Annotated in this window: 113 protein-coding genes and 1 other RNA gene (2 of these 114 cut by a window edge); 49 read left to right on the forward strand and 65 right to left on the reverse strand. The window is 67.6% G+C overall.

The window, feature by feature from the left end:
- Positions 1-51, forward strand: partial view of a hypothetical protein gene (locus AVT10_RS13555; protein ID WP_066692428.1) — the final stretch only. Its footprint begins 492 nt before the window's first position; the window shows 51 of its 543 coding nt (coding positions 493-543); its start codon lies off the left edge, out of view; its stop codon occupies positions 49-51.
- 132 nt (positions 52-183) lie between these two features.
- Here AVT10_RS13555 and ubiG read toward each other — a convergent pair whose 3' ends face one another.
- Positions 184-951, reverse strand: a complete 768-nt coding sequence (gene ubiG, locus AVT10_RS13560) for a bifunctional 2-polyprenyl-6-hydroxyphenol methylase/3-demethylubiquinol 3-O-methyltransferase UbiG (protein ID WP_084401703.1) — start codon at positions 949-951, stop codon at positions 184-186.
- A 53-nt stretch (positions 952-1,004) separates the two neighbouring features.
- Here ubiG and AVT10_RS13565 point away from each other — a divergent pair, with 53 nt between their 5' ends.
- On the forward strand, positions 1,005-2,252 hold the full coding sequence (locus AVT10_RS13565) for an aspartate kinase (protein WP_066692430.1): 1,248 nt from the start codon (positions 1,005-1,007) through the stop codon (positions 2,250-2,252).
- A gap of 158 nt (positions 2,253-2,410) precedes the next feature.
- On the opposite strand, the gene AVT10_RS13570 is transcribed toward AVT10_RS13565, so the two are convergent.
- Complete coding sequence (locus AVT10_RS13570; RefSeq protein WP_066692817.1) at positions 2,411-2,827, reverse strand: secondary thiamine-phosphate synthase enzyme YjbQ; 417 nt, start codon at positions 2,825-2,827, stop codon at positions 2,411-2,413.
- Between the two features lie 89 nt (positions 2,828-2,916).
- On the opposite strand from AVT10_RS13570, the gene AVT10_RS13575 reads away from it, so the two are divergent.
- On the forward strand, positions 2,917-3,903 hold the full coding sequence (locus tag AVT10_RS13575; protein ID WP_084401733.1) for an NAD(P)H-dependent flavin oxidoreductase: 987 nt from the start codon (positions 2,917-2,919) through the stop codon (positions 3,901-3,903).
- A 445-nt stretch (positions 3,904-4,348) separates the two neighbouring features.
- Here AVT10_RS13575 and AVT10_RS13580 read toward each other — a convergent pair whose 3' ends face one another.
- On the reverse strand, positions 4,349-4,741 hold the full coding sequence (locus tag AVT10_RS13580; protein ID WP_066692436.1) for a hypothetical protein: 393 nt from the start codon (positions 4,739-4,741) through the stop codon (positions 4,349-4,351).
- A 95-nt stretch (positions 4,742-4,836) separates the two neighbouring features.
- Positions 4,837-5,850: a polyprenyl synthetase family protein gene (locus AVT10_RS13585; protein WP_066692439.1), complete on the reverse strand. Its 1,014-nt coding sequence runs from the start codon at positions 5,848-5,850 to the stop codon at positions 4,837-4,839.
- A gap of 105 nt (positions 5,851-5,955) precedes the next feature.
- Between AVT10_RS13585 and AVT10_RS13590 the strand changes: the two genes are divergently transcribed.
- Together AVT10_RS13590 and AVT10_RS13595 are read left to right on the forward strand one after the other, a co-directional pair.
- Entirely contained in the window at positions 5,956-6,246 is a 291-nt protein-coding gene (locus AVT10_RS13590) for a chorismate mutase (RefSeq protein ID WP_066692442.1), read from the forward strand.
- Entirely contained in the window at positions 6,243-7,352 is a 1,110-nt protein-coding gene (locus AVT10_RS13595; RefSeq protein ID WP_066692444.1) for a glycosidase, read from the forward strand. Before AVT10_RS13590 ends, AVT10_RS13595 begins: the two co-directional genes overlap by 4 nt.
- A 184-nt stretch (positions 7,353-7,536) precedes the next feature.
- Here the strand turns inward: AVT10_RS13595 and AVT10_RS13600 are convergent, their stop codons facing one another.
- Together AVT10_RS13600 and ssrA are read right to left on the reverse strand one after the other, a co-directional pair.
- Positions 7,537-8,310, reverse strand: a complete 774-nt coding sequence (locus tag AVT10_RS13600) for a TSUP family transporter (RefSeq protein ID WP_066692445.1) — start codon at positions 8,308-8,310, stop codon at positions 7,537-7,539.
- 251 nt (positions 8,311-8,561) lie between these two features.
- Positions 8,562-8,932, reverse strand: a transfer-messenger RNA (tmRNA) gene (gene ssrA, locus AVT10_RS13605).
- Between the two features lie 44 nt (positions 8,933-8,976).
- Between ssrA and AVT10_RS13610 the strand changes: the two genes are divergently transcribed.
- Positions 8,977-9,408, forward strand: coding sequence for an RrF2 family transcriptional regulator (locus AVT10_RS13610; RefSeq protein WP_055759141.1), 432 nt, complete (start codon positions 8,977-8,979; stop codon positions 9,406-9,408).
- A gap of 90 nt (positions 9,409-9,498) precedes the next feature.
- On the opposite strand, the gene mscL is transcribed toward AVT10_RS13610, so the two are convergent.
- Complete coding sequence (gene mscL, locus AVT10_RS13615; RefSeq protein WP_066692448.1) at positions 9,499-9,960, reverse strand: large conductance mechanosensitive channel protein MscL; 462 nt, start codon at positions 9,958-9,960, stop codon at positions 9,499-9,501.
- 85 nt (positions 9,961-10,045) lie between these two features.
- Between mscL and AVT10_RS13620 the strand changes: the two genes are divergently transcribed.
- The 4 genes from AVT10_RS13620 to AVT10_RS13635 are packed head-to-tail and all read left to right on the forward strand — an operon-like array spanning position 10,046 to position 12,712.
- Positions 10,046-10,630 (forward strand): LemA family protein, encoded by a 585-nt coding sequence (locus AVT10_RS13620; protein WP_420038510.1) that lies wholly within the window; start codon positions 10,046-10,048, stop codon positions 10,628-10,630.
- Between the two features lie 11 nt (positions 10,631-10,641).
- Positions 10,642-11,523, forward strand: coding sequence for a TPM domain-containing protein (locus tag AVT10_RS13625; RefSeq protein ID WP_066692452.1), 882 nt, complete (start codon positions 10,642-10,644; stop codon positions 11,521-11,523).
- The gene (locus tag AVT10_RS13630; protein WP_084401704.1) at positions 11,523-12,191 is read left to right on the forward strand and encodes a TPM domain-containing protein; all 669 of its coding nucleotides are present in this window, start codon (positions 11,523-11,525) and stop codon (positions 12,189-12,191) included. The genes AVT10_RS13625 and AVT10_RS13630 overlap by 1 nt, the downstream gene beginning before the upstream one ends.
- Positions 12,188-12,712: an NUDIX hydrolase gene (locus tag AVT10_RS13635; RefSeq protein ID WP_066692456.1), complete on the forward strand. Its 525-nt coding sequence runs from the start codon at positions 12,188-12,190 to the stop codon at positions 12,710-12,712. The genes AVT10_RS13630 and AVT10_RS13635 overlap by 4 nt, the downstream gene beginning before the upstream one ends.
- A 330-nt stretch (positions 12,713-13,042) precedes the next feature.
- Here AVT10_RS13635 and AVT10_RS13640 read toward each other — a convergent pair whose 3' ends face one another.
- The 9 genes from AVT10_RS13640 to AVT10_RS13680 all read right to left on the reverse strand — a co-directional run bounded on the left by AVT10_RS13640 (position 13,043) and on the right by AVT10_RS13680 (position 21,571).
- On the reverse strand, positions 13,043-13,801 hold the full coding sequence (locus AVT10_RS13640) for a class I SAM-dependent methyltransferase (RefSeq protein WP_084401706.1): 759 nt from the start codon (positions 13,799-13,801) through the stop codon (positions 13,043-13,045).
- 1 nt (position 13,802) lies between these two features.
- On the reverse strand, positions 13,803-14,930 hold the full coding sequence (prfB, locus tag AVT10_RS13645; protein WP_066692462.1) for a peptide chain release factor 2: 1,128 nt from the start codon (positions 14,928-14,930) through the stop codon (positions 13,803-13,805).
- Between the two features lie 56 nt (positions 14,931-14,986).
- The gene (locus tag AVT10_RS13650) at positions 14,987-17,506 is read right to left on the reverse strand and encodes a penicillin-binding protein 1A (RefSeq protein ID WP_066692465.1); all 2,520 of its coding nucleotides are present in this window, start codon (positions 17,504-17,506) and stop codon (positions 14,987-14,989) included.
- Positions 17,507-17,672: 166 nt separating this feature from the next.
- Positions 17,673-18,038 carry a MerR family transcriptional regulator gene (locus AVT10_RS13655; RefSeq protein ID WP_066692467.1) on the reverse strand — a complete coding sequence of 122 codons (366 nt, stop codon included), beginning with the start codon at positions 18,036-18,038 and terminating at the stop codon, positions 17,673-17,675.
- A gap of 10 nt (positions 18,039-18,048) precedes the next feature.
- Entirely contained in the window at positions 18,049-18,348 is a 300-nt protein-coding gene (locus tag AVT10_RS13660; RefSeq protein WP_066692468.1) for an integration host factor subunit alpha, read from the reverse strand.
- A 72-nt stretch (positions 18,349-18,420) separates the two neighbouring features.
- Positions 18,421-19,383, reverse strand: coding sequence for a beta-ketoacyl-ACP synthase III (locus tag AVT10_RS13665; protein ID WP_066692470.1), 963 nt, complete (start codon positions 19,381-19,383; stop codon positions 18,421-18,423).
- Positions 19,380-20,411 carry a phosphate acyltransferase PlsX gene (gene plsX, locus AVT10_RS13670; RefSeq protein ID WP_066692471.1) on the reverse strand — a complete coding sequence of 344 codons (1,032 nt, stop codon included), beginning with the start codon at positions 20,409-20,411 and terminating at the stop codon, positions 19,380-19,382. The genes AVT10_RS13665 and plsX overlap by 4 nt, the downstream gene beginning before the upstream one ends.
- A gap of 27 nt (positions 20,412-20,438) precedes the next feature.
- The gene (rpmF, locus tag AVT10_RS13675) at positions 20,439-20,618 is read right to left on the reverse strand and encodes a 50S ribosomal protein L32 (RefSeq protein WP_066692472.1); all 180 of its coding nucleotides are present in this window, start codon (positions 20,616-20,618) and stop codon (positions 20,439-20,441) included.
- Positions 20,619-20,911: 293 nt separating this feature from the next.
- Positions 20,912-21,571: an MBL fold metallo-hydrolase gene (locus AVT10_RS13680; protein ID WP_066692474.1), complete on the reverse strand. Its 660-nt coding sequence runs from the start codon at positions 21,569-21,571 to the stop codon at positions 20,912-20,914.
- A gap of 219 nt (positions 21,572-21,790) precedes the next feature.
- Here AVT10_RS13680 and pabB point away from each other — a divergent pair, with 219 nt between their 5' ends.
- From pabB to msrA, 5 genes are all read left to right on the forward strand, one after another.
- The gene (pabB, locus tag AVT10_RS13685; RefSeq protein WP_198158591.1) at positions 21,791-23,545 is read left to right on the forward strand and encodes an aminodeoxychorismate synthase component I; all 1,755 of its coding nucleotides are present in this window, start codon (positions 21,791-21,793) and stop codon (positions 23,543-23,545) included.
- A gap of 39 nt (positions 23,546-23,584) precedes the next feature.
- Positions 23,585-24,784: a pyridoxal phosphate-dependent aminotransferase gene (locus AVT10_RS13690; protein ID WP_066692477.1), complete on the forward strand. Its 1,200-nt coding sequence runs from the start codon at positions 23,585-23,587 to the stop codon at positions 24,782-24,784.
- Between the two features lie 66 nt (positions 24,785-24,850).
- Positions 24,851-26,032 carry a GGDEF domain-containing protein gene (locus AVT10_RS13695; RefSeq protein ID WP_066692479.1) on the forward strand — a complete coding sequence of 394 codons (1,182 nt, stop codon included), beginning with the start codon at positions 24,851-24,853 and terminating at the stop codon, positions 26,030-26,032.
- Positions 26,033-26,180: 148 nt separating this feature from the next.
- On the forward strand, positions 26,181-26,327 hold the full coding sequence (locus tag AVT10_RS18310) for a hypothetical protein (RefSeq protein WP_157092776.1): 147 nt from the start codon (positions 26,181-26,183) through the stop codon (positions 26,325-26,327).
- A gap of 61 nt (positions 26,328-26,388) precedes the next feature.
- Positions 26,389-27,042, forward strand: a complete 654-nt coding sequence (gene msrA / locus AVT10_RS13700) for a peptide-methionine (S)-S-oxide reductase MsrA (protein WP_066692489.1) — start codon at positions 26,389-26,391, stop codon at positions 27,040-27,042.
- Between the two features lie 180 nt (positions 27,043-27,222).
- Here the strand turns inward: msrA and AVT10_RS13705 are convergent, their stop codons facing one another.
- On the reverse strand, positions 27,223-27,621 hold the full coding sequence (locus tag AVT10_RS13705; RefSeq protein ID WP_066692492.1) for a DUF1489 family protein: 399 nt from the start codon (positions 27,619-27,621) through the stop codon (positions 27,223-27,225).
- Between the two features lie 31 nt (positions 27,622-27,652).
- Entirely contained in the window at positions 27,653-29,044 is a 1,392-nt protein-coding gene (gene mgtE, locus AVT10_RS13710; protein ID WP_066692495.1) for a magnesium transporter, read from the reverse strand.
- A 128-nt stretch (positions 29,045-29,172) separates the two neighbouring features.
- Here mgtE and AVT10_RS13715 point away from each other — a divergent pair, with 128 nt between their 5' ends.
- A complete protein-coding gene (locus AVT10_RS13715; RefSeq protein ID WP_066692505.1) occupies positions 29,173-29,634 on the forward strand; it encodes a peptidylprolyl isomerase in 462 nt (153 codons plus the stop codon).
- Positions 29,635-29,770: 136 nt separating this feature from the next.
- Here the strand turns inward: AVT10_RS13715 and AVT10_RS13720 are convergent, their stop codons facing one another.
- A complete protein-coding gene (locus AVT10_RS13720; protein WP_066692508.1) occupies positions 29,771-30,658 on the reverse strand; it encodes a LysR substrate-binding domain-containing protein in 888 nt (295 codons plus the stop codon).
- A gap of 281 nt (positions 30,659-30,939) precedes the next feature.
- Here AVT10_RS13720 and AVT10_RS13725 point away from each other — a divergent pair, with 281 nt between their 5' ends.
- The 6 genes from AVT10_RS13725 (at position 30,940) to AVT10_RS13750 (ending at position 39,102) form a co-directional block, all read left to right on the forward strand.
- Positions 30,940-33,228, forward strand: coding sequence for a CDC48 family AAA ATPase (locus AVT10_RS13725; protein WP_066692820.1), 2,289 nt, complete (start codon positions 30,940-30,942; stop codon positions 33,226-33,228).
- A gap of 146 nt (positions 33,229-33,374) precedes the next feature.
- Complete coding sequence (locus AVT10_RS13730; RefSeq protein ID WP_066692512.1) at positions 33,375-33,983, forward strand: class I SAM-dependent methyltransferase; 609 nt, start codon at positions 33,375-33,377, stop codon at positions 33,981-33,983.
- A 38-nt stretch (positions 33,984-34,021) separates the two neighbouring features.
- On the forward strand, positions 34,022-35,101 hold the full coding sequence (locus AVT10_RS13735) for a type III polyketide synthase (RefSeq protein WP_066692516.1): 1,080 nt from the start codon (positions 34,022-34,024) through the stop codon (positions 35,099-35,101).
- The gene (locus tag AVT10_RS13740) at positions 35,098-35,784 is read left to right on the forward strand and encodes a methyltransferase domain-containing protein (RefSeq protein WP_066692518.1); all 687 of its coding nucleotides are present in this window, start codon (positions 35,098-35,100) and stop codon (positions 35,782-35,784) included. Before AVT10_RS13735 ends, AVT10_RS13740 begins: the two co-directional genes overlap by 4 nt.
- Positions 35,763-36,878: an NAD(P)/FAD-dependent oxidoreductase gene (locus AVT10_RS13745; protein WP_066692519.1), complete on the forward strand. Its 1,116-nt coding sequence runs from the start codon at positions 35,763-35,765 to the stop codon at positions 36,876-36,878. The genes AVT10_RS13740 and AVT10_RS13745 overlap by 22 nt, the downstream gene beginning before the upstream one ends.
- Positions 36,879-36,954: 76 nt before the next feature.
- Entirely contained in the window at positions 36,955-39,102 is a 2,148-nt protein-coding gene (locus tag AVT10_RS13750; RefSeq protein ID WP_066692520.1) for a transglycosylase domain-containing protein, read from the forward strand.
- Here the strand turns inward: AVT10_RS13750 and AVT10_RS13755 are convergent.
- From AVT10_RS13755 to AVT10_RS13765, 3 genes are read right to left on the reverse strand one after another with little or no spacing between them, the layout of a single operon-like run.
- Positions 39,069-39,857, reverse strand: a complete 789-nt coding sequence (locus tag AVT10_RS13755; protein WP_066692521.1) for a M48 family metallopeptidase — start codon at positions 39,855-39,857, stop codon at positions 39,069-39,071. The two genes, AVT10_RS13750 and AVT10_RS13755, sit on opposite strands and share 34 nt — an antisense overlap.
- Positions 39,854-40,300 carry a YcgN family cysteine cluster protein gene (locus AVT10_RS13760; RefSeq protein WP_066692527.1) on the reverse strand — a complete coding sequence of 149 codons (447 nt, stop codon included), beginning with the start codon at positions 40,298-40,300 and terminating at the stop codon, positions 39,854-39,856. Before AVT10_RS13760 ends, AVT10_RS13755 begins: the two co-directional genes overlap by 4 nt.
- Complete coding sequence (locus tag AVT10_RS13765; protein WP_066692822.1) at positions 40,288-40,896, reverse strand: SCO family protein; 609 nt, start codon at positions 40,894-40,896, stop codon at positions 40,288-40,290. The genes AVT10_RS13760 and AVT10_RS13765 overlap by 13 nt, the downstream gene beginning before the upstream one ends.
- A gap of 55 nt (positions 40,897-40,951) precedes the next feature.
- Here AVT10_RS13765 and AVT10_RS13770 point away from each other — a divergent pair, with 55 nt between their 5' ends.
- On the forward strand, positions 40,952-41,548 hold the full coding sequence (locus AVT10_RS13770; protein WP_066692530.1) for an ankyrin repeat domain-containing protein: 597 nt from the start codon (positions 40,952-40,954) through the stop codon (positions 41,546-41,548).
- Positions 41,549-41,788: 240 nt separating this feature from the next.
- On the opposite strand, the gene ssb is transcribed toward AVT10_RS13770, so the two are convergent.
- Entirely contained in the window at positions 41,789-42,349 is a 561-nt protein-coding gene (gene ssb, locus AVT10_RS13775; RefSeq protein WP_066692532.1) for a single-stranded DNA-binding protein, read from the reverse strand.
- Positions 42,350-42,386: 37 nt separating this feature from the next.
- On the opposite strand from ssb, the gene AVT10_RS17925 reads away from it, so the two are divergent.
- Positions 42,387-42,626 (forward strand): DUF4169 family protein, encoded by a 240-nt coding sequence (locus tag AVT10_RS17925; protein WP_332307353.1) that lies wholly within the window; start codon positions 42,387-42,389, stop codon positions 42,624-42,626.
- A gap of 119 nt (positions 42,627-42,745) precedes the next feature.
- Here AVT10_RS17925 and feoB read toward each other — a convergent pair whose 3' ends face one another.
- From feoB to AVT10_RS13790, 3 genes are all read right to left on the reverse strand, one after another.
- Entirely contained in the window at positions 42,746-44,599 is a 1,854-nt protein-coding gene (gene feoB / locus AVT10_RS13780; RefSeq protein ID WP_066692537.1) for a ferrous iron transporter B, read from the reverse strand.
- Positions 44,600-44,613: 14 nt separating this feature from the next.
- Entirely contained in the window at positions 44,614-44,871 is a 258-nt protein-coding gene (locus AVT10_RS13785) for a FeoA family protein (RefSeq protein ID WP_066692545.1), read from the reverse strand.
- A gap of 64 nt (positions 44,872-44,935) precedes the next feature.
- The gene (locus tag AVT10_RS13790; RefSeq protein ID WP_066692549.1) at positions 44,936-45,622 is read right to left on the reverse strand and encodes a COQ9 family protein; all 687 of its coding nucleotides are present in this window, start codon (positions 45,620-45,622) and stop codon (positions 44,936-44,938) included.
- Positions 45,623-45,718: 96 nt separating this feature from the next.
- Here AVT10_RS13790 and AVT10_RS13795 point away from each other — a divergent pair, with 96 nt between their 5' ends.
- On the forward strand, positions 45,719-45,967 hold the full coding sequence (locus AVT10_RS13795; protein WP_066692551.1) for a glutaredoxin domain-containing protein: 249 nt from the start codon (positions 45,719-45,721) through the stop codon (positions 45,965-45,967).
- Positions 45,968-46,076: 109 nt separating this feature from the next.
- Positions 46,077-47,267 carry an amino acid aminotransferase gene (locus tag AVT10_RS13800; protein WP_066692553.1) on the forward strand — a complete coding sequence of 397 codons (1,191 nt, stop codon included), beginning with the start codon at positions 46,077-46,079 and terminating at the stop codon, positions 47,265-47,267.
- Between the two features lies 1 nt (position 47,268).
- On the opposite strand, the gene AVT10_RS13805 is transcribed toward AVT10_RS13800, so the two are convergent.
- Entirely contained in the window at positions 47,269-48,054 is a 786-nt protein-coding gene (locus AVT10_RS13805) for a DMT family transporter (RefSeq protein ID WP_232308025.1), read from the reverse strand.
- Positions 48,055-48,238: 184 nt separating this feature from the next.
- On the opposite strand from AVT10_RS13805, the gene AVT10_RS13810 reads away from it, so the two are divergent.
- A complete protein-coding gene (locus AVT10_RS13810; protein ID WP_066692556.1) occupies positions 48,239-49,327 on the forward strand; it encodes an alkene reductase in 1,089 nt (362 codons plus the stop codon).
- A gap of 175 nt (positions 49,328-49,502) precedes the next feature.
- On the opposite strand, the gene AVT10_RS13815 is transcribed toward AVT10_RS13810, so the two are convergent.
- The 4 genes from AVT10_RS13815 to AVT10_RS13830 form a co-directional block, all read right to left on the reverse strand.
- The gene (locus AVT10_RS13815) at positions 49,503-50,036 is read right to left on the reverse strand and encodes a CarD family transcriptional regulator (protein WP_055757298.1); all 534 of its coding nucleotides are present in this window, start codon (positions 50,034-50,036) and stop codon (positions 49,503-49,505) included.
- Between the two features lie 238 nt (positions 50,037-50,274).
- Positions 50,275-50,613 (reverse strand): ferredoxin FdxA, encoded by a 339-nt coding sequence (gene fdxA / locus AVT10_RS13820; RefSeq protein ID WP_066692559.1) that lies wholly within the window; start codon positions 50,611-50,613, stop codon positions 50,275-50,277.
- Positions 50,614-50,652: 39 nt separating this feature from the next.
- A complete protein-coding gene (locus AVT10_RS13825) occupies positions 50,653-50,976 on the reverse strand; it encodes an RNA-binding S4 domain-containing protein (protein WP_232308026.1) in 324 nt (107 codons plus the stop codon).
- Positions 50,976-53,483, reverse strand: coding sequence for a helicase-related protein (locus AVT10_RS13830; RefSeq protein ID WP_066692563.1), 2,508 nt, complete (start codon positions 53,481-53,483; stop codon positions 50,976-50,978). Before AVT10_RS13830 ends, AVT10_RS13825 begins: the two co-directional genes overlap by 1 nt.
- A 197-nt stretch (positions 53,484-53,680) precedes the next feature.
- Here AVT10_RS13830 and AVT10_RS13835 point away from each other — a divergent pair, with 197 nt between their 5' ends.
- Positions 53,681-55,138 (forward strand): M23 family metallopeptidase, encoded by a 1,458-nt coding sequence (locus AVT10_RS13835; protein ID WP_066692567.1) that lies wholly within the window; start codon positions 53,681-53,683, stop codon positions 55,136-55,138.
- Between the two features lie 76 nt (positions 55,139-55,214).
- Here the strand turns inward: AVT10_RS13835 and AVT10_RS13840 are convergent, their stop codons facing one another.
- The 12 genes from AVT10_RS13840 to hemE form a co-directional block, all read right to left on the reverse strand.
- Positions 55,215-56,861 carry an ATP-binding protein gene (locus AVT10_RS13840; protein ID WP_066692835.1) on the reverse strand — a complete coding sequence of 549 codons (1,647 nt, stop codon included), beginning with the start codon at positions 56,859-56,861 and terminating at the stop codon, positions 55,215-55,217.
- A gap of 43 nt (positions 56,862-56,904) precedes the next feature.
- The gene (locus AVT10_RS13845) at positions 56,905-57,828 is read right to left on the reverse strand and encodes a ParB/RepB/Spo0J family partition protein (RefSeq protein ID WP_066692570.1); all 924 of its coding nucleotides are present in this window, start codon (positions 57,826-57,828) and stop codon (positions 56,905-56,907) included.
- The gene (locus tag AVT10_RS13850) at positions 57,825-58,604 is read right to left on the reverse strand and encodes a ParA family protein (RefSeq protein ID WP_066692572.1); all 780 of its coding nucleotides are present in this window, start codon (positions 58,602-58,604) and stop codon (positions 57,825-57,827) included. The genes AVT10_RS13845 and AVT10_RS13850 overlap by 4 nt, the downstream gene beginning before the upstream one ends.
- The gene (gene rsmG / locus AVT10_RS13855; protein ID WP_066692579.1) at positions 58,601-59,221 is read right to left on the reverse strand and encodes a 16S rRNA (guanine(527)-N(7))-methyltransferase RsmG; all 621 of its coding nucleotides are present in this window, start codon (positions 59,219-59,221) and stop codon (positions 58,601-58,603) included. The genes AVT10_RS13850 and rsmG overlap by 4 nt, the downstream gene beginning before the upstream one ends.
- The gene (mnmG, locus tag AVT10_RS13860) at positions 59,218-61,044 is read right to left on the reverse strand and encodes a tRNA uridine-5-carboxymethylaminomethyl(34) synthesis enzyme MnmG (RefSeq protein ID WP_066692585.1); all 1,827 of its coding nucleotides are present in this window, start codon (positions 61,042-61,044) and stop codon (positions 59,218-59,220) included. Before mnmG ends, rsmG begins: the two co-directional genes overlap by 4 nt.
- A gap of 25 nt (positions 61,045-61,069) precedes the next feature.
- Entirely contained in the window at positions 61,070-62,362 is a 1,293-nt protein-coding gene (gene mnmE / locus AVT10_RS13865) for a tRNA uridine-5-carboxymethylaminomethyl(34) synthesis GTPase MnmE (RefSeq protein ID WP_066692589.1), read from the reverse strand.
- Positions 62,352-62,582, reverse strand: coding sequence for a DUF6489 family protein (locus AVT10_RS13870; RefSeq protein WP_066692592.1), 231 nt, complete (start codon positions 62,580-62,582; stop codon positions 62,352-62,354). Before AVT10_RS13870 ends, mnmE begins: the two co-directional genes overlap by 11 nt.
- 283 nt (positions 62,583-62,865) lie before the next feature.
- Complete coding sequence (rho, locus tag AVT10_RS13875) at positions 62,866-64,122, reverse strand: transcription termination factor Rho (protein WP_066692595.1); 1,257 nt, start codon at positions 64,120-64,122, stop codon at positions 62,866-62,868.
- Positions 64,123-64,267: 145 nt separating this feature from the next.
- The gene (locus AVT10_RS13880) at positions 64,268-64,600 is read right to left on the reverse strand and encodes a hypothetical protein (RefSeq protein ID WP_066692597.1); all 333 of its coding nucleotides are present in this window, start codon (positions 64,598-64,600) and stop codon (positions 64,268-64,270) included.
- On the reverse strand, positions 64,600-64,938 hold the full coding sequence (locus tag AVT10_RS13885) for a hypothetical protein (RefSeq protein WP_066692598.1): 339 nt from the start codon (positions 64,936-64,938) through the stop codon (positions 64,600-64,602). Before AVT10_RS13885 ends, AVT10_RS13880 begins: the two co-directional genes overlap by 1 nt.
- A gap of 13 nt (positions 64,939-64,951) precedes the next feature.
- Positions 64,952-65,407, reverse strand: a complete 456-nt coding sequence (locus AVT10_RS13890; RefSeq protein ID WP_066692600.1) for a CopD family protein — start codon at positions 65,405-65,407, stop codon at positions 64,952-64,954.
- Positions 65,404-66,456: a uroporphyrinogen decarboxylase gene (gene hemE, locus AVT10_RS13895; RefSeq protein WP_198158596.1), complete on the reverse strand. Its 1,053-nt coding sequence runs from the start codon at positions 66,454-66,456 to the stop codon at positions 65,404-65,406. Before hemE ends, AVT10_RS13890 begins: the two co-directional genes overlap by 4 nt.
- Before the next feature lie 307 nt (positions 66,457-66,763).
- On the opposite strand from hemE, the gene AVT10_RS13900 reads away from it, so the two are divergent.
- The 11 genes from AVT10_RS13900 (at position 66,764) to AVT10_RS13950 (ending at position 73,639) form a co-directional block, all read left to right on the forward strand.
- Positions 66,764-67,582 (forward strand): pyruvate, water dikinase regulatory protein, encoded by an 819-nt coding sequence (locus AVT10_RS13900; RefSeq protein ID WP_066692608.1) that lies wholly within the window; start codon positions 66,764-66,766, stop codon positions 67,580-67,582.
- On the forward strand, positions 67,579-68,175 hold the full coding sequence (locus tag AVT10_RS13905; protein WP_084401709.1) for a Maf family protein: 597 nt from the start codon (positions 67,579-67,581) through the stop codon (positions 68,173-68,175). The genes AVT10_RS13900 and AVT10_RS13905 overlap by 4 nt, the downstream gene beginning before the upstream one ends.
- Positions 68,172-68,981: a shikimate dehydrogenase family protein gene (locus AVT10_RS13910; protein ID WP_066692610.1), complete on the forward strand. Its 810-nt coding sequence runs from the start codon at positions 68,172-68,174 to the stop codon at positions 68,979-68,981. Before AVT10_RS13905 ends, AVT10_RS13910 begins: the two co-directional genes overlap by 4 nt.
- A 117-nt stretch (positions 68,982-69,098) precedes the next feature.
- Positions 69,099-69,695, forward strand: coding sequence for a dephospho-CoA kinase (gene coaE, locus AVT10_RS13915; RefSeq protein WP_066692616.1), 597 nt, complete (start codon positions 69,099-69,101; stop codon positions 69,693-69,695).
- Positions 69,696-69,702: 7 nt separating this feature from the next.
- Complete coding sequence (gene dnaQ, locus AVT10_RS13920) at positions 69,703-70,389, forward strand: DNA polymerase III subunit epsilon (RefSeq protein ID WP_066692621.1); 687 nt, start codon at positions 69,703-69,705, stop codon at positions 70,387-70,389.
- 58 nt (positions 70,390-70,447) lie between these two features.
- Positions 70,448-71,047, forward strand: a complete 600-nt coding sequence (gene hpf / locus AVT10_RS13925) for a ribosome hibernation-promoting factor, HPF/YfiA family (RefSeq protein ID WP_066692624.1) — start codon at positions 70,448-70,450, stop codon at positions 71,045-71,047.
- A gap of 1 nt (position 71,048) precedes the next feature.
- Positions 71,049-71,516: a PTS sugar transporter subunit IIA gene (locus AVT10_RS13930; protein WP_066692627.1), complete on the forward strand. Its 468-nt coding sequence runs from the start codon at positions 71,049-71,051 to the stop codon at positions 71,514-71,516.
- Positions 71,476-71,967, forward strand: a complete 492-nt coding sequence (locus AVT10_RS13935) for a PaaI family thioesterase (protein ID WP_066692629.1) — start codon at positions 71,476-71,478, stop codon at positions 71,965-71,967. Before AVT10_RS13930 ends, AVT10_RS13935 begins: the two co-directional genes overlap by 41 nt.
- Positions 71,964-72,299 (forward strand): DUF1491 family protein, encoded by a 336-nt coding sequence (locus tag AVT10_RS13940; protein WP_066692630.1) that lies wholly within the window; start codon positions 71,964-71,966, stop codon positions 72,297-72,299. Before AVT10_RS13935 ends, AVT10_RS13940 begins: the two co-directional genes overlap by 4 nt.
- A gap of 166 nt (positions 72,300-72,465) precedes the next feature.
- Complete coding sequence (locus tag AVT10_RS13945) at positions 72,466-73,095, forward strand: cell wall hydrolase (RefSeq protein WP_084401711.1); 630 nt, start codon at positions 72,466-72,468, stop codon at positions 73,093-73,095.
- 46 nt (positions 73,096-73,141) lie between these two features.
- Positions 73,142-73,639 (forward strand): MmcB family DNA repair protein, encoded by a 498-nt coding sequence (locus tag AVT10_RS13950; RefSeq protein ID WP_066692631.1) that lies wholly within the window; start codon positions 73,142-73,144, stop codon positions 73,637-73,639.
- Between the two features lie 177 nt (positions 73,640-73,816).
- Here the strand turns inward: AVT10_RS13950 and AVT10_RS13955 are convergent, their stop codons facing one another.
- The 6 genes from AVT10_RS13955 to AVT10_RS13980 all read right to left on the reverse strand — a co-directional run bounded on the left by AVT10_RS13955 (position 73,817) and on the right by AVT10_RS13980 (position 79,361).
- Positions 73,817-74,578: a TIGR02186 family protein gene (locus AVT10_RS13955; protein WP_066692633.1), complete on the reverse strand. Its 762-nt coding sequence runs from the start codon at positions 74,576-74,578 to the stop codon at positions 73,817-73,819.
- A complete protein-coding gene (locus AVT10_RS13960; RefSeq protein ID WP_066692636.1) occupies positions 74,575-75,489 on the reverse strand; it encodes a sulfite exporter TauE/SafE family protein in 915 nt (304 codons plus the stop codon). Before AVT10_RS13960 ends, AVT10_RS13955 begins: the two co-directional genes overlap by 4 nt.
- A gap of 46 nt (positions 75,490-75,535) precedes the next feature.
- Positions 75,536-76,558, reverse strand: a complete 1,023-nt coding sequence (locus AVT10_RS13965; RefSeq protein WP_066692637.1) for a hypothetical protein — start codon at positions 76,556-76,558, stop codon at positions 75,536-75,538.
- Positions 76,555-77,946, reverse strand: coding sequence for a glycosyl transferase family protein (locus AVT10_RS13970; RefSeq protein ID WP_066692640.1), 1,392 nt, complete (start codon positions 77,944-77,946; stop codon positions 76,555-76,557). The genes AVT10_RS13965 and AVT10_RS13970 overlap by 4 nt, the downstream gene beginning before the upstream one ends.
- A gap of 227 nt (positions 77,947-78,173) precedes the next feature.
- Positions 78,174-78,683, reverse strand: a complete 510-nt coding sequence (locus AVT10_RS13975; RefSeq protein WP_066692644.1) for an RcnB family protein — start codon at positions 78,681-78,683, stop codon at positions 78,174-78,176.
- Between the two features lie 204 nt (positions 78,684-78,887).
- Complete coding sequence (locus tag AVT10_RS13980) at positions 78,888-79,361, reverse strand: outer membrane protein assembly factor BamE (RefSeq protein ID WP_066692842.1); 474 nt, start codon at positions 79,359-79,361, stop codon at positions 78,888-78,890.
- A gap of 118 nt (positions 79,362-79,479) precedes the next feature.
- Between AVT10_RS13980 and AVT10_RS13985 the strand changes: the two genes are divergently transcribed.
- Together AVT10_RS13985 and AVT10_RS13990 are read left to right on the forward strand one after the other, a co-directional pair.
- Complete coding sequence (locus AVT10_RS13985; RefSeq protein ID WP_066692646.1) at positions 79,480-79,989, forward strand: ubiquinol-cytochrome C chaperone family protein; 510 nt, start codon at positions 79,480-79,482, stop codon at positions 79,987-79,989.
- The gene (locus tag AVT10_RS13990) at positions 79,986-80,504 is read left to right on the forward strand and encodes a YceD family protein (RefSeq protein WP_066692648.1); all 519 of its coding nucleotides are present in this window, start codon (positions 79,986-79,988) and stop codon (positions 80,502-80,504) included. Before AVT10_RS13985 ends, AVT10_RS13990 begins: the two co-directional genes overlap by 4 nt.
- 143 nt (positions 80,505-80,647) lie before the next feature.
- On the opposite strand, the gene AVT10_RS13995 is transcribed toward AVT10_RS13990, so the two are convergent.
- On the reverse strand, positions 80,648-81,292 hold the full coding sequence (locus AVT10_RS13995; RefSeq protein WP_066692656.1) for a TetR/AcrR family transcriptional regulator: 645 nt from the start codon (positions 81,290-81,292) through the stop codon (positions 80,648-80,650).
- Between the two features lie 114 nt (positions 81,293-81,406).
- On the opposite strand from AVT10_RS13995, the gene AVT10_RS14000 reads away from it, so the two are divergent.
- Entirely contained in the window at positions 81,407-83,644 is a 2,238-nt protein-coding gene (locus tag AVT10_RS14000) for a TonB-dependent receptor (protein ID WP_066692659.1), read from the forward strand.
- A gap of 156 nt (positions 83,645-83,800) precedes the next feature.
- Entirely contained in the window at positions 83,801-85,027 is a 1,227-nt protein-coding gene (locus AVT10_RS14005) for a spinster family MFS transporter (RefSeq protein WP_066692661.1), read from the forward strand.
- Positions 85,028-85,204: 177 nt separating this feature from the next.
- Here AVT10_RS14005 and AVT10_RS14010 read toward each other — a convergent pair whose 3' ends face one another.
- From AVT10_RS14010 to rpmI, 7 genes are all read right to left on the reverse strand, one after another.
- Complete coding sequence (locus AVT10_RS14010) at positions 85,205-86,776, reverse strand: peptide chain release factor 3 (RefSeq protein ID WP_066692663.1); 1,572 nt, start codon at positions 86,774-86,776, stop codon at positions 85,205-85,207.
- 311 nt (positions 86,777-87,087) lie between these two features.
- On the reverse strand, positions 87,088-87,957 hold the full coding sequence (locus tag AVT10_RS14015) for an aldose 1-epimerase family protein (protein WP_066692666.1): 870 nt from the start codon (positions 87,955-87,957) through the stop codon (positions 87,088-87,090).
- The gene (gene pheT / locus AVT10_RS14020) at positions 87,954-90,317 is read right to left on the reverse strand and encodes a phenylalanine--tRNA ligase subunit beta (RefSeq protein WP_066692669.1); all 2,364 of its coding nucleotides are present in this window, start codon (positions 90,315-90,317) and stop codon (positions 87,954-87,956) included. The genes AVT10_RS14015 and pheT overlap by 4 nt, the downstream gene beginning before the upstream one ends.
- Positions 90,314-91,567 (reverse strand): phenylalanine--tRNA ligase subunit alpha, encoded by a 1,254-nt coding sequence (gene pheS / locus AVT10_RS14025; RefSeq protein WP_066692670.1) that lies wholly within the window; start codon positions 91,565-91,567, stop codon positions 90,314-90,316. The genes pheT and pheS overlap by 4 nt, the downstream gene beginning before the upstream one ends.
- Before the next feature lie 33 nt (positions 91,568-91,600).
- Positions 91,601-91,912 carry a GIY-YIG nuclease family protein gene (locus AVT10_RS14030; protein WP_066692673.1) on the reverse strand — a complete coding sequence of 104 codons (312 nt, stop codon included), beginning with the start codon at positions 91,910-91,912 and terminating at the stop codon, positions 91,601-91,603.
- Positions 91,913-92,094: 182 nt separating this feature from the next.
- The gene (gene rplT, locus AVT10_RS14035; RefSeq protein WP_055757215.1) at positions 92,095-92,466 is read right to left on the reverse strand and encodes a 50S ribosomal protein L20; all 372 of its coding nucleotides are present in this window, start codon (positions 92,464-92,466) and stop codon (positions 92,095-92,097) included.
- 13 nt (positions 92,467-92,479) lie between these two features.
- Positions 92,480-92,683, reverse strand: a complete 204-nt coding sequence (gene rpmI, locus AVT10_RS14040) for a 50S ribosomal protein L35 (RefSeq protein ID WP_066692676.1) — start codon at positions 92,681-92,683, stop codon at positions 92,480-92,482.
- Positions 92,684-92,840: 157 nt separating this feature from the next.
- On the opposite strand from rpmI, the gene AVT10_RS14045 reads away from it, so the two are divergent.
- On the forward strand, positions 92,841-94,958 hold the full coding sequence (locus AVT10_RS14045; RefSeq protein ID WP_066692678.1) for an AsmA family protein: 2,118 nt from the start codon (positions 92,841-92,843) through the stop codon (positions 94,956-94,958).
- A gap of 180 nt (positions 94,959-95,138) precedes the next feature.
- On the opposite strand, the gene AVT10_RS14050 is transcribed toward AVT10_RS14045, so the two are convergent.
- The 6 genes from AVT10_RS14050 to AVT10_RS14075 all read right to left on the reverse strand — a co-directional run bounded on the left by AVT10_RS14050 (position 95,139) and on the right by AVT10_RS14075 (position 100,264).
- On the reverse strand, positions 95,139-95,918 hold the full coding sequence (locus AVT10_RS14050; protein ID WP_066692681.1) for an SDR family oxidoreductase: 780 nt from the start codon (positions 95,916-95,918) through the stop codon (positions 95,139-95,141).
- Positions 95,919-95,929: 11 nt separating this feature from the next.
- Positions 95,930-96,697, reverse strand: a complete 768-nt coding sequence (locus tag AVT10_RS14055; protein ID WP_066692683.1) for an ABC transporter permease — start codon at positions 96,695-96,697, stop codon at positions 95,930-95,932.
- A complete protein-coding gene (locus AVT10_RS14060) occupies positions 96,694-97,629 on the reverse strand; it encodes an ABC transporter ATP-binding protein (RefSeq protein ID WP_066692685.1) in 936 nt (311 codons plus the stop codon). The genes AVT10_RS14055 and AVT10_RS14060 overlap by 4 nt, the downstream gene beginning before the upstream one ends.
- A gap of 43 nt (positions 97,630-97,672) precedes the next feature.
- A complete protein-coding gene (locus tag AVT10_RS14065) occupies positions 97,673-98,404 on the reverse strand; it encodes a DsbA family protein (protein WP_084401739.1) in 732 nt (243 codons plus the stop codon).
- Complete coding sequence (locus tag AVT10_RS14070) at positions 98,404-99,762, reverse strand: M48 family metalloprotease (protein ID WP_066692689.1); 1,359 nt, start codon at positions 99,760-99,762, stop codon at positions 98,404-98,406. Before AVT10_RS14070 ends, AVT10_RS14065 begins: the two co-directional genes overlap by 1 nt.
- A gap of 70 nt (positions 99,763-99,832) precedes the next feature.
- A complete protein-coding gene (locus tag AVT10_RS14075) occupies positions 99,833-100,264 on the reverse strand; it encodes a response regulator (protein WP_066692694.1) in 432 nt (143 codons plus the stop codon).
- Between the two features lie 186 nt (positions 100,265-100,450).
- On the opposite strand from AVT10_RS14075, the gene AVT10_RS14080 reads away from it, so the two are divergent.
- The 3 genes from AVT10_RS14080 (at position 100,451) to AVT10_RS14090 (ending at position 104,603) form a co-directional block, all read left to right on the forward strand.
- Positions 100,451-101,581 carry a phosphoserine transaminase gene (locus AVT10_RS14080; RefSeq protein ID WP_066692697.1) on the forward strand — a complete coding sequence of 377 codons (1,131 nt, stop codon included), beginning with the start codon at positions 100,451-100,453 and terminating at the stop codon, positions 101,579-101,581.
- 122 nt (positions 101,582-101,703) lie between these two features.
- The gene (gene serA / locus AVT10_RS14085; RefSeq protein ID WP_066692700.1) at positions 101,704-103,281 is read left to right on the forward strand and encodes a phosphoglycerate dehydrogenase; all 1,578 of its coding nucleotides are present in this window, start codon (positions 101,704-101,706) and stop codon (positions 103,279-103,281) included.
- Positions 103,282-103,499: 218 nt separating this feature from the next.
- A complete protein-coding gene (locus AVT10_RS14090; RefSeq protein ID WP_066692703.1) occupies positions 103,500-104,603 on the forward strand; it encodes an ATP phosphoribosyltransferase regulatory subunit in 1,104 nt (367 codons plus the stop codon).
- Between the two features lie 38 nt (positions 104,604-104,641).
- Here AVT10_RS14090 and AVT10_RS14095 read toward each other — a convergent pair whose 3' ends face one another.
- On the reverse strand, positions 104,642-105,139 hold the full coding sequence (locus AVT10_RS14095) for a MucR family transcriptional regulator (protein ID WP_066692705.1): 498 nt from the start codon (positions 105,137-105,139) through the stop codon (positions 104,642-104,644).
- A 278-nt stretch (positions 105,140-105,417) separates the two neighbouring features.
- Here AVT10_RS14095 and AVT10_RS14100 point away from each other — a divergent pair, with 278 nt between their 5' ends.
- Positions 105,418-106,782, forward strand: a complete 1,365-nt coding sequence (locus AVT10_RS14100; RefSeq protein ID WP_232308027.1) for a PAS domain-containing protein — start codon at positions 105,418-105,420, stop codon at positions 106,780-106,782.
- A 56-nt stretch (positions 106,783-106,838) separates the two neighbouring features.
- On the opposite strand, the gene AVT10_RS14105 is transcribed toward AVT10_RS14100, so the two are convergent.
- Positions 106,839-109,526 carry an Rne/Rng family ribonuclease gene (locus tag AVT10_RS14105; protein ID WP_066692844.1) on the reverse strand — a complete coding sequence of 896 codons (2,688 nt, stop codon included), beginning with the start codon at positions 109,524-109,526 and terminating at the stop codon, positions 106,839-106,841.
- A 478-nt stretch (positions 109,527-110,004) separates the two neighbouring features.
- On the opposite strand from AVT10_RS14105, the gene AVT10_RS14110 reads away from it, so the two are divergent.
- Positions 110,005-111,147 carry the 5' portion of an N-acetylmuramoyl-L-alanine amidase gene (locus tag AVT10_RS14110; RefSeq protein WP_232308028.1) on the forward strand. 135 nt of this gene lie beyond the right edge of the window, so 1,143 of the gene's 1,278 nt are visible here — the first part of the coding sequence; its start codon is at positions 110,005-110,007; its stop codon lies off the right edge, out of view.

Genomic DNA, 111,147 nt, shown 5'->3' on the forward strand with positions numbered 1-111,147 from the left:
CAGGTGTTCGAGTTCGGGCCGATGTTCGTCATCAACCTCGACAAGAAGTGACTGCCGGGGGCCGATCCGCCTGACCCGCAAACGTCATTCCAGCGCAGGCTGGAATCTCCCGGTGGCAGCACGCAGCAAGAGCCGCGGGAGACCCCAGCCTTCGCTGGGGTGACGTACGGTTCGGGTCGGAGATCAGCCCCGCGTCGCGGTCAGGAAATAGTCGAGCGCGATATCGTCGGACAGGGTGAAGCCGCGCGCGGCGGAGAAGGACAGGCCGGCGGGCGGCGACACCGTCATCCCCACCGCCTGCAGATGCGCGGTCAGTTCCGGCGGGGTGAGGAACCGGTCCCAGTCGTGCGTGCCGCGCGGGATCATGCCCGTCCCCTCGGCGACTGTAATCATGGCGAGGCGCGACAGCGCGGTGCGGTTGGGCGTCGACACGACCAGCAGCCCGCCCGGTGCGACCGCATCGGCCAGCCCGCGCACGAAGGCGGCGGGGTCGGCGACATGCTCGATCACCTCCAGCGAGGTGACGAGGTCGAACTGCCGCCCGGCGATCGCTTCCACGCCACCCGCCAGATACTCGATCGACAGGCCGGTGAGCGCCGCATGGGCGGCGGCGGCCCCGATATTTTCGGGCGCGGCGTCGACGCCGGTCACCTGCCCGCCCAACCGGGCGAGCGGTTCGGCGAGGAGCCCGGCGCCGCAGCCGACATCGAGCACCGTCTTGCCGGCCAGCGGCGTGAAGCCGGCCGCATCGCCGTCCCAATGCGAATCGATCGCCGCGCGGAGGTACGCCAGCCGCACCGGGTTCAGCCGGTGGAGCATCGCCGAGCTGCCCTTCGGGTTCCACCAGTCGGCCGCCATCTCGCCGAAATGGGCGGCTTCGCGCGCGACGACGCTTGATTGCGTGGGCGCGGCTTTTTCGGACATAAAGATTGCGTTGCTTGCGTTCGTCATGGCGCTCTCCTATCAGCCGCCGCCATTCCCCCCAAGGATGAATGGCAAAACGCATGGCGCGGATCGTGATGAAGTTCGGTGGCACCTCGATGGCGGGGATCGAACGTATTCGCAACGTCGCCCAGCGCGTGAAGCGCGAGGTGGAGGCCGGCAACCAGGTCGCAGTGGTCGTGTCGGCAATGGCGGGCGACACCGACCGGCTGGTCGGCTTCTGCCGCGAGGCATCGGCGCTGTACGACCCGCGCGAATATGACGCGGTGGTGTCGTCGGGCGAGCAGGTGACCAGCGGGCTGCTGGCGATCGCACTCCAGGCGATCGGCGTGCCGGCGCGCTCGTGGCTCGGCTGGCAATTGCCGATCCGCACCAGCGACGCCCATGCGACCGCGCGGATCGAATCGATCGACACGGCCGCGCTCGACGAGTCGCTCGCCAAGGGCGAAGTGGCGGTGATCCCTGGATTCCAGGGCGTGACCGACGCCAACCGCATCACCACGCTGGGGCGCGGCGGGTCGGACACGTCGGCGGTGGCGATGGCGGCGGCGATGCAGGCCGATCGCTGCGACATCTACACCGATGTCGACGGCGTCTATACTACCGACCCGCGGATCGTGCCGCGTGCGCGCAAGCTGGCGCGGGTGACGTACGAGGAAATGCTCGAACTCGCCTCGGTCGGGGCGAAGGTGCTGCAGACCCGCTCGGTCGGGCTGGCAATGAAGGAAAAGGTCCGCGTGCGCGTGCTGTCGTCGTTCGACGATACCCGCGACGAGGACGGTTATCGTGGAACGCTGATCGTCGGCGAAGAGGAAGTGACGGACATGGAACGGCAGCTCATCACCGGTATCGCCCACGACAAGAACGAGGCGAAGATCACGCTGGTCGCGGTGCCCGACCGCCCCGGCGCGGTGGCATCGATCTTCGCGCCGCTGGCCGGCACCGGCATCAACGTCGACATGATCGTGCAGAACATCGCCCATTCGACCGGGTCGACCGACGTGACCTTCACCGTGCCGTCGGCCGAACTGGCCCGCGCGCTCGACACGCTGGAAAAGGCGAAGGACGATATCGGCTTCCAGAAGGTGCTTCACGACACCCGCGTCGCCAAGGTGTCGGTGGTCGGCGTGGGCATGCGCAGCCATGCCGGCGTCGCCTCGACGATGTTCACCGCGCTGGCCGACCGCGGCATCAATATCCAGGCGATCACCACGTCGGAGATCAAGGTCAGCGTGCTGATCGAAGAGGATTATACCGAGCTCGCGGTGCGCGTGCTGCATACCGCCTACGGGCTGGACGCGGAGGGGTAAGCTCCGAGCGGGACGTTGCAAACCCGGTCCGTTCGTCCTGAGTAGCCATTGAGCGCAGTCGAAAGGGCGTATCGAAGGACATGTGCTTCGATACGGGTCTTCGACAAGCTCAGTCCCTACTCAGCACGAACGGTTTGGTCCCAAACACCAGAACGTCATTATTCTCCGATCAGGTGGACAGCGATCCTTCGCCGGTGCGCCGCGCGGCGGTGTTCGAACAGGTAGATGCCCTGCCACGTGCCGAGCACCGGGCGGTGGCCGATCACCGGAATCGACAGCGATACGTCGGTCAGCGCGGTGCGCAGATGGGCGGGCATGTCGTCCGGCCCCTCCTCGTCATGGGCGTAGCGGTCGCTTTCGGGCGCGATGTGGCGGAAATAGCGTTCGAGGTCGTCGCGCGCCGCCTCGCTGGCGTTTTCCTGTACCAGCAGCGAGGCGGAGGTGTGGCGGCAGAACAGGGTCAGCAGCCCGCTGGCGATGCCGGTCGAATCGACCCAGTGCCGCACCTGTCCCGTGCTCAGCACCAGCCCCTGTCCGTTGGTGGTGACCACCAGCTCGCCATGTTCCTGTCGCATCATCGTCCCTGCTTGCCCGAAGCGGTCGCCCCGCGCTAGGCGGAGGGATGACCAACGCATCGATCGGCGCCGAGCGCCTGGAGCGCCGCATGGCGCGCGGCTGTGACTTCCTGGGCTCCGAAACCGCGATCCTGTGCGGCGCGATGTCGTGGGTGAGCGAGCGCAACCTCGTCGCCGCGATTTCCAATGCCGGCGGGTTCGGCGTCATCGCGTGCGGGGCGATGACCCCCGAGCTGCTCGATGCCGAGATCGCGGGGACCAAGGCGCTGACGAGCAAGCCGTTCGGCGTGAACCTGATCACCATGCACCCGGCGCTGTTCGACCTGATCGAGGTGTGCGCGCGCCACCGCGTCACCCATGTCGTGCTGGCCGGCGGGCTGCCGCCCAAGGGGTCGCTGGAGGCGATCAAGGCGACCGGTGCCAAGGTCATCGCCTTTGCGCCTGCCCTTGCGCTGGCCAAGAAGCTGATCCGGTCGGGCGCCGACGCGCTGGTGATCGAGGGGATGGAGGCCGGCGGGCATATCGGCCCGGTTTCCACCAGCGTGCTGGCGCAGGAAATGCTGCCCGAGGTCGCGGACCAGGTGCCGGTGTTCGTCGCCGGCGGGATCGGCCGGGGCGAGGCGATCGCCGGTTATCTCGACATGGGCGCGGCGGGGGTGCAGCTCGGCACGCGCTTCGTCTGCGCGACCGAATCGATCGCGCACCCGGCGTTCAAGAAGGCGTTTTTGCGGGCGTCGGCGCGTGATGCGGTCGCCAGTGTCCAGATCGACCCGCGCCTGCCGGTGATTCCGGTGCGTGCGCTGAAGAATGCCGGGGGCGAGCTGTTCACCGCCAAGCAGCGCGAAGTGGCGCAGATGCTGGACGAAGGCGGCGTGGCGATGGCCGAGGCGCAGTTGCAGATCGAACATTATTGGGCGGGCGCGCTGCGCCGGGCGGTGATCGACGGCGATGTCGAACATGGCAGCCTGATGGCCGGGCAGTCGGTCGGCATGGTGACGAAGGAGGAACCGGCGGCCGAGATCATCGCGACGCTGATGGCCGAGGCGGCGCAGGCGCTGGAGAAGCGGGCGGCCTGAGGGTCAAAGTTCACTAAGTTCACACTAGCCACGGTTTTGCGCGTGGCGTTTGCGGGTGCCGCGACGGGCGGGCTCAGCCCAAAGTTCACCAAGTTCACACTCGCGGCGAGTTTGCGCGCGCCGTGGCGTTTGCCGTGGTGGCGGGCGGGTGGCGGTCACGATGGGAAAGAGCGTGACGGCAGCGTGGCAGGGTGTGGGCGTGTAGGAAAGCCGGCATTGGCGTGACGTCGATCTCGTGCGGCGTCTGCTGCGTGCTGTTACCGGGAGACCCCAGCCTGCGCTGGGATGACGTTCGTGGTGGGCGGATTTTCGTCGCCCCCCGCCCCTTCACCCCGGATTTCTACTGCCGCCGTAGAAGAAGCGGGACCCCGGGTCAGGCCCGGGGTGACGGGTGGGGCTGGCTATTGTGCCAGTCGACCGGCGCGGCGTTGGGGTGACGCGCGCTTCAAGCCGGCCCATCCTCGCGCAACCAGGCCAGCGCCGCTTCGCGCGAATCGAACATCCGCAGGTGCGGCAGCGCACGTTTCGCCTGCATCGACAGCAGCGCGCTGCTGCGGACCAGCGCGATCTTGCGCGAGGTGGTGCGCGACCGGTCGGCGATCTCGCCCAGCGCGGCGAGGACTTGGGGCGACTGGACGGCGAAGCCGGTAATGTCGAACAGCGCGACCTGCTCGCCCGGACGGACGCCCAGCGCCGGCAGGCGCGTCACCGCATCGCGGATCCCTGCGCCGAAGCGCTGGACGGTGTCGAGGTCCCAATGGCCGAACAGCGCGAAGTCGAGCATCCACGGCGCGGAGGTGATGGCTCCGCGAAAGGCGGGATCGTCGGCGATACGCATGGGAGTCCTGTGCATGGCGGCGCCCGTCGTGTGGCACGGGCCGCAATGTCACAGCATATTGTTTATAAAGCGTTTCTTAAAGAATCGTATCCGTTTCAGTAGGCCCGGCGGATGGCGAATTCGACCGCTTCGATCATCGCATCCTTCGCCGGACCATTGGGAAAGCGGCCGATGGCGTCGATCGCCCGCTGCCCATAATGCCGCGCCCGCGCGAGGGTGTCGTCGACCGCGCGGGTCGAACGGATCAGGGTGATGGCATGCGCCAGATCGGCGTCAGACGCCCGCTTGCCCGACACCGCGTCGCGCCAGAAGGCACGCGATTCCTCGTCGCCGCGGGCATAGGCGAGGATGACGGGCAGCGTCATCTTGCCTTCGCGGAAATCGTCACCGGCGTCCTTGCCCATGGTGTCGGCGTCGGAGACGTAATCGATCGCATCGTCGACCAGCTGGAACGCGATGCCAAGGTTGCGGCCATAGGCGTCCAAGGCGGCCTCGTCGGCGTCGGAGCGGTCGGCGACGATCGCGGCGATGCGGCAGGCGGCGGCGAACAGCGCCGCGGTCTTGGCCCCGATGATGTCGAGATAGCGATCCTCGGGCGTGTCGATGCGGCGGATGGCGGTCAACTGGTTGACCTCCCCTTCCGCGATCACGGCGGAGGCGCCCGACAGGACGCGCAGCGCCTTCAGGCTTTCCGCCTCGACCATCAGTTCGAAGCTCTTGGAAAACAGGAAGTCGCCGACCAGCACGCTGGCGGGATTGCCCCAGATGATGTTGGCGGTGCGCTTGCCCCGGCGCAGGTCGGACCCGTCGACCACATCATCGTGCAGCAGCGTCGCGGTATGGATGAATTCGACCGCCGCCGAGAGCAGGTGGTGGCGCGTGCCACCATAGCCAATCAGCTTGGCACAGGCGAGCGTCAGCATCGGCCGCATCCGCTTGCCCCCGCCGGCGATCAGGTGACCGGCCAGTTCGGGGATCAGCGGGATTTTCGACTGCATGCGATCAAGGATCACCGCGTTGACGCGGTTCATGTCGTCGGCGACCAACGCCATCAGCGGATCGAGGGAGGGGTCGGTCCGCTTGTCGAGGCGGTGCAGGGTAGCCGTCATGTCCCAGCGATGTGGCGGTTCACGCTCTCGAACGCAAGGGAAAGGCGGGGTTGCGCCGCCCGTCCCGTCGCGCGAAAGGGGCGGCACGAACCGGAAGAGGACGCCATGGCCGACGCGACGCTGCAACGATTCCGCCAGAGCATCGACAATATCGATGCCGCGCTGGTGTTCCTGCTGGCCGAACGGTTCAAGGTGACGCAGGCGGTCGGCGAGTACAAGGCCGAGAACGGCCTGCCCCCGGCCGATCCCGGGCGCGAGGAAGCGCAGATCGCACGGTTGCGGTCGCTGGCGCGCGATGCCGATCTCGACCCCGAATTTTCCGAGAAATTCCTGCGCTTCATCATCGACGAGGTGATTCGGCATCACCGATCGCTGCAGGACGGGGACGCGGCGTGAGCGACGACCGGATCGTTTTTGCGCCGGACGATGTCGATCTCACCCGTTCGCCGCTGCGGCGCGACCTGTCCGAGCCGACCTATGTGCTGGGTGCGTTCAACCCGGCGCTGACGCGGTTGCCCAGCGGCAATCTGCTGCTGCTGGTGCGGGTGGCGGAGGCGTTGCGCGAACCGGTGCGCCATGGCTGCGTGCGATCGATCCGCTGGACGGGCGGGCGCTATGTGCTCGACGCGTTTCCGGCCGATGCGGCGGATGTCAGCGATCCGCGGTTCTTTTCCTTGAAGGGCGGGGCCTATCCGTTCCTCGGGCTCACCTCGCTGTCATGGCTGTTGCCGGTCGAGCTGTCGGCGGACGGGCAGCGGGTGGTGGCGGTCCATTACGACCGCGCGGTCGAGCCGTCGGCGGACTATGCCCAGTACGGCGTCGAGGACCCGCGCATCGTGGCGATCGACGGCACGTACTGGATGACGGTGTGCGGCGTGTCGGGCGGGCGGCTGTGTACGGTGATGTACCGGTCGGACGACGGCTTTGCCTGGCGGTCGCAGGGGATCGTGCTCGACCATGGCAACAAGGACATGGTGCCGTTCGAGGGGCGGGTCGGCGACCGGTTCGTGTCGCTCACCCGGCCGCTGTCGGATGCGTGGTTCGTCGCAGCGCCCGATGGCGCGGAAGGGAGCGGACCGAGCATCAACCTCGCGACCTCCCCCGACATGCTGCACTGGCGGCCTTTGGCGGAACCGGCTTTGCGGCCGTTGAAGGGCGCGGCGGCGTATAAGCTGGGCGGCGGGACCCCGCCGGTGCGGACGAAGCGCGGGTGGATGATGCTGTATCACGGCGTCGAGAAACAGGGCGCGGTCGGGGTGTATCGGACGTACCGGGCGTTGATCGATGCCGAGGCTCGCGAGGTGCGGGAGCGGGACGAGACGCGGCCGGTGCTGGAGGCGGCGTCCGCGTTGATCGCGCCGATCGCGCATCAGGCGTATCTGCCGCAGCCGGTGGTGTTCACGACGGGAATCGTGGCGGATGGCGAGGACTGGATCGTGGCGTCGGGCGAGGCGGATCTGGCGTGTCGGTTGACGCGGGTGGCTGGCGCGCGGTTGGACTGAGCGCCCTGCCCCTGCCCCTTCCCCGTTATCCCCACCCCGTTTGCTTCGAGCGCAGGTTCGAGCCTGTCGAGAACCGAAGTCGAGAAGGGGCTGCCCCAAACGAGCAAGTTCTCGACGGACGCTTCTCGACAAGCTCGAAGCTGCTCGAACCGAACGGGGTGGGATGAAGGGGTGGTGTGTGAGGTCAGATCCCCAACCACACCCGCAGCGGATTGGCCGGGTCGGCCACCAGCTTCACCGTCAGCGCCAGCGACACCACCACCAGCAGCGGGCGGATCGCCCTGCCCCCGAACCGGATCGCCAGCGCCGCGCCGAGTTGTCCGCCGGCCACGCTCGCCACCGCCATCGACAGCCCCAGTACCCACCACACATGGCCGCCCGCGACCAGTACGATGACGCCGGCGAGATTGCTGGCGAGGTTCAGCAGCTTGGTATGCCCGACCGCCCGCGTCGCGCCCATGCCGGCGGCAGTGACGAGCAGCAGGGTGAAGAAGGAGCCGGTGCCGGGACCGAAGAACCCGTCATAGGTGCCGATCGCCGCCACCGCGAGCAGCAGCCCGGCGGGCGCGAGGCGGGTGTGGGTGTCGACGTCCGACAGGCGCGGGCCGAACAGGAAATACAGCGCCATCGCGACCAGCAGCACCGGCAGCAGCCCGGCAAGGAACTGCGGGTCGATCGCCTGCACCAGCGCCGCGCCGACCGCCGCGCCACCGAACGAGGCGAGCGCCAACCGCCACGAGCGGCGCAGGTCGATATGCCCCTTGCGCCAGAAGGCGAAGGTCGCGCCGGCGGTGCCGAACGCGCTTTGCAGCTTGTTGGTGCCGAGCGCCATGACCGGCGGCACGCCGGCGGCGAGCAGCGCGGGGATGGTGATGAGCCCGCCCCCGCCCGCCATCGCGTCGATGGTGCCGGCGCAGAAGGCGACCAGCATGAGCAGGGCGATGAGGTCGATGTCCATGGGGTGCGCGTAGCGGGGAAGGCGGCTGCGGGGAACCTCCCGGCTAGCCCTTATCCTTTCGTCACTCCCGCGAAGGCGGGAGTCCATAGACGCTGCCGCCGCGGCTCCATCGCCGACCTCGGCGTGTATGGATTCCCGCCTGCGCGGGAATGACGATGATGGGAAGGCCCGCCCGGTCGACAAGGCGACATACCCGGTCAGAGAATGGGATCAGTGGGGAGCTTCTGTTGCCCGGTGCTCCCCGTACCGCTGGAATCCGATTCTGTTGCCCGGTTCGGTCCAACCGCGCTATTTTGGAGTAACTTCAGGCCGTGAGGCCCTTAGTTACGCCGCAATCGCGAGTGCTTCGTTATCGTTGGCACTTGTGTGTATGGGCCGTTGCGGTGGTCCCATTCCGAACGAAAACAGCGCTTTTCAACACACGTCGATCCTGGTTCGGCCCCATCAGCTGAGCCGCTGGGTCGGCACGCTTCACGCGTGTCGACCATCCGGCGCAGGTGGTGGAGCCGCCGGGTACTGCCCCCGGGTCCGCTGCGTCTATTGCACGCCGCCATTTATCGTCATAGCCGGCTGGAAGCCGGCGAGAGGGGATATAGGCGCTTGTCCCGGCTTTGAAAAGAAGCGGACTTCCCTTGCGCGCGATGCGGTGGCATGGGCGACAGGATCATGCTGACCCAGCGTTCCCGCTATGCGCTGCGCGCGATGCTGTTCCTTGCCGAACAGCCGGCGGGCGAGGCCCCGATGCCGATGCACCGCATCGCCACCGCCGCGAACGTGCCGCGCAAGTTCCTCGAACTGATCCTCGCCGACCTGCGCGAGGCGGGGTTCCTGTCGTCGACGCGCGGCAAGGCGGGGGGCTATCACCTCGCGCGGCCAGCGCACCTGATTTCGCTGGGCGAGATCATCCGCGTGATCGAAGGGCCGCTGGCGCTGGTGCCCTGCGTCAGCCGCACCGCGTACCGCCCGTGCGGCGACTGCAAGGACGAGGCGAGCTGCGCCATCCGTCATGCGATGGCGCGGGTACGGGACGAGACGGCACGAATCCTCGACGGGACCAGCCTGGCGGCAGCGGCGGCGCAGGAGCTGGCGGCGGCATAAGCGTATCCCCGCGCAGGCGGGGATCCAGGGTTACAGGCGGCGAGCGTCGCTTTCTTGGCTCTGGACCCCCGCCTGCGCGGGGGTACGGCATCATTCCGACAGCGTCTTGCCCGCGCGCAATTCGTCGCGGATTTCGCGCAGCAGCGCGATTTCGGGCGGGTCGGCGGCGGGGGTGACGTCGCCGGTCTTCTGTTCCTGATGCACCGTCGCGATGGCACGGTTCACGAACTTGACCAGCAGGAACACGATGAAAGCGAGGATGACGAAATTGATCACCACGCTGACGAACTGGCCGTAGCCGAACAGCGGCACGCCAGCGGCCTTCAGCGCGCTATAGCTGTCCGGGCTACCCTTATAGGTCGCCGGGATCGGGCCGAGCTTGATGAAATAGCTCGAAAAATCGAACCCGCCGAAGATGTAGCCGATCACCGGCATGATGATGTCGTCGGTCAGCGATTTGGTGATCGTGCCGAACGCCGCGCCGATGATGACCCCGACCGCGAGGTCGAGCACGTTGCCGCGCGCGACGAACGTGCGAAATTCCTTGAGCATGGACCTGGCCCTCCCGTCTCTGCTTGAGGGTGGCATAGTGCTTCGATACCATGGTGCCAGGCAAGCACCGGACAGGATGATATACATGCGGCGGGCGATGGTGGTGATGATGGCGGTGCCGCTGGCGGCATGCGGCGTGAACAGCGTGCCGACCGCCGAGGAAGAGGTGAACGCCCGGTGGGGCGAGGTGCAGAACCAGTATCAGCGCCGTGCCGACCTGATCCCCAACCTCGTCGCGACGGTGAAGGGATTCGCCGGACAGGAGGAACGCGTGCTGACGCAGGTGACGCAAGCGCGCGCGAACGCGACGTCGATCAACGTCACCACCGACGACCTGTCCGACCCGGCGACGTTCCAGCGGTTCCAGGCGGCACAGAACCAGCTGACCCAGGCGCTGGGCCAGTTGCGCACGGTGGTCGAGGCGTATCCACAGCTGACCAGCAACCAGAATTTCCTGTCGCTGCAATCGCAGCTGGAGGGTACCGAGAACCGCATCGCGATCGCCCGGCGCGATTATAACGAGGCGGTGCAGGCATATAACACCCGCATCCGCACCTTCCCCGACGCGGTCGGCGCGCGCATCTTCTATGGCGCCAAGCCCAAGCAGAGCTTTCAGGCGCAGGCCGGGGCGGAGGTCGCGCCGCAGGTCAATTTCGGCAATTCGAACTGACGCGCGGCCCGATGCGGCGCCTGTTGATCTGCCTGTGGATAAGTTTGTGGACAGTCTGCGCACTGCCCGCCGCCGCGCAGACATTTCCGAAGTTCACCGGGCTGGTCGTCGACGATGCCAACGTCCTGCCGGCGGAAACTCGCGCCGACCTTACGCAGAAATTGCTGGTTTTACAGAAGGATACCAAGCGGCAGTTCGTCGTGGCGACGATCGGCGACACCCAAGGCTATCCGCTGGAGGAGTATGGCTATCGGCTGGGCCGAGCCTGGGGCGTGGGCCTCAAGGATGTGGATAACGGCGCGATCCTGTTCATTGCGCCGAACAATCCCGCGGGGCAACGCGGACCGCGGCTGGAGGTCGGTTATGGCCTCGAACCGATCCTGACCGACGCGATATCGAGTGCGATCATCCAGCAGCAGATGATGCCGAAGCTGAAGGACGGCGACGTGCCCGGCGCGATGACCGCCGGAGCGGATGCGGTGATCGCGCAATTGCGGCTGAGCCCCGAGGAAGCGCAGGCGCGGGTCGATGCCGCGGCGGCGGCGTTCGACCGGGGCCGGCGTCAGCAGCCACGATCGGGCGGGAGCGGCCTGCCGACCGGCGCGATCTTCTTCATCGCGATCGGGGTCATCATCTTCTGCATGCTGGTCTTTTCGGGACGGCGGCGGCGCGCCGGGCCATGGGGCCGGACGCATCGCAGCAGCACGGCGGGCGACGTCGCGCAGGTCGTGTTGTGGTCGATCGCCGACGAACTGGCGCGTGGTGCCGCACGCGGCGGCAGCCGTGGCGGGGGCTGGTCGGGCGGCGGATCGTCGGGCGGGTGGGGTGGCGGCGGCTTTACCGGTGGCGGCGGCGGATCGTTCGGCGGCGGCGGCGCTTCCGGGAATTGGTGATGCACCTGAACGATACCGACCGGGCGCGCATCCGCGATGCGGTGGCGCAGGCCGAATCGGCGACCGAGGGCGAGATCGTCGTCGTGCTCGCCCGGCGGTCCGACGCCTATCATGATGTAGGGCTGCACATGGCGGTGCTGGCGATGCTGCTGGTGCTGGTCGGCACCGCATTGTGGCCGGGCTGGCTGCTCGCCTTTCATGCTTGGGTCGAGCCGTGGGGCGATGCCCCTACCCCGCTGTTCCTGCTGTCGACACTGGCGTGGGTGCAGGGCGCGGTGTTCCTGATCGTGCGCTATGGCTGTGCGTGGATGCCGCTCCGCATGGCGCTGACCCCGGCGGCGACCAAGGCGCGGCGGGTCCATGCGCGCGCGCTGCTGCTGTTCCGTGCCGCCGCCGAACGCCGCACGGTCGCGGCGACGGGCGTGCTGCTGTACCTGTCGCTCGACGAACATCGCGCCGAACTGATCGCCGAGGCCGCGATTCACGACCGGGTCGATCCGGCACTATGGGGCGATGCGCTGGCGGCGTTGCTGGTGGCGTTGAAGCAGGACCGGCCGGCCGACGGGATCGTCGCGGCGGTGGGCGCGATCGGCGCGGTGCTCGCCGAACATTTTCCGACAGGAGCCAGACCGATGAACGAACTTCCCGACCGGTTGATCGAACTATGATCGATGCCGATGCCCCCGAAGAGGTGATGTGGGCCGGGCGCTTCATCACCGCGAAGAAGCGTGGCCGCTGGGAATATGTCGGGCGCGCGAACGGGATCGGCGCGGCGGTGATCGTCGCGATCGATGACGGCCATGTGCTGCTGGTCGAGCAATATCGCGTGCCGCTGGGGCGCAACTGCATCGAACTGCCCGCCGGACTGGTCGGCGACGATGCGGCGGGCGAAGCGGCGGCGGTGGCGGCGACGCGCGAGCTGGAGGAGGAGACCGGCTATCGCGCAGGGTCGATGGTGCCGCTTGGCGAATATCATTCGTCGCCGGGGATGGTGTCGGAGAGTTTCACGCTGTTTCGCGCCGGTGATCTGGTGAAGGTCGGTGAGGGTGGCGGGGTGCCCGGCGAGGATATCGTCGTGCATCGGGTGCCGCTGGAGGGCGTGGCCGGGTTCGTGGCCGGGCAGCGGGCGGCGGGCAAGGCGGTCGATGTGAAGTTGTTGCTGTTGTTGGCGCCGGTTCTGTTGGGGTGAGTTTCAGGCGAAGGTTAGCCCGGGGTACTACCCGTCACTCCGGACTTGATCCGGGGCGACGCTTTTTGGACTGGCGATTGTAGAAGGAAGAAGCGGGACCCCGGGTCAAGCCCGGGGTGACGGGTGGGGTTGGGGTTGGAACCCACACGCCGTTTGCGCTGCCTCGATCCCGTCTCCGTCCCCTACGCCCTCCGTTTGCTTCGAGCGGAGGTTCGAGCCTGTCGAGAACCGTAGTCGAGAAGGGGTGCCCCGAGAAACGCGTTCTCGACGGACGCTTCTCGACAGGCTCGAAGCTGCTCGAACCGAACGGGGGGCGTGGGAACCGGCCGGTCAGCCCTTGTGGGTGCCGCTGGGACCCGCACTCGGCGTGGGCGTCGGCACCCGGCAGGGCACGATATTCTTCGGCTCCGGTCGCGGGCCTTCGGGGGTGAACATCGCGATATAGCCGCCGGCCGAGGGCATCTTCTGCAGCTCGACCATCCGGTAGCCGACCGCCTCGAACTCGCATTTCAGCAGCGCAGGCGGGGTGCCGTGATTCTGGGTGCGGCGGTCGGCGTCGACCACCACCACGCGCCCGCCGGGGCGCAGCGAGGGGCGCAGGTTCCACAGGAAGGCGTAGGGCTCGGCGATCTCGTGGTACATGTGGACCATCAGCACCCGGTCGAAGCTGTCGACCGGCAGCTTGGCATCGTCGGGTTCGCCCAGCCGGACGCTGACATTGTCGAGGCGTTCGCGCGCGACCCGGTGCGCCAGCGCGTCGCGGATCTGCGGGATGATGTCCTCGGCCAGCACGCGGCCGTCGTCGCCGACCCGCTGTGCCAGGCGGATGGTGTAATAGCCCTCGCCCGCGCCGATATCGGCGACGGTCATGCCTGGCGCGATGCCGGCCTTGTCCATCACCAGCTCGGCCTCGTTCAGCCGGTCGCGCGCTTCCTCGGTCGACCAGCGCGCCGACACGATCGTCGCCACGGGCCGGTCGGCCTTGGGAAAGTCCGGCTTGTCCTCCCGCTGCGCATTGGCGATCGGGTTCGGCTGCGTCGCGTCGCAGCCGGCCAGAATCAGCAGCGCGGGGAGGACGGCGCGGTGCATCTCAGTCGACATCCTCGACATCGACCTTCTCGCCCGTGACCCGTTGCGACAGCGCCGCCGCCATGAACGGGTCGAGCGCACCGTCCAGCACGTCGCCGGGCGCGGTCGAGACGACGCCGGTGCGCAGGTCCTTCACCATCTGATAGGGTTGCAGGACATAGGAGCGGATCTGGTGGCCCCAGCCGATATCGGTCTTGGTCGCGTTCTCGGCATTGGCCTCCGCCTCGCGGATCGCCAGCTCGCGCTCATACAGGCGGGCGCGCAGCTGGTTATAGGCCTCGGCCTTGTTCTTGTGCTGCGACCGCTGGTTCTGGCACTGCACCACGATGCCGGTCGGGATATGGGTGATGCGCACCGCCGAATCGGTGGTGTTGATGTGCTGCCCGCCGGCGCCCGACGCGCGATAGGTGTCGATGCGCAGGTCGCTTTCGTTATACTCGACCTCGATATTGTCGTCGATCACCGGATAGACCCAGACGGACGCGAACGAGGTGTGGCGCCGTGCCGCGCTGTCATAGGGGCTGATGCGGACGAGGCGGTGGACGCCGCCCTCGGTCTTGGCGAAACCGTACGCGTTCTCGCCCTTCAGCAGCAGCGTCGCCGACTTGATGCCCGCCTGTTCGCCCGAATGCTGGTCGACCAGCTCGACCTTCAGCCCGCGGCGTTCGGCCCAGCGGGTGTACATGCGTTGCAGCATGCCGGCCCAGTCCTGGCTCTCCGTCCCGCCGGCACCGGCGTTGATCTCGATATAGGTGTCGTTGGCATCGGCCTCGCCCGACAGCAGCGCCTGCACCTTGTCGTGATCGGCACGCTTCGCGAGTTCGGCGAGGTTGGCGACGCCTTCGTCGGCCATCTCGGCATCGCCCTCGGCCTCGGCCATCTCGATCAGTTCGACCGTGTCGGACAGCTCACGCTCGATGGTGCGGGTGGCGGTGATCGCCTCGTCCAGCCGGCGGCGTTCGCGCATCACTTCCTGCGCGGCCTTGGGATCGTTCCACAATGCCTGGTCCTCGACGCGCGCGTTCAGCTCGTCCAACCGGCGCAGCGCGCGGTCCCAATCGAGGAAGCGGCGCAGCAGCGCGAGGGCATCGTTGATCTTGTCTACATGGGCTTGCGCTTCGGCGCGCATGGGGGAAACTCCGGAAAAACGTCATCAGGGGGAATGCCGCCGATATAGGGCGCGCGCTAGTAGATTCCCCCTTCGCGTTGCAAGAAGTCGCTGTCGCGCGGTTGCGCCTGTCGTTGGACCGGCGCGGCGCGGGTCGGGTCGCGGGTGACGGGCGCGCGCGCCTCGCCCAGCCGGCCGGTGGCGCGGCGCGCCTCCGTCTCGGGCTTGAACGCTTCCCAGATGATGCCGGCCTTGGGGTCGGTCGTCGGCCAGCCGCCATAGACCGGACGGCCGCTGGCGCGGTCGATGCGGACCATGCGGATGCCGGCGGGCGCGCGGAACGGCAGCACCTCCATGTCCTTGTACGCCTTGACCGCGAAGCTCTTGTAGATCGGCGCGGCGATCGTGCCGCCCTGCGCATAGCCGCCCAGATTGCGCGGCGTGTCGAAGCCCAGATACAGGCCGGCGATCATCTGCGGCGTGCCGCCGACGAACCATACGTCGGTGGGACCGGTCGAGGTGCCGGTCTTGCCCATGATCGGGCGGCCGAGATCGCGCAGGGTGGTCGCCGTGCCGCGCTGGATCACCCCCTCCATGATGTGCACCATCTGGTAGGCGCTCATCGCGTCCATGATCTGGCGCGACTTGATCTGCGGACGCGGCATCGGCTTGCCGTCCCAGTCGGGCGCGTTGCAGCCGTCGCAGGCGCGCCAGTTTTCGGGCAGGATCACCTTGCCGCGCCGGTCCTGCACGAAATCGATCACGGTGGGTTTGAGCTCGCGGCCCTGATTGGCGAGGATCGAGTACGCATTGACCATGCGCATGACCGTCGTCTCGCCCGCGCCCAGCGCATAAGAGAGGTACGGCGGGAACTTGGTGTCGCTGACGCCGACGCGCTGGATCAGGTCGTTGACCTTGTCCATGCCGGTCTGTGCGGCGGCGCGCACCGTCATCAGGTTGCGCGACTGTTCGACGCCCCAGCGCATGGTGTGCGGCCCGGCGCCGCCGCCGCCGAAGTTGCGGAAGCATTTCTGGCCCAGCCGCCCGCCCTGGTTCACGCAGAACGGGCCGTCGACGATGATCGAGGCCGGGGTCATCCCCGCCTCCAGCGCGGCGGCATAGACGATCGGCTTGATGGTCGATCCGGGCTGGCGCATCGCCTGGGTCGCGCGGTTGAACGACTGGATGCGGCTGTCGAAGCCGCCCTGCATGGCGAGGATGCGGCCGGTGCGCGGGTCCTCGACCACCATGCCGCCCGACACGCGCGGGACCGAGCGCAACGACCACTGGCTGCCGGCAGGGGCCACTGCGAGGATGTCGCCGGGCAGGATCGCGGCGAAGGCGGTGCCGCCCTGCCCCCGGACCGGCATCACCGCATTGCCGCGCGGCAGGACGCCGGTGCGCCCGTCGGCGAAACCGATCCGCGCCTCGCCGCCATCCTTGGCGATGACGATGGCGGCCTGCCAGTCCTGATAATCGATGGCGATGTTGGTGTTAAGCAACGCCGACTGCCAATTGTCCTCGTCGACCTCCAGCCGCGGCTTGTTGAGCGGGCCGGACCAGCCACGCCCCGAATCGAAGCGGATCAGGCCTGAACGCAGCGCGTCCTGCGCATCCTGCTGAATCTTCGGGTCGAGCGAGGTGCGCACCCACAGCCCGCCGGCATAGACGCTGTGCGGACCGTCCTTCGCATTCTCGCCGAACCGGTCGAGCAGCTGGCGGCGCACTTCCTCGATGAAGTAGCCGCCGGCGGTTTCCTGTCGCGGGGTCTGGCGCGGGATGGTGCCGAGCGGTTGGGCGACCGCCGCCGCACGCTGGGCCGGCGTGATGAAGCCGTTGCGCTCCATTTCGCCCAGCACCCAGTTGCGCCGGGCGATCGCGCGATCATAGCCACGTTCGGGGGTGTAATTGGACGGCCCCTTGGGCAGGATCGCCAGATAGGCCATTTGCGGCAGCGTCAGCTCGCGCAGTTCCTTGCCGAAATAGGCGTGGCTCGCCGCCTCGACGCCGAACGCGTTCCGGCCGAGCGCGATCTGGTTGAGATAGAGTTCGAGGATCTGCTGCTTGGTCAGCGCGCTTTCGATGCGATAGGCGAGCAACGCCTCCTTCGCCTTGCGGACATAGCTGACCTCGTTGGTCAGCAGCAGGTTCTTCGCCACCTGTTGCGTGATGGTCGACGCGCCGATCGGGCGGCCGCTGCGCGTCAGGTTGGTGAAGACCGCCGCCGCGATGCCGGGATAATCGACGCCGTGATGTTCGAAGAAGGTGCGATCTTCCGCCGCCAGGAACGCGCGGACCAGCAGCGGGGGATATTCGGCATAGGACAGCTGCACGCGGCGTTCGCGGGCATAGCTGTGGATCGGATCGCCCTCGATCCCCCGGACATTGGTCGGCAGCGGCGGTTCATAGGCGCGCAGCGAATCGACCGAGGGCAGCGTGCGCCACAGCAACAGCCAGATCAGGAACACGCCGATCCCGGCCAGCAGGAACGCGAAGGCCGGCAGGCGGAACCACCACCGCCGCCGGATACGGGCGAAACGGGCGCGCCAGCCTGGGCGGGCGGCGTCGGGAGTGGCTTCGGTGTCGGATACGCTCATCGCCCGCGCGGTTTAGCAGGTTTGGGCGTGGGGGAAAGCGGGGCGTTTCTTGGGCCTCGCCCCGGATACGTCATCCCAGCGAAGGCTGGGATCTCCCGGTTGTAGCATGGGACAGGAGCCGATGGAGGCCCCAGCCTGCGCTGGGGCGACGTGTGTGGCGAGAAAGCTACCGCCCCGCCCCATCCGCCACCAGCGCGTCGGACAACAACGCCCGGATGGCACGCAGTTCGGTGATGCGCGCTGCGCGGCGTGGCGCCGGGGCGACCGGCAGCGGGGCCTTGGCCTCCTGCGCCAGCAATTGCTGCACGCCGCGCACGGTATAGCCCTGTTCGCCCAGCAGGCCGTGAATGCGACGCAGCAGCGCCACATCCTCCGGCCGGTAATGGCGGCGGTCGCCGGCGCGGGTCAGCGGCTTGATCTGCGGGAAGCGCCCTTCCCAATAGCGCAGCTTGTGCTGCGGCACCCCCAGTTCGCGCGCGACCTCACCGATCGTGCGATAGGCGCCGGCCGATTTGTCGACGGGGGGCGCCAATCGGGTCCGATCAGCCCGCCGCGACGATGCGGTCGCGCATCATCTGGCTGGCACGGAAGGTGAGCACCCGCCGCGGCGCGATCGGCACCTCGACCCCGGTCTTGGGATTGCGGCCGACGCGTTCGCCCTTGTCGCGCAGGACGAAGCTGCCGAAGCCCGAAATCTTGACGTTCTCGCCCTTGGCGAGCGCCTCGCACAGATGCCCCAGAATCTGTTCGACCACGCGCGCGGAATCGGCGCGCGACAGGCCGATTTCGCGGTGCATCTCTTCGGCAAGGTCCGCGCGGGTCAGCGTGCCATCGGTTGCCATCGGTTCTGTTCCCCTTCGAAATACGACGAACCGATAGCAGGCCGTATACGAAGATTCAAAAATACGAAAGGATTACCAACGCACTACGGCGGCGCCCCAAGTAAAGCCACCCCCCATCGCCTCCAGCACGACAATATCGCCGCGCTTGATCCGCCCGTCCTTGACCGCGACGTCGAGCGCCAGGGGAACCGAGGCTGCGGACGTGTTGGCGTGCCGGTCGACGGTGACGACCACCTTTTCAGGGGCGAGGCTCAGCTTGCGCGCGGTCGCATCGAGGATGCGGGCATTGGCCTGATGCGGCACGACCCAGTCGACATCGGCCGGGGTCAGCCCGGCGAGGTCGAGCGATTCGCCCATGACGGCGGCAAGGTTGACCACCGCATGGCGGAACACTTCCTTGCCCTTCATGCGCAGCTTGCCGACGGTGCCGGTGGTCGACGGGCCGCCATCGACGTAGAGCAGCTGGTTGTGGCGACCGTCGGCGTGGAGCCGGGTCGACAGGATGCCGCGTCCGTCCGAATCGTCCTGCGCCTCGAGCACGATCGCGCCCGCGCCGTCGCCGAACAGGACGCAGGTCGTGCGATCCTCCCAGTCGAGGATGCGGCTGAAGGTTTCGGCCCCGATCACCAGCGCGCGGCGATGGACGCCGGCCCGCAGCATCGAATCGGCGACCTGCACCGCGTAGAGGAACCCCGAACAGACCGCCGCGACGTCGAACGCGACGCAATCGTCGATGCCCAAAGCCGCCTGCACCTTGGTCGCGGTCGCCGGGAAGGTCTGGTCCGGGGTGGCGGTCGCCAGCACGATCAGGTCGATCTGTCCCGGTTCCAGCCCGGCGGCGGCGATCGCGGCGCGCGCGGCATCGGTCGCCAGCGACGAGGTCGTCTCATGCTCGGCGGCGATGTGGCGGAAACGGATGCCGGTGCGCTCGACGATCCATTCGTCGGAGGTATCGACCCGCTCGGCCAGGTCGGCGTTGGAGACGCGGTTGGCGGGGAGCGCCGATCCGGTGCCGGTGACGATCGCGCGAATCATGCTGCCTGTGCCTCGATACCGGCCAGATCGCTGGCGATGCTGCGGGTGAGGTCGTCGCGCACCATCTTGGCGGCGACCTGGATCGCGTTCGACACGCCGATCGCATTGGCGCTGCCATGGCTCTTCACCACCAGCCCGTTGAGGCCGAGGAAGACCGCGCCATTATGGTTGTTGGGGTCGAGATGGTGGCGCAGCAGCTCGGTCGCCGGCTTCGAGATCAGGAACCCGATCTTCGAGCGGACCGACGAACGGAACGCCCGCTTGAGCAGGTCGGCGACGAAGCGTGCCGTCCCCTCCGCCGTCTTCAGCGCGATATTGCCGGAAAAGCCGTCGCAGACGACGACATCGACCTGCCCGCGCGACAGGCGATCGCCCTCGATATAGCCGGTGAAGGTCATCGGCAGATGCGGCGAGGCGCGCAGCGTCGCCGCCGCTTCCCGCACGCTGTCGATGCCCTTCAGCTCCTCGGTGCCGATGTTCAGCAGCGCGACGCGGGGGGATTCGAGGTCCAATGCGGTGCGGGCATAGGCGGCGCCCATCACCGCGAACTGCACGAGGTTGCGCGCATCGCATTCGGCATTGGCGCCGAGGTCGAGCATGACGAGGTCGTTGTCGCCGAGGCTCGGCAGCAACGCCGCCAGCGCCGGCCGGTCGATGCCGGGCATGGTGCGCAGCGCGAGCTTCGCCATCGCCATCAGCGCGCCGGTATTGCCCGACGACACGGCGGCGGCGGCGCGCCCCTGCTTCACCAGGTTGATGGCGATGCCCATCGACGTGGTCTTCGCCCGGCGAATCGCCTGGCTGGGCTTGTCGGAAGAACCGACAACCTCAGGCGCGTGGACGATTTCCGACGCGGCACTGAGGTTGGGATGCGATTCGAGACCGGCGCGAATCGCCGCCTCGTCGCCGACCAGCAGGAAGCGCATCGATTCGTGGCGTCGCCGTGCATGGGCGACGCCCGCCAGCATGGTGGCAAGCCCTTCGTCACCGCCCATCGCGTCGATGGCGATCCAGGACCCGTCAGCCATGCGTGCCTTCCTGTCCGGTGGAGCGGATTACGCTTCGACCGAGACGACTTCGCGACCGTTATAATGGCCGCAAGCGGTGCACAGATTGTGCGGACGCTTCAGTTCGCCGCAGTTCGGGCATTCCTGGAACGACTCGATGCTCAGCGAGTCGTGGCTGCGACGCATACCGCGCTTCGAGGGCGTGGTCTTTCTCTTGGGAACTGCCATTTCGGCACCTTTATCACTTGGGTATCAGTTGGTTTCGCGATCAACTGACGACGCGGCCCAGGCAAGTGCCGGACCGCTTTTCCGCGACCGGCGACCCGCCGGACCGGCAGACAGGCTGGTCGCGAAGCGAACCGCGCCTATAGCGTTTTCGTGCGCGGTTGCAAGCATTGGGTTGGGTTTGGCGGCCTGCCACCGAACCGTATCCCCGCGCAGGCGGGGATCCAGAGCGCCGAACGCCGGCGTGGCGCTGCTTGTCCCTGGATCCCCGCCTGCGCGGGTATGCGATATCGCGCTTACCTGGCCAGCACCTTGTCCCCCACGAACGGGTTCGTCGCGCGTTCATTGCCGAAGGTGCTGCCCGGACCATGGCCCGGCACGAACGCGACGTCATCGCCCAGCGGCCACAGCTTGGCCACGACCGAGTCGATCAGCGCCTGATGGTCCGACAGCGGAAAGTCGGTGCGACCGATCGATCCCTGGAACAGCACGTCGCCGACCAGCGCGAATCGCGCTTCTTCGTGGAAGAAGATGACATGGCCGGGCGTATGGCCCGGTGTTTCGTACACCGCGAAGCTCGCCTCCCCCACAGTGACCGTGTCGCCTTCGACCAGCCAGCGGTCGGGTTCGAACGGGACGCCGCGCAGGCCCCAGCGCTTGCCGTCCTCGTCCAGCCGCGCGATCCAGAAGCGGTCCGCCTCGTGCGGGCCCTCGATCGGTACGCCCAGCTGTTCGGCCAGCGGCTTCGCCTCGCCGCAATGGTCGATATGGCCGTGGGTCAGGATGATCTTTTCGATAGTCACACCCTGCTGCTCGGCGGCGGCGAGCAGGCGCGGCAGGTCGCCGCCGGGATCGACGAACGCCCCGCGCATCGTCTTCGTACACCATATCAGCGTGCAATTCTGCTGGAGCGGGGTGACGGGCACGATCGCCGCGCGGATCGGGGATGGGGTCATGCCGCCGCCTTATCGTTTTCGGGCTGATCCGGCAAAGCCGGATCAGGCGGCACCGGCCCGCTCCCCCACCCGACCACCCAATCAGGATACGCTGTGGGTGGTCGGGTGGGGGAGCGGGCCGGTACCGCGTCCACGAAAGTGGAGCAGCTTTAATCCCGCGTACACAAAGCACCGTCACAATGCTTGCCCCGCGCGCGCGCAACCGGCAAGCGTGGGGGAATGTTCGACACCACCTGGCCTTTCGTGCTGTTCGACGATGCCCGGCCGGGCGGAACCGCACGGCTGTACCGTGCACCCGGCCGGATCATCCGCGCCGATCGGGTGGAGGAGGTCGCCGATGCGCTGGCGCAGGTGCAGGCGACGACGGCGGCGGGCGAGAGCGTCGCGGGCTATATGACCTACGAGGCCGGCGCCGCGCTGGTGCCGGGTGCGCCGGTGCGGGCCGGCGACGGCCCGCTGCTGTGGTTCGGCGTGTTCGACACGACGGAGACGATCGACGTCGCCACCGCCCTGCCCGATCCGGCCGGGGCGTGGATCGGATCGGTCGCGCCGGGCATCGCCGCCGATGCCTATGCCAGGCGCTGTGCCGACATTCTCGACCTGATCGCGGCGGGCGATATCTATCAGGCGAACCTGACCTTCGGGGCGCAGGTCCCGGTGGTCGGCGATCCGATGGCGCTCTATGCCGCGATTCGACCGCGCGCCGCCGCCGGGCATGGCGCGGTGGTATGGACCGGCAGCGACTGGCTGCTGTCCTTTTCGCCCGAGCTGTTCTTTTCGGTCGAACGGGGGCGGATCACCGCGCGGCCGATGAAGGGCACCGCGACGCGCGATCCCGATCCGGTGCGCGACCGCGCCGCGGCGCAGGCATTGGCAAGCGACCCCAAGCAGCGCGCCGAAAACCTGATGATCGTCGACCTGATGCGCAACGACCTGTCGCGTGTCGGCGTGGCCGGCAGCGTGCGCGTGCCCGAGCAGTTCGTCGTCGAAACCTATCCGAGCATCCACCAGCTGATCTCGTCGGTGACCGCCGATCTGGCGCCGGGTAGGCACGCGGTCGATGCGCTGGCGGCGTTGTTCCCGTGCGGATCGATCACCGGCGCGCCCAAGCGTCGCGCGATGCAGGCGATCGATGCGGTCGAACAGCGTGCACGCGGCATCTACACCGGGGCGATCGGCTGGATCGACGGCGATGGCGACGCATCGTTCAACGTCGCGATCCGCACGCTGCGCCTGCCCGCCGGCAGCGCGAACGCGACGCTGGGACTGGGATCGGGCGTCGTCGCCGATTCGGTCGCCGAGGCCGAATGGCATGAATGCCTCGCCAAGGCGCGCTTCCTCGACGTCACGCCGACGCCGATCGACCTGATCGAGACGATGGCGTTCGACCCGCATGGCGGCATGCCGCTGCTCGAGCGGCATCTGGCGCGGATGACCGAGAGCGCGCGGGCGCTGGGGTTCGCGTTCGATCGCCATGCGACGCGCAACGAATTGCAGGCGGCGACCTTCCGCTTGCGCGAAGCGTCGCGGGTGCGGCTGCTGCTGTCGCGCAGCGGGGCGATCGCGGTCGACGTGACGCCGTTGCCGCCCGCGCTGGCCGGGCCGGTCGATGTCGCGGTGGCACGCCTGCCGCTAGACCGCCGCGACCTGCGCCTCGCGCACAAGACCAGCGACCGCCGCTTCTGGCCCGCGCCGCCGCCCGGCTGTTTCGAGACGATCTTCGTCGGCGAGGATGGCGAGCTGACCGAGGGCAGCTTCACCTCGATCTTCGTCGGTGGTGGGGCACAGTTGCTGACCCCGCCGCTCGACCGGGGGCTGCTGCCCGGCGTGCTGCGCGCGGAGCTGATCGCACGGGGCGAGGCGGTCGAGATGCCGCTGACCCTCGCCGATCTTGCGCAAGGATTTTACATCGGCAACGCGGTTCGCGGATTGATTCGTGCGCGCTTGGTTGCAGATGCGAACATTGGGGCGTAAGGGCGCGTCCACCTGTTCCTTCTCAGCATCGGACGTCCCATGAAGCCCTCCGCCGCGCTCGACCGCATCAACCCGTCGCCGACCCTCGCCATCACGTCGAAGGTGCTCGAACTGAAGCGGCAGGGCGTCGACGTCATTGGCCTGGGCGCGGGCGAACCCGATTTCGACACGCCCGATTTCGTGAAGGACGCCGCGATCGAGGCGATCCGCGCCGGCAAGACCAAATATACCAATGTCGACGGCACCGTCGAGCTGAAGGACGCGATCATCGCGAAGTTCAAGCGCGACAACGGCCTGACCTATGCCGCGAACCAGATCAGCGTGAATGTCGGCGGCAAGCACACGCTGTTCAACGCGCTGGTCGCGACGGTCGATGCGGGGGACGAGGTGATCGTGCCCGCGCCCTATTGGGTCAGCTACCCCGACGTCGTGCAGTTCGCGGGCGGGACGCCGGTGTTCATCGCGGCCGGCGCCGACCAGAATTACAAGATCACCCCCGAACAGCTCGATGCCGCGATCACCGAGAAGACGAAGTGGGTCATCCTCAATTCGCCATCCAACCCGACCGGCGCGGGCTATACCCGCGACGAGCTGCGCGAACTGGGCAAGGTGCTGGAGCGGCATCCGCATGTGTGGATCTTCGCCGACGATATGTACGAGCATATCGTCTATCCCGGCTTCGAATTCGCGACGATCGCCGAGGTCAACCCGGCGCTGTACGACCGCACGCTGACGGTGAACGGCTGTTCGAAGGCCTATGCCATGACCGGCTGGCGCATCGGCTATGCTGCGGGCGCGGCATGGCTGATCAAGGCGATGGCCAAGCTGCAGTCGCAATCGACCAGCAATCCCTGTTCGATCGCGCAGGCCGCCGCCGTCGCCGCGCTGAATGGCGACCAGTCGTTCCTGGCCGAACGCAACGCCGCGTTCCAGCGGCGGCGCGACCTGGTCGTCGCCGAGCTGAATGCGATTCCCGGCATCACCTGCCCGACGCCCGAAGGCGCCTTCTATGTCTATCCCGACATCTCCGGGCTGATCGGCAAGACGACTCCGGCGGGCAAGCGGATCGACACCGACGAGGATTTCGTCGGCTATCTGCTGGAGGACGCCAGGGTCGCGGCGGTGCAGGGCGCGGCGTTCGGCCTGTCGCCCGCGATGCGGATCAGCTATGCCACGTCGGACGAACTGCTGGCCGAAGCGTGCGCCCGCATCCGGTCGGCGTGCGCCGCGCTCAAGTAATTACGCCGTAGAAACGGACTGTTAGGGCATCGTCCCTATCACCACGACAGTTGTGATAGGGACTGCATGCTGCTCGATATTTCCACCCTGTACATCATGGTCGCGCTGTGTTCGGTCGTGGCCGGGATCGTGCATCTGACGGCAGCGGCCGGCGGGCGGTTCGATTCTTGGGCCAAGTGGTGGGGTGTCGGGCATGTCCTGCTGGGGGCGAGCGCGGTCGCGCCGCTGCTGCGTCCGCTGCACCTTCCCGGATTGATCAATATCGGCAACGCGATCGCCGCGACCAGCTATGGCCTGATCTATATCGGCATGCGCCGCTTCGCCGACCCTTCCGAGCGTCTGTGGCCATGGATCGCGATCGCCAGCATCGTCGCCCTGCCGATGCTGCTATGGTCCGGTCCCGTCGATGCCGGATATCGCATCGCCTATCTGAATGTCGTCCGCTCGCTGTTCGACGTGGCGACGGTCGTCGTCGCCGTCCGCATCGCCCGGCAGGAGGCGTTGCGTACCGGATGGATCGTGGCGGTGATGTTCACGATGACGGTGCCGATGTTCCTCGGGCGGGCATGGTTCGCCGTTACCGGCCAGCTCGGCCCCGAACCCACCGGCATGCATGGCGGACCCGCGGCATGGCTGGCGGCCGGCGCGGTCGCGTTCATCATGTTCCGCGGCTTTTCGCTGATGACGATGGATGCGGAGCGGTGCGAACAGCGGCTGGCGACGCTGGCCGAGCGTGACGGGCTGACCGGTGCCGGCAACCGCACCGCGTTCGACCGGGCACGCATCGGCTGGCGCGGCGACGGTGCGGTGCTGATGCTCGACCTCAACCGGTTCAAGGCGCTGAACGACCGCCATGGCCATGCCACCGGCGACGCGGCGCTGCGCATCGCGACCCGGGCGGCGGTGGCGTCGATCGCGATGACCGGGCGCGTGTTCCGCTGGGGCGGCGACGAGTTCGTCTGCGTCCTGCCAGGCATCGACGCCGCCGATGCCGAAGCGATCGCCGCCGGAATCGTCGCCCGGTTCGACCAGGGCATGTCCGCGCTGCTCGGCCCCGGCCATGCCACCGGCGTCAGCATCGGATGGGCGGCGGGATCGTTCGAGACGCTCGACCACCTGATTACCCAGGCCGACCGCCTGATGTATGTCGACAAGCATCGCAGCCGTGCCCGCGCGTCGATTGCGCAACGCAGCGTTGCCGATCCCGCACCCTCGCCGCCCTTGATTTCGCAGTCGCAACATGGTTGAGGCTGTGCGCAACATGAACGGACGCGCCAGCGTCGGTTCAGCCCCGCAAACCTATATCTTGCATCGAACATTGGGCGGCACCGCTGAGGCGGCTCCGCCGGACGCCGCGAACCATACGGGGGAGCGGCCGGGCAAGAGGATGAGACAGATGACCGCCAAGCGCACCGGATTCCTTCGCCATTTCATCAGCGGCTTCGCGCTGGGTGCCGTCGCGCTGGTCGCGGTGCAGGTGGCCGATCGCAGCGACGCGAAGTCGGTCCGTGCCGCACCGGCGGTGGTCGAACGCATCGGTTGATCTGGCGGTGCGCGGTTGCGCACCCCATCTTGGTTCCCGGTCCGCCCGAGGAACCTTTGCCATGAAGTTTCTGCTGCCCGTCGCCATCGCCGCCATCGGCGTGGGCGCCCTGTCTATCCCGCCGGCGACTGCCGAACGCGCGGTTCCGATCCCCACCGTCGTCAGCGACGTGCCGCCGACCCCGGGCCTTGCCACCGCGGTACTCGCCGGCGGCTGCTTCTGGGGGATGGAGGCGGTGTTCGAACGGGTGAAGGGCGTCAAATCGGTCGTCAGCGGCTATGCCGGCGGCACGCGCCAGACCGCCACCTACGACCAGGTATCGACCGAGCGTACCGGCCATGCCGAGGCGATTCGCATCACCTACGACCCGCGCGTCGTCAGCTATGGCACGCTGCTGCGGCTCTATTTCTCGGTCGCGCACGATCCGACGCAGGTGAACGGGCAGTACCCCGATTCGGGGCCGAGCTATCGCTCCGCCATCTTCCCGCAAAACCCGTCGCAGGCGCTGACCGCGCGGCGCTACATCGCGCAGCTGACGCGGGCGAAGGCGTTTCCGAAGCCGATCGCGACGAAGGTCGAAACCGGCGCCTTCTATCCCGCCGAGGCCTATCATCAGGATTTCGCCCGGCGGAACCCGTCGCATCCGTACATCATGCGATGGGACCGGCCGAAGGTGGCCGCAGCGAAGGCGGCCTATCCGGGGCTGGTCGGGTAGAAGAATAGGGGTTCGCGCGGAGGCGCGGAGACGCGGAGGAGGTTGCGTTTGCTGCAACCCGATCGCGCAGCGATCTGTTTTCTGAATAGCTGCCACGGGGATGAAGGGTTCCGCTGACGCGGAACGGCAGGAAAGCCGCAACCTCCTCCGCGCCTCCGCGCCTCCGCGCGAACCACTTTTCTACAACAATCCCAACGCCATCAGCTCGCCGATCAGCCGCGGCGGCAGTTCGTCCGCGCCGCTGCCCTCCCCGCCCAGATCGGCGGGCGCGTCGGCCTCCTCGAGATAGCGCCAGCCCTGATGCGCGCGCTTCGGCCGGGCCTCCACCAGCACCAGCTTGGGTCCGAGATGGATCGCGACCCGCCCGCCCTCCGCCTCACCGAAGCCAAGGATCGGCGAGCGCGCGACGAGGCGGTGCTTCAGGATCCAGAACAGCGATCCGCCTTCGATCTCGGCGGCGCGTTTGGGCAGGTAGCGGGTGGTCAGGAACCCGCCCTCGGCATGGCGCGTCGCCAGCCGGTCGGCGAGTTGTTCGACCGATTCGATAGCGAAGGCGACTTTGGTCAGATGGAGCGGCACGCGCCCCAGATGGGAAGTGCCGGCGTCCGCCTCAACCAGTCAGTCCGCTGACGGTCGCAAGCCCCAGGAAAACCAGGAACCCCATCGAATCGGTGGTCATGGTGACGAAGATCGACGACGCGACCGCCGGGTCGGCGTTGAACCGGTCGAGCGTCAGCGGCACGAACACGCCCGCGAACCCGGCGATAACGACGTTCAGCAGCATCGCGCTGCCGATCACCGCCCCCAGCTGCGGATTGCCGAACCACAGGGTCACGCCGGTACCGATCAGCGCGGCGACGGTCGCACCGTTCATCAGCGCGATGATCATCTCGCGCCGGATCGCGCGCACCGTGTTCGACTGGGTCAGCTGGTTGGTGGCAAGCGCGCGGACGGTGACCGCCATGGTCTGCGTACCGGCATTCCCGCCGAGGCCGGCGACGATCGGCATCAGCGCGGCCAGCGTCACCATCTTATCGATCGTCGCGCCGAACGCGCCGATGATCGTCGCCGGCAACAGCGCGGTGATGAGGTTGGTGATGAGCCAGCGCACGCGCGCCTTGTACGAATCGCGGATCGGTTCGTTGATGTCGCCTTCGCCGGCCCCCGACAGCAGCAGCGCGTCCTCGCCCGCTTCGGCCTGGATGATGTGGACCACGTCGTCGACGGTGATCATCCCGACCAGCCGCCCGCCGCCATCGACCACGGCGGCGGAGATCAGCGCATATTTCTGAAAGCGCAGCGCGACCTCTTCCTGGTCCATGTCGACCGGGATCAGCGTCTGTTCGCGCGCCATGACGTCGCCGATCGCGACCGAGCGCGGGGTGCGGAGAATCCACGACAGCTGGCAGGTACCGACCGGCTTGTGCGCCGGATCGACCACGAAGATTTCCCAGAAATCGGTCGTCAGCACATCGTCGGCACGCAGATAGTCGAGCGCGTCGCCGACGGTCCAGTGTTCGGGCACCGCGACCAGCTCGCGCTGCATCAGGCGGCCGGCGGATTCCTCGGGGTAGGACAGCGCCTCCTCGATCGCGGCACGGTCGTCAGGGTCGAGCGCGCGCAGCACCGCGCGCTGTTCGGCATCGTCGAGGTCCTCGATGATCGCGACGGCGTCGTCGGTGTCGAGCTGGGCGGCGAGATCGGCGACCTGGGTCGCGGTCAGTGCCTCGATCACCGCGTCGCGGACCCAGTCGTTCATCTCCGCCAGCACATCGCCGTTCAGCCGTTCGGCGATGGCGGCGGCCAGCGCGGCGCGCTGTTCGCCGGGCACCAGTTCGAACAGGTCGGCGAGGTCGGCGGGGTGTAGCGGTTCGACCAGCTCGCGCGCGGCCTCGTCATCGCCGCGGTCGACCGCCTCGCACACGGCACGGACGAATTCGGGCTTCAGCCGGTCGTCCTCGTCCAGTTCGCTGGTCGTATCGGGAAGGTCGAGTTCGGTCATGGTCGCAACCCTCCTTCTGGCGCAGTCGGTTCCCGCTGTAGCCATGCTGCACCGCCGTGCCAACGCCTGTGCGGTTGTCCTTAGCCGTTCGAACCCCTAGCTAGACCCCGACTTTCAAGGAGCTTTCAATGGCCGATACCCCCAGCACGCTCGTGATGACGCTCGATACCGGCGAAGTCCGCATCAAGCTGCGCCCCGACCTCGCGCCCAACCATGTCGCGCAAATCGTCAAGCTGGCCGATTCGGGCTTTTATGACGGCGTGCCGTTCCACCGGGTGATCGACGGCTTCATGGCGCAGGGCGGCGACGGTGGTCGCGGTGACGGCACCGGCGGGTCGAAGGAACCGAACCTCAAGCAGGAATTCAACGCCGAACCGCATGTCCGCGGCGTATGTTCGATGGCGCGGACGATGGACCCGAACTCGGCCAACAGCCAGTTCTTCATCTGCCTCGACGATGCGACCTTCCTCGACCGCCAGTACACGGTGTGGGGCGTGGTCGAGAGCGGCATGGACGCCGTCGATGCGCTGCCCAAGGGCGAGCCGCCGCGCAACCCGGGCAAGATCGTGACCGCGCGCTCGGAAGCGTAGACGCCTTCCGCCGCCCCCCCCATCCGTCATCCCGGCGCAGGCCGGGATCCATGGATGGGGGGACGGTTGCGAACCATCGACAACATCCGACACAATGGATTCCGGCCTTCGCCGGAATGACGGGTGTTCCCCCCCCCTACTCCGCCGGCGCGTCCAGCGCCTTGACCAGCCAGTCGTGAAACAGCTTCACCGGCCGTTGCTGTAACATGCGCGGGCGGCACACGAACCAATGGCTGTAGGTCGAATCGACCGCCATATCGAACAGTGGCACCAGCCGGTCGTCGCGCGCGGTTTCGAAATGCGATTCCAGCATGAAGGCGACGCCCAGCCCCTGTGCGGCGGCCTCCAGCATCAACGTGCCCGAATCGAACCGGTCGATCGCCACCGGCTCCACGTCCGGCACGCCGGCCGCGTGCATCCAGTTGGCGAAGGTGTCGGGCATGTCGCGGTGGATCAGCGCGGTGTGCTGCGCCAGTTGTGACGGATCGGTAATCGGCGTGCGATCGATCAACGCCCGCCCGGCGATCGCGTAGATCCGGTTGCGGTCGAGTCGCCGCGCATAGAATGCCGGGTCGATCGCATGATCGAGCACGATCGCGACGTCGATCCCCTCGCCCAGCCGGCCAAGCCCGTGATGCGCGGTGTCGAAATCGAGATGCAGTTCGGGATGCTGGTCGTGCAGATCGCCCATGCGCGGCATCAGCCGCTGGATCGCGAACAGCGGCAGGACGCCCAGCCGCAGGCGCAGCACCTCCACCGCGCCCGACATCTGCTCCACCGCGTCCGACAGCGTGTCGAGCGCGCCCGAGAGCAGCGCCAGCAGCCGCTCGCCATCGTCGTTCAGCCGCAGCGCCTGGTGCCGGCGTTCGAACAGCGGCTTGCCGATGAAGCGTTCGAGCGCCTGCACCCGGCGGCTGAGCGCGGGCGAGGACAGCGCCAGTTCGTCGGCGGCAAGCTTGACCGAGCCGAGGCGCGCGACATGCACGAACGCTTCGATCGCGGTGAGAGGAGGAAGGCGACGCATCCGATACCCTGAAAATTGGTTGCGGTGCGGTACACGCTGCACCGCAAGCGTGTCACTTACAACGATACGGAGGGATGGTGTTGCATTTTATGCAATGCGAATTGATTTGTTCGCACTTGCACAAAAAGACGCCGCACCGCACGTAGGGCGTGCCTTTCAGGCATCCTCTCCTAAAAACTTTCCGGCCGGTCGTTTCGATCGGCCTTTTTTTTCGCCTTGTTGCCGGCAACCCACCGCCCATATCCGCCGTTCCTTGTGCCTTCATGCAGGACGGAAAGTTGATGGCGGACAGCGAAACAGGCGGACGGCGGCTACAGGTGGCGAATGCCCGGCCCGAGGATAGCGGGCGCGGCATCGCCCATCTCCCCCGCTCGGTCATGGCGCTGCTCGGTGTCAACGAAGGCGACGTCGTCGAGATCGTCGGCAAAAAGACGACCCCCGCACGCGCCATCGCCCCCTATCCCGAGGACGAAGGCCTCGATATCGTCCGCATCGACGGGTTGCAGCGCGCCAATGCCGGCGTGGGCTCGGGCGATCAGGTCGAGGTGCGCAAGGCCGAGTCGCGCCCGGCCAGCCGGGTGGTCTTCGCGCCCGCCCAACAGAATCTGCGGCTGCAAGGGTCGGCCAACGCGCTCAAGCGCACCTTTTTCGGGCGGCCTTTGTGCCAAGGCGATATCGTCGCCACCACCGGCCACCAGCGGGTCGACAATCTGTCGCCCAATGTCCGCCGTTATGTGAATGCCCCAGCGTTTTCGCTGCAGGAAATCCGCTTGGCCGTCGTCTCGGCCACGCCCAAGGGCGTCGTCCATATCGACGAATCGACCGAGATCGAGCTGCGGTCGGAATATGAGGAACCGCGCGAGACGCGGCGTGCCGACGTCACCTATGACGATATCGGCGGCATGGGCCAGACGATCGACCAGCTGCGCGAGATGGTCGAACTCCCCTTGCGCTATCCCGAACTGTTCCAGCGCCTTGGCGTCGATCCGCCCAAGGGCGTGTTGCTGCACGGCCCGCCCGGCACCGGCAAGACCCGCCTCGCCCGCGCGGTCGCCAACGAATCGGACGCCGAATTCTTCCTGATCAACGGTCCCGAGATCATGGGATCGGCCTATGGCGAATCGGAAAAGCGGCTGCGCGAGGTGTTCGAGGAGGCGACCAAGGCATCGCCCTCGATCGTGTTCATCGACGAGATCGATTCGATCGCCCCCAAGCGCGGCCAGGTATCGGGCGAGGCCGAAAAGCGGCTGGTCGCCCAGCTGCTGACGCTGATGGACGGGCTCGAATCGCGCGCCAACATCGTCGTCATCGCTGCGACCAACCGGCCCGAAGCGATCGACGAGGCGCTGCGCCGTCCGGGCCGGTTCGACCGCGAGATCGTCGTCGGCGTTCCCGACGAGCGCGGACGGCGCGAGATCCTCGGCATCCATACCCGCGGCATGCCGCTCGACGACAATGTCGATCTGGGCGAGCTGTCACGCACCACCTACGGCTTTGTCGGCGCCGATCTGGCGGCGCTGACCCGCGAGGCGGCGATCGATTCGGTGCGGCGGATCATGCCGCGCATCGACCTGTCGGCCGGCACCATCCCGCAGGACGTGCTCGACAGCCTGTCGGTCACCCGTGACGATTTCGTCGAGGCGTTGAAGCGTGTGCAGCCCAGCGCCATGCGCGAGGTGATGGTGCAGGCGCCGACCGTCCGCTGGGACGATGTCGGCGGGCTGGACGATGCGCAGATGCGGCTGAAGGAAGGCGTCGAACTGCCGCTCAAATCGCCCGACTCGTTCCGCCGCCTCGGCATCCGCCCGGCCAAGGGGTTCCTGCTCTACGGCCCGCCGGGCACCGGCAAGACGCTGCTGGCGAAGGCGGTCGCACGCGAGGCGGAGGCGAACTTCATCGCCACCAAGTCGAGCGACCTGCTGTCCAAATGGTATGGCGAGAGCGAGCAGCAGATCGCCCGCCTGTTCGCCCGCGCGCGGCAGGTGGCCCCGACGGTCATCTTCATCGACGAACTCGATTCGCTGGTGCCCGCGCGCGGCGGTGGTCTCGGCGAGCCGCAGGTGACCGAACGGGTGGTGAACACGATCCTGGCGGAGATGGACGGACTGGAGGAGTTGCAATCGGTGGTGGTGATCGGCGCGACCAACCGGCCGAACATGGTCGATCCCGCGCTGTTGCGCCCCGGCCGGTTCGACGAGCTGATCTATGTCGGCGTGCCCGACCGGGCGGGACGCGCCCGTATCCTCGGCATCCAGACGCAGAAGATGCCGCTGGCGGCCGATGTCGACCTCGACGCCATCGCCGCGCGGACCGAACGCTTTACCGGTGCCGATCTGGAGGACGTGGTGCGACGCGCCGGCCTCGTCGCGCTGCGTGCCTCGCTCGACACGCGCGAAGTGACGATGGCGCATTTCGAGGCAGCGCTGGCGGACTCGCGCGCGTCGGTGACGGTGGCGATGGAGGAGGAATATCGCGCCATGTCCGCCCGGCTGAAACAGGATGCGGTGGCGATCCAGCCGATCGGCTTCATCGCGCCCGGCATGGTCGAGGGGCGCGGGCCCAAGGGATGAGGGAAAGCGGGGACCGGCACGACCGGTCCCTGTCGTCCTGCGTCGGACATTCGTCGCACGACGAAACCGATCCGCTTGCAAGTTCGTTGCGCTTTTGCGACGACGCCGTGACCATGGCCCTATGCGCCATCCGTTCGAGGATTTGCATGACGACGAGTTCAAACGCCGCGACCCGACGGAAGCCGCGCGGTGTCCCATCGCCAGCCGGCATCTTCCTGCGCGGATTTGTGAAGCATCCGGTGATGGTCGGGTCGGTCATCCCGTCGTCGAACAAGCTGATCCGCAAGATGCTGGCCCCGATCGACTGGGCCAGTGCCAAGGTCGTGGTGGAATATGGACCGGGCGTCGGCACCTTTTGCCGCCCGATCCTCGAACGGCTCGCCCCCGATGCACAGCTCATCGTGATCGATACCAACCCCGATTTTATCGATTATCTGAACGCGACGATCCTCGATTCGCGCTTTTCCGCCGTGCACGGCTCGGCGGCGGATGTGGAGCGGATCGTGGCGGAGCATGGCCATCCCCATGCCGATTACGTCCTGTCGGGCCTGCCCTTTTCCACGCTGCCGCCGGGTGTCGGCGACACGATCGCCGCGGCGACGCAGGCGGTATTGCGGCCGGGCGGCGCGTTCCTCGTCTATCAATTCAACCCGCGCGTGCGCGACTTTCTCGACCGGCAGTTCGCGCGCATCGATCACGACATGGAATGGTGGAACATGCCCCCCGCCCAATTGTGGTGGGCGTGGAAGGATTGATCGGGTAGCAGATCGGCTCCCCGCGCGTTGAGCGCAGGATGACCCCCGCCCCTGCGCCCGCCGCCTGGCTCAACGCCGTCGCGACGGCAACCCCCTCGCACGATATCCACGACGCCTTTATCGGCTGGGCGCGACGTCGCCTGCCCGATCGCGAGGCGAAACTGTTCGACCGCATGGTCGAGCGCGCCGGGATCGGCCATCGCTGGTCGGTGCTGCCGATCGGGGTCGATGGCGGGTCGCCGGTGGCGCCCGGCGGCTTCTATGCCGACGCCATGCCCGGCACCGCCGCGCGGATGACGATCTATGCCGATGCCGCGCCCACGCTGGCGATCGCCGCGATCGAGGGGCTGGGCGATCGCGTGGCACTGGACGGGATCACCCATCTGGTCGTGGCGAGCTGCACCGGCTTCGTCGCGCCCGGCATCGATCAGATCATCGCCGCGCGCATCGGCCTGTCGCCGCGGGTCGAACGGCTGCTGGTCGGGTTCATGGGCTGCTATGCCGCCGTCGCCGCGCTGCGCAGCGCCCGCCACATCGTCCGGTCGCAACCGGAAGCGCGCGTGCTGGTCGTCACGGTCGAATTGTCGACGCTGCACCTGCAACCGGCGACCACGCTGGAGCCGCTGCTGGCGATGCTGCAATTCGGCGACGGCGCCGCCGCCGCGCTGGTGACGGCGGACGAGGGCGGCTTTGCGATCGAGACCCCCTTTGCCGCGACCCTGCCCGATTCGGCGGCGCTGATCCGCTGGGACATCACCGATGCCGGCTTTGCGATGCATTTGTCAGGCGAGGTGCCGGGCCGGATCGCGCAGGCGCTGACCGACCCCGACTTCGCCGCCGCCGCAACCGGGGGCCGGGCGCTGTCGCAGGTCGATGGCTGGGCGGTCCATGCCGGCGGGCGGTCGATCCTCGACGCGGTGGAGCGCAGCCTATCGCTGTCTCCGCAAGCCCTGGCGGCGTCGCGTGGCGTTCTGGCTGCCCATGGCAATATGTCGTCGGCGACGTTGATGTTCGTGCTGGCGGCGATGCTGGACGGAACGCCGGTGGCGAACGGCATCGCGCTGGCCTTCGGTCCCGGCCTTGCCGCCGAAGGCTTCGGCTTTCGGAGCGCGGCATGAGCTTTCCGCGCGCGCACGCCGAAGAGGCGATGGACGATCCTGCCCTCAGCGCCGACTCCTATGCGGCGGTGCTGCGCGATCTGGCGCGGGTCAACACGGTCACCATGGCGGCGCGGCCGACGCTGGCGTTCCTCGACAGCGTCGTGCGGCCGGGCGAGCGGCTGAAGCTGCTCGATGTCGGTTATGGCGATGGCGACATGCTGCGTCGCATCGCCCGCTGGGCGGCGAAACGCGGCGTGGCGGCGGAACTGGTCGGTATCGACCTGAACCCCCGCAGCGAAGCGATCGCCCGTGCCGATACGCCCCCTGCCCTGCCGATCGCCTATCGCACCGGCGACTATGCCGATCTGGCGGGCGAAGGCTGGGACGTGATCGTGTCCAGCCTCGTCGCGCATCACATGACCCATGCGCAGCTGGTCGCGTTCCTGGCGTTCATGGAGGGCGAGGCGGCGCGCGGCTGGTTCGTCAACGACCTGCACCGCCATCGCTTCGCCCATCGCGGCTATCCAATGCTGGCGACGCTGATGCGTTGGCACCCGATCGTCCGCGCCGATGGCACGCTGTCGATCGCGCGATCCTATCGCCCCGCCGAATGGCTCCCGATCCTTGCCGAGGCAGGGGTCGAGGGTGCGGTGGTCCGGCGGCGCTTTCCGTTCCGGCTATGCGTCGAACGCCGGCGCTGATCGCCGGCGGCGGCCCGGCCGGGTCGATCGCCGCGCTGCTGCTCGCGAAGGGCGGTACGACGCCGCTGGTGCTGGAACGGTCGCGCGAGCCGCAGGATGCGCTGTGCGGCGGGTTCCTGTCGTGGCGGACGCTCGAATCGCTGGCGAGCGTCGGGATCGATCCGGCGATGCTGGGCGGGCATGCGGTGCGCCGCGTGGTGCTGTTCGCCGGTAGGGGCCGCGCCGAATCGCCCCTGCCCGCCCCCGCCATCGGCCTGTCGCGCCTGCGCCTCGACGCGCTGCTGCTGGCGGCGGCACGGGATGCCGGTGCGGGCGTCGAACGCGGCGTCACGATCCGCTCGGCCGAGGGCACGACACTGCATACCGGCGATGGCGCAGCGGTGACGGGCGAGACGCTGTTCCTCGCGACCGGCAAGCACGATCTGCGTGGGACGATGCGCGATGCGGTGGTCGGTGACGATCCGGTGATGGGGGTGCGGGTCCGGCTCGCGCAGCATCCGGCGCTGACCCGGCTGGTCGGCGACGCGATCGAGCTGCACGCCTTTGCCGGGGGCTATGCCGGGCTGGTGCTACAGGAGGATGGCAGCGCGAACCTGTGCATGGCGGTGCGCCGGTCGCGGCTGCGCGGCGCGGGCGACCTGCCCGGACTGTTGCGGGTTCTGGCGGACGAACTGCCGGCGCTGGGGGAGCGACTCGCGCATCTGGGCGGCACGCCCGCGATCGATGCCATTGCCAACGTCCCTTACGGCTGGCGGGCACGCGGCACCATGCCCGGCGTCTATCGACTGGGTGACCAGGCCGGGGTAATCCCGTCGCTAGCCGGGGAAGGCATGGGCATCGCCATCGCCAGCGCCATTCGCGCTGCGGCGCATTGGCAGCGTTGCGGACCGGACGGCGCGCACGGGTTCCAGCATGCGCTGCGCCGACGGCTGCACCGACCGATCGCGCTTGCCCGATTGCTGCGGACGCTGGCCGAACAGCCACCCACTCATGCGTTGCTGCTCAACGGCGGGCGGATACCGGGGCTGGTCGGCGCGGCGGCGCGCTGGACCCGGATCGATTCCGTCAGCACCCGTTCAGCAAGTCGTCAGTAGCGCGCGCCATTCCCAATGCGCCTGAGCGCCCGGGGCTTGTGCCGCCGGGGGCGGGCGCGGTATCCGGCGCATCCAGATGGCACGTTCTCCCCAAAGCCCGCAGAAGCGGTCCGCCGCCCCGTCCCGCTGGTGGCGCATCCTGCGCTGGGTGCTGGGGATCGGCTTCGGCCTCGCCATCTTTGGGGCGATCGCGCTGGTCGTGGCGGTCTATAACGCCAAATCGAACCTGCCGAGCTTCAATCAGCTCAAATCCTCGCCCAACGGCCAGATGATCCGGGTGCGTGCGGCGGACGGGTCGATCCTGGTGTCTTTGGGGCCGAGCTATGGCGAGTGGATCCCCTACTCGCAGATTCCGGTACCGATGCGCGAGGCGATGGTGTCGGTCGAGGATCGCCGCTTCCGCTCGCACTGGGGCGTCGATCCGGTGGCGCTGGCGCGCATCACCAAGTTCGCGATCGAGAATCGCGGCACCGGCCGCCGGTTGCAGGGCGCGTCGACCATCACGCAACAGGTCGCGCGCACCATCTTCCTGTCGAACAGCTATACGGTCGGGCGCAAGTTCCGCGAGATCATCCTCGCGCTGGCGCTGGAGCGCAAGTTCACCAAGAACCAGATTCTCGAACTCTATCTGAACAAGGTCTATTTCGGCGGCGGGGCGTACGGGATCGACGCGGCATCGCGGCGCTTCTTCAACCACCCGGCCACCAACCTGTCGCTGTCGGAGGCGGCGGTGATCGCCGGATTGGTCAAGGCGCCGTCGCGCTATTCGCCGACCGCCGATGCCGAAGCCGCCGTCGGGCGCGCGGGCGTCGTGCTGAAGCTGATGCAGGAAACCGGCGCGATCACCGCCAGCGAGGCGATGGACGCCAATCCCGAGGCGATCAAGCTGGCGCCCGAGCCGCAGCAGAACAGCGTGCGCTATTTCACCGACTGGGCGCTGCCGCAGCTCGAAACGCTGATCGACGAGACCGAGGCGCCGCTCGACGTGTGGACCACGCTCGACCCGTCGATGCAGAAGAGCGCCGATACCGCGATCCGCGCCAATGCGCCCGCCGGGGTGCAGGGCGCGCTGGTCGCGCTCGATCGCGACGGCGCGGTCAGGGCGATGGTCGGCGGCAAGGATTACGTGTCCTCGATCTACAACCGCGCGACGCAGGCGACGCGCCAGCCGGGGTCGGCGTGGAAGCTGTTCGTCTATCTGGCCGCGCTGGAAGCCGGCATGAACCCCGACAGCCAGGTCAACGACGCGCCGATCACCATCGACGGCTGGACCCCACGCAACGCCTCGCGCCGGTTCAGCGGACAGGTGTCGCTGCGCACCGCCTTCGCCTATTCGCTCAACACCGTGTCGGCGCGGCTGGGGCAGGAGGTCGGCTTCGCGACCGTCGCCGACATGGCGCGCCGATTCGGCATCACCACGCCGATCAATACCCAGCCGGCGATGGTGCTGGGCACGTCGGACGTGCGGCTGATCGACCTGACCCGCGCCTATGCGTCGGTCGCGAGCGGGGGCACGGCGGTGGTGCCCTATGGCATCACCCGCGTCACCGCCAACGGGCAACTGATTTACCAACACCAGGTCGACAGCTCCCGCGTCCTCGTCGCCCCCTATGTCGCGCAGCAGATGACCGACCTGCTCCAGACCGCGGTCAACACCGGCACCGGCCGCGCGGCGCAGATCGGGCGCCCGGTGGCGGGCAAGACCGGCACGACCACGTCGTACAAGGACGGCTGGTTCATGGGATTCTCGTCGGGCATCACCACCGGCGTATGGATGGGTCGCGACGATGCGAAGGCGGTCGCCGGGCTGCAGGGCGGCACCGCCCCTGCCCGCGCCTTTGCCGCGTTCATGCGGCAGGCGGTGGCCAGCCGCCCGGTCGAGGAGTTCAATACCAAGGTGACGCTGCCCGAATGGCAGGAGGAGCCGGACGCCGAGAGCTATTATGGTGCGCCGGACGACCGGGTCTATGTCGATCCCGACGGCAATCCGGTCGAGCAGCCGGGCGCAACCCAGCCCGATCCGCCGGTCGAAGATGGCAACGCACCGTTGCCGCCGCAGCAGCGCGTACCCGACGAACAACTTGACCAGGAATGGATCGACCGGGCGCTGGGCAGGAACCCGCGCGGCGACCAGCCGCCACCGCCGCGCCGTCCGGCACCGGACCGTCGCCAGCCTCCGCCGGCCGACCGTTACCCGGACGAGGACGCCCGTCCGTACCAGTGAAGCCCCGCACCGTGCGTGCGCAGCCAGCGGCGGGCATCGTTCGGGTTACCCTCGAACAGCGCGTCGACCAGCGCGTGAAAATCGGGGCCGTGGTGCATGTGGACACGGTGGGCGACCTCATGCGCGACGGTAGCCCGACGGACGAAGCCGGGGGCGAGCAACAGCCGCCAGCTGTAGCGGATCGTGCCGTCGCCGCTGCAACTGCCCCAACGCGCCTTGGGATCGCCGATCGCGACTTTGGCGACGGTGACGCCGGCTTTTGCGGCGTAATGGGCGGTGTCTTCGGTGAGGAGGCGCAGCGCTTCGCGTTTCAGCCAGCGTTCGATGCGGGTCGGGAATTGGTCGGACGGGCCGCCGCAGGTGAGTTCCCCATCGGCTTCCGTATCCCCGCGCAGGCGGGGATCCAGGGCGTCGATCGCTGACGGTCGCACTGCTTGGCTCTGGACCCCCGCCTTCGCGGGGGTACGGTCGGCGGCGGGAGTAAGCGCAACCGTCCGCGACGCCCCTTCCCGCCACAACAGCCGCACCGCGCGATCCGCCACCGGCACCACCGCGCCATCGACGAACGGGCGCCCCTGCGGCAGTTTCGCGCGCTGCGCCGCGATCCAGTCGGCCTTCTCCCCCGCCCAGGCGACCGCCTTGGCCAGCGCCATCCGCTTCGGCACGGTCAGGCGCACCCGCCCGGTGGCCGGATCGGCCGACAGCCGCGCGACCCGCGCGCGGGGGTGGCGGACGACCTCGACCCCGTCGATCACAGCGTCCGGTCGGTCAGGTGATGTTCGAGGTCGCCGACGTCATTCTCCGACACGGTCCAGCCGCGCGTCGACTGGCCGGCGGCATGGACGCTCTCCCGGTCCCCGCTGTTGAGATAATGCCAGTCGGGCAAGGGCTTCCCTTCATTGCGCAACCGATAGGCGCAGGTGGAGGGCAGCCATTCGATGTCGCCGACATTGCGGGCGTTCAGTCTCACGCATTCGGGAACATATGCATGGCGGTGGCGATAGTCGCTGCACTGGCCCATGCGGCGGTCGAGCAGCTTGCACGCGACGTTGGTCGCATGGATCTCGCCCGTATCCTCGTCCTCCAGCTTGTGTAGGCAGCATTTGCCGCAGCCGTCGCACAGCGCCTCCCACTGCGCCCGGTCGAGTGCCGCCAGCGGCAGGTCTTCCCAGAAGCGTCCGCTGCTCACCGGACCCATTTCTTCAGTTCGGCGGCGACCGCATCGCCGCCTTCGTCCTGCGGCAGCAGCGCGACCGGCTGGCCTTTGGGGTCCATCAGGATCGCGGTGCGGCTATGGTCCATCAGATATTCGGTGGCGCCGGGCGACTGCTGCTTGGCATAGGTCACGCCATAGGCGCGCGCGGCATCGGCGATCGCCTGCGCACTGCCGGTCAGCCCGACCATGCGCGGGTGGAAGGCGGAGACGAACTTGCCGACCACCGCAGGCCTGTCGCGTTCGGGATCGACCGTCACGAAGATCGGCACGACCTTCGCGCCCAATTCCGGCTCCTCGCTCTCGAACGCCTTCACGCCCGCCGCGATATTCTGCACATCGACCGGGCAGACATCGGGGCAATAGGTGTAACCGAAATACATGATCCGCCACTTGCCGGCGAAATCGGTATCGCGCACGACCTTGCCCGTGGAATCGGTCAGCACGAACGGCCCGCCGATCCGCGCGCCGGCCAGCGGCGGGGTGGCGGCCGGTTCGGGCGCGCCTCCACAGGCGGCAAGGGCCAGCGCGAGCGCCGGAATCACGGTACGCAGGATGCTGTTCATGGTGTTGCCAGCCATGATCTGATAGGCGACGGCTTGCAAGTCGCGTAACGTCCCAGTGGAGCCTGTTCCCATGTCCGCCATCCGCCTCGCCCTCGCCGCCGCGCTGATGCTGCCCGCCGCCGCGCACGCGCAGCAGATGTCGCCGGGCTATGTCTTCCTGAAGGCGATCCGCGACGAGGACGGGAACAAGGTGAACGACATTCTGGGGCAGCCCGGACAGACGATCATCAACACCAAGGACCGCACCACCGGCGAAGGCGCGCTGCACATCGTCGCGAAGAGCGGCAACCTGACCTATCTGCGCTTCCTGCTGGCGAAGGGCGCGAACCCGAACCTGCAGGACAATCGCGGCAACACGCCCGCGCTGCTGGCGGTGGAATCGGGGTCGGTCGAGGCGATCAACGCGCTGGCGGCGCGGAAGGCGAACCTGAATCTCGGCAACAGCAGCGGCGAAACCCCGCTGATCCGCGCGGTACAGCTGCGCAACCTCGACATGGTGCGCACGCTGATCGCCGCCGGTGCCAACCCCGACCAGGCCGACGTCATCGCCGGCATGTCGGCGCGCGACTATGCCAAGCGCGACACGCGGACCCCGGCGCTGCTGAAGGTGATCGAGGAAGCACCGGCAGCCAAGCCCAAGGCGGCGGTCGCCGGTCCTCGCATGTGAGTTCGCCGGCTCGTCGACAGAGTTATCCACAGGGTCGCGTCGCCCGACACCGCCGCTGAGGCCAAGTGGATCGACATTCACGCGCCTATCGTCACCCCGGACCTGTTCCGGGGTCCACCACGCCGCGAACGCTATGGATAGAGGCTCGATCCGCACCGCTTGGCCGCGCCGTGGACCCCGGAACAGGTCCGGGGTGACGAAAATAATGGCGGGCCGCTCTCGTCGTACCGCTGTCCGCGATCAGAACGGTACGTCGTCGTCCAGATCGTCGCCGAAGCCGCCGCCGCCGAAATTGCCGCCCTTGTTGCCGCCGGAATTGAACCCGCCGCCGCTGCCGCCGCCGCGCGATCCGCCGCCGCCATAGCCGCCGCCCGAACCGCCGCCGAAGTCATCGCCGCCACCGAAGTCGCCACCGCCGCGGTTGCCACCGCCGCCGCCCTGGCCGCCGCCGGGACCGTCGAGCATCGTCAGCACGCTGTTGAAGCCCTGCAGCACGATTTCGGTGCTGTACTTGTCCTGGCCGTTCTGGTCCTGCCACTTCCGCGTCTGGAGCTGGCCTTCGATATAGACCTTCGAGCCCTTGCGCAGGAAACGCTCGGCGACGTTGGCCAGCCCTTCGTTGAAGATCGCGACCGAATGCCATTCGGTCTTTTCCTTGCGCTCGCCCGAATTGCGGTCCTTCCACGATTCCGACGTCGCGATGCGCAGGTTCACGACCTTGCCGCCATTCTGGAACGACCGCGATTCCGGGTCGCGGCCCAGATTGCCCACGAGGATGACTTTATTGACGCTGCCGGCCATGGCGCAGTTCTCCGAGAAAAGTATAGCCCGGCTTCCTATGCCACCGGGCTGCGCGACGCCAGTACTTGCCGAAGCGGGGGGCACGGTTCATCGTACCGCGATGGGCGACGTCATCAACCTCAACCGGTTCCGTAAAGGCCGCGACAAGGTCGCCAGGGCGCAGGAGGCGGACGCCAACCGCCGCAAGTTCGGCCGGACCAAGGCGGAGAAGGCGGTCGAGGAAAGCGAGGAGGCGCGGCGGAAGGCATTGCTCGATGGGGCGAAGCTGGACGACTAGCGGCGGTCGGGCAACGCTCGTCATTCCCGCGAAGGCGGGAATCCCGTGCCGCTGACGGTCCTGATACCGGCGCTACCTGAGCGTGTATGGACTCCCGCCTTCGCGGGAGTGACGAAGCCCTACCCCAGCCCGAAGGCGACCGCCGTCCAATAGGTCGCACCCGCCGCGATATAGGCCAGCGCGAAGAGATAGCCGATCATCACCAAAGGCCATTTCCAGCCATTGGTCTCGCGCCGCGCGACCGCGATGGTCGACAGGCATTGCGGCGCGAACACGAACCACGCGAGGAAGGCGAGCGCGGTGGCGAGGCTCCAGCGCCCGGCCAGCCGCCCGCCCAGTTCCTGCGCGCCCTGTTCCTCGTCCGCCGCGTCGATCGCATAGACGGTCTGCAGCGCCGACACCGCGACTTCGCGCGCCGCCATCGCCGGGATCACCGCCAGCGACATTTCATGGTTGAAGCCGATCGGCCGCAGCACGACCTCCAGCCCCGATGCGATCCGCCCGGCGATCGAATATTCCGACTGCTTCACGCCCGCCGGCGCAACCGGATAGGATGTGAGCAGCCACAGCGCGACGGTCACCTGCAGGATGATCGTGCCCGCGCGGCGCAGGAAGACATAGGCGCGCTGCCACAGGCCGATGGCGATGTCGCGGATCGAAGGCAGCTGATAGCGCGGCATCTCCATCAGGAAGCCGCCGCCTACCCCCTTGGTCGCGGTCCGGCGCAGCACGAACGCGGCGATCACGGCGCCCAGGATGCCGGTCAGGTACAGCACCAGCAGCACCAACCCTTGCAGGCCCACCCCCGGCAGTACCTGCCGCGCCGGGATGAACGCGCCGATGATCACCGCATAGACCGGCAGGCGCGCCGAACAGGTCATCAGCGGCGCGATCAGGATCGTGGTCAGCCGCTCCTTCGGATCATCGATCGACCGCGTCGCCATGATGCCGGGAATGGCGCAGGCGAAGGACGACAGCAGCGGGATGAACGCGCGGCCGGACAGGCCGACCCCGCTCATCAACCGGTCCATCAGGAACGCGGCGCGCACCATATAGCCCGATGCTTCGAGCAGCAGGATGAACACGAACAGGATCAGGATCTGCGGCAGGAACACCACCACCGATCCGACACCGTTGATGATCCCTTCGACCAGCAGCGAACGCAGGAAATTGTCGGGCAGGTTGGCGACGGCGGTATCGGCCAGCCAGCCCTGCAACCCCTCGATCCAGCCGATCGGTGCTTCGGACCAGCTGAACACCGCCTGGAACATGACGAACAGGATGGCGAGCAGCAGGATCGGGCCGACCACCGGATGCAGCGCGACGCGGTCAATGCCCCGCGTGACGGCGCGCATCCGCGGCTGTTCGGCGGTCGCGGCGCGCGAGATGCGACGTGCCTCGCGCTGAAAATGGCGGATATCGGCATCGACCGACTCGACCGGCGCGGTGCGCGGTGCCGACGCGAGGATGCCGGCCAGCGCCGCACGCAGTTCGTCCAGCCCGCGCTTGCGCACCGCGACGGTCGCGACCACCGGCAGGCCGAGTTCGGCGGACAGCGCGGCGAGGTCGATCTTCAACCCGTCGCGCGTCGCCATGTCGATCATGTTGAGCGCCAGCACCATCGGCCGCCCCAGCGATTTCAGCTGGAGGACGAAGCGCAGATGATTGTCGAGATTGGTGGCGTCGGCGACGACGATCAGCGCGTCGGGCACCCGCTCGCCCGCCTGCCGCCCCAGCACCACGTCGCGGGTGACCGCTTCGTCGGGGCTGGAGGGATCGAGGCTGTAGGTGCCCGGAAGGTCGACCAGTTCGATCGGGCGTCCGTCGTCCAAGGCAAGGCGCCCCGAATGGCGCTCCACGGTGACGCCGGGATAATTGCCGACCTTCTGCCGCGCGCCGGTTAGCGCGTTGAACAGCGCCGTCTTGCCGGCATTGGGATTGCCGACCAGCGCGACCAGAGGTGCAGGGTTCACGTGAGAGGTGCCGTTCAGCCCGCCAGCGGTGCGACGCGGATCGCGCCAGCGACATGCGCGCGCAGCGCCACCGTCATCCGTCCGATCCGACAGGCCAGCGGCCCGCCCGCCAGCATCGCACGATGGAGCAGTTCGATATCGACCCCTTCGTCGAGGCCGAATTCGCGCAGGCGTCGCGCCTCCGCCGGCGACATGCCCTCCCAATCGACCGATGCGACCGTTGCCCCGCAGGTGCGGGGCAGCTGGGAAAGAGGCAGGTTGGGCGACAACATTGCGACTGATTAGCAATAAGCAGCCGCCAAGGGAAGCGGATTCTTCGCCCGTCGCGGCAGGCGTTTAGACCGCCGGGTAGCGCAGCCGCCCGATGAAGCGCGACAGACTCAACCGCCGTTCGGGATCGCGCGACGACAGGATGCGGCCCTTCATCTTCTCGAACCGCATGATCCCGTCGATCCGCCGCGCCAGGAACGCGCGGGTATCGGCATGGCCGCCGCTTTCGTCGTCGAGGAACACCGCGATCGTCGCGCCATAGACCGCGCCCAGCATCGCCCGCTTGGTATAATGGTTGTAATCGGTCGCCTTGTCGCCGGCCAAGCGCCACATCAGGTCGACCGTCCGCCAGCCGAGCTTCGTCGCGCGCGCGACATTTCGCGGCATGGCGAGGATCGCCAGCGCACGGCGCAGCGCTTCCCGCTCGCCCGCGACCGCCGCCAGCCGCGCCTCGACCAGCGCCGTGATCCTTTCGCGAATCTTCATCGCAGCCAGAGCGTCGGCGCTGACCGCTTCCATCATGCGGCGGTCGATCTCGCCGAACCAGGCATCGATCATCTCGACCGCGCTGCCGCCATAGGCCAGCCGGGCAACATCGGCATCGGCGCCGAAGGTCCGCGCCGCCGCCTCAACCGCCTTGTCGCTCCACCCGTCGAACGCGGCATTGGCCGCGACCAGCGGCGCGAGCGCGGCGCGCAGTTCGTCGAGCGTCAGGTCGGCAGGTGCCAGCGGTGCGATCGCGTCTTCGGTCATGGACCTTAGCTAGGACGCGCAGGGCGAAACGGCAACGGCGGAACCCGTGCGCATCCGACACGCTATGGCGACGTACATGCATCAGAAGGAACCGTCATGGCCGACACCCGCGAAGCGACGCTGTATCGCATGGTCCTGCCCGACCACATCTGCCCGTTCGGGGTAAAGGCCAAGCAGCTGCTGCAATCGGCCGGCTTCACCGTCGACGACCGCATCCTGCGCAGCCGCGAGGAAGTCGACGCGTTCAAGGCGAAGCACGGCGTCGACACCACCCCGCAAGTGTTCATCGATGGCCAGCGCATCGGCGGCAGCGACGATGTGGAACGCTATCTCGCCGACATGTGATCGACGCGCCACGGCGGCGCATTCCTTGCCCGGAGATGGGATTTTACCCCTGCCGCTTAGGCATTCGATCGGCCTATAGGCGGCATCCACGCCGTCTTCGGGAGTTTTCATGCCGTTCCGTTCGCTGGTCGCCCAGCCCGCCGACTCGCTGCTTCGCCTGATCGGGGCGTTCCGTGCCGACCCCCGAGCGCACAAGATCGACCTGGGCGTCGGCGTGTTCCGCGACGATCACGGCCATACCCCGGTGATGCAGGCGGTGAAGCAGGCCGAAATGCGCCTGATCGCGACGCAGGACAGCAAGGCCTATCTGGGGCCGGAGGGCGACAAGGGGTTCGTGGCGCTGCTCGAACCGCTGGTGTTCGGACGGGGTTTCCCGGCGGAGCGCCGCTGCGGATTGCAGACGCCGGGCGGCACCGGCGCGCTGCGGCTGGGCGCCGAGCTGCTGGCCAAGGCCGGGGTGCGCCGCATCCTGGTCGGCCAGCCGAGCTGGGCCAACCACGCTCCGGTCTTTGCCGCCGCCGGCATCGTCGTGGTGCCGCACGCGATGTTCGACATGGGCGCGCAACGTATCGACCTGCCCGCACTTCGCGCGGCAATCGGGCAGGCGGAGGCGGGCGACGCGATCCTGCTGCACGGTTGCTGCCACAATCCGACCGGGATCGATCCGACGGCGGAGGAATGGCGCGCGATCGCCGATGCGGTCGCGGACAGCCGGCTCGTGCCGTTCATCGACCTTGCCTATCAGGGGCTGGGCGACGGCATGGAGGCCGATGCCGCCGGCACGCGCATGGTGCTGGACGCGGTGCCGTTCGCGGTCGTCGCCTATTCGTGCGACAAGAATTTCGGGCTGTACCGCGAACGCACCGGCGCGCTGTGGGCGACCACGCCCGAGCCGCAAGCGCGCGACATCGTGCTGTCGAACCTGCTGGCGCTGGCCCGCGCCAACTGGTCGATGCCGCCCGACCATGGTGCGGCAGCGGTGCGGATCGTATTGGAAAATGAGCAGCTCGCCGCCGACTGGCGCGGCGAACTGGATGCGCTGCGTACCCGGTTGCAGGGGCTGCGCGGCGAGCTGGCGGCGCTGGGACAGGTGGGGTCGGTCGATCTCGCCCCACTGGCGCAGGGCAAGGGCATGTTCGCGACGCTGCCGCTGACCCCGGCGCAGATCGAATGGCTGCGCGCGACCCACGGCATCTACATGGCGGGATCGGGCCGGATCAACATCGCCGGCTTTGCCCCCGGCGACATCGCCCGATTCGGCGAGGCGTTGGTCGACCTGGGTCGTGCCGGAATCGCCTGAGCTATCTGTCGGCTGAGCGGCGTGCGCTGACGATCACCAGCGCCGCCGCCACCAGCACTGCGCCGACCGCATCCATCGGCCCCAGCCGCTCGCCATAGGCCAGCCAGCCGATCGTCGCGCCGACCACCGGCTGCACCAGCAGGGCGAGGCCGACGACCAGCGGGCTGAGATGGCCCAGCGCGTAGATCATCAGCCCCTGCCCTGCGATCTGGCTGATCAGCGCCAGCGCGATCAGCGGGGTCCAGTGCTGCGGCATGATCGGCTCGCCCAGCGCCAGTGCGAACGCCAGCAACGGCAGCACGCTGGCGACACTCGACAGCGCCAGCGCGGGCAGCGGCGCCATCGTCCGCCGCACGCCGCGCATCACGATGAAATAGACCGCGTAAAGCACCCCGGCGAGCAGGCAGAACAGATCGCCGGCCAGATGGCGCGACGACAATTCCGCCGACCGGCCCAGCAGCAACAGGCCCCCGACCGCCGCCAGCAGCAGCGCCAGCCCCTGCGCCCGGGTCGGCCAGCGCCGCATCGCGATGAAGCCGTAGATCGGAAAGATCAGTACCGCGCAATTCCCGAACAGCGTGGCATTGGCCATGGTCGTGCGGCGAATGCCGATATGCCACGACCCCAGATCGATCGCGAAGGCCACCCCGCCGATCAGCAACGGCACCAGCAGCGCGCGCGTCGGCAGCAATGCCCGGCGGTCGCTCCATCCCGCCATCGCCAGCAGCACCGGCAATGCCAGCGCGATCCGCCAGAACGCCGCCGCCACTGGTCCGGTATCGGCCATGCGTACGAACCAAGGGCCGAATGCGAGGGCGATGTTCGCGCAGACCACGGCAACAATCGCGCCGCTCGGCGTTCTTGGGGGCGACATAGCATTTGTTTCAGGCGGGGCCGGCTGCATGCCGCCCCCTACCGCCCTATCTGTGCGACGTCGCCTGCCTTTGTGCAGCTTTCGGGAGTTTTCGTTTATGCCCAGTCTCTTCGATCCTATCGCGTTGGGCGATATCCAGGCGCCGAACCGGGTGCTGATGGCGCCGCTGACCCGGGGCCGCGGCACGCGTGAGCATGTGCCGACCGCGATCATGGCCGACTATTATGCCCAGCGCGCGTCCGCCGGCCTGCTGATTTCCGAAGGCACCGGGATCAGTCGCGAAGGGCTGGGCTGGCCGTTCGCGCCGGGGCTGTGGACCGACGAACAGGTCGAGGCGTGGAAGCCGATCACCGACGCCGTCCATGCCGCCGGCGGCCGCATCGTGACCCAGTTGTGGCACATGGGCCGGGTGGTCCATCCCGATTTCCTGGACGGTGCCGCACCCCTGTCCTCCTCGGCGACCACGGCGCCGGGCAAGGCGCATACCTATGACGGCAAGAAACCCTATGAACAGGCGCGCTCTGCAACGCTGGACGATATCGCGCGCGTGCTCGACGATTATTCGCGTGCGGCGCGCAATGCCAAGGCGGCGGGGTTCGACGGCGTCCAGCTGCACGCCGCCAATGGCTATCTGATCGACCAGTTCCTGCGCGACGGGGCCAACCATCGCGACGACGCCTATGGCGGCAGCCCGGAAAATCGCATCCGCCTGCTCGGCGAAGTCGTCGACCGGCTGATCGCCGAGGTCGGCGCCGGCCGGACCGCGGTCCGCTTCTCGCCCAATGGCGACACGCAGGGTGTGGTTGACAGCGATCCGGTGTCGGTGTTCGTGCCTGCCGCAAAGCTGCTGTCGGACAAGGGTATCGCCTTCCTCGAACTGCGCGAACCTGGCCCCGACGGCACCTTCGGCAGCGCGACCCAGCCGCGCGTCTCGCCCGAAATCCGCAAGGTCTTTGCCGGCCCGCTGGTGCTGAACCAGGATTATGATGGCGCGCGGGCGCAGGCCGAACTCGATAGCGGGATCGCCGATGCCATCGCCTTTGGCCGTCCGTTCCTCGCCAATCCCGACCTGCCGGCCCGGTTGGAGCGCGACGCGCCGCTCAACAAGGACGACATGGCGACGTGGTATTCGCACGGGCCGGAAGGCTATATCGACTATCCGACGCTGGAGCGCGAACCGGCCTGACGCCGCCGCCGCGCTGTCCGGCGTCCGGCAGCGCGGCGTAGCTCCGTAGCATCGCTGGTGCGGATCGTCTGGAGGGTCGAGCGGATCGACCGTCCCGGTGGCCCCCGCCATCACCAACGAAAAAGGGCGACCGTTGCCGGCCGCCCTTTTTCGTTCGGTTCGGATCGCGCGCCGATCAGGCGGCGGTCTTTTCCTTGTTATAGATCGCCGCAGCATCCCGCAGGATTTCGATGATCCGCTCCAGCGCCTTCGGCTCGTCGACCTGCTCCATCGCCGCCAGTTCGCGCGCCAGACGGCTAGCCGCGGCTTCGAAGATCTGGCGTTCGGAATAGCTCTGCTCGGGCTGGTCGTCGGCACGGAACAGGTCGCGGACCACTTCGGCAATCGACACCAGGTCGCCCGAATTGATCTTCGCTTCATATTCCTGCGCGCGACGCGACCACATGGTCCGCTTGACCTTGGGCTTTCCCTTCAGCGTTTCCATCGCTTCGCGCATCGTCTTGTCCGACGACAGCTTGCGCATGCCGACGCTTTCCGCCTTGTTGGTCGGAACGCGCAGCGTCATGCGTTCCTTTTCGAAGCGGAGCACATAGAGTTCGAGTTGCATGCCAGCGATTTCGCTACGCTGGAGTTCGATCACACGGCCGACGCCGTGCTTGGGGTACACGACATAATCGCCGACATCGAAGGACAATGCCTTGGCAGCCATTGGTAACCTTTCCGTGGTCGTCGTCCCGAAAGCATCGCTTACTGCCAACGCTGGATCGGGCGGCGGCAGGTCGGGCGACACGGGACGTTGCTAAAGGTGGTCTCCGGGCGGGGCATGAAACTGCCGCCGTCACGTGTGATTATAGCAACGTTGCAACAAAATTACCAGCGCAAAGCCGAAGGGCCGGAACCGCTGCTGCGGCCCGGCCTCGGTTTCACGTGGAACATGGTGGCTGGCGTCAGTCGCCCGCGCCAGGCTCGGCCGAGAAATGCTCGATCTTGTTCTCGACGCCCTTCCACTGATCGGCATCGGGCGGGGTCTGGTTGGCGTTGCGGGTCACGTTGGGCCACTGCGCCGAATAGGTGTTGTTCAGCTCCAGCCACTGCTCCAGCCCGCTTTCGGTATCGGGCAGGATCGCTTCGGCGGGGCATTCCGGCTCGCACACACCGCAATCGATGCATTCGCTCGGGTTGATGACGAGCATATTCTCGCCTTCATAGAAGCAATCGACCGGACACACCTCGACGCAGTCCATATATTTGCAGCGGATGCAGGCGTCGGTGACGACGTAGGTCATGGGTCCGTCCAAACTCCGAGAAATCGTATCGCGACCGCGTTATGCCGGGTCGTCGCCCCCGTCAACGGGGCCGGACCCTGTCGGTTCCAGCAGGGTGTAGAGCGTACGCGCTTCGGCGGGCGGCCCGCGTCGGATCGGCAACGCCTCGACCCGCAGGATATACACGCGGGCATCTTGTGGAAAGGCGATGACCATCCCGACGCGTACCGGACAATGCGCGCGCTCGATCCTACGGCCATCGAGGCGCAGCGTACCGCGTTCGGCGATCGCCTGCGCCGCGCTGCGCGTCTTGGCGAATCGGGCATACCACAGGAACATGTCGAGCCGCATGTGCGGCACCGGTTCCGGCGCGCGTGCCGCCATCAGCGGTCGAACCCCAGTTCAGCGAGCGCGGCAAAGGCATTGCCCGGTCGCGCGACCGGACGCGGGGTCGGCGTCGGTGCCCGGCGGCGCGCGGGTGCCCAGCGCCATTGGGGCACATCGCCCGCTGGCGCGCTCGGCCGGAAGCCCAGCTTCGCCATCAGCCGTACGATCGTTTCCGGCTTCAGCCCCATCGATACCGCCAGCGCCGGATCGGGGGCGAACGGCGCATGCCCCTTGCGCGCGTCATGTGCCGCCTGGGCCAGCCGTTCGATCAGGTCGACGCGTACCGCCTGCGGACCGAAGCGACGGAAGCCCCACGCCCCCTGCCCGACCGGCAGCACCGTCGCCCCGGTCGGCGCCAGCGGCTCGACCGGATGCCCGTCACGTGCCGCCAGCAGCGCAGCGCGCCACCGGGCCGCCGCCGGTTTGAAAAGGCGCGCATCGAACAGGTCGAGCGCGCCGATCAACACCCCTGCCTTGCGCAGCCGCCGCCGGTCGTCGCCGTCGAGCGGCGCCAGCATCACATCGAACCCGTCGCGCGGGGCAATGCCGCCGACCTCGGTCAGCGCCGCCGCGACCGCGCGCAGCGATCCGCTGGCCGCCGGATCACGCGCAAGGGCTGCCAGCGCGCCGAGCGTCGGTGCCCGGCGCGCGACATCGCTTTGCACCCAGGCTGCCAACCGGTCGCGCACCTGCCCCTGCGCCGTGCGGTCGAGCACGTAGAGGCTACGGTCCAGCGTCACCACCGGCCGGTCGAGCGTCGTGCCGCCGGTCAAGGTCGCGACGGTCAGCCCGTTCCACGTCAGTTCGGGCACCGCCCCCGGTTCGGCTGAGAGCGACAATTCGGCGTCCGTCGCCGCGACCAGTTCGGCGCCGCGCTTGCGCAGTTCGCCGGCCAGCCCCTTTTCAGCGGCGGCGATCAACAGCCTCTTGTCGGCGACGCGCGTGTCGGACGATACTTCGAACCGGAAGCCGGTCAGCCGGCCCAGCGCATGGCCATCGACGCTGACCGATCCGTCCGCCGCGACATCGACCGGCAGGTCGGCGGCACCGGCACCGATCCGCCGCAACAACACCGTCGTCCGCTGATCGACGAAACGCTGCCGCAACCGGTCATGGAGCGCGTCGGACAGCTTCTCCTCGACGCCGCGCGTCCGCGCCGCCCAATGTTCGGGGTCGAGCAGCCAGTCGGCGCGGTGGGCAATATAGGCCCAGCTGCGTGCCGCCGCGATTCGCCCGGCGATCGTCTCAACATCGCCGTTCATCTGGTCGAGCCGCTGCAGTTCGTCCGCGAACCATTGGTGCGGGATATGCCCCGCCCCTTCGCTCAGATGACCGAAGATTCGCCCGACGAAACGACTATGCGGGTCGGGGCCGAGCTTGCGGAAATCGGGCAGGCCGCACGCGGACCAGAGCCGCCGGACCATCGCCGGGGATCGCGTGCGGGCGCGGACCCAATCCTCCTCGGCCAGCCGTTTCAGCACGATCAGGTCGATCGCTTCCGGCGCGGCGGTCAGCACCGGATGGTTCGGTCGCGCTTCGAGGCTGTCGATCAGCGCGTCGATGCTGGAGAAGTCCGGCTCGCCGCTGCGCCAGTAGAGCCGTTCCAGCGGCGGCACATGATGCCCCTCGATCGCCAGCACTTCCTCCGGCGTAAAGGCGTTCGGCCCTTCCTCGACCAGCGCGCCGAAGGTGCCGTCGCGGTGGTGCCGCCCGGCGCGCCCGGCGATCTGCGCCATCTCGGCGATGGTCAGCCGCCGTTGCCGCCGCCCGTCGAACTTGCGCAGGCTGGCAAAGGCGACATGCGCGACGTCGAGGTTCAGCCCCATCCCGATCGCGTCGGTCGCGACCAGATAATCGACCTCACCCGACTGGAACATCGCGACCTGTGCATTGCGGGTGCGTGGGGACAGCGCACCCATCACCACCGCCGCACCGCCGCGCATCCGGCGGATCGCCTCCGCCACGGCATAAACCTCTTCGGACGAGAAGGCGACGATCGCCGACCGGCGCGGCAGGCGCGACAGCTTGCGCGCGCCGGCATAGCTGAGCGTCGAGAAGCGCGGACGCGAGATGATCTCGGCATCCTTCACCAGCGCGCGGACCATCGGTTTCAGCGAATCGGATCCGAGGATCATCGTCTCCTCCCGCCCCCGTGCGCGCAGCAGCCGATCGGTAAAGACATGGCCGCGTTCCGGATCGGCGCCCAGCTGCGCCTCGTCCAGCGCGACGAACGCCGTCTCCCGCTCCAGCGGCATCGATTCGGCGGTACACAGGAACCAGCGCGCCTTGGGCGGGACGATGCGCTCCTCTCCGGTCACCAGTGCGACATTCTCCACGCCTTTCATCGCGACGACGCGGTCGTAATTCTCGCGCGCCAGCAACCGAAGCGGGAAACCGATCATTCCCGAGGCATGACCGCACATCCGCTCGATCGCGAGATAGGTCTTGCCGGTATTGGTCGGCCCCAGCACTGCCGTGACCGGGCTACGCGCGAACTGGCTCATCTCGCACAACATCGGGGGTCGCAGGCGCCGGTGCAACGGGTTTCGCGGGTTCCCGCAAAGCTTTCGTCCGGTCGCAGCATGGCCACGCTCCGTCGCAGCCGAATCTGAGGCCGCCGTGGTTCATTTGACTTTAAAGTTTTGGCTTCACAGGGGAAGCAGACCGGGCCGGGTCGGGCGGCCGTCTCTGGGGGCTGGGTGTGTTCCTGCGCACCGATCATGGACTGGAACTGGCGGGCGGCACCAGCGCATTGCGCTTCGGGCGTGCCCCGGTCCTGTCCGCACCAGCCCGCACCGCCGAATGGCGCGGCCGTATCGAATCGTTTGGCTGGACCCCGGATTTGGGCGCCGCAATCGGATCGCGCGACTGGTGGCGGGGCCTGGCGACCTGCACCGCATTATGCGCCGCCGTCTGGGCATTGGCACCGTCCTGGAACCGGCCGATCCTCAGCACCGTTCCCGCGCCGCTCGACGGCAGCGCGCTGGACGAGGCGCGCAGCCTGTCTTTCGGTGCAAGCGCGCTGGGCGGCACCAGCGGCATGCGGCTCGCCGCCACGTCGCGCGTCGTGCCGCTCGCCAACACCCCTGAACGGCCGATCGTCGAGGCGACCGCAACGCTGGGTGGCGGCATCGCCAGCGCGCTCGAACGTACCGGAGTCGGTGCCAACGAAGCGCGCGAGGCGGCGGCGCTCGTCGCAGGCCGGGTCGATCCGGCCGAACTGACACCCGGCACCCGGCTCGACATTACGCTCGGCCGGCGTGACAGCCCGTCCCAGCCGCGACCGCTCGAACATCTCGCTTTCCGCGCCAGGTTCGACCTCGCGCTCGAAATCGTCCGCGAAGGCGGTACGCTACGGCTCGATGCCCGACCGATCGCGATCGACCATACGCCGCTGCGCATCCGCGGCCGGGTCGGCGCCAGCCTGTACCGCGCCGCCCGCGCCGCCGGGGCCCCGGCCAAGGCGGTCGAATCCTATATCCGCACCGTCTCCGGACTCGTGCCGATGGGGCAGGTCGGACAGGATGATTCGTTCGACCTGATCGTCGAACAGGCCCGCGCCGCCACCGGCGAAGTCCAGCTGGGCCAACTGCTCTATGCCGGTCTTTCAGGACGCCGCGACGTGCGCCTGGTCCGCTGGCAGGATGGCAGCCGTACCGAATGGCTCGATCCCAAGGGCGTGGGCGAGCGCAAGGGTACGATGATGTGGCCGGTCGCCGCGCGCATCTCGTCCAATTTCGGCTGGCGTGTGCATCCGGTGCTGGGCTTCCGTCGCCTGCACAAGGGCATGGACTTCGCCGCCGCCTATGGCAGCCCGATCCGGGCGACCACCGACGGACGGGTGGCCAGCGCCGGCTGGCATGGCGGCTATGGCAATTTTGTGAAACTCGACCATGGCGGCGGTCTCGCCACCGGCTATGGCCATATGAGCCGGATCGTGGTGCGCGCGGGCAGCCGCGTGTCGCAGGGGCAGGTGATCGGCTATGTCGGGTCGACCGGTCTGTCGACCGGCCCGCACCTGCATTACGAGCTTTGGAAGAACGGCGTGCCGGTCAATCCACGGTCGGTGGCGTTCGCCACCGTGCAGCAGCTGCAGGGCGACGAACTGGTCCGCTTCCGCCGGCATGTCGCCGGACTGATGGGCGTCGCGGCGCGCTGACCCGCCTGCTTTGAACGGACTTCGGTCCGGCAACGGCGGAAATCGCTTGGTTGTATCCCGGTACCGGGATGGCGGATTACCGACCCTGGGTTCGCCAGCGGCGGATGGTACGGTCGACCAATGCGTCCTCGCCCCCTTCCTGCTGCCACATCTCGATAAAGGACGGCGACGCGGACGCGGGGCACAGCGCCGGTTCGAGCAGGTCGAACGACAGCCGGATCGGCGTCGTGACTCCTTCGCCGACGATGATGCACTCACGATTGCGCAGCGCCGGAATCGCGTCGAGCAAGCCGCGCGCATCTTCGGGCATCGCAGCACGGACGAATGCCTGATCGCGTTCATTATTGAGCCGCATGGTCAGGATCGTGCCGCATTGCGACAGCACGCCCTCGGCCAGATCGGACGGACGCTGGGTGATGAGGCCCAGCGACACGCCATATTTGCGGCCTTCCTTGGCGATCCGGCTGAGGATACCCGCCGCCGACGATCCCGATCCGGCCCGCTCGTTGGGGACGTAGCGATGCGCCTCCTCGCACACCAGCAGCACCGGCTTGCTCGTCTCACCCCGCGACCAGATCGCGAAATCGAACACCAGCCGCGACAGGACGGCGACGACGACCGAGGTGATTTCGGACGGCACCGCCGATACGTCGACGATCGAGATCGGCTTGCCCTGCGCAGGCAATCGGAACACGCGCTTCAGGAACGCCGCCATCGTGTCCGCGACCAGCATGCCGGAAAACATGAAGGCATAGCGCGGGTCGGAGCGAATTTCCTCCAGCCGCGCCTTCAACCGCAGATAGGGTGCGTTGTCGCTCCCCCGGTCCATCCGCGTCATTTCCGCCTGCAGGATCGCGGTCAGGTCGGACAACAGATAGGGAATCGGGGCATCGACGGTCAGGCGCGGAATATCCTGTGCCGCGCGGCTCTTGGCCTTCGCCGCAAGGATGCAGCGTGCGAGAATATCGGCTTCGATCTGCCGCGCGGATCCTTCCGACGTCAGCAGGATATCGCAATGTTCGTGAAAATTGAGCAGCCAATAGGGCAGCTGCAAATTGGATACGTCGAGCAATTCACCCTTGTCGGCGAATGCCTTCCCATATTCGCCATGCGGGTCGATCACGACGATATGACCGTGCGGGCTGTAATCGCAGATCCGGTGCAGGATCAGCGCAGCGGTGGTCGACTTGCCCGTGCCGGTCGACCCGACAAGCGCGAAATGCTTGCCGAGCAGTGGGTCGACATACAGCGCCGCCGGCAGGTCGCGCGTCATGTGCACCGTGCCGACGGTGATATGGGGGCGATCCTGCGTCGCATAGATTTGCCGCAGCACGTCGCGCGGGACCGGATAGACCGGCGATCCGGGCAGCGGATAGCGCGTCACGCCGCGGCGAAAACCGCGCATCCCCTGCCCGGGTGCGGGCTCATAGCCCTCCCCCATTAGGTCGACATCGGCGATCAGGTTCGATCCGTCATCCGCCAGCCGGGTCGAGCGGATGCCGGCCACTACCCAGATCTTGCCGATCTGCAATTTGACCAGCGACCCGACCTGTCCGGCCGGTTCGACGTCCGGTCCCTGCTGCGCCGCGAAGGCGGACAGGGCGTGCATGTCCAGCAGCAGCCGGCTCGACGCGCCCGATATGTCGAGCAGTACCCCGATGGTCGGCGCACGTTCGTCGGTTCCGGTGCTGGCAGCGCCGGACAGCGGCGGGCGAATCGGCATGTTCATGTCCATAACCTGCTCGCCTACCTGTAAATTTTGCGTATCAGATGCGCTCGCCGCTTAACCTTTGGCAAACCATGTCCAATTGTCCGAGCGTCGAATAGCCGATCGCGATCGATCCGCCCTTGTCGCCATGGCTGATCTGGACCTTCAGCCCGAGAACGTCGCCCAGCTGCCGTTCGAGTGCGCGCAGATCGGCGTCGCTCGCGCCGTCCTGGCTGGCACCTGCCGCCGGATCGCGTGGGGTGCGGGTCCGCTTGGCCTCGGGCTCGCGCGCCTGCCGCGCCATCCGCTCGACATCGCGTACCGACAGCCCCTTCGCGACCACCTTCTCGGCGATCGTCTCGGCACCGGGGACGTGTATCAGCGCGCGGGCGTGACCCATGCTCAGCCGCTGGTCGCCGACCATGTCCTGGATCGGCTTGGGCAATTCGAGCAGCCGCAGCAAATTGGTGACATGGCTGCGCGACTTGGCGACCAGATTGGCGAGCGCCTCCTGGGTATGACCGAACTCGTCGATCAGCCGGCGATAGCCTTCGGCCTCCTCGATCGCGGTCAGGTCGCGTCGCTGGATATTTTCGACCAGCGCGATTTCCATCGTCTCGGCATCGGTGAAGTCGCGGACGACCACCGGTACCTCGTGCAGCCGCGCCCGCTGTGCCGCCCGCCAGCGCCGTTCGCCGGCGACGATTTGATATCCCTTGCCATGCGGCCGCACGACGATCGGCTGGATCACCCCGCGCGCCGAGATCGATTCCGCCAGCTCGTCCAGCGCCGATTCGTCGAAGAATCGCCGCGGCTGGCCCGGCAGCGGCGACAGCGCGGTTACCGGCAGTTGTCGCACGCCGCTGGGCGGGGTCGATCCGCGCGCGGTCGAAACCTCGCCTTCGGGGTCGCCCAGCAATGAACTCAGCCCCCGACCGAGGCCCCCCATGCGCGGACGGCGCGGTGTCGCCTGCTCGCTCATGCCGCCTCCGCCAGGCTCGGTAGCCGTGCGATCACTTCACGGGCAAGCGCGATATAGGCTTCCGACCCTGCACAGCGATAATCGTAGATCAGCGCCGGCACGCCATGACTGGGCGCCTCGGACAGGCGGACATTGCGCGGAATCACCGTATCGAACACTACTTTCCCCAACACCGCGCGCACATCGTCCGACACCTGGTCGGTCAGCCGGTTGCGCCGGTCGTACATCGTCAACACCACGCCCAGGATCGACAGCCCCGGATTGAACCGCCCGCGAATCCGCTCGACGGTGCTCAGCAGCTGGCTCAGGCCCTCCAGCGCGAAGAACTCGCACTGGAGCGGCACCAACAGCGCATGGCTCGCTACCATCGCGTTAATGGTCAGCAGCCCGAGCGATGGCGGGCAGTCGATCAGGATCACGTCCCATCGCCCCCCGCTCGCCTCGACGACCCGGTCGAGCCGATGGGTGCGCGCCTCGAACTCGATCAGCTCGATCTCCGCCCCCGACAAGTCGACCGTCGCCGGCACGATCGACAGGCGCGGCACCTTGGTTTCGACCGCCGCTTCGTTCAGCATCAGGTCGCCGACCAGCAGGTCGTAGGTCGAATATTCGCGATCGTTGCGACCGATGCCGAGTCCGGTCGACGCATTACCCTGCGGATCGAGGTCGAGGATCAGCACGTTCAACCCGGTGGCGGCCAGCGCCGTACCGACGTTGATCGCCGTGGTGGTCTTGCCGACGCCCCCCTTCTGGTTCGCGATGGCAATGCAAATCATGCTTGGCGCACTCCCCTGGCGACCACGATCGACGATGTCGGATCGGTAATGCTATGTTCCACGTGAAACATTCCGCGCCAGTCGGCCTTCGCTTCGGCCAGCTCCTCGGTGGTGGAACGTCCCTTCGGCAACACCCATATCGTATCGGCGTCGCTATGCCGATGGCCGATCGCAAATAACGCGGCCAGTCGCGCGACCGCACGCGCGGTGATGATCGCCGCCGGGCAGTCGGCGGGCAACTTCTCGATCTTGGCCTGATGGACGACGACATTGGTCAGTCCCAGATCGGCCGCCATAACGCGCAGCAACGTGGCGCGTCGCGCGCGCGGTTCGACCAGCACGACAGGGCGATCGGTCAGGATGGCGGCGACGATCCCGGGAAAGCCTGCGCCCGATCCGATATCGATCCAGGCGCCTTCGTTCGCTGCGTCGGCCAGCGGCACCAGCTGAGCCGAGTCCAACAGATGCCGTTCCCAGATATGGTCGATCGTCGACGCCGCGATCAGATTTTGATGGGCGGTTTCCGCAACGATCCGATCCGCGAATCTTGCCAGCAACGCCGTACGTTCGACCCCGAAGCGGGTTTCGAGCCAGTCGCGCGCGTCCTGCTCGGTCATGCCGCCAGCTTCCCGCCACGATAATGCAGTAGGATCGCCACCAGCGCCGCCGGCGTCACCCCCTGTATGCGACCGGCAGCCGCGAGCGTTTCCGGCGCAGCCGAGGTCAATCGCTCCACCATCTCGTTCGACAGCCCCGGGACCGCGCCATAGGCGAAGTCGGCGGGTAGCACGACATGATCCACGCGCGCCGCGGCCAGCTCGGCCGCCTGCCGCTCGAGATAGGGAGCGTAGCGCGCATCCTCGATCAGTTCGCCCAGCACCTCGTCCTGCACATCAATGCCCAGATGTTGCGGCGTCACGCCGGGCACCAGCAACCATTCGCCGCCGCTGCGGGTATCGGTCCCGGTAACCGGCGCCCCTTTCGCCGCCAGCATATTGGCGCCGTGGCGCGTCGACAGCGCAGCCGCCAGGCTGGCGCGTCGCTCTTCGCGCTCCGTGTTGAACACGATCCGCTCGGCCGACAACAGGCCGGCCTGCGCACCGATCGCCCCCAACCGCGTCGCGGCATTGTCCGACCGCAACCGCAGGCGATATTCGGCGCGCGCCGTCATCATCCGGTAAGGCTCGGACACGCCCTGCAGCACAAGGTCATCGATCATCACCCCGATATAGCTCGACTCGCGCGGCAGGATCAGCGGGTCGAGACCCAGTGCCTCACCCGCCGCGTTGGCACCGGCGACCAGCCCCTGCCCGCCTGCTTCCTCATAGCCGGTCGTGCCGTTGATCTGCCCGGCGAAATACAGCCCGCCGAGCGCCCGCAGCGCCAGCGTCGCCGACAATGCGCGGGGATCGATATAGTCATACTCGACGGCATAGCCCGGCGTGACGATCTCGACCCGCTCGAGCCCCGCCACGCTGCGCAGCATCGCCAGCTGCACATCGGTCGGCAGCGAGGTCGACACACCGTTGGGATAGACCAGATGGGTGTCGAGCCCTTCGGGTTCGAGGAAAATCTGGTGCCCGTCGCGGTCGCCGAAGCGATGCACCTTGTCCTCGATCGACGGACAATAGCGCGGCCCCCGCCCCTCGATCGATCCGCTGAACAGCGGCGACCGGTCGAGCCCGGCTCGGATAATGTCGTGCGTCTCGGCCGTCGTCCGTGCGATCGCGCAGGCGAGCTGCGGTAACCGTTGCGCAGGATCGGACAGCGGCGACATGGTCCACACATCCGCGTCCGAAGGCTGTTCGGGTAGCGCCGCCCAGTCGATCGTCCGCCCATCGAGCCGGGGCGGCGTGCCGGTCTTCAACCGCGCGATCGGCAGCGACAGCTCGCGCAGCTGCTGACCCAATCGGGTTGCCGCTCGCTCCCCGACCCGTCCGCCGACCGACCGCTCCTCGCCCCGGAACATCGTCCCGCCGAGGAAGGTGCCGGTGGCCAGTACCACGGTCCGCGCAGCGATCCGGCTGCCATCAGCCAGCTCGACTCCCGTTACCCGACCGCCGCTGCTCTTCAGCGCAACGGTATCGCCGCCAAGCACCGTCAGCTTCGGATGCGCCAGCAGCGACCTAACCGCCGCAGCATACCGCACGCGGTCGGCCTGCACCCGCGGCCCCTGCACCGCCGAGCCCTTCGACCGGTTGAGCATCCGGTGATGGATCGCCGCCGCATCCGCCGCGCGGCCCATGAGCCCATCGAGCGCATCGATCTCGCGAACGATATGGCCCTTGCCCAGCCCGCCGATCGCCGGATTGCACGACATCGCACCGATCTTGCCGGGATCGAAATCGATCAACAGCGTCGTCGCACCCCGTCGCGCCGCGGCTGCGGCGGCTTCGGTGCCGGCATGGCCGCCGCCGACGATTACTACATCATAGGTCATGCTGTTCTAGGTTCCACGTGGAACATTATTTGCCGATACAGAAGCGACCGAACAGATCGTCGAGAACCGCCTCGGTCGCGCGCATCCCGGTCAATGCCGCGAATGCCTGTACAGCATAGCGCAATTCCTCCGCCAACAACAGCGGGTCGTCCTGCATTGCAGCACGTTGGAGCGCAGCTTGTGCGACACCCGCATGATGCGCCTGCCGCCGGTTCAACGCCAGCTCGTCCACCTTCGGCAGCAGCGAGGCGGCTTCGCGACCAAGGGCGCCCCAGACCGTATCGATCCCGGCTCCGGTCGCCGCCGATACCGCAATGCGACCGTCCGCCCCCAGCGGATCGCGGACGTCCGATCGCGGGTAGAGCGAGATCACCCGCGCTGCGGCCGGCGGCGCGTCGTCCCCCAGCCACAGCACGATATCCGCCGCCGCGATCGACCCGGTCGCACGGTCGATGCCGATCCGCTCGATCGGATCGTCGCTGTCGTTACGCAGCCCGGCGGTATCGAGGAACAGCCACGCCATCCCCTCGCGCGTTACCGGAATTTCGATGACATCACGCGTCGTGCCCGCCACCGGCGACACGATCGCCGCCTCGCGCCCGACCAGTGCGTTGAGCAGGGTCGACTTGCCAGCGTTGGGCGGCCCCGCCAGCACCACGCGGATGCCATCGCGGAGCCGTTCGACCGGGGGCGCCGCCAGCGCCACCCCGATCGTGTCGGCCAAGACGCCTGCCCGCCCACGCAGATCGGCCAGCACCTCGTCCGCTGCATCGACATCGTCTTCGTCGGCGTGATCGAGCACCGCCTCGACCACCGCCGACAATTGGGTCGCCGTCGCGGTCCAGTCCGCCACCGCCCGCCGCAGCCGGCCGTCGCTGTTCGCCAGCGCCATCTGCCGCTGCGCCTCGGTTTCGGCCGACAACAGGTCGCCCAGCCCCTCCGCCTCGGTCAGGTCGATCCGGCCATGCGCCAGCGCCCGCCGCGTGAACTCACCCGGCTCGGCAGCGCGCAGTCCCGGCATCGCCGCCAGCGCCCGCTCGACGCTCGCCACCACCGCGCGACCGCCATGCAGGTGCAGTTCGACCAGATCCTCACCCGTGGCGGTCGCCGGCCCCGGAAACACCAGCACCAGTGCCCGGTCGAGCAACAGCTTATCCACAGGGTCGCGCAATGCCCTGACCGCCGCCCGACGCAGCGGCGGCAAGCGGCCTGCCAGCAGCGTCGCCGCATCCAGCGCCCCGCCCCCCGAAATCCGCAGCACGGCGATGGCGGCGGGCGGACGCCCGCTCGACACCGCGAAGATGGTGTCAGCCGCCACGACCCGCCGTCTCGAACATTTTGCGCCAGAAGGTCATGCCCGCCTCGCCCATCGGTGCCCAGCTCTTCATCATCTGGTCGAGCAGTTCGGGGCTGGCCCCCTTCTCCATCGTTTCGGTCAGCATCGCGACATAGCGTTCATGGACCGGCGTGAAGTCGGGCAGGCCCATCGCGCGACGCGCTTCCTCCGGCGTGCAATCGACTTCGACGTTGATCTTCATGGGCGGTTCCCCGGTTGGTTTGGGGCACGATAGGGGGAAAAGCTGTGGATGGCGATAAGGGTTGGGGACGCCCCCGCCGTACCACGTCACCCCAGCGAAGGCTGGGGTCTCTGTCCACAGGCGTGCCCCACCGTGCATACGACAACGCCCGCCTTTCCCTGTGGAAAAGACGGGCGGTTCGTTGTTGCCGGACGCGGGCGAAGCCCGCGTCGTCGGTCGGGGCGTTGCCCCGCCGGCCGGATCGTCGCGTCTCCTGCGACAGCATGTCGCCGGGCGCGCTCGATTACTGATTCATGCTGTCGAAGAAGTCTTCGTTGGTCTTCGAATTCTTCATCTTGTCGAGCAGGAACTCCATCGCATCGACGGTGCCCATCTGCATCAGGATGCGGCGCAGGACCCACATCTTGCTGAGCTTGGTCTTGTCGACCAGCAGTTCTTCCTTGCGCGTACCCGACTTGCCCACATCCAGCGCCGGGAAGATGCGCTTGTCGGCCACCTTGCGGTCGAGGACGATTTCCGAGTTGCCGGTGCCCTTGAACTCTTCGAAGATGACTTCGTCCATGCGGCTGCCGGTATCGATCAGCGCGGTGGCGATGATCGACAGCGAACCACCCTCTTCGATATTACGCGCCGCACCGAAGAAGCGCTTCGGCCGCTGGAGTGCGTTCGCGTCGACACCGCCGGTCAGCACCTTGCCCGACGACGGCACGACCGTGTTGTAGGCGCGACCCAGACGGGTGATCGAATCGAGCAGGATCACCACGTCCTTCTTGTGCTCGACCAGCCGCTTGGCCTTCTCGATCACCATTTCGGCGACCTGGACGTGACGCTGCGCCGGCTCGTCGAAGGTCGAGGAAATCACCTCGCCCTTCACGCTGCGCTGCATGTCGGTCACTTCTTCCGGACGTTCGTCGATCAGCAGGACGATCAGGAACACTTCGGGGTGATTGTCGGTGATCGCCTTCGCCATGTTCTGCAGCATGACGGTCTTGCCGACGCGCGGCGGCGCCACGATCAGCGTGCGCTGGCCCTTGCCCTGCGGGGACACGATGTCGATCACCCGCGCCGACTTGTCCTTGATCGTCGGATCGAGCTGGTCGAGCGTCAGCTTCTGTTCGGGGTACAGCGGCGTCAGGTTATCGAAATTGACCCGGTGACGCACCGCGTCGGGATCGTCGAAATTGACCGATACGAGCTTGCTGAGCGCGAAATAGCGCTCGCCGTCCTTGGGCGCGCGAACCTCGCCCTCGACCGTGTCGCCGGTGCGCAGGCCATGCTTGCGGACCTGGTTCGGCGAGACATAGATATCGTCCGGCCCGGCGAGGTAATTCGCCTCCGGGCTGCGCAGGAAGCCGAAGCCGTCCTGCAGCACTTCGATCGTGCCGACGCCCATGATCTGCTCGCCATTCTCGGCACGCGCCTTGAGAATCGCGAACATGAGGTCCTGCTTGCGCATCGTCGATGCGCCTTCGACGCCCAGTTCCTCGGCCATCGAGACCAGTTCGGCGGGCGCGTGTTTCTTTAAGTCTTTGAGATGCATCGGGGGGTGGTCCAGATCAGCGATGGTGAGGCAAGGTCGGCAAACGGGGCGGACGCAAGCGGCTGGGACGGGCGCACCGAGGACCGGGCGCCACTGTCGCTCGACCTAGGTGGCGGTCGCAGTCAAGTCAAGCAGGTGCGGTGGTTCAGCGCGCCGGTTCGACCTTCGTCACGCCCGGATCGAGCTGCGCGAACAGCGTCGTCTTCGCCAGTATCTGCCGGGCACAGGGCAAGGCCGCCGCGTCGAGTGCCGCCTTTGCTCCAGGCGCACGCCGGATCCGCTGCACCGACGCCACGATGTCGGTCGCAGGCGCAGCACCTTCAACCCGGCCGATGAAATAGACCATCCCGGCAGTCAGCATCGCCCGCTGGCTCGACGGCTCGGTTTCGAACGATTGCGAAATGCTGGCGATGCAGCGCAGATCGTTCTCGACCGCGGGCGTCGCCGCCTGCGCCGCGACCAACAGCCATGCCAGCATCACTTCTGGTTCCGCTTTTGAAGATGTTCTCCCCACTTCGCGAGCGACCCGCTAATCTCACGCAGCTTGGCTACGCAGCGCGGTCTGGCCGCCTGTATCTTCGTGTTTCCTTCAGCGTCGTCGATCAATCGAACAAGATGGGCTGGATAGTCGAACCCGGGTGCAGCATGGTCGATACGACCCATAAAGTACATAAATCCGCCTTGCAGGCCGCTTTGCTCCTGCGGAGGCGCCTTGTTCGCGGTTGCCGCGATAATAGCGAGGCAGGTCAGATCATCCTCGACCCCCGCCGGCAGCGGCGCTGATACCGCCTGAATCAACGCCAACGCTATCCACATCGCCCATCCCCCTTCAGAACGGTTTGACCACCGCCAGCACGACCGCCGCGATCGCCGCCAGCGCGGGCAGTTCGTTCGCCAGCCGCAATTGTTTCGGCGTCAGCGTCGGCCGCCCCGCCGCCAGCTTCCTCGCATAGCCGACCGCCCAGCCATGATAGCCGCTCAGCAGCACGACGACGAGCAGTTTGGCGTGCAGCCACCCCAGCCCGGCGCCGCCGTCGAACAACCCGACATTGGCCGCAAGCAACAGCCCCAGCACCCACACGACGACCATCGCCGGCGTCAGGATCATCCGCTTGAGCAACGCCTCGCGCCGGATCCAGCGCGGCGGCTCTGCCGGGTCGGACAGCCCCTCCTGATGATGGACCAGATAGCGGGGCAGCATGAACAGCCCGGCCATCCAGAAGATGACGAACACGATATGTGCCGCCTTCATCCACAGATAGGCGCCGCCCAGAAACCCGCTCATGCCCCGCGCACCCGGGCCAACAGCGCCTCGACATGCGCGATCGGCGTATGTTGGCCGATCCCATGGCCGAGGTTGAAGACATGGGGGCGTTCCGGAAAGGCGTCCAGCACGCGCATGATGGCACCGTCGAGCGCCTCTCCGCCAGCCAGCAGCGCCAGTGGATCGAGATTGCCCTGCACCGGCATTCCCGGCGGCAGGACGGCATCGGCCCACACCGGGTCGACCGTCTCGTCCAGCCCGATCGCATCGATACCGGTCTCGCGGGCATAGCGGGGCAGCTTGCCGCCCGCGCCCTTGGGGAAACCGATCACCGGCACACCGGGCCGGCGCTGATGCAGCGCATCGACGATCCGAGCGGTAAACCCGATCACCCAGTCGTCGAACTGCGCCGGGCTGAGGCTGCCGGCCCAGCTGTCGAACAACTGGACCGCTTCGACCCCCGCATCGATCTGCCCCACCAGATAATCGATGGTCAGGTCCGCAATCGCCTCCAGCAGACCGGCAAAGGTCGCCGGATCGCGATAGGCAAGGCTCCGGCTCGCTTCATGGTCCTTCGACCCCTGCCCCGCCACCATATAGGTCGCGACGGTCCAGGGTGATCCGGCGAACCCCAGCATCGTCACATCGGCCGGCAGACGGGCCACGGTACGCCGGACCGTCTCGTACACCGGATCGAGCCGGTGGAAGGGATAACCGCCCTGTGACAGGCCGGGAATGCCCGCCAGCAGCCCGTCGAGCAGCGGCGGGTTCAGCCGCGGCCCTTCGCCGGGGCCGAAGGTCAGGTGCTGCCCCATCGCCCACGGGATCATCAGGATGTCGGAGAACAGGATCGCGCCATCGAACGCGAACCGCCGGATCGGCTGCAGCGTAACCTCCGATGCCGCCTCCGGATCGGTCGCCAGCGCGAGAAAGCCGCCCTTCTCCGCCCGGAGCGCACGATACTCCGGAAGATAGCGTCCGGCCTGTCGCATGAGCCAGATCGGCGGGACGGCAAGCTTCTCGCCGGCAAGCACGCGGAGAAGCGGTTTCGTGGGGACAGGACCGGTCAGCGTCGTCGCTCTCTCTACTATAAAGTAGAATCTAAATGGGTGGTTGGAAGCAGTTGGGGCGTGGATAGCGGGGCTTATGGTGGATTACCCGAAATGCCAACAGATTGACCCTATGGGAGTCGCTCGAATCCGTCGATTCCAATGAAGCCATCCACACTATCCACAGGCTGTTGGCTGAATCGCTCCCTGTGTCGGGATTGTGGATAATCTGGGCATGAAACAGGGCTTTCCCACAGCTTGGCGGACCGGCCGAGTTGCGCTAGCCCCTGCCCCCGACTTATCCACAGCCTTGTGCAGAAAGGCGCCGATGCGACTGCACCTCCACCTCCTGTCCGACTCCACCGGCGAAACGCTGGAGAATATCGCCAAGGCGGCGCTGGCGCAGTTCGACGATGTCGACACGATGCGCCATTTCTGGCCGATGGTCCGTTCGGAAACCCATCTCGAACGCATCCTCGCCGAAATCACCGTCAATCCCGGGCTGGTGCTCTATACGCTGGTCAACCCGGCGATCCGGCGGATGCTGGAGGCGCGCTGCGCCGCACTCGGCCTGCCGATCGTCGCGCCGATGGATGCGGTCAGCAACGCGCTGTCCAGCCTGCTGGGACAGGAGGCCAAGGCGCGGCCGGGCCGTCAGCACAGCCTCGACGCCGCCTATTTCGCCCGGGTCGATGCGATCCAGTGGACCATCGCCCATGACGACGGCATCGCGTCGGAGGACTGGGAAGAGGCCGATATCGTGCTGGCCGGCGTGTCGCGTTCGTCGAAGACGCCGACGTCGATCTATCTCGCCAATCGCGGGTTCAAGACCGCGAACATTCCGATCGTGGTCGAAAGCCCGCCGCCGCCGATCCTGTTCACGCTTAAAAAGCCGCTGGTCGTCGGGCTGACCACCAGCGCCGACCGGTTGATCGCGATCCGGCGCAACCGGCTGTTGTCGCTCAACCAGATGCCCGACACCGATTATGTCGAACAGGATGCCGTGATACGCGAACTGTCCTATGCCCGGCGGATGTTCGCCGACAATGGCTGGCCGGTGATCGACGTTACCCGCCGCTCGATCGAGGAAACGGCGGCGGCGATCATCACCCTGTGCAACGACCGCAAGCTGGAGGCCCGCGCATGAGCTTCATCCTCGCCTCGATGAGCGCCACCCGCCGTGCGATGCTCGACGCGGCCGGCATTCCCCATGACGCGATGGCCAGCGGGCTGGACGAGGAAGCGGCCAAGGCGGCATTGGCGGCCGAGAACCTCAAACCCCGCGACCTCGCCGATGCGCTGGCGGAGATGAAGGCGATGCGCGCCGCCACCCGCGTCGGCGGGGCGATGGTGCTGGGTGGCGATTCGGTCGTCGCGCTGGCCGATGGCACCGTGCTCGACAAGCCGGTCGACCGCGCCGATGCCACCGCGCATCTCCGCGCCCTGTCCGGCGGACGCCACGACCTGTTCAGCGCGGCGGTCTTCGTCGAAGGGGGCCGCCCGGTGTGGCGGCATATCGGCCATGCGAAGCTGACTGTCCGGCCCTTGTCCGATGCCTTCATCGACTCCTATCTCGATGCCGAATGGCCCGCGATCGCCGGCTGTGTCGGCTGTTTTCGGATCGAGGGGCCGGGTGTGCAGCTGTTCGACCGGATCGATGGCGACCATTGGACGATCCTCGGCATGCCCTTGCTCGAAATCGCGCGCTATCTGCGCCAACGGGGAAAATTGCCCGCATGAAACCCTATGCGGAGGTGATCGGCGACCCGATCGCCCACTCCAAATCGCCGCTGATCCACGGCTTCTGGCTCGACCAGTTGGGACTCGATGCCGAGTATCGAAGGTTCCACGTGAAACCTGACGATCTCCGAGCCTATTTCGAGAGCCGCCGTACCGACCCGCACTGGCGCGGGTGCAACGTCACCGTGCCGCACAAGCTGGCCGCGCTCGACCATGTCGCCGATCCCGGCGACGTGCGCGGTTCGATCGGCGCGATCAATACCGTGTTCCGTGGCGAAGGTGGTGACTGGATCGGCACCAATACCGATTCGGCGGGGTTCCACGCCCCGATCGCCGGTCTCGACCTGACGAAACAGCCGGTCGCGGTGATCGGTGCGGGCGGCGCGGCGCGCGCGATCCTGTTCGCCTTGTCGCGGCTGGGTGTCGGACGCGTGACCTTGCTGAACCGCAATCCGCTGAAGGCAGCGGCGTTGCTGTCGACCTTCGGCCTGAAGGGCGACGCCTTGCCGCTCACCGCTCCCCTGCCTGCGGCGAAGCTGCTGGTGAATGCCAGCACGCTCGGCATGACCGGTCAGCCCCCGCTGGAAATCGACCTGGCACCGCTGCCCGAAGATGCGGTGGTATATGACGCGGTCTACGCCCCGATCGAGACACCGCTGCTGGCACAGGCCCATGCGCGCGGGCTCGATACCGTCGACGGCCTCGAAATGCTGGTCGGGCAGGCGGCACTGGCGTTCGAACTGTTCTTCGGAGTCGCCCCGCCGCGCGACCGCGACGACGCCTTGCGGGAACGGTTGCTGGCGTGAGCGATCCGCGATCGAACCGTACCCTCGCGCAGGCGGGGGTCCAGAGTACCACGCGCAACCGCCGCGTTGCTTGGCCCTGGATCCCCGCCTGCGCGGGGATACGCGAGTGAGACGCCCATGACCCACATCCTCGGCCTCACCGGATCGATCGGCATGGGCAAGTCGACCGTCGCGCAGATGTTCCGCGACTTGGGCGTGCCGGTGTTCGATGCCGACGCCACCGTCCATGCGCTGCAAGGCCCGGACGGCGCGCTGCTGCCCGCGATCGAAGCCGCCTTCCCCGGCACCACCGGCCCGACCGGCATCGACCGCCCGACCTTACGCGAACGGATTTTCGCCGATCCGGACGCACGCCGACGCCTCGAAGCGATCGTCCATCCGGCCGTCGCAGCCGAGCGGCAACGCTTCCTCGACGCCCATCGCGAAGCCCCGCTGGTCGTGCTCGACGTCCCCCTCCTTTTCGAAACCGGCGGCGACTCGCGCTGCGATTCCGTAGCGGTCGTCTCGGCCGCACCCGAGGTTCAGCGCGCCCGCGTCCTCGCCCGCCCCGGCATGACCGAGTCGGCGTTCGCAGCGATCCTCGCCACCCAGATGCCCGACGCCGAAAAGCGCGCTCGTGCCCAACATCTTATCTACACCGATACGACACTCGCCGCGAAACGGGCGCAGGTCGCCGCGCTGGTCGCTTGCATGGGGCTCCGCGAAGGCGGATAAGGTGGGAATGCGTGAAATCGTGTTCGATACCGAAACCACCGGCTTCAAATTTTCGGAAGGCGACCGACTGGTCGAAATCGGGTGTGTCGAACTGGTCAACCGGGTCGAAACCGGCGCCACCTTTCACGCCTATTTCAATCCCGGCCGATCGATGCCGAAAGAGGCGGAGGCGGTCCACGGCCTGTCCGATGCGTTCCTTGCCGACAAGCCGGCGTTCCACACCGCGATCGACGACCTGCTCGCCTTTATCGGCGACAGCCCGCTGGTCGCGCACAATGCCAATTTCGACTTCGGCTTCCTGAACGGCGAACTGGGCGCATGCGGGCGCGATGCGATCTGCCTGAGCCGCATGGTCGACACCCTCGCCATCGCGCGCAGCCGCCATCCCGGCGCCAAGCATACGCTCGACGCGCTGTGCGTCCGCTTCGGCATCGACCGCAGTCGCCGCGTGCTGCACGGCGCGCTGCTCGACGCGCAGCTGCTGGCGCAGGTCTATGTCGAGCTGATGGGCGGTCGCCAGATCGGCTTCGGCCTCGACGCCACGCCGACCCTCGTCGCGGAAGTGGTGGAGACCGTTGCCCCCTCGCGCGTCCGCCCGCCGCGCCAGTTTTCGGCCAGCGCGGCCGAACTCGCCGTCCACGCCGCGTTCGTCGGCACATTGAAGGACCCGTTATGGGGCCAGTCGCCGACCTGAGGCGTTGACACCACCCGCTTTGAGCGGCTCACAGGATTTCACAACGACGGAGGATTACATGGACATCCGGGTTTCGGGGCACCAGGTCGACACCGGGGACGCGCTGAAGGAGATGGTCCAGGAGCGACTCCAGGGCATCGCCGACAAATATTTCCAGCGCGCGATTTCGGCGACCGCGACGTTCAGCAAGGGTCCGCACGACAATGGCTTCGTGTGCGACATCGTCTGCCACGTCACCCAGGGCCTCGTCCTCAAGGGGCATAATAGCGGACAGGAGGCGCAGGGCGCGTTCGTCGGTGCCGCCGACAAGATCGAAAAGCAGCTGCGTCGCTACACCCGCCGCCTGAAGGACCGCAACGCCGCGCAGGTCGTGGCGATGAACGAGGCCGGCGGGTACGACAATGGCTTCGACAATGCCGGCTACACCGTGTTCGGTGGTAGCGAGCAGGAAGAGGAAGAGGTCGCCGACGCGCCCCTCATCATCGCCGAGACCCGGGTCGATGTGCCCGACGCCAGCGTGTCCGACGCGGTGATGATGCTCGACCTGCGCAACACCAACGCGCTGCTGTTCAAGAACAGCGGCACCGGATCGTTCAACATGGTCTATCGCCGCCATGACGGCACGATCGGCTGGGTCGAACCCAATCGCGCGGCCTGACTTGTACGATTTCCATGATCTCGTGACATCTGAAACGGTGCTGGCGGACGTGTCCGCCGGCACCCGCAAGGCATTGTTCGCGCATATCGCCTCCGTCGCGCAGGACGCGGCGGGGGTCGATCCGAAACTGGTCGCCGACCGCATGGCCGACCGTGAGAAGCTGGGCACCACCGCGTTCGGCGGCGGCATCGCCATTCCCCATGCCCGGATCGACTGTCCCGACAGCGTCTTCGGCATCTTCGTGCGGCTGGATCGCCCGATCGATTTCGCCGCGGTCGACGAATTGCCGGTCGACCTGATCTTCGCGCTGTTCTCGCCGCTGGATGCGGGCAGCGACCATCTGAAGGCTTTGGCACGGGTGTCGCGCGCGCTGCGCGACGCGGCGTTCCGGGCCAAGCTGCGCGGGGCCGGGTCGGCCGACGCGCTCTATGCGCTGCTATCGGGTGTCGAGGCGCGTGACGCAGCCTGATGTGCCCGCCGGGGAAGCGGCGCATTTCCGGGCATTGGAGGCGCTCTATGCTGCGGCGCCGATCAACCGGCTGTTCGATTCCCGGCTGGAGATCGTCTCCGCCGGGGTGGCGCGCATCCATTTCAGCATCGACGAACGCCATTTCCATGCCGCCGGCGCGGCGCATGGCACGACCTATTTCAAGATGCTCGACGACGCCGCCTTCTACGCCGCCAACAGCCTCGTGACCGATCGCTTCCTGCTGACCACCGCCTTCAACCTGCTGCTCCAGCGGCCGCTCGGCCCTGGCCAGGTCATCGCCGAAGGGCGCTGGGTATCCGGCAAGCGTCGCGTGTTCATCGCCGATGCGCATCTGATCGATGCCGATGGCGAGGAAGCGGCACGCGGCACCGGAACCTTCATGAAAAGCCGGATTCCGCTCGCCACCCTGCCCGGCTACGCCCAGCCATGAGCGACTGGCCGACGGCGCTGCGCGTCAACGCCTTCGCGCGCGCCGTCGAGGCAGCCGGCGGGACCGCCATGGTGCTGGCGCGGGGGGACCGCGAATCGGGCGTCGTGCTGCTGCTGGCGATGGATCGCGACGGCACCGCTCGCCTGTTCGAGCGCGAACGCGATCTCGACGGTCGTGCCCGGATCGTGCAGCGCAAACCCGATCTTGTGGGTGAAGCCGCGCTGACCGACTATTGGCAGGGTCGCCGCCGCAACGATCCCGATTTGTGGGTGATCGAGGCGATCGTCGCACGCCCCGAACCGCTCGCCGCTGAAACCCTGTGGGCCGATTGACGGCGCGACTCGTGCACCCCTAAGCGCTGTGCATCGGAGACAAAGCGCTGGGCCGACCGGGTTGGGTCGGTGGCGTAGTCGGGGGCAAACGCCAAAGTTGCATGTGGCCATAGGTTCCACGTGGAACGTGTGTTGGCGCAGGTCGACCGCAAGCTAGTGACGACGGATGAAGCTGCGCTTCCCGATGGTGGTGCTTGCCGCCATGACCCTGTTCGCCGGACTGCCCGCTGCCGTATCGGCAGAGGAAGCCTCGCCCGGTTCCGTCACTAACCTGTCCGTCCCGGCAAAGGTTCCCGTCCGCTTCGCCCCTGCCCAGGAAATCGTACAGGACATTGCGGCCAAGCCCGAGCCGGCCGACGATGCGGTCGACCCGACCGATGCCGACTATGCCACGCTGGCCGCCGCCGTCGCCGCACAGCCCGCCACGATCGACGACGAAGAACTCAACTGCGTCGCGATCGGCGTCTATTATGAATCGAAGGGCGAACCGTTGACCGGCCAGCTCGCCGTCGCCGACGTCATCCTCAACCGCACCAAATCGGGCCGCTTCCCCGCCTCGGCCTGCGGCGTGCTGACCCAGCGCAGCCAGTTCTCGTTCGTGAAGGGCGGTCGCCTGCCCGATGTCGACACCAGCCGCCCGGCGTGGAAGACCGCGGTCGCCATCGCCCGCATCGCCCGCAACGACCTGTGGAAAAGTCCGGCAGAAGGCGCGCTGTTCTTCCACGCACGCCGCGTCAGCCCGAACTGGGGCAAGACCCGCGTCGCCTCGCTCGGCAACCATATCTTCTACCGCTGAGCCGACCACTCTTTCCTTGTTCGCATAATGTTCCTATACTCCACCGATGGCCAGTATCGCCCTCGGTGCCCGACCCCTCGCCCCTGATACCCATCCGCTGATCGCGGCGGAGGTCGCGCGCGGTGTCACGCGCATGTTGCTGGCGCATGATCTGACCGCGATGGCGGAGGTTCCGCTCGACGGCGGGCGGCGTGCCGACCTGATGGCGCTCGATGCGCGCGGGCAGATCGTCATCGTCGAGATCAAGGTATCGCGCGCCGACCTGCTCGGCGACGGCAAGTGGACTGATTATCTTAGGTCTTGCGACCGCTATTTCTGGGCGGTGCCGGCCGGGTTCGACGTGACGCCGCTATCGGGCGAGGCGTTCCTGCCCGAACGTACCGGAATCATCGTCGCCGACCGCTATGAAGCGACGATCCTGCGCGAGGCGTCGACCACCCCCCTGCCCGCCCATGTCCGCAAGCGCTGCACCCTCGCCTTCGCCCGCCGCGCCGCCCGCCGCCTGATCGGCGCGGTCGACCCCGAAGCGATCCAGGGCTTTTAGCATGTTCCTCTCCCATCGGGAGAGGGAGGGAGGCGCGCAGCGCCGCAAGGGTGAGGGCGACCCGGGGGAGACGAAGCGCCGTCCGGCGTGACAAACTGCGCGCGAGTGTGAACTTAGTGAACTTTGGAACGCGTCAGGACAATATATCCACGGATTGCAACGACTTAGCGACTTCGATCAAAACCGCCGCCACAGCGCCCCGGCGGCCCAGCCGAACCCGACCGACAACAACACCGCCGCCAATCCGTACCACAACGACGCCTCGTTCGCGGCGATCGCCACGAAGCGTTCGAACCCCGACTTGCGAATCTCGATATCGCGCACCGCCGCCGCCAGCACGCGCCCGTCGCGGATCAGGAAGGTTTCGGCGGTGAACTTGCCCACCGGCACCCGTGCGGGAATGGTAATCGACGCGCGGTACAGCACGTCGTCGGTGATCTCGACCGCGTTCGGCGTCTCGCGGTACAGCCCGGCGCGTTCGCGCAACGCCACGAACCCCCTGGCGAACCGCGCCTGATCATCGGCCGACGTGCCGGCGGCAGGCGACAATTGCAGGCTGTCCAACCCCAGCTCATAGATCGCGCGCGTCCGCTCATCGACCATCTGCTCGATCGGTCGGGCCGAAGCGATGGCGTAGAAGGACGGGGCCGAGCGATAGCGCATCCGGTCGGCATTGACCCAGATGCCCGCCACCTTCTCCTTTTCGCGCACCACGATCGACTCGGGCGGCCCCTTCACCACCACGACGATGTCCGCCGGCCGGTCGCCCTGCGGCACCCGCCCGCCGGGATACAGGATCGCCCCGAACAGCAGCAGTTCGGCCCCGGTGAACGAATAGGCGATCTGCACGTCGCGGGTCGACACATCGGGCACCAGCACCGGGGCCGCCGCGCCCATCGCCAGCGGTGCCAGCAGCGCAAGGGTCAGCGCGCGCCTCATGCCGGCTGCACCGTATAGATATCGTCGGGCCGCCACCCCAGCCCCAGCGCCATGCGGAACGCCACCGCCAGCACGATGATCGCCAGCGCGAGGCGGAGATATTCGGGCTTCGCCTTCTGCGCGAACCGCGCGCCGATCTGCGCGCCGGTCACCGATCCGACCAGCAGCAGCACCGCCAGCACGATATCGACCGCCTTGGTCGTCAGCGCATGGACCATCGTCGATGCGGCGGTGACGAACAGGATCTGGAACAGCGACGTGCCGACCACCACCCGCGTCCCCATGCCCAGCAGGTACAGCATCGCCGGCACCAGGATGAACCCGCCGCCGACCCCCAGCAGCACGGTCAGCATGCCCGTGGCGAACCCCAGCAGCAGCGGCGCGAGCGGCGAGATGTACAGCCCCGAGGCATAGAATCGCCAGCGCAAGGGGAGAGCCGCGACCAGCGGATGGTGCCGCCGCCGCGCCGCCCGCGGCGGGATCGCCCCGCGCAGCACGCGCACCGCGCCGATCGCTTCCTTCAGCATCAGACCGCCGATCGACCCCAGCATTACCACGTACAGGATCGCGATGACGGTATCGATCTGCCCGCTGGCTTGTAGCAGGCGGAACACGCCCGCGCCTGCCACCGACCCCAGCACGCCGCCCGCGACCAGCACCCAACCCATGCGGAAATCGACCCCGCCGCGCCGCAGATGCGCGAACACGCCCGACACGCTGGCCCCTGTCACCTGGCTGGCGGCGGACGCGGCGGCGACGGTCGGCGGGATGCCGTAGAAGATCAGCAGCGGCGTGGTCAGGAACCCGCCGCCGACCCCGAACATGCCCGACAGAAACCCGACCCCGCCGCCCAGCAGCACGATGACCAGCGCATTGACCGACAGGTTGGCGATGGGGAGGTACAGATCCATGGGCCTCCCGGTTACCGCGTTCGGAAGCGCCGTGCCACCCGGCGCGTCAAAAGTCGCTGCCGATCGTCAGCGCCGGCCCCGACCCCGGCGCCGCGTTACCCCCTACCCGCTGCCGCCAGTCGAGCGACACGCGTACCGCGCCCCGCCCGACCGGCAGCGACGCGACGGCGGACGGTCCGATATCGACCCGCGCCCCCTCCCGCTGCGCCCCGCCCCAGCTGCCGATCCCCAGCCGTAGCGCGCTGCGCCCGATCCTCGCCACCGGATGCAGCACCCGCGCCGCGCCATCGGCATAAGGTTCGATGCCGTCGCGCGCGACCGCGCCCGCCTGCCCATAGGCTTCCAGCGCCAGGTCGCCCGGCAACGCCCGGTCGATCCCGGCGATCACCCCCATGCCGGTCCCGCTGCGCCCGCTGTCGAGCGCCACGCGCCGTTCGACCACCAAGGCGACCGGCACCGGCAGCGGCCGCCATTCGATGCCCAGCGCCGCTTCGCGTCCCAGACCCGCCAGCGGGGTCGCCACCCGCGCCGCGACCGCCGCCTGCCCGTCCGGCGTCACCGGCAGGCGCAGCCGCATCCCGGCCTGCCCGCCGCCCAGCTGCACCGGACCGCCGCTTGCCGCGCCCGGCCGGGCAAGCGCCCACAGGCTGACCGTCATCGGTGGTCCGCCGGTAGGGGGCACCGGCGGCGACAGGATCGGCGCGGCACCACGATCGACCGGCTCGGCCGAGGCGAACCCGACCAGCGCCAGAAGCGCCAGCCGTACCCGGTCCGGTACAGCAGCCGGCGCATTTGCCGTGCCAGCCATGGTCGGCACCGATCGCGTGCCGACTGCGACCCTGGCCGGCATCGCAATCCTCTGTTGGCGCATCTGTTGTGCGACGTGACGACCCGGCGGAGCGGCAGCGATCGGGGAGACAAGCCCCGCTCCCTGCCCGCCCGGCAGCACGATCCGTACCCATCGGTCCGGCGGCAACCCTTCGGGCCACAGCAGCGCCACCCGCATCCCGACCCAGCCGACCGTGACCAGCGCCAGGAACCGCAGCGGCCGCCCGCGTGCCCGGCTCATCGATCCGGCAACCCGGCGATGTCGGGGAAATGATGCGCGGTCTTGTCCCAGCGCAGCGGCCGTCCGCGCAGCGTCGCGGCGTAGCGCACCACCGCCCGCCGCGCCGCGAGCAACGCGACCAGATTGCCGACCAGCATGCGCGGGATCGACCGCCATGCCTCGCCCCGACCATAGGCGCGGCGCACCAGGGCCCAGCGCATCGCCGTCCGCCACACCAGCAGGCACAGGTTGATCGCCAGCACCAGTTGCAGCGCCGGATCGACCACCGGTGCCACGCTGCCGCGCACGGCGTGCAGCATGCCGCTCGCCCCCCAGGCGACCAGCGCGCAATAGGCCACCGCCAGCACAGGGATAGCCAGGATCGCCCGCCGGTCGCGCATCCGCATCCAATGGTCGTGCAGTCCCCCGCCCGCCTGCCACCCGATCCGGTCCCATCCGGCAAGGGCAATGCCGGTCATCCACCGCGCCTTCTGCCGGACGGCGGCGTCGAGCCGCGCGGGGAAATAGGCGCGCACCGCTACCGGCGGCCCGCCCGCATCTTCCAGCACCCGCACGAACATCCCGCGCCCGCCCAGTGCCCGGACGGTCAGCCCCAGTTCGTAATCCTCGGTCAGGCTGGTATCGTCGAACGGCAATCCGCCGCGCCGCTCGGCGATGCGCGCGAGCATGTCGGCCGAAATCGCGCAGCCGACCCCGGCCAGCGGCAGCTCCGCCCCCAATGCGCCCCGCACCGGCAGCTGCCGGCCATGCGCCTCGGCAAACTCGTCGATATAATGGCCCGATACCCAGCGTGATTCGCGATCGGCCAGCGGCAGGACCGGGACCTGCACCGTATCGGCCCTGCGCAACAGGTGATCGTACACCCGCAGCTCGCCGGGATGGACCACATCCTCGGCATCGTGCAGCACCATCGCGGTAAACGGCCGCCCCTCCGCCGCGCCGTCGGCCATGACGGCGCGCCACAAGGCGTTCAGGCAATCGGCCTTGGTCGTCGGGCCGGGATGCGGGGTCAGCGTCAGCCGTACCCGGTCGTCCTCGGTCGCGACCGCGACGATCGCGGCAATGGTCGCCCGGTCGTTGGGATAGGCCCCGACATAGAGCCGCCAGTCGGGATGATCGAACCGCGCCAGCGTCGCACGCAGCATCGCGCCGATCACCGCCGCTTCGTCCCATGCCGGCACCAGCACCGCGATCCGCCCGCTACATCCCGCCACCGGGAAATCGGCCAGGGTAGCCTCGGGCGTGCGCCGCCACCATCGGCGCAGCGCGCGGACCAGGAACGCGCCATCGACCGCCAGATCGTCCAGCCCGCCGATCAGGAACCCGACACCGGCAAACAACATGGTTTCGCGCGCAATCGCGTCGATCCACGCGATGACCGCGTCCATCCCCGTTCCCCCGGAACCTGCCCCGGAACTTATCGTATAACGATGCGGTGCGGCGGAACAAGCAATTCGCCGCCACCCGCCGCACGTTCATCCTTAATATTTATCGATGACGATTGAACCGGCGGGGACTCGGGACGTTGGCGCAAACGGTCCTAAATCCCCCTTCGGGACTGGTGCCCCGCGCACCGGCCGCGCCGAGCGTATCGACGGCGCGGCCGAACCGGGCCTTACCAATAGAAGTTGCGGATCACGTCGACCACGCGTCCGCGCCGGTAATCGACCAGCACGACGTCGTTATAGTGCCGCACCCAGCGCTGGGCCCCCCGCGCGGGCGGCAGGCGATAGCGGCCCGGATCGGCGATCCAGTAACGCTGCGCATAATAGGGGCGACCGATCGCCAGCCCGGGGCGGAAGCTCTGATAGCGGAACGGCGCATTCCAGTTGCCGCGCGCATAGAGGTTGCGATGCCCCTGACGATAGGCGCGCCAGTCGTTCCGGCCCCATGCCCGTTCGCGCAGGTTCTGCCGATATTCCCACCGCGCCCGGTTCAGTTCGCGGCGTTCCTCGCGAATGTCGCGCGGGCTGCCATAGCGCAGCGCCTGGCGATATTCGCGCCGTTCCTCGCGAATATCCTGCCGGTCGCGGCGCAGTTCGTGGCGCGATTGCGCCATGGCGGGCGTGGCGACGGCGGGGAGGGCGACGGTGGCGGCCAGTGCCGCCAGGATGATCTTTCGCATCGGGATTGCTCCTTTCCTCGTGATGAGGATGCAATGCCCGAGTCCCGCTGAACGCTCCGCGAATGCGATCGTCAGGGTTTTGAAAGGCTTGGCGGACGAGCTTCCGGAAGAAAGCCGTCACCCCGGACCTGATCCGGGGTCCCGCTTCTTCCTTCCGCCGCCTGCTACGTTTGGCCGACGGCCGCCGAAACCGCGCCGCAATCCTTACTGGTTCGGCCCCGGCCCGCCGGTCCCCGGCGCGCCGACCGTGCCGATATTGCCGAACAGGTCGCGGAAGAAGTTCGATTCGCGGCCCAGCGTCGGGGTCTTCTTGTCCCACGGGCTGATGCCGACGACCTGGTCGACGCCGGTGCGGTCGATCTTGGTGACGTTGCCCGCCTGGTCGAACGTGATCTTCAGCGTCGTCTGGTCGACGGCGCGCGGGCGGTTGAACGCCAGGTTGCGGCTGTCGCGCGACAGATAGAACCATTCGCGGTCGGAAAACTGGCCGACGAAGGTCGGGGTGCCCAGCGTCTGCAACACCGACTGGCGGGTATCGACGCCCGGCTGCACCGCGTTCACCAGATCGGGGTCGATGACATATCCCTGATGGCTGCGCAGCTTCGTGCAGCCTCCCAGGCCCGCCGCGGCACAGGCGATCATCAGCGCCACGGCGCCACGGGTGGGGAAGCGAACCATAAAATCTCCGTCCAGCGAACGCGCGACCGGGCCCCTCGCGATTGCATCGCGCGGCCATGCGTTCAATATGACGGACCCGCGCCATCCACAAGTGCGCCCTTCATCTGCCCGGAGAGTCATGCCGCTATCCCGCCTGTTCCGTCGCGAACCGCCGCCGCGCATTGCCGCCACGCTGTATAACGCGGTCGTGGCACGCGGGCGGCAGCCGCACTGGTATCTGGCCGGCGCGGTGCCCGACACGCTCGACGGCCGGTTCGACATGATCGCCGCCGTGCTGGCGATGGTGATGCTGCGGCTGGAGCGCGAAGGGGCAGGGGCCGTGCCCGCCGCCAGCCTCGCCGAATGTTTCGTCGACGATATGGACGGACAGCTGCGCCAGATCGGGTTCGGCGACATGGTCGTCGGCAAGCATATCGGGCGGATGATGGCGGCGCTGGGCGGGCGGCTGGGCGCCTATCGCGACGGGCTGGCCGACGGCACGTTCGAAGCGGCGCTGGTGCGCAACCTGTATCGCGGCGACGCACCCGCCCCCGACGCCCTCACCCATGTCGCGACCGAATTGCGCGCCTTCCGCGCCGCGCTGGACGGCGTGGCCATCGACGACCTTCTTGCCGGAACCCTGCCATGACTCCCGAATTCCACCGTCCCGTCCGCATCGACCAGATCGGGGAGGGGGAGATGCGCCAGCATATTTCCGCCGACACCGACGAACGCCGACGGCTGATGGGCCGCTTCAACCTGCTCGAGCTCGATTCGCTGGAGGCCGACTACAGCCTGCGCCGCGATGCCGCCGGCATCGTCGCGACCGGGCGACTGACGGCACAGGTCGCGCAACCCTGCGTCGCCAGCGGCGAACCGGTGCCCGAATCGGTCGACGAAGCCTTCACCCTGCGCTTCCTGCCCGAAGGCAGCGTGGAGGGCAGCGATGTCGAGCTGGACGACGATGCGATGGATACGATGTTCTACACCGGCGCATCGATCGACCTCGGCGAAGCGGCAGCGGAAACGCTGGCGTTGGCCCTCGACCCCTATCCCCGCAGCCCCCATGCCGAAGAAGCCTTGCGCGCCGCCGGCGTGCTGAAGGAGGAAGAGGCGGGACCGATGTCCGCGCTGGGCGGCCTCAAGGACCTGCTCAAGAAATAGGTTCACGCGAAGGCGCGGAGAGGAAGAGAGCAAGCTGCGAAGCAGCCCTTACTCTTCGCCATCACCGGGCGCGACGTCTCCCGAACGCGCGCCGCTCGCCAAGTATACAACCCCCCCGCGTCTCCGCGCCTCCGCGCGAACCCCTAAATGCCTTCCTTCGCGCCCTTCGCGCCTTCGCGTGAACCAAAAATCCCCCGCGCCAGTAGCGATGCGATGACATCCGCCACGTCCTCGGGCGACCGATCCTCGTCCCACACGCCGTAGCGCAGGCCCAGAAACACGTTCATCCCCATGATCGCCCAGGCATGCACCTCGGCCTGCGCATCCTCCGGCCCGGTGCGAATCCGCGCCGCGATCCGTTCTGCCGTGGTCGAATAATGCCGGCGAAAGCTCGCCGGATCGACGAACTCCGCCTCGTCGATGATCCGGTAGATTTCCTTGTGCGTCCGCACGAAGCGGATGAATTCCAGCAACCCCGCGCGCTCCGCCGCGATGCGCCCGTCCGCCCCGCGAATCGCCGGGGCGACATGATCGCGCACCTGCGCCGACATGTCGGCGACCAGCGCGCGGAACACCGCGTCCTTCGAATCGAAATAGGTGTAGAAACTGCCCAGCGCCACGCCAGCGCGGCGGGTGATCCCGCTGATCGATCCTTCGTGAAACCCCTTTTCCCCGAACTCGGCGGCGGCGGCGTCGAGGATGGCGCGCTGCGTCCGGCGACCGCGTTCGGTGCGCGGCATCTTGTCCACCGGCACGTTCCCGTCCGGCCCGGCAGCGTCGGTCGCCATGTTTTTCTCCTCTCCCCACGGGCATAAGTTGAAACCCGGTTCAGCTTTCAGTATAGCGAAGCGCAACGGCGTACAACCCGGCCAACGGGTGGCGTTCATGTCAGGGAGAGGTCGATGCGTCGCACATTCGGAATCCGCGCCAGTCTGTTGATGGGAGCGGCGCTCGCCGCATCGCCCGCGCTGGCGCAAACCACCGAAACCCCGCCCGCAGCCCCCGCCGACTCGGCCTCGGTGGTCGAGGATCAGGGCGACGGCGACATCGTCGTCACCGCGCGGCGGCGCGCCGAAAGCGTCATCGACGTGCCGATCGCCATGTCGGTCGTGACCGGCGACCAGCTGGAGCGCACCGGCGCGGTCGATATCACCGCCTTGCAGGACAAGACGCCCAACCTGACGCTGCAGATCGCGCGCGGCTCCAACTCGACGCTGATCGCCTTCAGCCGCGGCGTCGGGCAGCAGGATCCGCTGTGGGGCTTCGAACCCGGCGTCGGCCTGTATCTCGACGATGTCTATGTCGCCCGGCCGCAGGGCGCGGTGCTCGACATTTTCGACGTGGAACGGGTCGAGGTGCTGCGCGGGCCGCAGGGCACGCTCTATGGCCGCAACACCATCGGTGGCGCGATCAAGTACGTCACCAAGCGGCTGGGCAACGACTATGCCGCCACCGCCCGCGCCTCCTACGGCTCGTACAACCAGTTCGACCTGGTCGGGCAGGTGACGGTGCCGATCGGCGATACCTTCGCGATCGGCGGCGCGATCGCCCGCTACAAGCGCGACGGCTATGGCACCAACCTGACCACCGGCGCCGACCAATATGACAAGGACGTGCTCGCCGCGCGTGTCTCGGCGGAATGGACGCCGACCGATGCGATCTTCGTGCGGGTGGCGGGCGACCGCACGCTCGACCGGTCGAACCCGCGCCACGGCACCCGCCTCGTCGGCAACGGCAACGACCCGCGCTACGCCCCGACCGGCAATGTCTATGACACCCGCGCCGGCATCGGCGACCGCAACCGGGTGGTGGCGCAAGGGCTGTCGCTGACCGGCGAGTTCAGCTTAAGCGACCTGCTGACCTTCAAATCGATCAGCGCCTATCGCGAAGGCGCCACCAACACCGTCATCGATTTCGACAACACCGCGCTGCCCACGCTCGACGTGCCGGCGGAATATGACGACAACCAGTTCACGCAGGAACTGCAACTGCTGTTGCAGGGCGACCGGGTGCAGGGCGTCGTCGGTCTCTATTACCTCAACGCCACCGCATCGGGCGCGTTCGACACGGTGGTCGGCGGCCTCAACCTCACCACGCTGACCTCGGGCGAGGTCAAGACCAAAAGCTATGCCGCGTTCGGCGACATCAGCTTCGACGTGACCGACCGGCTGAAGATTTCGGGCGGCCTGCGCTATACGAAGGACGACAAGACCGGCACGGTGTTCCGCCGCAACTATGCCGGCATCCGCAGCCCCCGCTTCGGCAATGCGAACGCGGTGCCCGGCCTGATCCGCACCGATTACACCAACGACCGCAGCTTCGACCAGTTCACCCCGCGCGTCTCGATCAGCTATGAGCCGCGCCGCGACCTGAACCTGTACGCGTCGTGGGGCAGGGGGTTCAAATCGGGCGGGTTCGACATGCGCGGCGACGCGGTGTTCACCCCGACGACCGTCAATGGCTACGACCCCGAAAAGATCACCAGCTACGAAGTCGGCATGAAGGGCGCGTTCCTCGACCGCACCCTGTTCCTCAACATGGCCGGCTATTATTCGCGCTACACCGACCAGCAGGTCACGATCCAGGTGCCCAACATCGCCGGCGGCATCGCCAGCTTCGTCGATAACGCCGGCAAGGCCGACATTTACGGGCTGGAGATCGAGGGGCGGATGGTGCCGTCGCGCAATTTCTCGGCACAGGTGTCGTTCGGCTACACCAATGCCGATTACAAGGAATTCCTGACCTTCATCGGCGGCGGCACCACCCCGGTCGATGTATCGAACCAGCGCGTGTTCCAGAATACGCCCGAATTCACCGCCGCCGCATCCTTCACCGCCTCGACCGACTTTGCCGGCGGATCGCTGTCGGTGACGCCCGAAGTCACGTTGCGCAGCGACTATGCGCTGTTCGAGATCCCGACGCCCGCACTCGACCAGGACGGCTATGCGCTGGTCAACGCCGCCGCCAACTGGATTTCGGGCGACGGCCGCTACCGGCTCGGCATGGCGCTGCGCAACCTGACCGACCAGCGCTACCGGGTGGGCGGCTACAACTTCCCCGGTGCGGTTTTCGGCAATTCGATCATCGGCTATTACGGCCCGCCCCGCACCGCGACCGCAACGTTCGAAGTGAAGTTCTAACCAAGGCTCCTCCCCACATCGTGGGGAGGGGGACCAGCCGCAGGCTGGTGGAGGGGCAGGGCCGCGATCGCTGACGTAGCGTGTGGGGCAATGCCCCTCCACCATGCTACGCATGGTCCCCCTCCCCGCGGAGCGGGGAGGATTTAGAGGGACGACATGAAAAACCCCCGCATCACCCTCGCCATGTTGCTGCTGGTCTACAGCTTCAACTTCCTCGACCGGCAGATCCTCTCGATCCTGGCGCAGCCGGTGCAGCGCGACCTCGGCCTCGACGACGGGCAGATGGGGATGCTGGGCGGCCTCGCCTTCGCCGCGCTCTATTCGACGCTGGCGATCCCGCTCGCGCTGATCGCCGACCGCACCAGCCGCACCTGGGTCATCACCATCAGCCTCGCGGTGTGGAGCGGCTTCACCGCGCTATGCGGCGCGGCGCAGAATTTCACGCAGATGTTCCTGTTCCGCCTGGGCGTCGGCGTGGGGGAGGCGGGCGGCGTCGCCCCGTCCTATGCACTGATCGCCGACACCTTCCCGCCCGAACGCCGCGCCCGTGCACTCGCCATCTACTCGCTCGGTATCCCGCTCGGCGCAGCGGGCGGTGTGCTGCTCGGCGGCTATATTGCGCAGGCGGTCGAATGGCGCACCGCCTTCTACACGGTCGGCATCGCCGGCCTCGTCATCGCGCCCTTCTTCCGCTGGATCGTGCAGGACCCGCCCCGCGTCGCCGCCAGCGCCGACCGCATCCCCGTCGGCCGCGTCTTCGGCATCCTCGCGGCCAAACCCGGCTTCTGGCTGCTGGCGTTCGGCGCAGCGGCGGGATCGACCTGCGGCTATGGCGTCGGCTTCTGGCTGCCCAGCCTGATGATGCGCAGCTTCGGCCTCGACCTCGTCCAGTCGGCCCAGTTCATCGGCGCGCTGCTGCTGAGCGGCGGGGTGGCGGGCATCCTGCTCGGCGGGGCGCTCGGCGACCGGCTGGGCGCGCGGAACCGGCGCTGGTACGCGCTGCTGCCGGCGCTGTGCTACATACTGGGCACGCCGTTCTTCATCGCCGGGGTATTGTCGAGCAGCTGGATCGCTGCCTTCGCGCTGTTCGTGATCCCGCAGGCGCTGGTCTATGTCTGGCTCGGCCCGGTCCTGACCGCCGTCCAGCATCTGGTGCCCGCCCACATGCGTGCCACCGCTTCGGCCTGTTTCCTGCTCATCAACAACCTGATCGGGTTGGGCTTGGGCAGCTGGTTCGTCGGCCAATTGTCGAAGGCGCTGACCCCGACCTATGGCAACGAATCGCTCCGCTACGCCATCGCGGCGGCGCTGTGCCTGTATCTGGTCGCCGGCGCGCTGATGGCACTCGCCAGCCGCCGGCTGGGGCGCGATTGGGTGGCGTAGCAGCACCGACGCCCCCACCCGTATCCCCGCGAAGGCGGGGATCCAGACTATGCCATTACGGGAAAACCCAATTTGGAGAACGTATCCCCGCGAAGGCGGGGATCCAGAGCCAGGCAATGCAACGTCACGTTCGAAACCCTGGACCCCCGCCTGCGCGGGGGTACGGGATCAAGCGAACTACCGCTCCCGCGTCGCCGCGAACGCCACCTTCGAATAGCGGTCGGCAATATACCCGACCTCCCACGCGCTTTTCGCCAGGAACACCGGATTCCCGTCCCGATCCTTCGCCATCGCCGAGCGATGCAGATCGGTGAACGCCTTCAAATCCGCAGGATCGGCCGCCGACACCCAGCGTGCGGTTTCGAACGGCGCCATTTCCAGCCCCGCCGCGACTTTATATTCGACCTCCAGCCGGCTGAGCAGCACTTCCAGCTGCAACTGTCCGACCACCCCGATCACCCAGTTCGACCCGATATCGGGATAGAAGACCTGCGTGACGCCTTCCTCGGCCATGTCGTCCAGCGCCTTGCGCAACTGCTTGGTCTTGGTCGGGTCCTTCAGCACCACGCGCCGCAGGATTTCCGGCGCGAAGTTCGGCAGCCCGGTAAAGCGCACATCGGCCCGCTCCGACAGCGTATCGCCGACCCGGAGCGTCCCATGGTTCGGAATACCGATGATATCGCCCGGATAGGCCTCATCCGCCAGCTCGCGTTCGCGCGCGAAGAACAGGATGGGGGAGTGGATCGCGATCGGCTTGCCATGGCCGGTCGGGGTCAGTTTCATGCCGCGCTTGAACGTTCCCGAACACAGCCGCATGAACGCGATGCGGTCGCGGTGGTTCGGGTCCATGTTCGCCTGCACCTTGAACACGAAGCCGGTCACGCGGTCGTCGGTCGGATCGACCGGGGCGGGTTCGGCGGGCTGCGGGCGGGGCGGGGGGGCGTGGCGCGCGATCGCGTCGATCAGCGAATCGACCCCGAATTCCTTCAGCGCCGACCCGAAATAGACCGGGGTCAGGTCGCCCGCGCGATACGCCGCACCGTCGAACGCGGCATAGCCCCCGGTGGCAAGCTCCGCCTCCTCGCGCAGCCGCTCGGCGCCTTCGGCCGACAGCACCTCGTCGATGCGCGCATCGTCCAGCCCGGTGAACTGCTCGACCTTGCCCTGAAAATCCTTGGTCCCGGCCTCGGGCTGCAACAGCCGGTTGTCGACCAGGTCGTAAATCCCCTCGAACTGCCCGCCCATGCCCGCCGGCCATGTCATCGGGCAGACGTCGAGCGCCAGCATGTCGGCGACTTCGTCCAGCAGCGCGAACGGGTCGCGACCCTCGCGATCGACCTTGTTGACGAAGGTGATGATCGGCACGCTGCGCAACCGGCACACTTCGAACAGCTTGCGCGTCTGCGGCTCGATCCCCTTGGCCGCGTCGATCACCATCACCGCCGAATCGACCGCGGTCAGCGTGCGATAGGTGTCCTCGGAAAAATCCTCGTGGCCCGGCGTGTCGAGCAGGTTGAAGGTCAACCCGTTCCGCTCGAACGTCATCACCGACGAGGTGACCGAAATTCCGCGCTGCTGCTCGATCTTCATCCAGTCCGACCGCGCGCGCCGCGCGGCGCCACGTGCCTTGACCTCGCCCGCCAGATGGATCGCACCGCCGAACAGCAGCAGCTTTTCGGTCAGCGTGGTCTTGCCGGCGTCGGGGTGGGAGATGATCGCAAAGGTGCGGCGATCGGAAATATGGTCCATCGCCGGCCTTTAGGGCCGGGCGGGGAGGGCGGCAAGATTCGGGTGCGTACGGCGGGGGAAGAAGAAGGTGGGTTCACGCGGAGGCGCGGAGGCGCGGAGAGAAGAAGGATTGCGCGCAGAGGCGCAGAGGACGCAGAGGAGTTGCGTGGGCGGCGAGGCTCCGCCGCGCCAGCGGCTCTTTCGCTCGTTGCCGCGAATGCAGCGGTCTCCCGAACGCACCCGCTCGCAGCGAACGCACCCCCTCAGCGTCCTCTGCGCCTCCGCGCGCAATCAACCTTACTCCTCCGCGTCTCCGCGCCTTCGCGTGAAAATCAACCTTCCAACGTCACCGACATAGCCGCCCGATGCGACTGCCCCGGCGCGACGCGGCGAATCCCCGGCTTGTCGAAGATGTCACCGGCAAATCCTTCCGGATCGGCAATCCCGTCCCACGGCTCGATACAAACGAAGCTCGCACCCGGCTTCGTCCAGATCCCCAGCTTCGGCATCCCCGGAAAATCGACCCGCAACTGCGGCCCGTCCGGCGCCCCGTACCGCACCCAACTACTTGCAACCGGGTCATAAACCAGCGCATCGTCCGCAAACAGATCGTCGGTCAGCGTCAGCACCCGATCGACCGCCGGATCGGGCCGACGCTCCGGCGCGATCGTGCCGTTGGCCGCAATCGCGGCGACCGTGCCAACTTCCGCGTCCGAAAACACCATCCGGTGCGCCGCCCGATCGCGTCCATAGGGCAGCGGCCACGCAAAGGCCGGATGAAACCCGATGCTCGCCGGCAGGTCGCGGTCGCCGGTATTGGTCACCGTCACCTCGCTATGGAGGGTTGCCCCCTCCAGCCGATGTTCCACGTGGAGCATGAACGCGAACGGATAGAGCTTCCGCGTCTCCGCATCGTCGACCAGCTCGAACCGCACGAAAGTATCGGAATGCGCAACCTTCGCGAACATCCGCCGCCGCGCAAAGCCGTGCTTGGCGAGGTGGTAGACCGCGCCACCCACATGATAGCGATCGTCCTGCACCGCGCCGATGATCGGGAACAGGATCGGCGCATGGCCGGTCCAGAACGCCGGATCGGCATTCGTCATCAGCTCGCGACCCTGCGCGTCCCGGATCGACTGCAATTCCGCGCCCAATGCCTCGACCGCGACCGTCAGCGTGCCGTTGCCCAGCGTCACCGTCATGCGCGCAAACTCCCGCCGATCTTCTTCGCCGCCGCCACGATCTTGTCCGAAATCGCCTTCAGTTCGACATCGGTGAAGCTCTTGGCGCCCGGCTGCAACGTGACCTCAATGGCGAGGCTCTTGTGGCCCGGCTCGACGCCCTGTCCGGCAAAGACGTCGAACAGCCGCGCATCGACGATCGCCGCCTTGTCCGCGCCGCGCACCGCGCGCACCAGCTGGTCGCCGGTCACGTCCTCGGCGACCAGGAATGCGAAATCGCGCGTCACCGCCTGCAACGCCGGCGGCGCATAGGCCGCGCGCATGAAGCCGCTGCCCCGCTTGGCCGGCAGCGCGTCGAGATAGATCTCCGCCGCCACCACGCCGCTGCCCAGGTCGAATGCCTTGGCGGTGGTCGGGTGCAGCACGCCGAAGCTCGCCAGCACCGTCTTCGGCCCCAGCCTGAGCGTCGCCGACTGGCCCGGATGGAACACGTCGCCGGCACCGTCCATCACCTGAAGATTGCCGACCGGCGCGCCCGCCGCCTCCAGCAGCGCCAGCACCTCCGCCTTGGCATCGAACGCGTCGAAGCCCTGCGCCTTGCCGGTCCGCCAGTTGCGCACCGCGCGCTCGCCCGACAGCACGATGCCCAATGTCGCGCGCTCACCCTCGGCCAGATAGCGCCGGCCGATCTCGAACAGCCGCACGCTCGACTGGCCCCGCTTCGCATTGCGCGCAGCCGCACTCAGCAGACCGGGCAGCAGCGACGGGCGCATCACGCGCATGTCGCTGGCGATCGGGTTCACCACCTCCCACGCGCCGCCGCCGAACGGGGCGGCTTCGTCGTCGGCGATGAAGCTCCACGTGATCGCTTCGGCCAGACCGCGCGCCGCCGCCGCGCGGCGCATCCGCCGCTCCAGCTTCTGTTCGGGCGTCGCCGTCGGCGTCGCCACTCCGGCAGGACGGTCGAGCGGGGTGGACGGCACCTTGTCCAGCCCCTCGATGCGGATCACTTCCTCGACCAGATCGGCCACGCCCTCGACATCGCGCCGCCACGACGGGACCGTCACCTGCCAGCCATCGCCAACCACGAAGCCCAGCCGTTCGAGAATGTCGCGCTGCCGGTCCTCGGCCACGTCCAGCCCGCCCAGCGTCGCGACGCGGCCAGGCTGATGCGTGATGACCCGCGGCTCGGTCGGCGGGCTGCCGGCCGTGGTCACGCGGCTCGCGGTCCCGCCGCACAGCCGCAGGACATAATCGGTCGCAATGGCCAGGCCCTGATCCAGAAACGCCGGATCGACCCCACGTTCGAACCGGGTGCGCGCATCGCTGGTCAGCGCCAGCTTCTGCCCCGTCCGCGCGATCGCCTCGGGCGTGAAATAGGCGCATTCGATCAGCACGTCGGTCGTCGTCTCCGACACGCCCGAATGCTCGCCGCCCATGATCCCGCCAATGTCGTGCACCGCCGCGTCGTCGGCGATCACCGTCTCGCCGCCGTCCAGCGTATAGGACTTGCCGTTCAGCGCGACGACGCTTTCGCTCGGGCGAGCCTGCCGCGCGACCAGCCCACCGTCGAGCTTCGCCATGTCATAGACGTGCAGCGGCCGCCCCAGATCGAACATCACGTAATTGGTGATGTCGACCAGTGTCGAAATCGGCTTCTGCCCGATCGCGTTCAGCCGCCGGCGCATCCACTCCGGCGACTCGCCATTGGTCAGCCCGCGCACCGCCTGCGCATAGAAGGCCGGGCAGCCCGCCGCGTCCTCGACCCGCACGTCGGGGCCATCGCCTTCGCCCGCGACCACCGGCACCGCCAGCGGTTTCAGCGTCCCATAACCCGCCGCCGCCAGGTCGCGCGCAATCCCGCGCACGCCCATACAGTCCTGCCGGTTCGGCGTGACGCTGATGTCGATCACCGGATCGTCCAGCCCGGCGTAGGCGGGGAAGGGGGTGCCGGCCGGTGCATCGGCGGGCAGTTCGATGATCCCGTCATGATCCTCGCCCAGCTCCAGTTCGCGGGTCGAACACATCATGCCGTTGGATTCGACGCCGCGGATCGCCGCGACCTTCAGCACCATGCCATTGGCCGGCACCGTCGCGCCGGGCATCCCGAACACGCCGACCAGCCCCGCACGGGCATTGGGCGCGCCGCACACCACCTGCAACGGGCCGTCGCCGGCGTCGACCGACAGTACCTGCAGCTTGTCCGCCTGCGGATGCGGTTCGGCGGTCAGCACGCGGGCGACGCGGAACGCGGCCAGCTTCTCGCCCGGATTCTCGACGCCCTCGACCTCCAGCCCGATCGCGTTCAGCGCGCCCAGGATCGTGTCGAGCGACGCATCGGTGTCGAGATGCTCGTGCAGCCAGCTCAGGGTGAACTTCATGCGCCTACTCCCCCCGACAGCGTGGGAACGTCCAGCGCCGCAAAGCCATAATGTTTCAACCAGCGCAGATCGCCGTCGAAGAACGGGCGCAGATCGTCCATGCCGTATTTCAGCATCGCCAGCCGGTCGACGCCGGTGCCGAACGCAAATCCCTGCCACTCATCGGGGTCGAGCCCGCACGCGGCGATGACCTTGGGATGGACCATGCCGCTGCCCAGCACCTCCATCCAGCCGCCATTGCCCTTGGTCGGATCACCGCCGACGACGCGCCGACCCTTTTCCAGCGTATAGCCGATATCGACCTCTGCCGACGGTTCGGTGAACGGAAAATAGCTCGGGCGCAGCCGCAGCACGATATCGTCGCGCTCGAAATAGGCCTTCAGGAACGTCTCCAGCGTCCATTTGAGATGCCCCATATGGATGCCGCGATCGATGACCAAGCCCTCGATCTGGTGGAACATTGGCGTGTGGGTCGCGTCGCTGTCGCTGCGATAGACCCGGCCCGGTGCGATGATGCGGATCGGAGGTTGCTGGGTCATCATCGTGCGGATCTGGACCGGCGATGTATGGGTCCGGAGCACGAACCGTTCCACGGTTCGGTCCTGCTCCGGACCGGCCGGCGGTGCATCTGCACCGTCCGACGGCGACGGGCTTTGCCCGGCGCGGGCCGATGGGATCGCGCCGGTGGCGGAGCCACCGTCGTCGGACGGTGCAGATGCACCGCCGGCCGCGCTTTCGCTGGTCTCGCCCTGCGGGCTTCGGCGCTGCGCGTAGAACGTATCGTGCATCGCGCGCGCCGGGTGTGTCTCCGGAATATTGAGCGCGGTGAAGTTATGCCAGTCGTCCTCGATCTCCGGCCCCGTCGCGACGGCAAAGCCCAGATCGGCGAAGATCTCCGCCAGTTCGTCCATCACTTGGGCAACCGGATGCACCCCACCCGGCGCGATCCGGTCGACCGGCAGCGTCAGGTCGACCCGCTCGCTCGCCAGCTTGGCCGCCAGCGCCTTTGCTTCGAGGTCCGCCTTGCGCGCACCGATCGCCCCGGTCACCGCCTCGCGCAGCGCGTGGATGCCGGGCGCGACCGTCTGGCGTTCTTCGGGCGACAGGCCGCCCAGCGTCTTGAGCAGGCCGGTGATCGCCCCCTGCTTGCCCAGTGCATGAACACGCACCGCCTCCAGCGCGTCGACGCCGGCAGAGGCATCGATGGCGGCGAGCAGGTCGGCACGCAATTGGTCGAGATCGGGGGTCACGGTCGCTCCGGTGGTCGGGATAGGCGACCGGCTTTATTGCGGAACGGGAAAGAAGCCTAGCCCCGAGGACAGGTCGGACCAGTGGGGGTTGTCCCGCTCGACCAGATTCTGCTTCCAGTCGCGGTTCCACTTCTTGATCCGCTTCTCACGCTGGATCGCGGCGTCCATGGTCTCATGCCGTTCGAACCAGACGAGGCGGTGGCAGTCATGGTCGGCGGTGAAGCCGGGGAAGCTGCCGCTGCGATGCTGGTGCAGGCGCTGGATCAGGTTGCTGGTGACGCCGGTGTAGATGGTGCCGTTGCGACGGCTGGCGACGATGTACACGCAAGGTTCGAAGATGCGCATTCGCCCGCCCCTATTCGTCGTTCCCGCGCAGGCGGGAACCCATACACGCTGACGATGCTAATAGAGCCGAGACGCCAGCGTCTATGGATTCCCGCCTGCGCGGGAATGACGAAGCCCCAAAAGAAAAACGCCGGCAGGTCACCCCACCGGCGTCTTTCATCCCGCAAACAGGAACCGTGCGCTTACGCGGCGGCCTGTTCCGGCAGGGCGGCCTTCGCCTGCGCGACGATCGCCTTGAAGGCGGCCTCTTCGTGCATCGCGATATCGGCCAGGACCTTCCGGTCGAGTTCGATGCCGGCCAGCTTGCAGCCGTGCATGAACTGCGAATAGGTGATGCCCTCCGCGCGGACACCGGCGTTGATGCGCTGGATCCACAGACCACGGAAGGTCCGCTTCTTCACCTTGCGGTCGCGATAAGCGTACTGACCGGCCTTTTCGACGGCCTGGCGAGCGATGCGGATCGTGTTCTTGCGACGGCCATAATAGCCCTTCGCCTGATCCAAAATGCGCTTGTGCTTCGCCTTGGTGGTCGTGCCGCGCTTGATACGTGCCATGCTTCAGTACTCCTTAACGAAGGCCGTAAGGCGCCCACGCCTTGATGCGAGCCACATCGGCGTCGGCCAGGACCGAGGTCCCGCGGTTCTGACGGATATACTTCGCATTGTGCGAGATCAGGCGGTGACGCTTGCCGGCGACGCCGTGCTTCACCTTGCCGGTGGCGGTGAACTTGAAGCGCTTCTTCACGCCGCTCTTGGTCTTGAGCTTGGGCATTTTGGTCTCCTCAAAAATCACGACGTGCGGATTGCCGCGGCAGCCCCAGATGGCCGGGCGAATCCCTAAAAGGTCGTGGAAAGAGCGCGCCCCTAACCCGCCTGTCACCAAAACGCAACCGCCGGAACTCGTTTCGCCCCCGAACGCTGTTGCCGCGATGGCCGAGCTTTCCCCGACTGAAGGCGCTCCCGACGCCCCCCGCCGCCGCGACTGGCGGCGGATCGCGATTCGGACGCTGATCGGCATCGTCGCGGCGATTGTCCTGGCCTGGCTGATCCTGTTCGTCACCAAGGGCCGGTTCCTGAAGGGCACGTTCGAACGAATCGCCTCGTCGCAGAGCGGCCGCACGGTGCGCGTCGCGGGCGACTTCCAGTTCTACTTCAACCCCATCGACCTCAAATTCCTCGCCGAGGGACTGTCGGTATCGAACCCCGCCTGGGCCGGGGGCGGCAATCTGTTCGAGGCGAAGAAGCTCGACAGCTCGACCGCCACGCTGACCTTCCTGTTCGGACGCCGCCGCGTCAACTGGCTCGAACTCGACGGCGCGCGGGCCGACCTGCACTGGGACGCGGCACGCAAGCGTAACACCTGGACGTTCGGCGATCCGAACAAGTCCGGCAAGAAGCTCGACCTGCCGGTCGTGCGCAGCGGGATCTTCCGCGATACGCAGATTCGTTACCGCGACCCGCAATTTCTGCTCGACGGGACGTTCGACCTCGACACGACGATCAGCGAAGGCACCCAGTTCGCCAGCGCGATCCGGGCGACCGGGCGCGGCACGGTGCGCGGCCGTCCGTTCCGCCTGACCGGGCAACTCCAATCGCCCAATGCGACGATCCGCGGGGGGCAGAATCAGCTGACCGCCCGGATCGAGGTCGCCCGTTCGGTCGCGATCGTCGCCGGCACGCTGCCCGGCCCGACCCAGCTCGACGGATCGAACCTCGCCGTCCGCCTGCGGGGGGCAAATTTGGCCGACGTCTTCGCGGTGCTCGGCATCGTCACCCCCGACACCCGCACCTATCGCCTGACCGGACGCATGACCAAGGACGGGCCGGACTGGAAATTCACCCGGTTGAAGGGCGTGTTCGGCGACAGCGACCTCGCCGGCAGCCTGACCGTTACCCAGCGCGAACCGCGCCTGCTGCTCACCGCCGACCTGACCTCGCGCAGGCTGGATATCGTCGATATGTCGGCATTCGTCGGCTACGACCTTGAGCGTATCGAAGCGCAGGGCGCCGCCGGTGCGATCGTCCGCGAAGGCGGCGCCCCCCGCCTGCTCCCCGATGCCCGGCTGAACGTCGAGGCGCTCAGGAATTTCGATGCAAAGGTCCGCTACAAGGTCGGCAATGTCCGCGCGCGCAGCCTGCCGGTGTCGAATGTCGACCTGACCCTCGACCTGAACGACCGGCTGCTCAAACTCTCGCCGCTGACCTTCGCCATGGCGCGCGGCAATGTCGCGTCGGACATCGTGATCGACGCCCGCCGCCGTCCGGCGGTCACCGATTACGACATCCGCCTGTCGCCGACGCCGATGGGACGGCTGCTCGCCGGCTGGGGCGTCGAAGAAGCCGGCACCACCGGCACGGTCAAGGCGCGCGTCCAGCTGACCGGCACCGGCGACACCGTCCACGACTCGCTTGCCGCCTCCAACGGCCGCATCGCGATCATCCTGCCCGCCGGCAGCTTCTGGACCCGCAATGTCCAGCTGTCCGAACTCGACCTCGGCACCTTCGCGCAGAAGATGTTCGAGGGGAAATTGAAGGAACCGGTGCGGATCAACTGCGGCCTGATCGGCTTCACCGTGCGACAGGGGGTGGCGGCGGCAGACCCGATCCTGATCGATACGCAGAAGAATGTGATGCTCGGGCGTGGCGGCTTCAGCTTCCGCAACGAATCGATCGATCTTGCGGTACGGGCCGATTCGAAGAAATTCTCGCTCTTTGCCGGCCAGTCGCCGGTCGGCATCGGCGGCTATTTCGCGGCACCGCGCTATTCGGTCCTCAGCCCCGAACTGCTGGGCCGCGCCGGCGCCGGACTCGGCCTTGCCACCGTGGTCACCCCGCTCGCCGGTGTGCTGGCCTTTGTCGATCCGGGCGATGCGAAGGGGGCGGCGTGCGGCCCGGTCCTCGCCGGTGCCACCGCCCGGGCGCAGCGCACGACCAAGGGCGAGGCGCGGGACGATGTCGGTCGCGGGACGACGGCCAAGGCGGAAGACGGCCGCTCGAACAAGGGCGAGCGCAAGGAGCAGCGGAAGAAGTTTCTCGGGATTTTTTGAATCACGCGGAGGCGCGGAGAGGTCGCGCCTGTGGCGACCGATTGCGTGCGGGAGACCATCGTCTCCGCTGCAACGATGACTGAACGCCGCTGTCGCGGCAGACTTCCCCGCGAGCGCAACTCCTCCGCGTCTCTGCGCGAAATCTACCTTAAGAACCCTCTTCGCGCCTTCGCGTGAAAATCAGAGAATCCCCGGAAACGCCCCGCCATCGATCAACAGGCTCTGCCCGGTGATGAATCCGGCCTTGTCCGAACACAGGAACGCACAGGCCGCGCCGAACTCGGCGGGATCGCCGATCCGCTTCGCCGGGATCGACTCCGCCCGCTTCGCCTTTTCCTCGGCCGGGGTCGTGCCGTTCTTCTTCGCCGCCGCCTCGGTCATCGACGCGATGCGCGCGGTGTCGAACGATCCGGGCAGCAGCCCGTTGATCGTGACGTTCGACCCCGCCACCTGCCGCGCAATCCCCGCGACGAAGCCCGTCAGCCCGGCACGCGCCCCGCTCGACAGGTCGAGTCCCGGCAGCGGCATCTTGACCGATCCGGAGGTGATGTTGACCACCCGCCCGAACCCGCGCTCGACCATCCCCGGCAATACCGCCTGAATCAACAGGGCAGGGGTGACGAAATTCGCTTCGATCCCGGCGCGGATGCCGTCGGCTTCCAGCTCGGTATAGGGTTTGAGCGGCGGCCCGCCATTGTTGTTGACGAGGATGTCGGGGTCCGGACAGGCAGCGAGCAACGCCGCGCGGCCCTCCTCGGTCGACAGGTCGCCGACGACCTCGATTACCGTCACCCCGGTCTCCGCCCGGATCGCCGCCGCCGTCTCGGTCAGCTTCGCCGTATCGCGCCCGTTGACGACGACATCGACCCCGGCCCGCGCCAGTTCCAGCGCGCACGCCCGGCCGAGGCCGGCGCTCGACGCGCACACGATCGCCTTGCGGCCGGCAATTCCTAGATCCATCGTGTCCGTCCCTATTTCTTGAGCCGCCATCCGGTGCGGAAGATCATGGTGATGACGGTCACGCAGATCAGCAGGAAGCCCAGGGTCGCCCCCAGGCTGGCCGCCACCGAAACATCGCCCGTCCCGAAGAATGTCCAGCGGAACCCGCTGATCAGATAGACGATCGGGTTGAACAGGCTGATCGTACGCCACACGCCCGGCAGCATGTCGATCGAATAGAATGCCCCGCCCAGGAACGTCAGCGGCGTCACCACCAGCAACGGGATGACCTGCAACTGTTCGAACCCCTTGGCCCACAGTCCGAGGATGAAGCCGAACAGGCAGAAGGTGATCGCCACCAGCAGCAGATAGCATAGCGCCCAGAACGGATGCGCGACGCTGACGTCGACGAACAGATGCGCGGTTGCAAAGATCACCAGCGCGACGATCGTCGACTTGGTCGCCGCCGCGCCGACATAGCCGACCAGCGTCTCCAGCGTGGAGATGGGCGCCGACAGCAATTCATAGATGGTGCCCGACCATTTCGGCATGAAGATGCCGAAACTGGCATTGAAGATGCTCTCGGTCAGCATCGTCAGCATCATCAGCCCCGGCACGATGAACGCGCCATAGGGGACGCCCGACACCTCGTTCATCCGGCTGCCGATCGCGGTGCCGAACACCACGAAATAGAGCGAGGTGGTGATGACCGGCGTCATCAGCGAGGTCCAGATCGTCCGCCCGAACCGCGCCAGTTCAAAGCGATAGATCGCCAGCACGCCATGCCAGTTGAACGTCATGCCCGGCCCTCCTGTTCATGGACCAGCCCGACGAAGATATCCTCGAGGCTCGATTGCTTGGTCGCGATGTCCTTCCACGCGATGCCGGCCTCGTCGGCGGCACGCAGCAGCGCGCGCACGCCATTATCCTCGGCATTGGCATCGAAGGCGAAGGTCAGCGCATGGCCTTCGTCGGTCAGCTCCAGCGGCCAGTGCGACAGCGCCGCCGGCACCGCCGGCAGCGGATCGGACAGCGTCAGCGTCAGCGTCTTCTTGCCCAGCTTGCGCATCAGCGCCTGCTTCTCGTCGACCAGGATCAGCTTGCCCTTGGCGATCACCCCCACCCGGTCGGCCATTTCCTCGGCCTCCTCGATATAATGGGTGGTCAGGATGATGGTGACGCCGCGCTCGCGAAGGTCGTGGACCAGCCGCCACATGTCGCGGCGCAGTTCGACATCGACCCCGGCGGTCGGTTCGTCGAGGAACAGGATGTCGGGTTCGTGGCTCAGCGCCTTGGCGATCATTACCCGTCGTTTCATGCCGCCCGACAGCTCGGTCATCTTCGCATCGCGCTTGTCCCACAGGGTCAGGTCACGCAGCAGCTTCTCGATGAACGCCGGGTCGCCATGCCGCCCGAACAGTCGCCTGGAAAAGGTGACCGTCGCCATCACGCTTTCGAACGCATCGGTCAGCAATTCCTGCGGCACCAGCCCGATCCGGGTCCGCGTCTCGCGATAGTCGCTGACCGTGTCGAACCCGGCGGCGGTGATCGTCCCCGCGCTCGCCGTCACGATGCCGCAGATGATGCTGATCAGCGTCGTCTTGCCCGCGCCGTTCGGCCCCAGCAGCGCGAAAATCTCGCCCTTCGCAATGTCGAGGTCGGTCGGCTGGAGCGCGACGGTGCCCGACTTGTACGTCTTGGCGACGCCCCGGATCGAAAGAATGGTTTCCATGGCAACGGCTTGTTCCACGCTTCGATGACCGGGGGAAGTCGCCTCAGGTCGCCGGTGTCGATTTCGCCTTGCGGGCATCGGCCACCGCGGTCTGCAGCGCGGGCAGCGTCTGCGCACCGCTCAGCACCTGGTCGCCGACCACCCAGGACGGGGTGCCGGTAAAGCCCAGCGTGCCTGCCGTCTTCAGGTTGCGCTCGATCTCGCCCACGACCTGCGGCGACTGGATCGCGGTGCGGGCGGCGGCAATGTCGAGGCCCGCGGTTGCAGCGGCCTGCTGGATCGACGCCTCGTCCACCCGGCCGCTGGCATAGAGGGCGTCGTGGAACGGCTTGAACTTGTTCTGGAGCGCGGCGGCGAGCGCCCACTCTGCGGCGCTGCGGCTGTCGGGTGACAGAATCGGCAGCTCGCGATAAACGATGCGGACGTTCGGATCGCCCGCGATCAGGCCGGTGATCGCCGGCAGGCTGGCGCGACAGAAGCCGCAGGCATAGTCGAGATAGGCGACCACGCTGACATCGCCGTTCGGATTGCCGGCGATCGCGCCGGGGAAGGGCTCGACGATAGCGTCGCGATTGGCCGCCACCGCCTTGCCCGATTCCTTCGCCTGCAACCGCCGCATGGCTTCGGGCAGGATTTCGGGATTGGCGAGGATATAGTCGCGCACCACCGTCTCGGTCGCGGCACGATCGCCGGAATACTTGCCTGCTACGATCGCTCCGCCCGCGCCCGCCAATGCCGCCGCCGCCAGCATCAACGCATTTCCGATTCTACCCATCATCCTCCCCGGCGGCGCCGCTGGCGCTGTTCTTCCTCGAACGCCGTCTGCGACGTCATTTGAATATCCTGCGCCCGAATCCAGTCCCGCGACCCTTGTGGCAGCAACCCCATCGCCCGCCGCGCGCTGGCCAGCGCCATGCGCGAATCGCCTGCCAGCGACGCATATTCCGCCATCGCCAGCGCGACCCGCGCCGGATCGCCGCGCCGTTCGTACAGGATACTCAGCTGATACCACGCGAACGGGTTCTGGTTGTCGCGCGCGATCGCCTGTTTCAGCACCCGTTCCGCCTCGTCCAGCAGCGCAGGGTCCTCGGCGGCGATCAGCGCGTGGCCGAAGGTCGCGGCGATCAGCGGCGACGACCGCGTCCGCTCGGTCGCCTCGCGCAGCGGCGCCAGCGCGTCCTTCGGCTTGCCCGATTCGAGCAGGATCTGCCCCTCGAGTTCGAGGAAATAGGGATCGTCGGGCGCGGCCTTCACCAGCGCCAGCGTCTCCGCTGCCGCCTGCTCGGGGTAGCCCGACTTGTGATAGGCATAGGCGCGCGCATAATGGGCGTACACGCTCTGGTCGCTGGCCGGATAGCGGCGCAGCGTGTCCTTCGGATCGCTGACATAGCCGCGCAATTTGGCCTGCACCCGCTTGAACCGTGTCTCCAGCGCCTGATCGGTCGGCGCCTTGAACGACGGCGACGCCTGCACGTCCTGCGTCAGGTTGGCGATGCGTTCGCCGGTCAGCGGGTGGGTGCGCTGATAGCCATTGTCCTGCGGGATCGCGAGGCGATATTCCATGTTCTGGAGCTTCTTGAAGAAGTCCAGCATCCCCTGACCCGAGATATTGGCCCCCCGCAGGAACCGGGCACCGGCGGCATCGGCCGAGCTTTCCTGCGTGCGACTGAACGCCAGATAGCTGCCCATCGCGGCCTGTTGTCCGGCGGCGAGGATGCCCGCCCCGGCTTCGCCCGCGCCCGCCGCCATCGCGGCCACGCCCAGCAACAGGCTGAGCACGGTGATGCCGGTCGCCGGGGCCATGCCGCGCCCGGCCAGGGGCACGTGCCCGCCGACGATATGGCCGATCTCGTGCGCGACGACGCCTTGCACCTCGTTCGCATCGTCCGCCGCGTCGATCAGCCCGCTATGGATATAGACCGTCTGTCCGCCCGCGACGAAAGCGTTGATCGACTTGTCCTGTAGCAACACGACGTTGAAGTTGCGCGGGTCGAGGCCCGCGGCGACCGCGATCGGGCGCGACATGTCGTTCAGCAGCGCTTCCGTCTCGGCATCGCGCAGCATCGACTGGGCGGCGGCGGGCTGCGTCAGCAGGAGGATGGCGGCGACAATGCCGCCGAGCGCGCGCTTCATGATGGTCCTTATCGGCGATGCGGCGGACATGGGTCAACGCCGCGATGCCGCCGGCCGGCTGAACCCCGGGTTAAGCCGAACCGTGGAACGCGGTGCTCGCGGAGAACAGCTTGATCCCCGTCGGCGGCTGCGACAGGTCGCCCTGGCGGGCACGGACCGCGAAATCGACCAGTTCGCCGACCGAGTGATAGGCACAGGGCTTCGACACGACGCCCAGGGTCCCGTCGATTCCGTCATCCAGCATTGCCGGATTTGCCGTGAGAAAGATGACGGTCGTCCCATAGGTCTGGCCGAGCATCCGCCCGATCAGCGGGCCCGTGGGACCGTCACGCAGATTGCAGTCGACCAGCGCGACGTCCGGGCGGATCGATGCCAGTTCCATCGCCCGCGACATGTCGGCGGCGATGCCGACCGGACGATAGCCATGCTCCTCCAGCGAGGCCTCCAGATCGATCGCGACCAGCATTTCGTCTTCGACGATCAGAACCGTGGGGGTTTGCATGGGAATTCCGGACATAATCTAGAGCAAGGCAACGCGGAATCGTCCGGTCGGTTCCGCGGCGCGGCGCAAACCGACCGCAATAATGTTGCGCCGATGATGCTTGTGCCGTCCGGTCGACATCGCTAATGGCCGCGACGGGCCACGCTGTCCCAACGCAGCGCGTGCTCTCTGTGAGGAGAGACTGACATGACTGATCTTCCGCCTAAGCCGGCCACGACTCCCGCTCGCCCGTATTTTTCGTCCGGGCCCTGCGCCAAGCCGCCGGGCTGGTCCGCCGACCGCCTCAACCCCGTCAGCCTCGGCCGGTCGCACCGTTCGAAGATCGGCAAGCAGCGTCTGCAATATTGCATCGACCTGATGCGCGAATTGCTGAAGCTCCCCGATACGCACCGCATCGGCATCGTCCCCGGTTCCGACACCGGCGCGTTCGAAATGGCGATGTGGACGATGCTGGGCGCCCGCCCCGTCACTGCGCTGGCATGGGAGAGCTTCGGCGAAGGCTGGGTGACCGATGCGGTCAAGCAGCTCAAGATCGATCCGACCGTCGTGCGAGCCGATTACGGCCAGCTGCCCGACCTGACTGCGATCGACTGGACCCACGACGTGCTGTTCACCTGGAACGGTACCACCTCTGGCGTCCGCGTTCCCAGTGCCGATTTCATCCCCGCCGACCGCGAGGGCCTGTCGTTCGCCGACGCGACCTCGGGCGTGTTCGCCTATGACATCGACTGGGCCAAGATCGACGTCGCCACCTTCAGCTGGCAGAAGGTGCTAGGCGGGGAGGGCGCGCATGGCGTGCTGATCCTCGGCCCGCGCGCGGTCGAACGCCTCGAAAGTTACACCCCCGCATGGCCGCTGCCCAAGGTCTTCCGCCTGGTGTCGAAGGGCAAGCTGACCGAGGGCATCTTCAAGGGCGAGACGATCAACACCCCGTCGATGCTGGCGGTCGAGGATGCGATCTTCAGCCTCGAATGGGGCAAGTCGCTGGGCGAGAACGGCCTGATCGCGCGCAGCGACGCCAATGCCGCCGCACTCGACAAGATCGTGGCGGAACGCGACTGGCTCGGCCATCTCGCCGCCGATCCGGCGACCCGGTCGAAGACCAGCGTCTGCCTGACGGTCGAGGGCGCCGACGAGGCGCTCATCAAGAAGATGGCGTCGCTGTTGGAGGCCGAAGGGGCTGCCTATGACGTCGCCGGCTATCGCGACGCTCCGGCGGGCCTGCGCATCTGGTGCGGTGCGACGGTCGATACCGCGGATATCGAGGCGCTCGGGCCATGGCTCGACTGGGCCTACGCGACGGCGAAGGCGGCATAAAGCCCTCCCCCCTTCAGGGGAAAGGGTTGGGAGAGGGGCAGTCGCGCCACCTTTCCGCCCGGTCCCCGACTTCCCCTCTCCCGGCCCTCTCCCCTGAAGGGGAGAGGGAGAAGGAACGAAACATGCCTAAAGTTCTCATTTCCGACAAAATGGACCCCAAAGCCGCCCAGATCTTCCGCGAACGCGGGGTCGAGGTGGATGAGATCACCGGCAAGACGCCCGAAGAGCTGATGGCGATCATCGGCGACTATGACGGCCTCGCCATCCGCTCGTCGACCAAGGTGACCAAGGCGATCCTCGACGCCGCGAAGAACCTCAAGGTCGTCGGCCGCGCCGGCATCGGTGTCGATAACGTCGACATTCCCGCCGCCTCGGCCGCCGGCGTCGTCGTGATGAACACGCCGTTCGGCAATTCGATCACCACCGCCGAGCACGCCATCGCGCTGATGTTCGCGCTCGCCCGCCAGCTTCCCGAGGCCGATGCCTCGACCCAGGCGGGCAAGTGGGAAAAGAACCGCTTCATGGGCGTCGAGCTGACCGCCAAGACGCTGGGCCTGATCGGCGCGGGCAATATCGGCTCGATCGTCGCCGACCGCGCGCAGGGCCTGAAGATGAAGGTCATCGCCTTCGATCCGTTCCTGTCGCCCGAACGCGCGATCGAGATCGGCGTCGAGAAGGTCGAGCTGGACCAGCTGCTGGCCCGCGCCGACTTCATCACGCTGCACACCCCCCTGACCGACCAGACCCGCAACATCCTGTCGGCGGAAAATCTGGCAAAGACCAAGAAGGGCGTGCGGATCATCAACTGCGCGCGCGGCGGGCTGATCGACGAGGCGGCATTGAAGGCGGCGCTCGACAGCGGCCATGTCGCGGGTGCCGCGCTCGACGTGTTCGTGCAGGAACCGGCCAAGGAATCGCCGCTGTTCGGTACGCCGAACTTCATCTCGACCCCGCATCTGGGCGCGTCGACCAGCGAGGCGCAGGTCAATGTCGCGATCCAGGTCGCCGAGCAGATGGCCGATTTCCTCGTATCGGGCGGCGTCACCAACGCGCTCAACATGCCGTCGCTGTCGGCCGAAGAGGCACCGCGCCTCAAGCCATACATGGCGTTGGCCGAAAAGCTCGGGAGCCTGGTCGGGCAGCTGACCACCGGCGCGATCGCCCGCGTGTCGGTGCACAGCGAAGGCGCCGCGGCCGAGCTGAACCAGAAGCCGATCGTCGGCGCGGTGCTGGCCGGGTTCCTGCGCGTCCAGTCGGACACGGTGAACATGGTCAACGCGCCGTTCCTGGCGAAGGAGCGCGGCATCGAGGTGCGCGAGGTCCGCAACGACCGCGAGGGCGATTACCAAACGCTGATCCGCGTCAGCCTCAAGACCGAAGCCGGCGAGCGGTCGGTCGCGGGCACGCTGTTCGGCAACGCCCAGCCGCGTCTGGTCGAACTGTTCGGCATTAAGGTAGAGGCCGATCTGGCCGGGCACATGCTGTACGTCGTCAACGAGGACGCGCCGGGCTTCATCGGCCGCATCGGCACCACACTGGGCGAAGCGGGTGTGAATATCGGCACCTTCCACCTCGGTCGTCGCGATGCCGGTGGCGAAGCGGTGGTGCTGCTGTCGGTCGACGAAGCGGTGACGCCGGAGCTAGTGGCCAAGGTTCGCGCGCTTCCGGGCGTCAAGACGGTCATGCCGCTCAAGTTCTGATCGGCCTGTAAGGGTAGGCAGCGGGCTGTCGGAGCGATCCGGCAGCCCGTTTGCGTTTGCGCTACCCTTCTTCGTCACCCCGGACTTGATCCGGGGTCCCGCTTCTTCTTCTGCGACCGGAAAAAAGCGGGACCCCGGGTCAAGCCGAGGGTGGCGTATGGGGTAAGGCAATGCGTCCATGCTTTCCCGCTCGCCTCGCACCCGCTAGGGGAAACCCCATGAACGACACCGGCCTCCTGCCCGAAGGGTTTCACGACCGCCTGCCCCCCGCCGCCGACGGCCTGCGCCGGTTCGAAGGGGCGGTGCTGGGCGTCGCGCATGGCTATGGCTATGAACAGGTCGACCCGCCGCTCGCCGAGTTCGAGGCGGGGCTGGCCAACCGGTTGAAGGGCACGGCGGCGACCGACGCGGTGCGCTTCGTCGATCCGGTCAGCCAACGGACGCTGGCGATCCGCCCCGATATCACCGCGCAGGTCGCGCGGATCGCGGCAACCCGCATGGGGCACCATCCACGTCCCGTCCGGCTGTCCTATGCCGGCCCGGTGCTGAAGCTGCGCGCGGGCGAACTCGCCCCGCGCCGCGCGCTGCGCCAGATCGGCGCCGAACTGATCGGTCTCGACAGCGTGGCGGCGGCGATCGAGGTCGTGACCGTCGCGGTCGAATCGCTGCGCGCGGCGGGCGTCACCGGCATCTCGATCGACTTTACCCTGCCCGATCTGGTCGCGACGCTGGCGGGCGATCCGCCGGGGCCGCAGCATGACGCGCTGATTGCCGCGCTGGATGCGAAGGATGCCGGGCGGGTCGCGGCGATCGATCCGGCCTATCTGCCGCTGGTGGAGGCGGCGGGTCCGTTCGCTGCCGCCGTGGCCCGGCTGCGCGCGACCGATGCCGCCGGGCGGCTGGCGTCGCGGCTGGATGCGATCGAGGCGGTGGTGGCGACCCTGCCGGCGGATGTCGGCGTGACGCTCGACCCGACCGAACGCCATGGCTTCGAATATCAAAGCTGGCTCGGCTTCTCGCTGTTCGCGCGCGGCGTGCTGGGCGAGGTCGGGCGGGGCGGCAGCTATGCGGTGTGCCATGCCGATGGGCGTGAGGAAGCGGCGGTCGGCTTCTCGCTCTACGCCGATGCGCTGCTCGATGCCGGGCTGGGTGCCAAGGATCGCCAGCGGCTGTTCCTGCCGCTCGGCACCGCCCCGGCTATCGCGACGCGGTTGCGCGGCGAAGGCTGGGTGACGGTCGCGGCACTGGCCGAAGGCGATACGCCTCAGGCGCAGCTGTGCACCCATGTCTGGGATGGCGAAACCGCCCAGGCGGTCGCCTGAATGCGACAGGGGCGACCGATCGGCCGCCCTTGGATCACTTATTCGGCGGCCTTGGGCTTGCGGCCGCGACGCGGCGCGGCGTCACCCGTGGCTTCGCCATCCTCGCTGGCGGTGCGTGCCTTGCGGCCGAGGCCAATGCGCTTCGCCATGTCGCGACGGCTCTGCGAATAGGTTTCGGCGACCATCGGATAGTCGGGGCGCAGGCCGTACCGCTCGCGATAGGTTTCCGGGGTCAGGCCATGGCCCGCCAGGTGACGGCGCAGCGTCTTGTACGGCTTGCCGTCGATCATCGAGATGATGTGATCCTTCGATGCCAGCGACTTGCGCACCGACACCGCCGGAACATGCTCCTGCTGCGGCGCCGATTCTTCCGGCTCCGACGTGCCCGATGCCAGCCCCAGGACGGTCGCGTGCATCGTCTGCAGGAATGCCGGAACATCCTCTGCCGCGACGCGGTTGTTACCATTGTTCAACCAGGCGATGGTAAGTTCGGTGGCCAGTTCGATCGCGTTGAGTTCGGAACTATCGTCGGTCATGGATATCTCCTCAATGCGGGCGAAATGCTACGGGCCCGGCGGCAGGTCAATGGCTGTGACCCGGATAATCTTATTTTCAACTGAATTATTCGGTCGAAACGCCGATTTCAGCGGATGGCATACGAATTGTTTACCCTCCATCGACCTGAATCGACAATGTGCGCGTTGAGTGAGATGTCTCTCGACCGCAATAGGGTACGATGGCGGCCTTGCGAATATTCTTGGCGCAGCGACCTTGCCCGCAACGGCGCGGTCCACCTTGGACAAAAGATGTGAACATGACAGCCGGCACCATCGATCCATCGTCACCGATTTGGCATGATATTGCCGACACGATGCCGATACTGGCATGGGTGGCGGACGATGACGGCCGGTTGCTATGGGGCAATCGCTGCTGGCAGGCCGATTTTCACGATACGACCGGCCGGACTCTTTGGGACTGTTGTCACGACGGGCCAGGGCGCGATGCAGTACGGCGAACGTGGCGGGATGGCGTGGCCGCCGGCACGTCCTTTGCCCTGTCGCTGCCGCTGGCTGCCGATCATATCGACGTGCCGGTCGGATTTTGCGTGCGCCCGGAAGGTGCCGGCCGCTGGATCGGTATCGCATCGGGTGAGGAATCGCGGCGTCAGGCGGAATCGGCGCGGGCGGCAACGCGGGCCGAACTCGATACGCTGACCAACGCCATGCCGCAGATGGTGTGGGCGACCCGGCCAGATGGCCATCACGACTATTACAATGCGCAATGGTATCGCTTCACCGGCATGCCGGAGGGTTCGACCGATGGCGAGGGGTGGAACGGCATGTTCCACCCGGAGGACCAGGATCGCGCCTGGGCGCGGTGGCGGCACAGCCTGACCACCGGCGAGGATTACGAGATCGAATATCGCCTGCGCCACCGCAGCGGAGCCTATCGATGGGTGCTGGGACGGGCGCAGCCGGTGCGCGATGCCGACGGCATGATCGTACGCTGGATCGGCACCTGCACCGATATTGATTCCGCCAAGCGTGCCGCCGAACAGAACGATATCCTGAGCCGTGAACTCAGCCACCGGATCAAGAACATCTTCGCGATCATCAGCGGGTTGGTGCGGATGTCGGCGCGGCGTATGCCGGCGGTGCGGGAATTTGCCGACGACCTTGCCCGCCGGATCGCGGCGCTGGGCGCGGCACACGACCTCGCCCGCCCGCACAGCGACATATCGCGCCCGCTGATCGGCGAGGCGACGCTCCATCACGTCCTGCGCGAGTTGCTGACGCCCTATGCGCCCGACCAGTGGCGGATCGCGGGGGACGACGTGCCGATCGACGATCGCGGCGCCACGCCGATCGCGCTGATCTTTCACGAACTGGCGACCAACGCCGCCAAATATGGCGGACTGTCGGTGCCAGAAGGGCGCGTGACGGTTCACACCCGGCTGGACGGCGACACGCTGCGCATCGACTGGTGCGAAACGGACGGTCCGGCGATCGCCGGCGAGCCGGAGGCGACCGGGTTCGGCACGCGGCTGGCAGCGCTCAGCATCGAACAGCAGCTCGCCGGCAGGATCGCCCGCGACTGGCGGCCGGAAGGGCTGGCGGTACGCATCGAGCTCAGCCCGTCGGCGCTGGTACGCGAGCGCCCCGTTCCGGTCGACGCCTGAACGCAAAGGGGCGGCACCCTTTCGGATGCCGCCCCCTCCTGTGGCCCGTTCGGCGATCAGTTGCCGAAGGTGCGCTGCCACCAGCCGCGACGCGGCGATGCCGAAGCGTCAGCGGCAGGCTCCTCGGCCTGGACCTCTTCGACAGGCGCTGCCGGCGCTTCCACGACGGGCGCGGCTTCCTCGGCCGGCGCTTCTGCCGGAGCGGCCGCCTTGCGACGCGGCGCACGGCGCTTCTTGGGCGCGGCTTCCGCTTCCGCTTCCGGTTCTGCCGGGGCGGGGGCAGGGGCCTCGACCTCGGCGTCCACGTCCGCCTTGCGCTTGCGGGTCCGCTTCGGCTTGGGCGCGTCGGCGACCGGCTCGGCATCGACCTTCGGCGTTTCGACCGGTTCGGGGGTGACGATCGGCGCGGCATCCCCCGCCTCGACGACCTCCGGCTCGGCCGGCGCCGCCTCGGTCACGTCGCCGACCTTCGCGCGGGCGCTCGGGCGGCGGCGGGTACGCTTGGGCGCAGGGGCAGGGGCCGCCTCGACGACCTCCGGTTCGGCGACCGGCTCGGGCGCGGCTTCGGCGACGTCCTCGCTCGCATCGTCCTCGATCGGCAGGTCGGCAACGGCGCCGGCACCATCGGCCGCGTCGAACGCACCCTCGCCGCGGCGACCGCCCCGACGGCCGCGCCGGCGACGCTTGCGCCGGGTGCCTTCATCGGCCTGTTCGGCTTCGGGAGCGGTGTCGGTCGATGCCTCGACCTCGTCGTCGCCAGCTTCATCCGCGGCATCGTCCGCGTCTTCGGCCGTGTCGGCGTCGTCGCCGGCTTCGCCTTCCTCCCGATTGCGACCGCGACGACCGCGCCGGCGGCGACGGCGCTTGCCGCGTCCTTCACCTTCGTCGTCGCCGCGCGGGGTACGGGCGACTTCCTCGACGGCGTCCTCCTCGACCTCGTCGTCGATCTCGTCCTCGATGTCCTCATAGGCATCGTCCTCGTCGTCGATGACGACCAGCGGCTCGACCTTCGGCGGATGCGCGGGCGGCGGGCCGGAGGCTTCGACCGCCATGCGTGCGCCCTCGATCTCGGCATCGGGCACGATCTCGACGGTCACGCCATAGCGGTCCTCGACCTCGGCGATGTCGGCGCGCTTCTTGTTCAGGACATAGAAGGCCGCTTCCTGGCTGGCGCGCAGCACGATCAGCGAGCCGCGACCACGCGCCGCTTCGTCCTCGATCAGACGCAGCGCCGACAGGCCCGCCGACGATGCGGTGCGGACCAGCCCGGTGCCCTCGCAATGCGGGCACTGGCGGGTCGATGCCTCAAGCACGCCGGTGCGCAGCCGCTGCCGGCTCATTTCCATCAGGCCGAAGGCGGAGATGCGGCCGACCTGGATGCGTGCGCGATCGTTCTTCAGCGCCTCCTTCATCGCCTTCTCGACCTTACGGACGTTCGATCCGTGGTCCATGTCGATGAAGTCGATCACGACGAGACCGGCCATGTCGCGCAGGCGCAGCTGGCGGGCGATTTCCTGCGCCGCTTCGAGGTTCGTCGCGGTCGCGGTCTGTTCGATATTATGTTCGCGGGTCGACCTCCCTGAGTTGATGTCGATCGACACCAAAGCCTCGGTCGGGTTGATGACCAGATAGCCGCCCGACTTCAGCTGCACGACCGGATTGTACATCGCGGCCAGCTGATCCTCGACATGCGCACGCTGGAACAGCGGCACGGCATCGGCATATTGCTTCACCCGGCGGGCATGCGCCGGCATCAGCAACCGCATATAGTCCTTGGCGTGGCGGAAGCCGTCCTCGCCCTCGACGATCACCTCGTCGATATCCTTGTTGTAGATATCGCGGATCGCCCTCTTGATCAGGTCGCTGTCGCCATAGACGAGCGCGGGCGCCGACGAGGTCAGCGTCTGTTCGCGAATCCCGTCCCACAGGCGGGCGAGGTAATCGAAGTCGCGCTTGATCTCCTGACGCGAGCGCTGGAGCCCGGCGGTGCGGACGATGCAGCCCATTGACGCCGGCAGCGTCAGTTCGGCCATGATCGACTTCAACCGCTTGCGGTCGGCGGCCGAGCTGATCTTGCGCGAAATGCCGCCGCCATGCGCGGTGTTGGGCATCAGCACGCAATAGCGGCCGGCAAGCGACAGATAGGTCGTCAGCGCCGCACCCTTGTTGCCGCGCTCTTCCTTGACGACCTGCACCAGCAGCACCTGCCGCCGGCGAATGACGTCCTGGATCTTGTAGCGGCGACGCAGGTTCAGCCGGCGCTGGCGCAGCGCTTCCACGGCGGCATCGTCGCCGCCATTCTTGCGCTTGCGCGGGGCCGGAGCCTCGCCATCCTCTTCGTCGTGATGCTCGTCGTCTTCCTCGTCGCGCTCGACGACTTCGACGCCGCCTTCGGCATCCTCGTCGTGATCGTCGTAATCGAGGTCGTCGTCATGGTCGCCCGCGCGCAGCGCCGCTTCCTCGGCGGCATGCGCGGCTTCCTCGGCCAGCAGCGCGTCGCGATCTTCCTTAGGAATCTGGTAATAGTCGGGGTGGATTTCGCTGAAAGCGAGGAAGCCGTGGCGGTTGCCGCCATAATCTACGAACGCCGCCTGCAACGACGGTTCGACCCGCGTCACCTTGGCCAGATAGATATTGCCCTTGAGCTGCTTGCGCTCGGCCGATTCGAAATCGAATTCCTCGATCCGGTTACCCTTGACGACGGCGACCCGGGTTTCCTCCCGGTGGCGAGCGTCGATCAACATCCGCGTGGTCATGATAATGTCTCCGGGCGCGCGGGACGGCTCGGCCAGTCGGCGCGCCTAAACGCGCGGCGGGGGCCATGCCCGGTGCCTGCGCGCGATTGCTGGGATATGCGTCTGCTGGCATGGGCAGCCCGGAACGCTCCGGGCGGACAATTGTCGCCCCGACGCCGGCCGCGACAGCGGCACAGGCGGTACGGGACGGAACTTGCCACATGCGAACATCAACCTGGTTAGACCCCCTGAAGCGGGTACGCTTTGGGGGTGTCGCGTCGGTTTCCCCGAACCAAGTCCGGGACCGACGTAATTGCGGGCGTAGCACCCGGTGTCGCCGACAGCAACAGTATCGGCGCGTTCGTTACGCTAACGAAGCAAATCCGAATAAATGGTTAAAGCGCGATTCATCGTGCTGGTTCACCGTGGGTTGAGCGGCGGGGCGTAGGAGAATGCTTCGGAATTAGTCGGAAGCGGACCCCCGTTCATGGATTTGCGCTGGACCGGAAATGCGATTGGGCGGCATAGCGCGCCGATGGGCGCATGGCTGGCCTTTCTGTCGATCTGGTTCGGCGTCCCCGTCGCCGCACAGACGGTCGATACCGTCGATGTCGCCGACGACCGCATCACCATCCGCCTCGATGCCGCCGCTACCGCCGCGTCCAGCTTCGTGCTCGCCGGGCCCGACCGCCTCGTCGTCGACCTAGACGGCGTGCGTCCGGGCGGGCGCAGCGAATCGGGCGGCGGCGTGCGGGCGGTGCGTCAGGGAACGCGCGAGGGCGGCAGCCGGATCGTGTTCGATCTCGACCGGCCGCTGATCGTCACCGCCGGGCGCTTTTCGGATGACGGGCGGCGGCTCACCCTGACGCTCAGCAACGCCGCGCCCCAGCGCTATGCCCGCGCGACCACCGCCGGGCGGATGCGGTTCCAGCCGCAGATCGCGATGGCGACCGTGGTGCCTGCATCGTCCTCAGCGGCGATGATCGTCGACCGGCGCCAGCGCGCGACTGCGTCGGTCCCGATCCCCGCCCGTCGTCGCGGCCATCGCCTGCCCCGCATCGAAGGGGATGTCGACCGGCCGCTGGTGGTGATCGATGCCGGCCATGGCGGGCATGATCCGGGTGCCATCTCACCCCATGGCGGGATGCAGGAAAAGGACCTGACGCTGAAGACCGCGCGCGCCGTGCGCGACGTGCTGCTGGCGAGCGGGCGGGTACGCGTGGCGCTGACCCGCGACCGCGACGAATTCCTCGTGCTGCAGGAACGCTATGCGATCGCGCGGCGGCTGGGGGCCAGCCTGTTCATCTCGATCCACTGCGACAGCGCCGATAACCCGCAGGCGACCGGCGCCAGCATCTATACCCTGTCCGAAGTCGCCTCCGACCGCGAGGCCGCGCGCCTCGCCGCGCGTGAGAACAAGGCCGACATCCTCGCCGGCGTAGATCTCGGCCGCCAGAGCGCCGATATCTCGTCGATCCTGATCGACCTGACCCAGCGCGAGACGATGAACGCCTCGGCTGGCTTCGCCCGGCTGCTGGGCCGCGAAGCGACCGGCGTCATACCGCTCAAGCCCAATTATCACCGCATGGCGTCGCTGATGGTGCTCAAAGCGCCCGACCTGCCCTCGATC

It is taken from the genome of Sphingomonas hankookensis, from assembly GCF_001619955.1.
GTDB classification, from domain to species: Bacteria; Pseudomonadota; Alphaproteobacteria; order Sphingomonadales; family Sphingomonadaceae; genus Sphingomonas; species Sphingomonas hankookensis_A.

Bases quoted from the DNA above. Each gene is read 5' to 3' on its own strand.
- ubiG (WP_084401703.1), bottom strand. From the start codon at position 951: ATGACGAACGCAAGCAACGCAATCTTTATGTCCGAAAAAGCCGCGCCC.
- AVT10_RS13565 (WP_066692430.1), top strand. From the start codon at position 1,005: ATGGCGCGGATCGTGATGAAGTTCGGTGGCACCTCGATGGCGGGGATC.
- AVT10_RS13570 (WP_066692817.1), bottom strand. From the start codon at position 2,827: ATGCGACAGGAACATGGCGAGCTGGTGGTCACCACCAACGGACAGGGG.
- AVT10_RS13575 (WP_084401733.1), top strand. From the start codon at position 2,917: ATGGCGCGCGGCTGTGACTTCCTGGGCTCCGAAACCGCGATCCTGTGC.
- AVT10_RS13580 (WP_066692436.1), bottom strand. From the start codon at position 4,741: ATGCGTATCGCCGACGATCCCGCCTTTCGCGGAGCCATCACCTCCGCG.
- AVT10_RS13585 (WP_066692439.1), bottom strand. From the start codon at position 5,850: ATGACGGCTACCCTGCACCGCCTCGACAAGCGGACCGACCCCTCCCTC.
- AVT10_RS13590 (WP_066692442.1), top strand. From the start codon at position 5,956: ATGGCCGACGCGACGCTGCAACGATTCCGCCAGAGCATCGACAATATC.
- AVT10_RS13600 (WP_066692445.1), bottom strand. From the start codon at position 8,310: ATGGACATCGACCTCATCGCCCTGCTCATGCTGGTCGCCTTCTGCGCC.
- AVT10_RS13610 (WP_055759141.1), top strand. From the start codon at position 8,977: ATGCTGACCCAGCGTTCCCGCTATGCGCTGCGCGCGATGCTGTTCCTT.
- mscL (WP_066692448.1), bottom strand. From the start codon at position 9,960: ATGCTCAAGGAATTTCGCACGTTCGTCGCGCGCGGCAACGTGCTCGAC.
- AVT10_RS13620 (WP_420038510.1), top strand. From the start codon at position 10,046: ATGCGGCGGGCGATGGTGGTGATGATGGCGGTGCCGCTGGCGGCATGC.
- AVT10_RS13625 (WP_066692452.1), top strand. From the start codon at position 10,642: ATGCGGCGCCTGTTGATCTGCCTGTGGATAAGTTTGTGGACAGTCTGC.
- AVT10_RS13630 (WP_084401704.1), top strand. From the start codon at position 11,523: ATGCACCTGAACGATACCGACCGGGCGCGCATCCGCGATGCGGTGGCG.
- AVT10_RS13635 (WP_066692456.1), top strand. From the start codon at position 12,188: ATGATCGATGCCGATGCCCCCGAAGAGGTGATGTGGGCCGGGCGCTTC.
- AVT10_RS13640 (WP_084401706.1), bottom strand. From the start codon at position 13,801: ATGCACCGCGCCGTCCTCCCCGCGCTGCTGATTCTGGCCGGCTGCGAC.
- prfB (WP_066692462.1), bottom strand. From the start codon at position 14,930: ATGCGCGCCGAAGCGCAAGCCCATGTAGACAAGATCAACGATGCCCTC.
- AVT10_RS13650 (WP_066692465.1), bottom strand. From the start codon at position 17,506: ATGAGCGTATCCGACACCGAAGCCACTCCCGACGCCGCCCGCCCAGGC.
- AVT10_RS13660 (WP_066692468.1), bottom strand. From the start codon at position 18,348: ATGGCAACCGATGGCACGCTGACCCGCGCGGACCTTGCCGAAGAGATG.
- AVT10_RS13665 (WP_066692470.1), bottom strand. From the start codon at position 19,383: ATGATTCGCGCGATCGTCACCGGCACCGGATCGGCGCTCCCCGCCAAC.
- plsX (WP_066692471.1), bottom strand. From the start codon at position 20,411: ATGGCTGACGGGTCCTGGATCGCCATCGACGCGATGGGCGGTGACGAA.
- rpmF (WP_066692472.1), bottom strand. From the start codon at position 20,618: ATGGCAGTTCCCAAGAGAAAGACCACGCCCTCGAAGCGCGGTATGCGT.
- AVT10_RS13680 (WP_066692474.1), bottom strand. From the start codon at position 21,571: ATGACCCCATCCCCGATCCGCGCGGCGATCGTGCCCGTCACCCCGCTC.
- pabB (WP_198158591.1), top strand. From the start codon at position 21,791: ATGTTCGACACCACCTGGCCTTTCGTGCTGTTCGACGATGCCCGGCCG.
- AVT10_RS13690 (WP_066692477.1), top strand. From the start codon at position 23,585: ATGAAGCCCTCCGCCGCGCTCGACCGCATCAACCCGTCGCCGACCCTC.
- AVT10_RS13695 (WP_066692479.1), top strand. From the start codon at position 24,851: ATGCTGCTCGATATTTCCACCCTGTACATCATGGTCGCGCTGTGTTCG.
- AVT10_RS18310 (WP_157092776.1), top strand. From the start codon at position 26,181: ATGACCGCCAAGCGCACCGGATTCCTTCGCCATTTCATCAGCGGCTTC.
- msrA (WP_066692489.1), top strand. From the start codon at position 26,389: ATGAAGTTTCTGCTGCCCGTCGCCATCGCCGCCATCGGCGTGGGCGCC.
- mgtE (WP_066692495.1), bottom strand. From the start codon at position 29,044: ATGACCGAACTCGACCTTCCCGATACGACCAGCGAACTGGACGAGGAC.
- AVT10_RS13715 (WP_066692505.1), top strand. From the start codon at position 29,173: ATGGCCGATACCCCCAGCACGCTCGTGATGACGCTCGATACCGGCGAA.
- AVT10_RS13720 (WP_066692508.1), bottom strand. From the start codon at position 30,658: ATGCGTCGCCTTCCTCCTCTCACCGCGATCGAAGCGTTCGTGCATGTC.
- AVT10_RS13725 (WP_066692820.1), top strand. From the start codon at position 30,940: ATGGCGGACAGCGAAACAGGCGGACGGCGGCTACAGGTGGCGAATGCC.
- AVT10_RS13730 (WP_066692512.1), top strand. From the start codon at position 33,375: ATGACGACGAGTTCAAACGCCGCGACCCGACGGAAGCCGCGCGGTGTC.
- AVT10_RS13735 (WP_066692516.1), top strand. From the start codon at position 34,022: ATGACCCCCGCCCCTGCGCCCGCCGCCTGGCTCAACGCCGTCGCGACG.
- AVT10_RS13740 (WP_066692518.1), top strand. From the start codon at position 35,098: ATGAGCTTTCCGCGCGCGCACGCCGAAGAGGCGATGGACGATCCTGCC.
- AVT10_RS13745 (WP_066692519.1), top strand. From the start codon at position 35,763: ATGCGTCGAACGCCGGCGCTGATCGCCGGCGGCGGCCCGGCCGGGTCG.
- AVT10_RS13750 (WP_066692520.1), top strand. From the start codon at position 36,955: ATGGCACGTTCTCCCCAAAGCCCGCAGAAGCGGTCCGCCGCCCCGTCC.
- AVT10_RS13760 (WP_066692527.1), bottom strand. From the start codon at position 40,300: ATGGGTCCGGTGAGCAGCGGACGCTTCTGGGAAGACCTGCCGCTGGCG.
- AVT10_RS13765 (WP_066692822.1), bottom strand. From the start codon at position 40,896: ATGGCTGGCAACACCATGAACAGCATCCTGCGTACCGTGATTCCGGCG.
- AVT10_RS13770 (WP_066692530.1), top strand. From the start codon at position 40,952: ATGTCCGCCATCCGCCTCGCCCTCGCCGCCGCGCTGATGCTGCCCGCC.
- ssb (WP_066692532.1), bottom strand. From the start codon at position 42,349: ATGGCCGGCAGCGTCAATAAAGTCATCCTCGTGGGCAATCTGGGCCGC.
- AVT10_RS17925 (WP_332307353.1), top strand. From the start codon at position 42,387: ATGCCACCGGGCTGCGCGACGCCAGTACTTGCCGAAGCGGGGGGCACG.
- AVT10_RS13785 (WP_066692545.1), bottom strand. From the start codon at position 44,871: ATGTTGTCGCCCAACCTGCCTCTTTCCCAGCTGCCCCGCACCTGCGGG.
- AVT10_RS13790 (WP_066692549.1), bottom strand. From the start codon at position 45,622: ATGACCGAAGACGCGATCGCACCGCTGGCACCTGCCGACCTGACGCTC.
- AVT10_RS13795 (WP_066692551.1), top strand. From the start codon at position 45,719: ATGGCCGACACCCGCGAAGCGACGCTGTATCGCATGGTCCTGCCCGAC.
- AVT10_RS13800 (WP_066692553.1), top strand. From the start codon at position 46,077: ATGCCGTTCCGTTCGCTGGTCGCCCAGCCCGCCGACTCGCTGCTTCGC.
- AVT10_RS13805 (WP_232308025.1), bottom strand. From the start codon at position 48,054: ATGGCCGATACCGGACCAGTGGCGGCGGCGTTCTGGCGGATCGCGCTG.
- AVT10_RS13810 (WP_066692556.1), top strand. From the start codon at position 48,239: ATGCCCAGTCTCTTCGATCCTATCGCGTTGGGCGATATCCAGGCGCCG.
- AVT10_RS13815 (WP_055757298.1), bottom strand. From the start codon at position 50,036: ATGGCTGCCAAGGCATTGTCCTTCGATGTCGGCGATTATGTCGTGTAC.
- fdxA (WP_066692559.1), bottom strand. From the start codon at position 50,613: ATGACCTACGTCGTCACCGACGCCTGCATCCGCTGCAAATATATGGAC.
- AVT10_RS13825 (WP_232308026.1), bottom strand. From the start codon at position 50,976: ATGGCGGCACGCGCGCCGGAACCGGTGCCGCACATGCGGCTCGACATG.
- AVT10_RS13830 (WP_066692563.1), bottom strand. From the start codon at position 53,483: ATGAGCCAGTTCGCGCGTAGCCCGGTCACGGCAGTGCTGGGGCCGACC.
- AVT10_RS13840 (WP_066692835.1), bottom strand. From the start codon at position 56,861: ATGCCGATTCGCCCGCCGCTGTCCGGCGCTGCCAGCACCGGAACCGAC.
- AVT10_RS13845 (WP_066692570.1), bottom strand. From the start codon at position 57,828: ATGAGCGAGCAGGCGACACCGCGCCGTCCGCGCATGGGGGGCCTCGGT.
- AVT10_RS13850 (WP_066692572.1), bottom strand. From the start codon at position 58,604: ATGATTTGCATTGCCATCGCGAACCAGAAGGGGGGCGTCGGCAAGACC.
- rsmG (WP_066692579.1), bottom strand. From the start codon at position 59,221: ATGACCGAGCAGGACGCGCGCGACTGGCTCGAAACCCGCTTCGGGGTC.
- mnmG (WP_066692585.1), bottom strand. From the start codon at position 61,044: ATGACCTATGATGTAGTAATCGTCGGCGGCGGCCATGCCGGCACCGAA.
- AVT10_RS13870 (WP_066692592.1), bottom strand. From the start codon at position 62,582: ATGAAGATCAACGTCGAAGTCGATTGCACGCCGGAGGAAGCGCGTCGC.
- rho (WP_066692595.1), bottom strand. From the start codon at position 64,122: ATGCATCTCAAAGACTTAAAGAAACACGCGCCCGCCGAACTGGTCTCG.
- AVT10_RS13880 (WP_066692597.1), bottom strand. From the start codon at position 64,600: ATGCTGGCATGGCTGTTGGTCGCGGCGCAGGCGGCGACGCCCGCGGTC.
- AVT10_RS13885 (WP_066692598.1), bottom strand. From the start codon at position 64,938: ATGTGGATAGCGTTGGCGTTGATTCAGGCGGTATCAGCGCCGCTGCCG.
- AVT10_RS13890 (WP_066692600.1), bottom strand. From the start codon at position 65,407: ATGAGCGGGTTTCTGGGCGGCGCCTATCTGTGGATGAAGGCGGCACAT.
- AVT10_RS13900 (WP_066692608.1), top strand. From the start codon at position 66,764: ATGCGACTGCACCTCCACCTCCTGTCCGACTCCACCGGCGAAACGCTG.
- AVT10_RS13905 (WP_084401709.1), top strand. From the start codon at position 67,579: ATGAGCTTCATCCTCGCCTCGATGAGCGCCACCCGCCGTGCGATGCTC.
- AVT10_RS13910 (WP_066692610.1), top strand. From the start codon at position 68,172: ATGAAACCCTATGCGGAGGTGATCGGCGACCCGATCGCCCACTCCAAA.
- coaE (WP_066692616.1), top strand. From the start codon at position 69,099: ATGACCCACATCCTCGGCCTCACCGGATCGATCGGCATGGGCAAGTCG.
- dnaQ (WP_066692621.1), top strand. From the start codon at position 69,703: ATGCGTGAAATCGTGTTCGATACCGAAACCACCGGCTTCAAATTTTCG.
- hpf (WP_066692624.1), top strand. From the start codon at position 70,448: ATGGACATCCGGGTTTCGGGGCACCAGGTCGACACCGGGGACGCGCTG.
- AVT10_RS13935 (WP_066692629.1), top strand. From the start codon at position 71,476: ATGCGCTGCTATCGGGTGTCGAGGCGCGTGACGCAGCCTGATGTGCCC.
- AVT10_RS13940 (WP_066692630.1), top strand. From the start codon at position 71,964: ATGAGCGACTGGCCGACGGCGCTGCGCGTCAACGCCTTCGCGCGCGCC.
- AVT10_RS13945 (WP_084401711.1), top strand. From the start codon at position 72,466: ATGAAGCTGCGCTTCCCGATGGTGGTGCTTGCCGCCATGACCCTGTTC.
- AVT10_RS13950 (WP_066692631.1), top strand. From the start codon at position 73,142: ATGGCCAGTATCGCCCTCGGTGCCCGACCCCTCGCCCCTGATACCCAT.
- AVT10_RS13955 (WP_066692633.1), bottom strand. From the start codon at position 74,578: ATGAGGCGCGCGCTGACCCTTGCGCTGCTGGCACCGCTGGCGATGGGC.
- AVT10_RS13960 (WP_066692636.1), bottom strand. From the start codon at position 75,489: ATGGATCTGTACCTCCCCATCGCCAACCTGTCGGTCAATGCGCTGGTC.
- AVT10_RS13965 (WP_066692637.1), bottom strand. From the start codon at position 76,558: ATGAGCCGGGCACGCGGGCGGCCGCTGCGGTTCCTGGCGCTGGTCACG.
- AVT10_RS13970 (WP_066692640.1), bottom strand. From the start codon at position 77,946: ATGGACGCGGTCATCGCGTGGATCGACGCGATTGCGCGCGAAACCATG.
- AVT10_RS13975 (WP_066692644.1), bottom strand. From the start codon at position 78,683: ATGCGAAAGATCATCCTGGCGGCACTGGCCGCCACCGTCGCCCTCCCC.
- AVT10_RS13980 (WP_066692842.1), bottom strand. From the start codon at position 79,361: ATGGTTCGCTTCCCCACCCGTGGCGCCGTGGCGCTGATGATCGCCTGT.
- AVT10_RS13985 (WP_066692646.1), top strand. From the start codon at position 79,480: ATGCCGCTATCCCGCCTGTTCCGTCGCGAACCGCCGCCGCGCATTGCC.
- AVT10_RS13990 (WP_066692648.1), top strand. From the start codon at position 79,986: ATGACTCCCGAATTCCACCGTCCCGTCCGCATCGACCAGATCGGGGAG.
- AVT10_RS13995 (WP_066692656.1), bottom strand. From the start codon at position 81,292: ATGGCGACCGACGCTGCCGGGCCGGACGGGAACGTGCCGGTGGACAAG.
- AVT10_RS14000 (WP_066692659.1), top strand. From the start codon at position 81,407: ATGCGTCGCACATTCGGAATCCGCGCCAGTCTGTTGATGGGAGCGGCG.
- AVT10_RS14005 (WP_066692661.1), top strand. From the start codon at position 83,801: ATGAAAAACCCCCGCATCACCCTCGCCATGTTGCTGCTGGTCTACAGC.
- AVT10_RS14010 (WP_066692663.1), bottom strand. From the start codon at position 86,776: ATGGACCATATTTCCGATCGCCGCACCTTTGCGATCATCTCCCACCCC.
- AVT10_RS14015 (WP_066692666.1), bottom strand. From the start codon at position 87,957: ATGACGGTGACGCTGGGCAACGGCACGCTGACGGTCGCGGTCGAGGCA.
- pheT (WP_066692669.1), bottom strand. From the start codon at position 90,317: ATGAAGTTCACCCTGAGCTGGCTGCACGAGCATCTCGACACCGATGCG.
- AVT10_RS14030 (WP_066692673.1), bottom strand. From the start codon at position 91,912: ATGCGCATCTTCGAACCTTGCGTGTACATCGTCGCCAGCCGTCGCAAC.
- rplT (WP_055757215.1), bottom strand. From the start codon at position 92,466: ATGGCACGTATCAAGCGCGGCACGACCACCAAGGCGAAGCACAAGCGC.
- rpmI (WP_066692676.1), bottom strand. From the start codon at position 92,683: ATGCCCAAGCTCAAGACCAAGAGCGGCGTGAAGAAGCGCTTCAAGTTC.
- AVT10_RS14045 (WP_066692678.1), top strand. From the start codon at position 92,841: ATGGCCGAGCTTTCCCCGACTGAAGGCGCTCCCGACGCCCCCCGCCGC.
- AVT10_RS14050 (WP_066692681.1), bottom strand. From the start codon at position 95,918: ATGGATCTAGGAATTGCCGGCCGCAAGGCGATCGTGTGCGCGTCGAGC.
- AVT10_RS14055 (WP_066692683.1), bottom strand. From the start codon at position 96,697: ATGACGTTCAACTGGCATGGCGTGCTGGCGATCTATCGCTTTGAACTG.
- AVT10_RS14060 (WP_066692685.1), bottom strand. From the start codon at position 97,629: ATGGAAACCATTCTTTCGATCCGGGGCGTCGCCAAGACGTACAAGTCG.
- AVT10_RS14065 (WP_084401739.1), bottom strand. From the start codon at position 98,404: ATGGGTAGAATCGGAAATGCGTTGATGCTGGCGGCGGCGGCATTGGCG.
- AVT10_RS14070 (WP_066692689.1), bottom strand. From the start codon at position 99,762: ATGAAGCGCGCGCTCGGCGGCATTGTCGCCGCCATCCTCCTGCTGACG.
- AVT10_RS14075 (WP_066692694.1), bottom strand. From the start codon at position 100,264: ATGCAAACCCCCACGGTTCTGATCGTCGAAGACGAAATGCTGGTCGCG.
- AVT10_RS14080 (WP_066692697.1), top strand. From the start codon at position 100,451: ATGACTGATCTTCCGCCTAAGCCGGCCACGACTCCCGCTCGCCCGTAT.
- serA (WP_066692700.1), top strand. From the start codon at position 101,704: ATGCCTAAAGTTCTCATTTCCGACAAAATGGACCCCAAAGCCGCCCAG.
- AVT10_RS14090 (WP_066692703.1), top strand. From the start codon at position 103,500: ATGAACGACACCGGCCTCCTGCCCGAAGGGTTTCACGACCGCCTGCCC.
- AVT10_RS14095 (WP_066692705.1), bottom strand. From the start codon at position 105,139: ATGACCGACGATAGTTCCGAACTCAACGCGATCGAACTGGCCACCGAA.
- AVT10_RS14100 (WP_232308027.1), top strand. From the start codon at position 105,418: ATGACAGCCGGCACCATCGATCCATCGTCACCGATTTGGCATGATATT.
- AVT10_RS14105 (WP_066692844.1), bottom strand. From the start codon at position 109,526: ATGTTGATCGACGCTCGCCACCGGGAGGAAACCCGGGTCGCCGTCGTC.